This is a genomic window from Gellertiella hungarica (assembly GCF_014197145.1).
Lineage (GTDB): Bacteria > Pseudomonadota > Alphaproteobacteria > Rhizobiales > Rhizobiaceae > Gellertiella > Gellertiella hungarica.
Map to the genome: position 1 here is coordinate 1 of NZ_JACIEZ010000007.1, position 111,941 is coordinate 111,941.

A 111,941-nucleotide genomic window follows, 5' to 3' on the forward strand; every position below is an offset into this window, starting at 1 on the left:
TGGCCGGACCGGGAAGGCAATCGGGAGGAATCCGCGTCGCGTGCCGGGCCGGCAAAGGCCGGGCAGGCGGGACGCCGGTTCCCGAGAGGGAGCGATGATCAACAGGCCTGCCACCCATGGCCCGCAGGAGGTGCTGGTTGCCGAGCGCAACCCGCTCGTGGTCTCCGCGCTGCGCGAGCTCTTCGAGCGGCAGGGGCAGTATGCCGTCTATGGCCATGCGCGCCAGCCGGGCGACCTCTATGCCGCGCTTCAGGAGCGGCTGCCGGATTTCCTGCTGCTCGGCTGGTCGCTGGAGGGGGCGGAAGCCCCGGAAGTGATTGCGGAGATCGCCCGGCGCGGCCTGCAGCCGAAGATCGTGCTCTTTGCCGACCACAACAACCCGATCGTGGTGCAGGAAGCGGTGCGCCTGGGCGTGCACGGCCTGTGCTACCAGTTCGAGGAACCGGCCATTCTCTTCACCACGCTGGAGGCGGTGGGACGCGGCCGGATCTGCGTGCCCTACGTGGCGCTGGACAAGGTGACGAGCTCGCCGCTTTCGCGGCTCACCCAGCGGGAGCGGGAGCTTCTGGGCATGCTCGGCGACGGCTGGACCAATACCCAGATCGCGTCGCGGACCGGCATTTCGGAAAACACCGTGAAATACCATCTGAAGAATCTTTACGACAAGCTGGAGGTGCGCAACCGCGCCATGGCCGTTTCGCTCTTCGCCGCCGCCCAGCGGCGCGAAAGCTAGAGAGGATGGTGCCGGGCGCAGCGCGCCCGGTCCGTCTCCGGTGGAGGCTTCAGGTGAGGGCCGCGCGGCCGCGCCGCATGGCCGAAAGCTCCAGCTCCGCAAGCAGCAGCACCGCCGCCGCCTGCGCCACGAGGAAGGCGAGGCCGAGGCCATTGGGCGCGATCAGCCCCGCGACCGGCAGCGCGATGCTGGCGAGCGACCAGAAGATGTTGCCGATGACGATGAAGCCGACGGCCAGGCGGTGCGGCTCCGCAGCCAGCGCTGTCGCGCCCATGAAGGCCGCAATGGGCAGAAGAAGAGCGCCTGCCCAGAAGAGAAGCGCCGGGGGCAGTGCCGTCAGCGTGGCCAGTGGCCCGGAGGCGGCGAGAAGCAGGAGCCCCATGGCGAGGCAGGTCGCCGCATCGATGCGCAGCAGGGTCTTCAGCGGCAGTGCGAGCAGGATCTTGAACATCGTGAAAGCCTTTCTTGCTGGTTGCGCCCCTTGATTGTCCGGGCGATGATCGGATCATCCGCCGGTTCTGTTCTGAGGTCGATTACCCGGCAGGTAATTGAATGAAGGGGGCGGATGGAGCGAGATGGGCCATGACCAGTGACACGCAATCCGTCGGAACCCTTCTGCGCACCTGGCGGCAACGCCGGCGGTTCAGCCAGCTCGCGCTGGCGAGCGAGGCGGAAATCTCCCAGCGTCACCTGAGCTTTCTGGAATCCGGCCGCTCCCGGCCGAGCCGGGACATGGTGCTGCGCCTTGCGGAATATCTGAACGTGCCGCTCGAGGAGCGCAACGCCATGCTGCGGGCGGCGGGTTTTGCCCCGGTCTATCTGGAGCGGGCGCTTTCGGCCCCGGAACTGCAATCGGCCATGAGCGTGGTGCGGCGCATTCTCGAGGCAACGGAGCCGCATCCGGCGCTTGCCGTCGACCGCAACTGGACGCTGCTTTCGGCCAATGCCGCCGTCGGCATGCTCACGAGGGGCGCAGCAGCCCATCTGCTGGAAGGTCCTGTCAATGTGCTGCGCCTCAGCCTCCACCCGGAAGGGCTTGCGCCGCGCATCCTCAACTACCGGGAGTGGCGCGACCACATCCTCGCCCGCCTTTCCCATGACATCGAGGTCCGCGCCGATGGCGCCCTGGCCCGGCTGCGGGCGGAACTGGCCGCCTATCCCGTGCCCGACCACAGCGCCCCGCGGCGGCCCGGCCCGCTGACCGGACAGGACATCGCCATTCCCCTGCGCATCGCCAGCCCGGCCGGACCGCTCGAATTCCTCAGCACCACCACGGTCTTCGGGACGGCGGAAGACATCACGCTGGCCGGCGTGGTGATCGAGAGCTTCTATCCGGCCAATCCCGAAACCGCTGCCGCAATGCAGGCACTGAACCGTGCCGGCACGGAGCCCATCCCCTGAAAAAGACCGGGATCGGGCGGTACGCCATCCGCCCTCCGGACACTGGCGTCCGGCCGGTTCCTGTGCGAGAGGAAGTGCAGGAACCCGACGGGACGGACAGGGCATGACGACGGAACTGATGCTGCGATACGGGGTGGCGCTCGCCATCGGCCTCCTGGTCGGCCTCGAAAGGGGCTGGCGGGAGCGATCCGAGCCCGCCGGCCATCGCATTGCCGGCATCCGCACCTATTCCATCACCGGTCTTCTCGGCGCCTGTCTCGGCAGCCTGACCACGATCACCGGCTCGGCCATGCCGCTGGTCGCCTCGATCCTCGTCTATGGCGCGCTGTTCGGGGCTCTGGAGTATCGAAAGGCCGTTGCCGAGAAGGAATACAGCGTCACCGGCTTCGTCGCGGCGCTGGTGGTGATGATGCTGGGCGTGCTTGCGGTGGTCGGCGATTTCCGGCTTGCGGCGGCGGGCGGGGTGGCGCTGGCGGGACTGCTTGCAAGCCGCGACATGCTGCATTCGCTGCTCCAGCGCATCACCTGGGCGGAAATCCGCTCGGCCATCGTGCTCGCGGCCATGTCGGCCATCGTGCTGCCGCTCCTGCCGGACCGGACCATCGATCCCTGGGGCGGCTTCAATCCCCGGGAAATCTGGCTCTTCACGGTGCTCACCGCGGCGCTCTCCTATCTCGGCTATGTGGCGGTGCGCATCGTCGGGCCGTCGCGCGGCGCGCTGATCACGGGGCTGACCGGCGGGCTCGTCTCCTCCACCTCCGTCACCGTCGCCTTTGCCCGCACCGCAGCCGGGGGCGGGGCGAACTGGCCGCTGGTGGCGGGGGCCTGCACCGCCGCCATGGTGTCGGTGATCCGCGTCTCCGTCATCGTCTTCCTGCTCCGGCCCGAAATCCTGCAGACCATCGGCCCGGCGGCGGCCGCAGCCGCCCTGACGCTCGGCCTCGCGGCACTGCTCCTCGTCACCTTCCAGAAGGAGGAGCCCGGCGACGAGGGGTTGCCTGCGCGCAATCCCTTCGATCTCGGCCATCTCCTCATCTTTGCGGCGGGCTTTGCCCTTGTCTCCACGGTGAGCGCTGCCTTCGTCGGAAATTTCGGCGCCTCCAGCCTGATTGCAAGCTCCACCCTCTCCGGCATGTTCGACGTGGATATCGCGGTCCTCAGCGCGCTCCGCCTCGACGGCACCACGGTGCAGGCGGTTCAGGTGGGGGAGGCGATCCTCTGTGCGCTGGCGGCAAACGGCATCGGGCGCCTGTCGCTCGCGGTCGCCGCCGGCCCGGCGCGCTTCTTCCTGCCGCTTGGCGGCGCAACCCTTCTTGCCGCCGTTGCGGGGCTCGTCGTCTTCCTGCTTCTGGCGCCGTGACAACCTCCCGGCCGCGCATGCTTGCCTTTGCAGCCTCGAGCCTTATCTCGGTGCCTGCTCGCCTGCGGCCCGCAATCTTTCCGGAGACAGCCTTGCCCCTTCCGACCTTCGATGCCCTCTGGCAGCATCTGGACACCGCGACCCGCAGCCGTTCGCCCTGCAACTTCCTGCAGCTGGCCACGGCCGGCCTCGATGGTGCGCCGCAGGTGCGCACGGTCGTCCTCAGGCAGGCGGACCGGCAGGCGGGCAGCCTCTCCTTCGTGACCGACATGCGCTCCCCGAAGGTGGCGGAGATCGGGCGCGACCCCCGCGTCTCGCTGCTCTGCTACGATCCCGCGGCCAATACCCAGCTTCGTCTTTCGGGAACCGCATCTCTGTTGCGGGAGGACGCCGAGCGACGGGCTTTCTGGCAATCGCTGCGGGGGAGGACGCTGGCACTGTTCGAGGCGCCGCACGCTCCGGGAACGGAGATCGGCGAAGACGGGCAACCGCTCCTTCAGGAACAGCCCCGCGAACCGGACGCCGATCCCTTCGAGCGGTTCCAGCCGGTCACGGTGACGCTTTCGCGCCTCGAATGGCTCGATCTTTCCGCAGAGCCGCATCTGCGCTGCCTCTATCGCCGGACCGATGACGGCGGATGGAAGGGCACGCGCCTGTCGCCCTGAGGGGGAAGACGCTCTTTTCCTGTGCAAAGAGGCTTCCGCCTCGCCCCCTTTCGTCCGGCAGGGGATATAAGGCAGCCCATGCCCCCGCACGGGGGGGCGGCCAATCCCGCCCGAACCAGTAGGAAAGACGGACCGATCCATGGCGTCCACAGAACCGGTCACCGACGCCCTGTTCCGGAAGGGCACGACGCCCGACCCGCTCGAGGTGCTGCGCCGGGTTTACGGCTATTCCGGTTTCCGCGGCCGGCAAGGCGAGGTGATCGGCGAGATCATGGCCGGCGGCGATGCCGTCGTCCTCTTCCCGACCGGGGCCGGCAAGTCGCTCTGCTTCCAGATCCCGGCGCTTTGCCGGGAGGGGGTGGGACTTGTGGTCTCGCCGCTGATTGCGCTGATGCGCGACCAGGTGGAGGCACTCGGCCAGCTCGGCGTGCGGGCGGCGGCCATCAACTCCATGGTCAGCCGCGAGGAATTTCTCGACATTCGCCGCGCGCTTCATGCGGGCGAGCTCGACCTCCTCTACGTGACCCCCGAACGGATCGTCACCGACGGCTTCCGCAGCTTCATCGGTTCGGCACGGCTTTCGCTTATTGCCATCGACGAGGCCCATTGCGTGTCGCAGTGGGGCCATGATTTCCGCCCGGAATACCGCGAGCTCGGAAAGCTTGCCGCGGAATATCCCGGCGTGCCGCGCATTGCGCTCACCGCCACGGCCGATCCCCACACCCGCGAGGACATCATCGACCGGCTGGAGCTTCGCGGTGCCCGTGTCTTCACCACCTCCTTCGACCGGCCGAACCTCTCCTACGAGATCGTGGAACGCGACCAGCCGCGCCAGCAGTTGCTGCGCTTCCTCGGTCGTCACCGGGGATCGAGCGGGATCGTCTACTGCCTGTCGCGGGCCAAGGTGGAAGACACGGCCGAATGGCTGAACGCCCAGGGCATCTATGCGCTGCCCTACCATGCGGGCATGGACCGGGAGCTTCGCAACCGTCACCAGGACGCCTTTCTCCGGGAGGAGGGGCTCTGCCTCGTCGCGACCGTCGCCTTCGGCATGGGCATCGACAAGCCGAACGTGCGCTATGTGGCCCATCTCGACCTGCCGGGCTCGGTGGAGGCCTACTACCAGGAAACCGGGCGCGCCGGCCGCGACGGGCTGCCATCGGAAGTCTGGATGGCCTATGGCATGGCCGACGTCATCCAGCGCGGGCGCATGATCGACGAATCCGGCGCCGCGCCCGAGATCAAGCGGGTGGAGCGGGCAAAGCTCAACGCGCTGCTTGCCATCTGCGAGACGCCGCTCTGCCGCCGGCAGGCGATCCTTGCCCATTTCGGCGAGACGCATGCCGGGCATTGCGGCAATTGCGACACCTGCCTCAAGCCGGTGGAGACGTGGGACGGGACGGAAGCCGCCATCAAGGCGCTCGCCGCCATCTATCGCACGGGCGAACGCTTCGGCGCGGGGCAGGTGATCGATGTGCTGACCGGGGCCGTCAACGAGCGCACCGAACGCCATGGCCATACCTCCCTCGCCGTCTTCGGCGCGGGCCGGGATATCGAGGCGAAGACCTGGCAGTCGGTCTTCCGCCAGCTGCTTGCCGCAGGCCTCATCCGCGTGGACCACGAGGCGCACGGAGCCCTGAAACTGGTGCCCGAGGAGGCGCGCAGCGTGTTTCGCCGGGAACGGCAGGTCTTCTTCCGCAAGGACCGGCCGACGAAGGGCAAGGCGGGCCGGAGCGGGCCTTCGGCATCCGCCTCCGCAAAGGCGGGGCTCGACGGGTCGGACCAGGCGCTGTTCGAGCGGCTGCGGGCTGCGCGTACGGAGCTTGCGAAGGAGGCCGGCGTGCCGCCCTATGTCATCTTCCCCGATACCACCCTCGTCGCCATGGCGCGGGAAAGGCCGGCAACGCCCGACCAGCTTCTCGAGCTGCCGGGCATCGGCCAATCCAAGCGCGACCGCTACGGCGCGATCTTCCTCGACGTGATCGATACCCATGCCGACTGAGGCGGACTGCAGGGGCCGCCGCTTTTCCTGGGGCTGCTGCGCTTCCCGCTAGCGCCGGTCGAAATCCCGGTCGAGCGGCCAGATCGGCCGTCGGACCCGCACATAGGGGCGAAGCTCCGCCCGCGGCGTCGCAAGGGCGCCGCTGTCGCACACGATGACCCTGGCGGAGACCGGCTCGAAGGCCGCACGGAAGTGCTGCATCGATTTCACGACCAGATAGGTGAGGTTCGAAGGCTCGATGCCGAAGGCCTTCACCTGCTGCAGGTCGAGCATCTGCCCGGGCAGCGTCACCACCAGGATGTCGATGCCGCCCGTGCGGAAGACCGCCGTCGGCCCGAAGCTGTGGGTGATGCCGCCGAGGATCGGCCCGTCGCCCGTATAGACGCCATCCGAGAGACGCACGATCTCCCCCGTGAGTTCGAGAGGCCCGCCGCCGAAGGCCGGGTCCACCTTTCCGCCGAGCCGCAGCGTCACCGTTTCGCCCTCGCGGTGGGCATGCAGGAAAGCCGCCGCCTCCGGGTCGATCATCGGGGCGAAGCCGCCGTTGCAGGCCCCGGCCTCGAGAAGCGCGGCGAGCAGCGCGGTGGCGTCGCCATAGGCGCCGGCGCCGGGGTTGTCGGCGTAATCGGCAATGACAAGCGGGCCCGCCGAGGCATCGAAGTCGCGCGCGATTTCGGCCGCCTCGCGGGGCGTCAGGAAGGTGTTGGACACCTTGCCTCGGCCTTCCCAGATGCTGTCCGCGAGGCCGGAAGCAATGGCTTCTGCCCGCTCGACGGCGCCGGGACGGGCGGTGTCGCAGGTCACGAGGACGGTTGCACCCGCCTCCGCCACATCCGCCTCGGCGAAGGCGGCGTTGATCGAGACGGCGAGGATGCCGGGCTCCTGCTCATGGGCTCGGGCGCGTTCGTAGAGGGCGGCGGTCTCCGGCACGTCCGTCCGGCCCGCATTGGCCTCGTCCAGCATGGGCACATGCGCGCGCACCGTCACCGGCCGCACCGCGCCGCGCATCGCGGCATCGAGAAGGCGGCCCGCATGGAGGCCGGTCTCGCGCATGTCCACATGGGGATAGGTCTTGTAGGACACGTAGACGTTCGCCAGCCGCGCCATCGCCTCGGTGACGATGGCATGGAGGTCGAGCGTCACGGCAATCGGCACGGCGTCGCCGACGATGGCGCGCAGGCGGGCCAGGAGTTCGCCTTCGCCATCCTCGCAGAAATCGGGCACCATGGCCCCGTGCAGCCCGAGCAGGATGCCGTCCAGCTTTCCCTTTTCTTCCCGCGCCGCATCGCAGATCAGCCCGGCAATGTGGTCGAAAGCCTCCTTCGAGACCCGTGCGCCCGGCGTCGCATGGGCGGAGACCACATGGCGGACGGACCATCCCGCCTCCCGGCCCGCATCGAGGAAGCCGGCAATCTCCGCATTGACGTCGCCGAAGCGGTCGACGGCGGCCTGGCCGAGATCCAGCGTTTCGGCGGTGAAGGTGGCCAGATCGGTGCTGCCCTTCTTGAACGTGTTGCTTTCATGAATGAATTCGGCGGTCAGCACGCGGAACGGCATGTCGGGTTTCCCTGTCGTTTCAGGTTAGAGCGGGTTGAAGCAGGCGACGGCGTGGCCGCCTTCCTCTGTCAAGGGCGGCGAGGCCGACCGGCAGGCCTCGACGGCCCGGCTGCACCGCCCGGCAAAGGCACAGCCCGGCGGCAGGTTGAAGGGGGAGGGGATCTCGCCCGAAAGCGGCGCGATCTCGCGGCGCGCCTTCGGGTCGGGCGCGAAGCTGGAATCCATCAGTGCCCGCGTATAGGGATGGCGCGGCACGGCCCGCGCGTCGGGCAGCACCTCCACCACCGCGCCCAGATACATCACCACGATGCGGTCGCAGAAATAGCGCACCAGCCCGAGATCGTGGGAGATGAAGAGATAGGTCAGGCCGAACCCCTCCCGCAGCGCGGCAAGGAGCTCGATGATCTGTGCCTGGATCGATACGTCGAGGGAGGCGGTCGGTTCGTCCAGCACCACGAATTCCGGCCTCAGCGCGAGCGCCCGGGCAATGCCGATGCGCTGCCTCTGCCCGCCCGACATCTGGTGCGGGTAGCGAAGGGCGGCGGAGGCCGGCAGGCTGACCGCCTCGAGCATGCCCGAAATGGCCTGCTGCGTCACCGGCAGGCCATGCACGCGGAAGGGTTCGGCCAGCGTCTCGGCGATCGTGTAGCGCGGGTCCAGCGAGGAATAGGGGTCCTGGAACACCATGGCCATGCGCCGGCGTTCCCTGCGCAGCTCTGCCTGTCCAATGCCGGAAAGGCGTGTGCCGCCAAGGGTGATGTCGCCCTCGGTCGGCTCGATCAGCCGGAGGATCAGGCGCGCGAGCGTGGATTTGCCGCAACCGGATTCGCCGACGACGCCCACCACCTCGCCGCGCCCGACGGTGAGGTTCACGGACCGCACGGCCGTCATGCTCCGCGGCCTGGCGAACCAGCCGCCGCCGGTCATGAAGCGCTTGGTCAGGCCCTTGACGACGAGGAGGGGCTCGCTCATCCGGCAATCCTTTCGGCAAGGTGACAGGCGACGAGGCCGCCATCCGGCGTTTCTCGCAGAAGCGGACGCTCGGTGCGGCAGATGTCGACCGCATGGGGGCAGCGCGGATGGAAGCGGCAGCCCGGCGGGAACTGCGTGGCGGGTGGAACGCTTCCGGCAATGCCCTTCAGGCTGCCCTCGGCCATGCCCTCCCGCGGAATGCAGCCGATGAGGGCGGCGGCATATGGATGCGCCGGCCGCTCGAAGAGGGGGTCGACGGCCCGCTCCTCGGCAACCCGTCCGGCATAGAGCACCGCTACCCGGTCGCAGGCCTGCGCCACCACGCCCATGTCGTGGGTGATCAGGAGCAGGGCAAGCCCGCGCTCCCGCACCAGCCCGGTGAGGATCTGGATGATCTGCGCCTGCACGGTCACGTCGAGCGCCGTCGTCGGCTCGTCGGCGACGATGAGGTCCGGCTCTCCGGCAAGCGCCATGGCAATGACGATGCGCTGCTTCATGCCGCCGGAAAGCTGGTGCGGATAGGCCTCCGCCACGGCCGCCGCCTCGGGAATGCGCAGCTGGCCCATGAGGTCGAGCGTGCGTGCGCGCGCCGCCTCGCCCGACAGGCCGAGATGCAGCCGCGACACCACATCGATCTGCTCGCCGATGCGCTGGACCGGATCGAGCGCGGTCATCGGGTTCTGCATCACGAAGCCGATCCGCCCGCCGCGCAGCTTTCGAAGACCCGCCGGGCCAAGACTGGCGAGATCCGTGCCGTCGAAGAGGATGCGGCCCGAGGCGATGCGGCCGCCGATCAGCGGCAGCAGGCCCGTGACCGTCAGCGCGGTGAGCGACTTGCCCGATCCGCTTTCGCCGACAAGGCCGAGGATCTGCCCGCGGTCGAGGGACAGGGAGATGTCGTCGAGAAGCGTGACGCCGCCAATCGCAACCGACAGCCGCTCGATGGAAAGCAGCGGGCTCATGGCTTGCTCCCCAGCTTGTCGCGGATGTCGAGCGCGGCGATCAGCGCGTCGCCGAAGAGATTGATGGCGATCACGGTGGTGGCGACGGCAAGGCCCGGAAAGACGATGATCCAGGGCGCCTTGAAGAGCAGCGCCGATCCGGAGGACATCATCGATCCCCAGCTCGGCGTCGGCGGCTGGGCCCCGAGACCGAAGAAGCCGAGCGTCGCCTCTAGGATGATCGCATCGCCCGTCGCCAGCATGGCGCTGACGAGGACGGGCGCGAGCGCGTTGGGGATGAGGTGCCGGAAGAGGATGTGGGCATGGCCGGCGCCAAGGCTGCGCGCCGCCTCCACATAGGTCTCCGCCTTCAGCGTCATGATCTGCGCCCGGGTGAGGCGGGCGAACTGGGCGAGATAGGCAACCGCGATGGCCGCCATGGTGCCGCTGACGCCCGGCCCGATGATCGCGACCAGGATGAGGGCGATCAGGATTTCCGGGAAGGACCAGGTCAGATCCGCGACCGCCGTGACGGCGCGGTCGAAGAAGCCGCCGAAATAGCCGGCCGCCGCACCGAGCGTCATGCCCGCCGCGACCGAGATCAGGATCGAGACGGAACTCACGGAGAGCGAGGTGCGGGCGCCGTACAGCATGCGGGTCAGGAGGTCGCGGCCGAACTCGTCGGTGCCGAGCGGATGGGCGAGCGACGGTGGCTGGAACGCCTCCTTCAGCACCTGCGCATCATAGGCATAAGGGGTGAGAAGCGGCGCGAAGATCGCCCCGAGAACGATGAGGACAAGCCAGCCTCCGGCAATCGCGCCGGAAGGGCGGCCAAAGGCCGCTCTCAGCACGCCGAGCCCGCCGGGCAGGGCGGAGGAGACGGGGGAGGGCGCCGTCATGACAGGGCCCCCCGAACCCGCGGGTCCATGGCCGCCTGCAGGAGATCGCCGAGGAGCGTGCCCAGCATCACGGCCATCGCCAGCATCAGCAGGCTTGCCTGCACCACGGGATAATCATGCTGGCTCAGGGCCTTGATGAGGAGCGTGCCCAGGCCGGGGCGGGCAAAGACCACCTCCACCGTCACCGCGCCGCCGAGGATCCAGCCGATCCGGAGCGCAAGGATGGTCACCACGGGGATGAGCGCGTGCCGCAGCACGTGCCTGATCTGGATGCGCATCGGCGAGAGGCCCTTGGCATGGAGCAGCAGAACGAAATCCTTCGCCGCGATGTCGACCATCGAGACGCGGGTGATGCGCGCGACGAGCGCGGTGCCGCCGAGCCCGATGGTGAGCACCGGCAGGACCAGCGAGGACCAGGTGCGCGCGCCCGAGACCGGGAACCAGCCGAGGCCGACGGCGAAGACGAGGATGAGGAGAAGGCCGAGCCAGAAGCTCGGCAGCGTCGAGCCGAACAGGACGCCGCCCATGATCGCCCGGTCCAGGAACCGGTCCTTGTTGAGCGCGGCAACCACGCCGAGCGTGACGCCGACGACGGTGGAGAAGGCAAGCGCGAGCCCGCCGAGCAGCAGCGAATGGGGAAGCGCCTGGCCGATCAGGTCCGCGACCGGGCGCCGGGCGACGATCGCCGTGCCGAGGTCCCCGGTCAGGAGCTTGCCGAGCCAGATGGCGTACTGGACCGGCAACGGCCGGTCCAGACCGTAACGAGCCATCATCTCGGCCCGCTGTTCCGGCGGCGCTCCGACCTTCAGCAGGTTGTCGATCGGATCGCCGGGAATGAAGTGGAGTATCAGGAATATGACGACGGATACCGCGAGGAACACGGGCACGAGCATCAGGATGCGTCGGATGGCATAGGCCAGCATGTTTCGTGTTCCCCGCGAAGCCCGGCCTTATTCCTTCACTTCCATGTCCATGATGACGGTCGCACCGACGGACGGGGAGTGGATCTCCGCCGGCAGCACGAGCCGGTCCTTGTTGTAGGCAATCGAGGTCACCGGCTGGTAGATCGGCGCCATCGGGAACTGCGAGAGCACGTATTCATGATAGGCGGTGAAGTTCTTCACCCGCTCCGCCATGTTCTTGGAGCCGGTCATGGCCACCTTGCGCAGCTCTTCCGCCTTCGGATCGTTGAACATGGAGACATTCGGATAGCCGAGACGGTCGCCACCGAAGAACCAGTCGATGATGTCGGCATTGTCCCAGTTGTAGGAACGGACGGCGAGCTGCTGGTTGCCGGACTTGTACTGATCGCGGATGGCGGAGCTGTCGAAGGTGGTGATCTCGCTGTCGATGCCGACCGCCTTCAGCTCGGCCTGCACCACTTCCGTCAGCCGGCGGAAGCTGGAGTCGCTCTGCGTCCAGAGGGAAACCTTGAGCGGCTTGCCGTCCTTCTCGCGAACGCCGTCGGCGCCCACCTTCCAGCCTGCCTCGTCGAGCAGGGCCTTGGAGCGCTCGGGATCGTAGGAGATCTGGTATTTCGGATCGACCTTCGATTCCGGCAGGGCGGAAATCAGGAAGGTGTTGGCAACCTCGCCGACGCCGCCATAGACGGATTCGAGAATTTCCTTCTGGTTGATCGCCTTGGCCGCTGCCTCGCGCACCTTGATGTCGGTGAAGGGCTCCTTGGTCACGTTGATCGGCATGTAGGCCACGTCCTGACCGGGGAGCGTGAGCACCTCGAGATTGGTTTCCGCCTTCACCTGGCCGAGGAAATCCGTGGGCACGCCGAGCAGCAGGTCGACGCCACCGGACTTGAGTTCAAGGAAGGCGGTGGAATCCTCGGCGATCTCCCGCAGCGTCAGCTTGGCGATCTTGGCCGGCCCGCGGTTCTTTGCGAGCGGCGAGGCCCAGGCATAGTCTTCGTTGCGGACGAGGACGGTTTCCTGCCCGACGGTGAAGCTCTCCATCTTGAAGGGACCGGTGCCATAGACTTCGGTCACGCCGTAATTGTCGCCCAGCGCCTGATAGGACTTCGGCTCGACCACCGAGAGGTAGCTGGAGGAGAAATTGTAGAGCAGGTTCGGCTCCGGACGCGACATCACGAACTTCACCGTGTGCTCGTCAACCACCTCCACCTTCGCGATGGCCTCGGTCATGTAGGCGTTTTCGGAAGCCTTGAAGAGCTCCAGCCACTTGGCAATCGTTTCCGCGTTGAAGGGCTCGCCATTGTGGAACTTCACGCCCTTCTTGAGGTGGAACACCCAGGACATGCCGTCGGGGGCTTCCTCCCAGCTTTCCGCAAGCCAGGGGTGGAAGGAGAGGTCCGCATCCTGCGAAACGAGGCGATCGAAGATCAGCGTCGTGCCGATGTTGAGGTTGTTCGCCTTGATGGGGTTATAGGTCGGGGCGCCCACTTCGTTGGTGGCGATCACGAAGACCGCTTCCTGGGCGGCTGCGAAGCCATGGCCTGCAAAGAGGGCGGCCAGGCTGATGCCGGCGGCGGCGAGGGTCTTGCGAAGTCTCAGCGATGTCATTTCCGGTTCCTCTCTTCTGGTTCTTTATGCTTGGGTTATCAGGATTGCGGCACGCGTCTCGGCTGTCCGGTGTGGCCGATGAAATCGCCGTAGAGCGCGGAGATCCGCGCCATGCGCTCCTCCACCTCGGCACCCAGCTCCTTGAAGACGCCGTTGATCAGCAGGCCGATCAGCGACGACATGGCCGAGGTCGTGTCCCAGAAGTGGTTGAGGTCGGTCGGGACGGCGAAAAGCTCGGTCACCACGTTGACGGCCCAGTCGCAATAGGGGTCGGTGATCAGCGTGACGGGAATGCCGGCGCGGTGGGCGGCCGTGGCGAGGTCGCGGGTCAGCCGGGAATAGCGGCGGCCATCCACCAGCACCACGGTGGTCTCGGCGGGGTCCGACAGCAGGATTTCGCCGAAATGGCCGCCCGCGACATCGGCGAGATGCACGCCGGGGCGGAGATACTGGAGATTGTGCACCAGCTCCGCCGCATGGCCGCGCTCTGTCTGGAAACCGGCAACGAAAACCTGGCGGCAGCGGGCAAGCCGCTGCACGGCGCGATGGAATTCGGCGGTCGCAGCCGTTTCGTATACCGCGACGAGGGCCGCCATTTCCCGCTCCAGCGCCCGGGCCAGCTCGCCGTTGCCATCCTGGCTGCGGCGGTGGAAATCCTGCAGCCGGTCGCCGATCAGCCAGGCCTGGTCGCCGAGATCGGATTTCAGCACGCCCTTCAGGTCCTTGAGGCTGAGATAGCCGATGGAGCGGCAGAAACGGCCGATGGAGGCCTCGGACACGCCGATCTTCAAGGCCACCGTGGCTGCGGTCTCGAATGGCAGGGACTGGAGATTGGTGGCGAAATAGGAGGCAATGCTCCGTTCGGTGGGGGTTCCGTTGATGGCGGACTGGGCCAGCCGCTGCCGGAGATCGCCGAGCGGCGCTCCCGCAACCAGATCGCTCGAAATACCTTGCGTATTCTCAGCCATCGATCCCTCTCCCGGATCAAAGACTGACAGAAGACTTTCAGGCCGTCAATCTTGCAAGAAAACTATAAATGGTCGCGTGTCGTCCAAATCTGGGGGGCAGGTCTCCGTCTGCGGGACGAGACGCAAGATCGATAAGGCAGGTTATGGAACTCGATCGGGCGTCTGGCACGGCAATGGGCGTTGCGACAGGCGCGCCTGGCCCTGTCGCCGCCCGATGCCTGCCAGAAGCGGTCGCGGGACAACGGCGCGCTGCCTGCCGCTACCAGGACTGGGTCCGGGCAAGGCGCATGATCGTCGAGCCCAGCGCCGTCACGTCCTTCTGCCGGTTCGCGAGGACGGCGACGCCGATCCGGCGCTCCGGATCGATGGCGAGATAGGCGAAATAGCCGTTCACCGCGCCATTGTGCCAGAGAATGCCGCTGTTTCCCTCGATCCAGTCATGGGGCGCGGGCGTGAACCAGCCAAGGGCGACGGGCGCCTTCGGCTGACGCTCGCGCTGGCGGGCGAGACTGTCCGCAAGCGGCGAGGCGGGATCGAACTCTGCGCTGATGAAACGGATCAGGTCCTCCGCATTCGAGGTGATCGAGCCCGCGCCGGCCAATGAGGAGAAACGCCAGGGCGGCGCGGGATTGCCCGCCGCGTCATGCCCCTGGATGAGCCGGCGGGCGACATCCTCGCGGAGATCCCCGTGGCTGTCCCTCATGCCGACCGGGTCGAAGATCTGCTCGCGGAGAAGCTCCGGATAATCCTTCCCCGTCACCAGCTCCATGACATGGGCAAGCAGGCCCATGCCGTAATTCGAATAGGCGAAGCTGCCCGGCTTTTCCCCTCCGACGGGGTTGGCGAGATAGACCAGCACCTCCTCGCGCGTCATGTGGTTGTAGGGATCGGTCATGATGTTCTCCGCCCCCACCCGCCGGATGACCTCGTCTTCCAGATATTGCGGCACGGTCGGCAGGCCGGAGGTGTGGGTGGCAAGCTGCCGGAGCGTGATGCCCGCGACCGATGGCGCCAGCGGATAGCGCTCGCCGATCAGCTCGGCCAGGGTCGCGTTCATGCTCAGCCTGCCGTCGTCCACGAGGCGCTGGAGCAGCAGCGTCGTGAAGACCTTGGAGATCGATCCGATCTGGAAGAGCGTCGTGCCGTCGGCCCGGCCGGGCCCGTGGGAAAGCACCCGTCCCTCCCCGTCCCGGACGATGGCGACGACCACGTCTGCCGGGCTGTCGGAGCCCTGCCAGCGGGCCACCTTCCGGGCAATGTCTGCCGCAAGGTCCTTGCGGTCGGGCCCGTGGTTCTTCCAGAGATAGATGGCCGCAAGTGCGAGCAGGGCAGCCAGAAGCAGGCCCGCGGCAGCGAGTCCGATGATCTTCAGCATGATCGTGCCTTTCGAGGTGTCAGAGAGAAGCGTGCCAGGCGTCCCGTTCGGTGCGGGCGGCCAGTTCCAGGGCCTCCCGGGGAATGCCGAGCCCTGCGAGAAGCCTCGGCACCACGCCGCGCCGGGCGGCGAGAGCGGCAAGGATGACATCGGCGCCGCACAGCGGTTCGCCCGTCGGACCCTTCAGCGAAAGCCGCTCCAGAACCGCCCGGCCGGAGGCACTGGATGGCAGGGTGGCCCAGGGGCTTGCGCTTTTCGTGATGGGCAAGGGCGGCGGCATGGCTCCCGGCAGGGCACCCGCCGCGGCAAGTGCCTCGGCATAGTGTCGCTGGATGGCCGCCCGAAGCCCCTCCCGGTCCACGGCAAAGGACCGGAAGCTGTTGCGCGCCGTGCCATCGGGAAGCTCGAAGGCGGCGAGCAGGAAATGCTCCGCCCCGACCTCGGCCAGACCCTCGGCTTCGGCTTCGACGAGGGCGGTCTCGCACAGGATTTTCAGCGCCTTCAGCGTGGAGGCGGCATTCTTCAGTCCCTTGAGCATCGTCAACCTCAGGATCTCTGTGCCAGGAGTGGCGACAGGCGCTTGTGGGCGGCCTGTTTCGTGACGCCGAGCGCCTCGGCGATCTCGGCCCAGGACCAGCCCTGGTCCAGCGCGGCGCGCACCGCATGCAGTTCCAGCCGGTCCGCGGCAAGGCGCAGCGCGATGACCGAGGCCAGCGCGGTTTCGACATCTTCGATGGGGGGCGTCGTCTGTGTCATGCATCAACCATAGTTGACAGCATTCGAGGCGTCAACCTTTGTTGACGGGCTCTCCCGGAAATTCGGGAGGGGGCGGCGGGCAACGGCCCGCTGGAATGGATTCCCGGAGCGGCCGGATTGCGGCTTCTGCCGGGAATGCGGGAGGTCGCAGGCGATGCGGCGGGTCATGCCCGCCCCATCGGGCCCTAGCGCAGGATCCGGCGTATCCAGGAGCTTCGCGAGGCCAGTGCCGCGCGGGCAAGCTCGCTTTCCGGCGCGAAGACATCGAAGCCGTGGAAGCCGCCGGACCAGACATGCAGCTCCGCGCTGCCGCCGGCTGCCCAGATGCGGTTCGCATAGGCGATGTTTTCGTCGCGGAACATTTCCGCGCTGCCGGCCTCGATGAAGGCGGGCGGCAGGCCGGAAAGATCCGCCGCGCGTGTGGGCGCGGCATAGGGCGAGACCTGATCGGTGCCCATGCGGTCACCCAGCAGGCATTCCCAGCCGAGCAGATTTGCCGCCCGTGTCCAGGTGGTTCCGGCGAGAAACTGGTGGCTGGACAGCGTGCTGTTCGTGTCGTCGATCATCGGGCAGAGAAGCAGCTGGCCGGCAAGCTTCACGCTGTTCCGGTCCCGCGCCATCAGGGCGACACCGGCCGAAAGCCCGCCGCCGGCACTCCCGCCCATCACGATCAGCCGGTCCGGATCAATGCCGAGGTCACGGGCCTGTCCGGCAAACCAGACGAGTCCGGCATGGCAATCCTCCACCGGCGCGGGATCGGGATGTTCGGGCGCCAGACGGTAGTCGACGGTGGCCGCCACGACCCCGTGCTCCACCACCATGGCCGCAAGGCGTGGCACGTCCATGCGCCGGTTGCCGACCATCATGCCGCCGCCGTGAATGTTGTAGAGCGCGGGAAGCGGCGCGCCGCCGGCCTTTACCCGTGCGCCATGGCCGCGCGGGGCAAGGATGGTGATCGGGATATCGTCACCGCCGTCGGGGCCGGGCGCCCTGTGCTCGCTCCATTCGACCGGCAGGTCGCCGACCGCCGCCTCGACGGAGGGAATCCCGCGCTCCATCTCGGCGCGGATCGCGGCAAGCATCGCCCGCGTCATCGGCGGGGTATCGGGTGGCACGAGGAGCGCAAGCGGCGCCAGCATCTCCGGATCGAGGGGTACGGGCTTCGGGTTCATCGTGGTCATGGTCTCTCCTCCTGTCGTCGGGCCTCACGGCCCTTCCGGATCGACCACGCCGCGGTCCGACCAGAAGGGCTCCACCTCGGCGCGCAGCGTTTCCCGCCCCACCCGCTCCAGAAGGTCGAAGGCGGCGAGGGCCTGTTCGAGATGGGCGATGCGCGTTGCCCCGAAGAGCGTGTTGATGGTGGCGGGGTGGCTCATGGCAAAGGCGATGCAGAGGGTTGCGGGCGTTGCGCCGAGCTTTTCCGCAAGCTTGCCAAGCGGCGCGGCCGAGGCTGCGATCTTCTCGCGGATCTGGCCGGGATCGCGCCCCACTTCCCGCTCGGGCGGGGTCGGTTTCACCAGCACGCCGCCCTCCATCACGTCGGAGGCCTGAAGCGCAAGACCGCGCTCGAAAAGCGCCGCGAAGGGCTTGCCGTCGGGAATGGCCCGGCGCGCGATGCTGTATTTCAGCTGCGCCATGACCGGCCCCGGAATGCCGTTGGCGGCGGCGATATCCATCACCGCGGCGATGTTCGTGGCCGACCAGTTGTTGACGCCCCAGGCGCGGATGAGCCCGGCTTTCAGCAGCTCGCCGAGCGAGAGCACCAGCGACTCGAGCGTCAGGTCGTCGCGCCTGATATCGCCGAGGACGACGATATCGGCATGATCGAGCCCGACGCGGAAGAGCGCGTTCTCGAGCTGCGGGCGGAAGCCCCGATCCCGGTCGAAGACCTCGAGCCAGAGCTTTTCCGAAACGAGATAATCCTCCCGCTTCAGCCCCGTCGCGCGCATCACGGCAGAGAAGATCACGTCCGTCAGCGGCGGCGGCACGGTGTCGGGCGTGCCATAGACGCCCACATCGAAAAGGTTAACACCCGCCGCGACGGCGCGGCGCACCAGATCGACCGCCAGGCCGAAATCCATCCGGTCGAAGGTGTGCCAGGAGCCGAGCGCGAGCGGGGGCATGAGGATGCCGCTGGTGCCGAGGGGCCGGGGAGCGGGAAATTGTGCCTGTTGCATGGGGTGGTCCTTGCTGTTGTCAGGAAAGGCGCGGATCGATGACCGCCTTGATGATGTCCTGCGCCTGCATGGCGCGGATCGCCGCGTCTGCCCCGGAGAGGCCGACGGGGGCGCTGAAGAGATCGTCCCAGGGCATGCGGCTGCCGAAATCGACGAAGAAATCCAGCGCGCGCTTGTAATCGGCGATGTCGCCGTTGAGCGAGCCGTGGAAGGTGAGCTCCTTGCCCATGACGCGCCCGAGGCTCAGGGGATTTTCCGCGTGATCGGTGGTGCCGACGACGATGATGCGGCCGCGCTGCGCCGCCATGCCGACCGCCTCGCGGCCGATGGAGGGGGCGCCGGCAAAGTCGAAGATGTAGTCCGCGCCGTGTCCGTCCGTATGGGCCATGACCGCCTCGACGATGCCCTCCGACCCGAGGGCGATGTCGACGGTGTGGTCGGCGCCGAAGCGCTTCGCCATGGCAAGGCGGCTTTCCGGGGCGCCGACCGTGATGACCGTGCCGGCGCCCGAAAGCCGTGCGGCGGCGGTGGCGAAAATGCCGAGCGCGCCGGCCCCCTGCACCACCACCTTCGCGCCGGTGCGGAGGTTGCCTGCCCGCTCGAAGGCGCGCAGCACCGTCTTTGCCGTACAGCCGGCCATGGCGGCCCATGTATCCTTGACCGCGCCCGGGATCACCAGCTTCTCGGCGCCCGGCGTGACATAGGCATACTGGCTGAGACCGGATATGGCATAGGGCGGGCGGTCGGCGCGCTGGAGAAAACCATAGCCCCGGCTCGAGCAGGCAACCGGCTCGCGCAGGATGTTGCAGCCATGGCAATGGCCGCAGGTGGATTCCGACCAGCCGATCCGCTGACCCGTCTTCAGGGGGCGGCCGAGCGCATCGAGCGTGCCCTCGCCAAGCGCCACGATCTCGCCCACCATTTCATGGCCGAGCACCATGGGCAGCATGCCGGGAAAGCTCATCTTGCCGGACCATATCTCGATATCCGTGCCGCAGAGCGTCGAGCAGTGAAGGCGCACCAGCGCCGCCCCCGGCTCGATTGCCTCGGGCAGCGGCAGGTCGGTCATTTCAAGCGGCGCGCCATGGGCGACGAGCACCGCCGCGCGGGTGGTTTTCGGAAGCATGTGGATCCTCTTTCGATCAGGTCAGAAGCTGGCCGCCATCGACGGGCAGCACGGCGCCGGTGATGTGGGCGGCACCCTCCCCCGCCAGGAAAAGCACGGCGGGCGTGATCTCGCCGGTCACGGCGATGCGGGCGCGGGGAATGCGGGCTTCCCAGGCCGCGCGGGCCTCGGGATCGTCGACGAGCCGGGCGGTGAGAGGCGTGACGACGGGACCGGGCGCGACCGCATTGACCCTTATGCCGTGGGGCGCAAGCTCCAGCGCCGCGGTCCGGGTCAGCGCATTCACCGCCGCCTTCGTCGCCTCGTAGTGGCCGAGGCCTGCGGTCGGCTGTTCGGCGCCGATGGAACTGATGTTGACGATGGCCCCCCGGCCCCGCTCGCGCATGGCGCGGGCCGCCGCCTGCGTCATCAGGAAGGTGCCGAGCACATTGACCGAGAGCGCGTTGACAAGCAGCGCGGGATCGAGATCGGCAAGCAGACCGCCGCCGCCGACGATGCCCGCATTGTTGACGAGCACATCCGGGACGATCCCGTCGCGGGCCAGAGCCGCGAATGCATCGCGGACCGCAAGGGCATCGGAAACGTCGAGCGCAAGGGCCACGCCTCCGAGCTGACCGGCCGCGACTTGGGCGCTCTCGCCATTCCGGTCCACCACGATCACGCGGTCCCCTTGCCCGGCAAAGGCCTCCGCAATCGCAAGGCCCAGCCCCTGCCCCGCACCCGTGACCATGACGATCCGTTCAACCATTCCCCCGTGCCTCCCCGCACTGACTTCGGCAGAAACTTGCCGTTGTGTTTTTAGTATACAAGTGTAGATAATAAAGTCCATGGGCTTTCGGTCAGCCCCGCAAGAAGTCGGGTAAAGGGAGAAATTTTCATGCATAATCAGAAGCTTGCCAAGCGCGCCATCGGCCCCGGCGGCCCGGAGGTTCCCGTCTTTTCGCTGGGATCCTGGAACACCTGGGACCGCATGCAGCCGGGCGAGGCGGTCTTGATGATCGAACGCGCGGCGGAGGCGGGCGCGGCGTTTTTCGACGTCGCCTATTACAATATGGGGCCCCATCAGGAGCATTCGCGCACAGACATTCTCTTCGGCGAGGCGATCCGCGCGGCGGGCCTCGCCCGCACCGATTTCCAGGTCTGCGGCAAGCTCTGGCTCTGGAACTATCCCGACCTCGATTTCCGCGCCCAGATCGAAACCAGTCTCGAGCGCGCCGGTCTCGACCGCTTCGACATGGTGGTTGCGGGGGATTATCTCGGGCGGCCGGACATGGCCCGGATTGCGGACGAGGTCGATCTCCTGATCAAGGACGGCCTCGTCGGCTGCTGGGGCATCAACAACTGGCTGATCGGCGACACGCTGGCGACGCTCGATCATTGCGCGGCCCGCGGTATTCAGCCGCCCATCTTCGCGCAGCTGAAATACGGCATCGTCCGGCGCACGGTGGCGGAGGGCAAGGGCTATGGCGCGCTCTTCTCCTCCGGCCGCCTCGGGCTCCAGGCCTCCGACTGCATGGAAGGCGGTCTCCTGATCCACAAGGGGCCGCCGCGCCGCAAGATCGGCGCCGATGTCGGCAAGATCCGCGAGCAGATGGAAGGCGCTGCCGACCGGCTGAAGCAGATTGCCGACGGTCTCGGCGCCACGCCGGCGCAGGTCGCCATCGCCTTCTGCCTCGCCAATCCCGCCACGACCAACGTGCTGTTCGGCGCTTCGCGGCTCGGCCAGCTCGAGGAAAATCTTGCCGCCGCCGCGCTTGCCGCGGAACGGGGGGCAGAAATCCGGGCGCTGTGCGAGCCCCTCTGGCTCGACGCCCATGTTTCCCCGGATGGGGGATTCTAGGGGACTTGACGGACGTCCATTTTATCTTCAACGTTTGTAGAAATTAAAAAGCCGGTGGAGGAGCCGGCCGAGAAAGGGTGGAGAATGATGACAACGCGAAAAGCCTCTCGTCTGATGGGCGCGTTTGCGGCCCTGCTGTTGGGTCTGGCAGGCGCGGCTGCGGCTGCCGAAGACGATCTGCGGATCGGCAACCTGCTCGATGTCACGTCGTGGGACCCGGCGCTGGCCGATATCGGTTTCGACGGCCCCTATCTCTCCGCCGTCTACGACCCGCTCGTCATCATCGACGAGACGGGCAAGGTCCTGCCGGCGCTCGCCACCGACTGGCAGTTTTCAGAAGACCGGCTGACGCTGACCATGAACCTCAGGCAGGGCGTCCGCTTCAGCGACGGCACCCCCTTCAATGCGGATGCGGCCGTCGCCAATCTCGAACACCTGAAGGCCGGTGCGCGCTCGTCCGAGGCCTATCACAACGTCAAATCCGTCAGGAAGGTGGATGACGACACGGTGGAGATTGCGCTTTCGGCCCGCGACGACAGCATGCTTTATCTCATGGGCCTCGGGCGCAGCTACATGATCTCGCCCGACGTGATCGCCAAGGGAACGGCGGCCGCCGCGCCCGTCGGCTCCGGCCCCTACACGCTCGAAAAGGCCCTTCCGGGCGCGGAGTATGATTTCACCCGCGTGCCCGGCCACTGGGACGCCGCCACCTATCCCTATGACAGGGTTGCCGTCTTCCCGATCCTCGATCCGACCGCCCGGCACAATGCCATGCTGTCGGGACAGGTGAATGTTTCCTATGGCGATCCGGTCAACAACCAGCAGGCGGAAGCCGCCGGCTGGAACGTGTCGCAATCGCCCGCCGGCTGGGTGGGGCTGATGTTCCTCGACCACGAAGGCAAGCGGCTGCCGCCGCTCAAGGATGTGCGCGTGCGCCAGGCGCTGAACCATGCCTTCAACGGGCCGGCGATCCTCAAGGCGGTCAGCCACGAGGCCGGCAAGCCGGCCAATCAGGTCTTCGCGGTCGGCCGTCCCGGCCATGTGGCCGCGCTCGACAACCGCTACCCGTACGATTTCGAGAAGGCGAAGGCGCTGATGGCGGAGGCGGGCTTTGCCGACGGCTTCGACGTCACCATGCCCATGGCGCCGCTCTTCCAGCCCTGGCAGCCGGTGACGGAACAGACGCTCGGCCTTTTGAACATCCGCGTTCAGTGGGACAACATGCAGACGCCGGACTATCAGGTGAATGCGCCGAAATATCCGATGTTCATCGCCTTCATCGCCATGGACGGCGACCCGATCGCCAACCTCGCGCGGCAGGTCACCATGCCGCAATGGTACAATCTGGAGCCGGAATACGCGAAGTTCCCCGAGATTGCCGCCCTGGTGGAGAAGGCGCAGACGCTGACCGGCGACGACCAGATCAAGGCCGTCGAGGCGCTCAACACAAAGCTGACGGAAGAGGCCTGGTGGTCGGTCTGGTACCAGGCGGCCAATGTCTACCACGCCCAGCCCGGCATCCGCGTAACAGGCGTGCCCGGCATGATGTTCCCGACGCTGCGCTTCATCAAGCGCGGCTGAGCGACCCCGGAAGGGCCAAGACATGCTGTTATTCCTGCTCAAACGGATCGGCGCCGGGCTGGTGCTTCTGGTGGCCGCAACCGCCGGAACCTTCTTCCTCGCCCATCTCGCGATCAGCGATCCGACGGCGGCGCTGCTCGGCTCCACGGCAACGCCCGAGCAGCAGGCCGCGCTTGCGCTGAAGCTCGGGCTCGACCGGCCGGTCCTCGTGCAGTTTCTCGATTGGGCGGGCCATGCGGTGCGGGGGGATCTCGGCCTGTCCTGGCGAAGCTTCCAGCCGGTCTCCGAACAGATCCTGCAGCGGGTTCCGGTAACGCTTTCCATCGTCACCTTCGCGCTCCTGCTGGCTGCCCTTTTCGGCACGCTGTTCGGCGTGCTGGCGGGGCTGAACCCGGGCGGGGTCTTCGACCGGGTGATCCAGGCCGTGACGGTGGTGCTCTTTGCCCTCCCCGGCTTCTGGCTCAGCCTCGTCCTCGTGCTCTGGTTCGCCGTGCGCCTGCAGTGGTTTCCTGCGATCGGCTATGTCTCGCCGGCGGATTCGATGACGGGCTGGCTGCGCTCGATCACCCGTCCCTCGGTGTCGCTGGCGCTCGGCGCCATCGTCATGGTGGCGGAGCAGCTGCGCAACCAGGTGATGACGGTCAGCCGCCTCGACTATATCAGGACGCTCAAGAGCCGCGGACTGCCGAAAAGCCGCATCCGCATGCATGTGCTGCGCAATGCGGCGCCGACCGCCATCACCGTGCTTGCGGTGATGTTCACCGGGCTCCTCAGCGGCGCGGTGGTGGTGGAGGCGATCTTCTCCATGCCCGGTCTCGGCCAGCTCACCCAGTCTTCCGCGCAGATGGGCGACATTCCCATGCTGCTCGGCATTACCGCCGCCACGGTCTTTTTCCTGGTCCTCGTCTATATCCTGCTCGACATCGTGCTCGGCTGGGTCAATCCGAAGGTGCGCATCCGATGACGTCAGCCGCTCCCCTGCCCGTCTACAGAAGGCCGAAACCCGTCTGGCGGCGGCTTGTCGCCCGGCCTGTCGGGCTTGCTGCCCTCCTGGTGCTGGCAACGCTCGCCCTGGTCGCGGTCCTCGCCCCCTATCTGTCGCCCAAGGACCCGAATTTCCTTGATCTCATGAATGCCGGTGCGCCGCCGGATGCGGAACATCTTCTCGGCAGCGACAGCGCCGGGCGCGATATCCTGAGCCGCCTCATCTGGGGAAGCCGCACCACGCTTTCGGGCGTGGTCATCACCGTCGTCACCGCGCTTCTGGCAGGCGTGCCGACCGGCATGGCCGCCGGCTATTTCGGCGGCCGGACGGATGCCTTCCTTTCCTGGATCAGCGACGTGATGCAGGCGGTGCCCGCGATGATCATCCTGCTCGTGGTCGCCGCCGGCAGCCGCTCGCATTTCGTGGTGCTGATGGCGGCCGTCGGCATCATCATGGCACCCGGCTATTTCCGGGTCGCGCGGGCGGCGGCCCGCAGCGTCAGCCGCGAGGATTACATCACCGCGGCCCAGGTGGCGGGGCTCGGCCATGGGGTCATCCTGCGCCGCCATGTGGCGCCCGGCATCCTCGCCGCCGTCACAATCCAGACCGCGCTTGCCGCCGGCATTGCCATGGGCATTCAGGCCGGCCTGCAATTCCTCGGCATCGGCCAGAGCAATGTGCCGAGCTGGGGCGCGATGATGGCGGATGGCTTCCGCTTCATGCTCACCAATCCCTGGCTGCTGTTCTGGCCGTCGCTCGCGCTCGGCGTGGCGATCGCCGCGCTGGCCCTTCTCGGCTCGACGCTGGCCGATGTCATGCGCAGCCGCTCGCCCCGTCCGGCGGATGCGGCAGAGGCGGTGGCAGATGGCGCGACAGCCCCCGCAACGCCCGCCCCGGAAATGGATGCCGGCGCGGAAACCGCGCTCCGGGTGGACAATCTGCGCGTCCGCTACCGCAATGGCGGCACGGTGACCGAGGTGGTGCACGGCATCTCCTTTTCCGTCCGGCCGGGCGAGGTGCTGGGCATCGTCGGCGAAAGCGGCTCCGGCAAGTCGCAGACTGTCTACTCCCTTCTCGATCTCCTCCCGGCGAACGGCGCGTCCACGGCGGACGGGATCTACCTTCGCGGCAAGCCGATCCATGCTCTCCCGGAGAAGGAGCGCGCCCGGCTCCTCGGCTCCGCCTTCGGCTATGTGCCGCAGGAACCGATGTCCAATCTCGACCCCTCCTACCGGATCGGCCACCAGCTCTGCGAGCCGCTCATGGTCGTCCACGGCCTCGGGCGCGGCGAAGCCCGGGCACGGGTGCGCGACGTGCTGGCCAAGGTCGGCATCCGCGACATCGACCGGGTGATGAGGAGCTATCCGCACGAGATCTCGGGCGGCATGGCGCAGCGGGTGCTGATCGCCGGTGCGATCCTCGGACAACCCTCCGTGCTTCTCGCCGACGAACCGACGACGGCGCTCGATGTCACGGTTCAGGCCGAGGTGCTGCAGCTTCTCCGCGACCTCAGGGCCGAAACCGGCATGGCGCTGGTGCTGATCACCCACAACTTCGGGGTGGTGGCCGACCTCTGCGACCGGGTGATCGTGATGCGCGGCGGCCATGTGATCGAACGCGGACCCGTTGCGGAGATCTTCGCCCATGCCCGCCACCCCTATACCCGCGCGCTGATCGAGGCCTCCGCCGATATCGACACCTCCCGCCGGGAGCTCGACCGGATGGCGCGCCGGACGGAAAGCGAGGCGGTGCAAGGATGAACATGATGCCGGAAATCACGCCGCCGCTTCTCTCCGTCGAAGGGCTCGACGTTTCCTACGGCCCCCTCAAGGTTCTGCATGAGGTGGCGCTCGATGTGCGCCCCGGCGAATGCGTGGGGCTGGTGGGCGAAAGCGGCTCGGGCAAGTCGACGCTGGGCAAGACGCTTCTGGGGCTTGCCCCCGTCACCGCCGGCCGCATCGCCTTCGACGGACGCGACATCACGCGGCTTTCCCCGAGGGAACGACGCGCCATGGCGGATCATGTCCAGGTCGTCTTCCAGAACCCCTACGGCTCGCTCAATCCGCTGATGACGGTGGGAGAGATCCTCTCCGAATCCCTCTGGTATGCCGGCCTTTCCCGTGCGGCCATGCGCGAGCGGGTGGCCGAAGCGCTGGAGCAGGTCCAGCTGCCGGCGGAGGCGGCGGAGCGGTATCCCGATGCCTTTTCCGGCGGCCAGCGCCAGCGGATCGCGATTGCCCGCGCGATCATCCGCCGCCCGCGGCTGATTGTCTGCGACGAGCCGGTGAGCGCACTCGATCTGACCACCCAGGCGGCGGTCGTCGACTTTCTCATCGATCTCCAGCGGCAGACGGGCGTTGCCTATCTCTTCATCTCCCACGATCTCGGACTGGTCAGGCGGATCTGCCACCGGGTGGCGGTGATGGAGCGCGGCCGGATCGTCGAATTCGGCGATGGCGAGCGCGTGACGAGCACCCCCGACCATCCCTATAGCCGCCGCCTGCTGCTGGCTTCGCCCGTGGCCGATCCGGTCGCGCAGGCCGAGCGCCGGGCCGCCTGGCAGGCGCTGAAGACAGGGGCGATGGAGAAGCCCCGGCCATGACGATGAACGAGGAGGACGCCCATGCAGACCCCTGCCCTTCCGCTACGCCCGCCGCAATATGCGCGTTTCGGCAAGAAGCCAGTGGCAAAGCCGGTGCCGGCTATATTATGGCTTGTCCGTTCAAGGAAAGAGCAAGGACCGGACATGCCCAAGATCGTTGACCATGACAAGCGCCGCAGCGACATCGTTGCCGTGGCCAAGCGTTTGATCCTGGAGGGCGGTTTCGAGGCGGCGACCATGCGCAGCCTCGCCGCCGAGGCGGGTTTCGCCAATGGCGCGCTCAAGCACTTCTTCCCGAACAAGGACAGCATCATCGCCGCCACCTTCGAAAGCGTGCTGGAGGAGATGAACCCGGAGCGGCGTCTGGCCGACAAGGGCAAGGCCGATGGCGGCACGCCCGCCGAGCGGCTGCACGACATCATCGCCGAAGTGCTGCCTTCCAACGAGAAGGACATCAATGCGGGCCGGGTGCTGCTGGTGCTCTGGGACCATGCGACGTCCAATCCCGATCTCGCAGCGCTCTACCGCGCCTTCTTCCAGACCTGGCGCGGCGTGCTGGAGGAGCATATCGCCGCCGCTGCCGGTCCGAAGACCCGCGCCAGCGGCGATTTCGCCCGGCTGGCGCTCGAGATCATGTCGCTGACGATCGGCGCGAACGTGGTGCATCTCATGCATAGCGATGGCGTCTTCATCGACAGCTACCGGCATCTGATCGATGATTACGTGGCCCGCGTCGTGACCTGACCCCCGGGCCTTCCCTACCCCCATAGCTGACGAGCGGAGGATTGAACTTGTCAGATGAGACCTCATTGATGGCGTTTCGCGAAAGCGGAACGGCAAACGGCGAAGCCGTGCCCCTTCTTCTCCTGCACGGGTTCCTGTCGTCGTCCGCCCATGACTGGCCGGAGGAGAGCTGGGCGGGCCCGCTTGCCCGCGCCGGGCAGCGGCTCATCCTTGCCGATCTGCCGGCCCATGGCACGGCTCCCGACCCCGTCGGCGCGGATGCCGCGACCGTTACGGCCCTGGTGGAGGCGCTTGCCCGGAAGATCGATGCCGCCGGCGGCAAGGCGGATATCCTCGCCTATTCGCTCGGCAGCCGGCTCGCCTGGAGCCTTGCCGCCCGCCACCCGGACAAGGTGCGCCGCATGGTGCTCGGCGGGCTCGGTCCGCATGATCCCTTTGCCGGGCTCGATTACGGGGCGGCGCGCCGCTTCGTGCGCGACGGCACCCCACCCGCCGACCCGATGACCGCGATGCTGGCCGGCTTCGTCATCCGCGCGGCAGAGCGCGTCTCCGCACGGCTCGATCTCATGGAGGCGCTGGGGCGCGAGCCCTTCGACCCCGTGCAGGAAAAGCCGGTCATGCCCGTGCTCCTCCTTGCCGGAAGCGAGGACCGGATGTGCGAGGCAACGCCCCTGCTTGCCGCAGGCCTTGGCGATGCCCGCCACCGGACCGTGCCCGGCGATCACATGGCTGCGCTGCATCATGAGGATTTCCGCACCGAGGCGCTCGCCTTCCTCGACCGGCGCCCCTAGGACCCGCCGCCCCTCCGATCACCCTTCCCGACGTGCGGGGGCGAAAGGCCTTCCTTCCGCACGAAGGGGCCAACCTGTCCTCCTGAAAGGAAAGAACCGATGACTATCGCCCTCTCCACCAAGGCCGATCCCTCCCGAATCGTCGAGATCGCCACCGGCTACATGGCGGCGCAGCAGCTCTTTGCCGCCAGCCGGAGCGGCCTTTTCGCCGCCCTTGCGGAAAAGCCGCTCCCCACCGAAGCGCTTGCCGCCGCAACCGGGCTTTCCCCGCGCATGGCGCGTATTCTGGCCGATGCCATGGCGGGGCTCGGCCTTCTCACCCGCAGCAACGGGGCCTACGCGCTCACCCCGGCGGCCGAAGCCTATCTCACCGGCAGCAAGGCCGCGCTCGATCTGTCGCCCTTCCTCGTCTTCCTCGAAGAGATCAGCTATCCCCACTGGCTGCAGTTCCCGAAGACCGTCGAAACCGACAGGCCGGGCGATCTCCAGATGACCGAGGCGCGCTGGAAGACCTTCCTGGATGGCGTCATGACCTATAACCGCCTGCATGCGGCGGAATTCCTGAAGGCCATCGATGTCTCGAAAAGCACCCGGCTGCTCGATCTCGGCGGCCTTGCTCCCTATTTCGCCATCGGCGCCATGGAGGCCAATCCGGCGCTTAAGACCACCTTTGCCTATGCGGTGGATTTCATCGAGTCCCTCGGTGCGGAGCTCGACCGGGCCGGGCTTTCGTCCCGAAGCGAGATCGTGCCGGCCGCAACGCCGAGCGCCGAAGTGCCCGGCCCCTTCGACCTCGTCTTCCTGAACCATGTGGTGCACCGGTTCAACGCCACGGAAAACCGGGCGATCATCCGCCATGCCCGAAACGCTGCGGGCAAGGGCGCCCGGCTTGCCCTTCTGGACTTCTTCCTGGACGACGCGCCGCAACAGCGGGCGATCGATGCGCTCCATGCGGGCGAATATCTGGTGATCGACGGCACTGTGGTCTATCCGGAAAGCGAGGTCCGCGCCTGGCTCGAGGAGGCGGGCTGGCGCCCGCTCGAGATGGTGAACCTGCCGGGAAGCCCGCGCGTGCTGCTGGCGGAAGCCGTCTGATGCCCGTGGCGCGCCTCCTTCGGGAGGCGCCCACCCTTACGGGGCTTCGCCGGTGGCGGCAGTCCTGTCATAGACGAAACGGCCGTCGACCATGGTCCGCTCGACGGCGATCTCGGGAAGCCGCTGCCATCCGGCCTCCAGCGGGTCTTGCGAGAGCACGCAGAGATCCGCCACCTTGGCCACCTCCAGCGTGCCCTTCCAGGCTTCGGCGCCATCCTGTTCGGCGGGGATCGCGGTCATCATCCGGAGAAGGGCCGAGAGTTCCGCCCGGCCGACGGGGAGGCCCCGCCCGTCAAGCTGGCCGGCGGCGGTGGCAACGATCCTCCGCCAGTCGGGCGTGGCGACGGGGGCATCGGAGGAAAGCGTGGCGCGCAGGCCTGTCGTGCCGAAGATCCGATCGATGGGAAAGGCGCGGGCGATCTGCTCGGGGCGCAGCGCCCCTGCCATCCACTCACCGGTCATGGCGGCAATGACCGGCTGGACGGTGAGACCGACCCCCGCCTTGGCCATCCGGGCAAGCTGCTCCGGCGTGACGAGATCGCCGTGGATCGCGTAATGGCGGAGCCTGCCCGCCCCGCCGAGCGCCTCGACGGTCGAAAGCAGCATTTCGACGGTGCGGTCGCCGGTGGCATGGACCGCCACCTGCTCTCCCGCGGCATGGCCGAGGCGGATCATCCGTTCATAGGTCGCGGCCCGCTCCGAAAGATCCCCCTCCCCGGTAAAGAGCGTGCCGACGCTTCCGTCGAGATAGGGTTTCTCCACCCAGGCGGTACGCAGCGGCGGAATGCCGTCGGCGAAGATCTTGACGCCGGGGATCGACAGCCAGCGCGGATCGGCCGCCGGTTTTGGAAGCGAAAGCCCGGCCTCGAAGGCGGGAAGGGTACTCGCGCCATCGAGCAGCCCGTGGAGCGACAGAAGCGTCACCCGCGCCGTCTGGGCGGGCGTACCGGCAAGGGCCGCGTAGGCGGCAAGCACGTCGGAGCCGAAGCAGCCCGTTTCCCCCGCATCTTCCCCCGGTCCGATCCCCGGTTCGGTGTAGCTGGTGATCCCGAGCGAGGCCAGAAGCCGGAAACAGGCAAGGATGGCGCGCCTGCGATCCTCCGGGCCGCTCAGCAGGCGGCCGTGCCAGTCTTCGCCGGGGCTTTCGAGCATCAGCGCCGGCCAGCGCGCGCCGAGCCAGACCCCGTGGAGATGGCTGTCGTTGATGCCCGGCAGCACGCATTGGCCGGAAAGGTCGATCCGCCGGGAGCCCGGACCGGCAAGGGCGAGAATCTCCTCGTCCGTGCCGAGCGCGGTGATCGTGCCACTGCCTATCGCAAGAGCGGAAACCTGCCGGAGACCGGCATCGAGGCAGTGGATCGTTCCACCGTAGAGTATCGTATCGGGCGCGGGGGATTGTTCGGCATCTGTGCTGGGCGGGAAGGCTGGCATCGGTCTCGTTCCGTGGATCTCGATTTATATTCCACGTACGTAGACTTAAAGCAATCGGGAAATCGGTCCTGCAATCGCCTCTCCCGCCTCACGCGGGGAGGCAGGCTGCAAAGGCATGGTCAGACCGGAAGCGAATGGCGGGCCTTCTCGAGCGTCGGTGCATCGACGATCCGGTAGCGCGCCTCGACGAAATTGTAGAGGCCGAAGGCGGCAAGACCGGCGGCCACCACCAGATAGAGGAAGGCGCCGAAGGGCAGTTGCCGGATCCATTCCAGCGCATCGGCCGTGCTTCCCGCCTGCTGCGGGTCGAGGCTGAAGGCCGCATAGGTGAAGAAGATGCCGACGATCGCGAAGAGAACGCCCCGTGCCGCAAGACCATAGATGCTGAGGAGCGCAAGCGGTCCGTTCCGGTCGCCGGGCAGCTTGAGATAGCGCCGGAAACGCTGGCTGAAGCCCTTGTAGGCGGTGACGCAGCCACCGATGACGAAGCCGAGGCCGATGGCGGCCGCGAGAAACCGTCCGAAAGGCTGGCTCATGGCCCAGGCGGCCATGCTTTCTTCCCCGTTGCCCCCGCCGCCGCTGTCATTGGCGAGCGCATGGGCAAAGGCGTAAACCGCCAGCCCCGCATAGGTGGCGGCACTGCCGAAAAGGGCAGCCCGGATCGCGACGCTCTTCCATCCCGGGCCGTGATTGTCGGCATCCGCCAGAGACTGGGCGAGCCGCCAGGCGACGAAACCCGCCAGTCCCAGACCGATCAGTCCCAGCCAGATACGTCCGAAAGGCTGCTGAAGCAGGGAATCGAGAGCATTCCTGGTATCCGGGCGCCCGCCTCCGAAGCTGGAGAAAAGCGCCAGTCCCGATATCAGAAGAAAAACAACCCCGCGGGCGGCATAGCCCGCCCTTGCCAACCATTCGAACTTCGATGTCATCTCCGCGCTCCCGCCTTGCTGCTCGTTATCCGCTTAAACGGAAAAGGCGGGCAGCGGTTCCTGCAGGCAGGGGCTGGGGAGCGATCGGTCCGGCTGAAGCGGGAACTAGCGGGGTCCGCCGGCCTCAAGGGCCGGAAGCAGCCCGGCCGGCCTCTCCCGGAGGGCGCGCCAAGGCATTTTGCTCCTGCGGGCCAGGCTGACGAGCCCGGACTGGAGCCTGGAGGTCGCGATGCCGAGGGCCACGCCGCCGCTCACCGCCAGAAGAACGAAGACCGGTTCCGGCAGCTGTTTCTCGAAGGGGAGCATCAGGATTTCGGGCACGAAGCGGTGCACGAGATAGATGTGGAAGCTCGCATGGGCGACAATGAGCACCGGTCGTTTCAGCCAGGCAAAGACCGGCACGAGCGGCATGTGGAGCAAGAGGGCGATCACCCCCAGCTGAAAGCCATACTTGACCCAGGACCCTGTCCAGTTGCCTCCCTGAAGCGCAAAGACCGGCATCGCGGCCAGCGCAAGGAGCAGAAGCAGGGCGCGGCGTGCGGCACTCGATGCTGCATGGGCGGCGCACCAGCCGAAGGCGGCCAGCGGGAGGATCCATGGCAGCGTGAAGAGCTTTCGGTTGCCGATGTCCCAGATCAGGGGAGACAGGAACCGGAGCGCGATTGCCGCCAGCAGGAACCAGATCCCCAGCCGGAAAGGGTCGGATGCGCCCAGCCTGCGGATGGAGGGAATGGCAAAGAGCCCGGCCACGAGCAGCAGCAGCTGAACGAAGGCTTCCACGAACCAGTAGAGGTAGGGCAGCATCGTGTGCCTCACCGGATCGGCCAGACCGGCATTGCCCACCAGGAAGACGGAGGCCCAGGGAATCTCGCCCCACCAGACCGCGTGGCCGGCCAGGATGAGATAATAGGGAACGAGGATGCGGACCAGCGGGCGGAAGAAGGTGCGGTAGTCTCCTCCCGCCAGTGCCGGCAGCTGAAAACGGGCCATGGCATAGCCGAGCAGCAGGGTCATGGCGGCTGCGCCGCCCGGCACCGGCCAGAGCGTTGCATGTTGCACGACCACCATCACGATGGCCAGGGCGCGGATGACCAGTTCGGCACCGAGGACGGGCCGCCCCGCCACCGGCCCGGCCGCCAGCCGGGAAAGCCGTTCGACCGTCATGGTCTCCCAGCCGGGCGGAATGTGCTTCAGGCATTTCTCCAGCCCGAGCGACAGTTCCACATGCTTGAGGGAATCGCCGGCAAGGCTGGCAAAACTGTCGGCGGGCCGGACACGGTGCGGAAAGAAGCAGTCGGCGAAGAGCGTCTCGATATCCGCCCGCTGGTTTACGGGGGCGGAGACCTCGCGCAGACGGCGATAATCGATCTTGCCGTTCGGAAGGCGGGGCAGGCGCTCGACCCGGCAGACCCTGAGGCGCGTGCGCCCGAGCCGCGTGAAGTCCGCAAGTGCGTGGAGATAGGCCTCGCTGTTGCCCTGCTCGTGATAGGCCGTCAATGCCTTGTCGTCGCCGGTCACCGCGCAGGGCAGCCTGCAGGATTCCATGGCTGCCTCGAGGGCATCGTGCCCGATGCGGATGCCGGCAATCTTCGAGAAGCGACTCTTTCGTCCGGTGATCTGGTAGAGGCCGTCCGGCCGCCGGAGGCCGATGTCGCCGGTCATCAGGCGGTGGAGCTGCGGGCCGTCGCAAAGGTCCTTCCGGGTCGCGGCATACCCCATCATGATGTTGGGGCCGCAATAGCAGATTTCGCCTTCCGTGCCGTCGGGAACGGGCGCGCCGGTTTCGTCGACGATCTCGAACCGGCCGCCTTCGACGGGCAGGCCGATCGTGGTCTCGCAGCCCGGATTGTGCGTCGCGTCGAGCAGGCTCATGCGGGCCGTTGCCTCGCTCGCCCCGTACATGACGTAGAAGCGGCCGTTCCGGCCCGCCATCGCCCGCGACCATGCCGCGATGCCTTGCGGATCCATCCGGCCGCCGGCGACGGTGGCAAAGCGGAGACCCTGCGGCGGGTGGGCCATCAGGCCGATCCGCTCGTAAAGCTCGAAGGTGAAGGGCACGCCGGGCAGGTTTGTCGGTCCGGCAAGCGCGACGGCCTCTGCAAAGCCTTCCTCGAGAATGGCCCGGCCCGGCAGGTAGACGCTCGCCCCGACCAGAAGGTGGGAGGTGAGGACGGAAAGTCCGTAGGCATAGTGAAGCGGAAGGGTCAGCAGCGCCCGGTCTCCGGCATCGAGCTTCAGTCCCGCTGCAATCTGCCCTGCATTGGCGCCAAGGGCGGCGCGGGAAATGCGCACCGCCTTGCCCTCCCCCGTGCTGCCCGAGGTGACCAGGACGAGGGCCAGATCCGGATGAACGGTCAGATGGCTGCGCTCCCGCTCCTCGCGGAAGCGCCAGCGCTCGCCCGTGCGGCGAAAGACGGCGTCCGGCCTGAAGCGCTGGCGGATGGCCCGCAGTTCACCGTCCGTATCTGCCGGCAGGAGAATGGCAGGAACACGGGCCCGCAGGCAGGCGATCAGCGCCGCAACCGCATGCGCCGAATGCGCCATTTCCACTGCAACCAGCCGCCATGCGGGATCGATCTGCTGCCGCAGCCTTTCCGCCATGCGATCGAGATCGGCGTAGCTTAAGACATGGCCGCCATCGAAGACGAGCGCGGGCGCATCGCCCCGCTTGCCCAGATCGTCCCAGAATTTCACCCAATGCTCTTGCACGCCCGACCCCTCATCGCCGGGCGGCTGTAGAATACATGAAAGTATGAGTCAAGTTTATGCGCCGGCCAGAGTGTCGCACGGCACCCGCATCTCTAGAATTCCCAGGGGGAGATGAGGTCGAGCCCGGCCGTTTCGAAGTCCTTCAGGTTGCGGGTCGCAAGCCGCCCCCCGTTCACGCGGGCAATGGCGGCAATCATGCCGTCCGGCGCGGACATCGGGCGTCCCCTGCGCACGGCCTCGCCCATGATCTCGCCATAGGCGAGCGCCGCTTCTTCCGTGAAGGCAAAGATGCGGTCGGCAAAGCGGTGACGCCATTCGCGAAGCCCCTGCTCCAGCCGGTCTGCCCTCTGGTCCGGCCGCACCTTCTGGATCCCGTAGGCGATTTCGGCGATCGCCACCGTCGAAAGCGCAAGTTCCGCGTCGAAGCGAACCAGCCAGCGGATCACGGCGTCCTCGGGCGTCTTGCGCAGCGTTTCCGAGATGACATTCGTATCGAGGAAGATCACAGGTCGACGCCCATGTGCGGGCGGCGGTTTTCGCGGATCACCGCTTCGAGGTCGAGATCGGTGCCCGCCTCGACGGTCAGCCGCGCGTAGAAGCGGGAGGCGGGCTCGCGCCCGGCCTCGCGGGCCTCGTAATATTCGAGCGCACGCTCGACCACGTCCGCGATCGAGCGGTTCTCCCGGCGCGCCAGCCGATGGGCCATGTCGCGGGCCTTGGAACTGCGGACGGATAGCTGCGGTGCGGCCATGGGCGATCTCCTTCGCCCGCAATATAGGCTTATCCGGGCTTGCCATCAAGATGGCAGATGATGGCTTGCCATCAGCCTCCGTCGGGGCTTCCCTCCCGCGCCATCAGGTCGTGCAGCCATTCCTTGGCAAGCGCAATGGCCTCCGGCAGCGCGCGCCCCAGCGCCAGCTGGGCGGCGATCCCCGAGGCAAGGGCGCATCCGGTTCCCCGCAGGGTGACGGCAAGCCGCGGCAGGACAAAGCGTTGCACGCCTTCGGGGGTAACCAGAAGATCGGCCGCATCGGCACCCGAGGCATGCCCGCCCTTGACGAGGACGGCCCGGGCGCCCTGCGCCAGTAGCACTTTCGCCTGCCCGATCGCCCCCCTCTCGTCCCCGGCGGGAGGCCCGCCGGCGAGCAGGCCAAGCTCCGGCACGTTCGGCGTCACCAGCGCGGCGAGCGGAAACAGCCGTCGGTAGACAGCCGCCGCATCCCCTTCCAAAAGGCGACGGCCGGAAGTGGAGGCGAGCACCGGGTCGATCACCACGGGCGTCCGGGGATGATCCTCAAGGACCGCCCGCACCGCGTCGGCGGTCTCGGTCAGCCCGAGCATGCCGAGCTTGACGGTACGGACGCAGCCCGCCGAAAGGGCTGCGCGCATCTGACTTTCCACCAGCGCCGGCGGCATCGGCTCCACCGCCACCACGCGCCGGGAGGTCTGCGCCGTTACCGCCGTCACGGCAAGCGCGGCCCGCAGCCCGAAGCGGCAAAGCGTCTCCACATCGCGGGCGATGCCCGCCCCGCCGGAAGAATCCGAGCCCGCGACAACGAGAACCTGCGGAGCAGGGCTCATCGCCATGGAGCGGTCGCCTCCAGCCATTCGCGCGTGCGGGCCTCGGGGTCCGCGTTGCCGGTGATGTCGGTGACGACAGCGGCGCTGTCTGCACCCTTTTCCAGAACGACCCTCGCCCTTTCGGGCGTGAGACCGCCGATGGCGACAAGCGGCAGGGTGCCGGTCCGGCCCTTCCAGAGGGGGATCTTCTCCGGCGTCTGCGGCGCCCAGGGCATTGTCTTGAGGATCGTCGGCCAGACCGGGCCGAGCGCCACATAATCGGGGCTGGCGGCCAGCGCCCGATCCAGTTCCGCATCGTCATGGGTGGAGACGCCGAGCCTCAACCCCGCCCGCCGGATGGCTGGGAGGTCGGCGCCTTCGAGATCCTCCTGCCCGAGATGGATGAAATCGCAGCCTTCCTCGATGGCAAGCCGCCAGTAGTCGTTGACGATGAGCTGGCAGCCATGAAGGGCGCAGAGGGATTTGGCCCGGCGGATTTCCGCGCGGTAGCGGGCTTCCGTGCCGTCCTTCATCCGCAGCTGCACCAGCCGGACCCCGAGCGGCACCAGCCTTTCGATCCAGTCCGCGCTGTCGACGATGAGGTAGAAGGGATCGAGTTTCACGAGAACACCGCCTTTCCGATGACCGGCGTGGAGGGAACGGCCATGTCGCGCGGCTCGAGGGGGCCCGCGAGGCAGGCGGCTCGCCCCGCCTCCACCGCACCTGCAAAGGCCACGGCCATGGCAACGGGGTCGCCCGCGCCGGCAACTGCCGTATTCAGAAGCACCGCATCGAAACCGAGCTCCATCACCGCCGCCGCATGGGACGGGCGACCGATGCCCGCATCGACGATCAGCGGCACCTCGGGGAAATGGGCACGATAGCTGCGGAGCGCACCGATGTTCACCGGCCCCATGGCCGAGCCGATGGGCGCGCACCAGGGCATCAGCACCTGGCACCCCGCCTCCAGCAGGCGTTCGCCCACGCCCAGGTCCTCCGTCGTGTAGGGAAAGACCCGGAAACCCTCGGCGCAGAGGATGCGGGCCGCCTCCACCAGCTCGAAGACATCGGGCTGCAGCGTGTCGTGATGGCCGATCACCTCCAGCTTGATCCAGTCGGTCGCAAAGACCTCCCGCGCCATGTGCGCCGTCAGCACCGCTTCCCGCGCGGTGTGGCATCCGGCGGTGTTGGGCAGCACCCGCACGCCGAGATCGCGGATCATGGAGAAAAAGGCGCCGCCCGTCCTGCCGCCGGCCATTTCCCGCCGGAGCGAGACGGTGACGATACCGGTCCGCGAAGCCAGGACCGCCTGCCGGAGGATTTCTGGCGAGGGATAGCGCGCGGTGCCGAGAAGCAGGCGGCTTTCGATATCCGTGTCGTAGAGTTTCAGCATGGGGTCAGCCTCCCTGCATGGGGGTGAGGATCTCGATCCGGTCGCCGTCCGACAGCCGGTATTTCGCCCGCTCTTCCCGGTGGACGATCTCGCCATTGACGGCGGTGGCCAGCCATTCGCCCTCATAGTCGAGGGCGGAGAGAAGGGTGGCGAGGGTTTCTTCCTGCCGTTCGTGGGTTTCGCCATTGATGATGAAGGTCATGTCCTGTCTCCGATCTCGCGCGCTGCCCGGCGCGCCATGGCGGGCGCGAGCAGGAAGCCGTGGCGGTAGAAGCCGTTGAGGCTGAAGGTGTCGCCGTCGCGCAAGAGGCGCGGCATGTTGTCGGCATAGGCGGGGCGAAGCCCCGTTCCCGTTTCGAGGACGCGCGCCTCGCCGAAGGCCGGGTGCAGCGCATAGGCCGCATTCAGCAGTTCCATGGCCGAACGGGCGCTGATGGGTCCGTCATCGCCGCTTTCGATCATGGTGGCCCCCACCATGAAGCGGCCGTTCCCCCGCGGCACGACATAGAGCGGAATGCGCGGATGCAGGAGCCGGACCGGCCGCAACAGCGCGATGTCGCGGGTTTCGAGCACCAGCATCTCGCCGCGAACCGGGCGAAGGGTCGTCTGCGTACCGATTGCAGAAGCGCCGGTGCAATCGACGACCGCATCGAAGCCCTTGCCTCCCGAAGGGCCGGCAAGGGCGCTGGCCTCCGCCCCGAACACCAGTGGGACACCTGCGCCCGCGAGCTTTTCCGCAAGGGCCGCGAGTGCTGCACGCGGATCGAGATGGGCCTCTCCCGCGAAGAAGAGTCCTCCCGAAAAGCGGCCGGCAAGATCGGGCTCCAGTGCGGCGATACCCGCCCCGTCAAGAAGGCTGTGGCCTTCTGTGCGGGCGGCGAAGCGGCGAAGCTCCGCCCCGTCGCGGGCCGGCGCCACGACCAGCGTGCCCCTGCGGGTCACATGGCCGGGCAGCGCGCTTTCCCACCAGCCGATCGCCTCCTGGCCGAGCGATACCACCTCGGCAGGGGCCGTTTCGCCCTCGCACCAGGGTGCCAGCATGCCGCCCGCATGGCGGGAAGCGCCGCCCCCCGCCTCTCCTGCCGGATCGGCGACCGCCACCGCATGGCCCGCACCCGCAAGCTCATGGGCCAGCGCAAGGCCGACGACGCCGGCCCCCCTGATCAGGATGCGCATGGCTCACTCTCCCGCCGCTGCCGCGCCAGTGGCGCGGGCAACCGGCATGTAGAGATCGCCGCCATCGCGGAACTTCGCCGTCATGGCCTCCATGCCTTCCTTCTGCGCCTCGGCGCGCAGATCATGGGAAATGCGCATGGAGCAGAATTTCGGGCCGCACATGGAGCAGAAATGCGCGACCTTGTGCGCCTCCTTCGGCAGCGTCTCGTCATGGAAGGCGCGAGCCGTATCGGGATCGAGCGAGAGGTTGAACTGGTCCTCCCAGCGGAATTCGAAGCGGGCGCGCGACAGCGCGTCGTCCCGGAGTCGGGCGGCCGGATGGCCCTTGGCGAGATCCGCCGCATGGGCCGCGATCTTGTAGGTGATCACGCCCGTCTTCACATCGTTGCGGTCGGGAAGGCCGAGATGTTCCTTGGGCGTCACGTAGCAGAGCATGGCCGTGCCGTACCAGCCGATCATCGCCGCCCCGATGCCCGAGGTGATGTGATCGTAACCGGGCGCGATATCGGTGGTGAGCGGCCCCAGCGTGTAGAAGGGCGCCTCGCCGCAGACGGCAAGCTGCTTTTCCATGTTCTCGCGGATCTTGTGCATGGGCACATGGCCGGGACCTTCGATGATCACCTGGCAATCCTTTGCCCAGGCGATCCGCGTCAGTTCGCCCAGCGTTTCCAGCTCGGCAAACTGTGCGGCATCGTTGGCGTCGGCAATCGAGCCGGGCCGCAGGCCGTCTCCCAGCGAGAAGGAAACGTCATAGGTGCGGCAGATGTCGCAGATCTCCTCGAAATGCTCGTAGAGGAAGCTCTCCCGGTGGTGGTGCAGGCACCACTTGGCCATGATCGAGCCGCCGCGCGAGACGATGCCCGTGACCCGGTCGACGGTGAGCGGGATATAGGCAAGCCGAACGCCCGCATGGATGGTGAAGTAATCCACACCCTGCTCCGCCTGCTCGATCAGCGTGTCGCGATAGATCTCCCAGGTAAGGTCCTCGGCAATGCCGTTGACCTTCTCCAGCGCCTGATAGAGCGGCACGGTGCCGATCGGCACGGGCGAATTGCGGATGATCCATTCGCGAATATTATGGATGTTGCGCCCGGTCGAGAGGTCCATCACCGTATCGGCGCCCCAGCGCGTGGCCCAGACCATCTTCTCCACCTCCTCCGCCATGGAGGAGGTCACTGCCGAATTGCCGATATTGGCATTGATCTTCACCAGGAAGTTCCGCCCGATGATCATCGGTTCGGCTTCGGGATGGTTGATGTTGGAGGGGATGACCGCCCGGCCGCGCGCCACTTCATCGCGGACGAATTCCGGCGTGACATGATCGGGGATTGCGGCGCCGAAGCTCTCGCCGTCGCGGAGAAGGGCGGCCTTTGCCGCCCTGCGGCCGAGATTTTCGCGGATCGCGATGAACTCCATTTCCGGCGTGACGATGCCGGCCCGCGCATAGGCAAGCTGCGTCACGGCACGGCCGTGCCTTGCGCGGAGCGGCGGATGCCGGACCGGAAAATCGGGCACCGCCCCCTTCTCCCCCGCATGGCCGTTGTCCTCGGGCCGAATCGCCCGCCCCTCATAGCTTTCCGTATCGCCACGGGCTTCAATCCAGGCGGCGCGGATGCGGGGCAACCCCTTCTCGATCGCGACCTCGTGGGCGGGGTCCGTATAGGGCCCGGATGCGTCATAGACGCGCAGCGGCGGCTCGCCCGCCGTCGGGTGCAGCGCGATCTCCCGCAGGGGAACGCGGATGTCGGGATGGATCTCGCCGGCCACGTGGATCTTGGTGGAGGCGGGCAACGGACCGCTGGTTACGGAAGGCTTCGGGTTTTTCTGGGCAATGGTCATCGTGAGGCTCCAAGTTGCGGTTTGGAGACCCAGTCATGGTGCGAATTGGGGGGCTGAAACGGGACAGGCGACAATCCCCATAGGGATCTTCTGATCGGCCTGCTGCCCGTCGTGACACCGTCCCTACGCCAGTATGAACTGGATCAGGTTCAACGGGTCACTGCGCGCTCTAGCAGAATCTCAGCCCCTTGCCGGGACACCCCTGGTGAATGACGCCATCCTTTCATGCTTCGGGCGGGCCGGTCAAGCGGGCGGTAACCGATGTCATCCCCTTGCACCGGAAAGGCCGCTATGATCCCTTTCCAACAGGGCTCCACCGGAGAAGCGGCATGGCATCCGAAATCGAACTGAAACTCGAGCTGACGCCCGATGCGGTGGCCCGGATCGTGGAGGCGCCCCTTCTCGGGCCTGCCCAGCGAACCGTGCGGCAGGTATCGACCTATCATGACACGCCCGACCTCCTCCTTTCCCGCTCCGGCTTCTCCCTGCGGATCCGGAAGACGCCCGATGGCCTCGTGCAGACGATCAAGGGCCCGGGCGAAAGCCCGTCCCTGCTGATGCGATCAGAATGGGAGCGTCCGGTGGAAAGCGAGCATCCGGACAAGGGCGACATCGCCGGCCTGCTTGGCGTCGATCCTTCCGCTCTCCGGCTCGGGCCGCTTTTCACCGTGTTGGTCGAGCGGCAGCTCTGGTACGTCGAGGCACCGGAGGGCAGGATCGAGGTGGCGCTTGACCAGGGCGAGATCATCGCCGGAGACAGACATCTGCCCCTTGCAGAACTCGAGCTCGAGCTGAAATCCGGCGAGGAGCATGTCCTCTTTGCCCTCGCCCGCCGGCTTCTCGCCATTGCCCCCTTCCGGATCGGCGTGACATCAAAGGCCGAGAAGGGCTTCCTGCTGCGCGACCGGCTGCTCAGCCACCGCAAGCCGGAGGCGTGGCAGCCCGATCCGGATATCGCCGCCGCGGCCGCCTTTCGCGGGCTGGCCCTGTCCTGCGTGGCCCATTTCCGCGAAAACGAGGACATCTACCTTCAGCTTGCCGCACCGGAAGCCCTCCATCAGATGCGGGTTGCCTTGCGACGGTTGCGGTCGCTGATATCGGTGTGCTGTCCCTTCCTCGCCACGGCCGATGCCGGGCGCTTCGCCGAGGAATTCCGCTGGCTGGCCGGAAGCCTCGCGCAGGCGCGCAATCTGGACGTCCTGAGCACCCGCCCGGATCGGCTTGCCGCGGGAGCGGCCAGCGAGGAGGCGAGGCTGAGCGCCCATGCCGCCGCCGGCGCCGCGCTCGCCTCGATGCGGGCGCTGGACCTGATGCTCGATTTCAATGCGTGGCTTCAGTGCGGCCGGTTTCTCGGCACTGGCGCCGATCCGCGGGCGGACGAGCCGCTCCGGGATTTTGCGCCCCGCGCCCTTGCGCGGCTGCGGCGCAGGCTCAGAAAGCGGTCCCGATCCTTCTGCGATCTCAGCGACGCGGAGCGTCACGAGGTGCGAAAGGCGGCGAAGCGTCTGCGCTATGTGGCGGAATTCTTTCAGCCGGCCTTCCGGTCGGCCCGTGCCGAGCGTCGCTATCGGCGCTTTGCCCTCGCCATGGAAGCGCTGCAGGACCATCTCGGCGTGCTCAACGATCACGCGACGCTCGAGCCGCTTGCCGTGCCTGATGCCGATCCGCAGCGGGCCGGAAAGGCCGGTGAGGAAAGGGCGCGGCTTCTCAGGCGCGCCGAGGCCGCGCTCGAGGCGGTTCTGGCCGCCAAGCCCTTCTGGAAATAGCATCGCGACGGCTCTCCCGGGGCGGCTGCCCCGGCAGCTCTGCCCCGACCGCCGGTCAGGCGCGTGGCGGAACCGCGAAATGCTCGGGAGCCATGCCGCTCTTCGAGCGCTCCACCATGGTTGCAAAGGCATCTTCCAGATGCCGGACCGTGCGCTCGGTGTTGAACAGCGGGAGGCTGTGACGACCGGTGATCAGGTGGCTCTTCAGTGCCCGCAGTCTTTCCGGGTCGGCGGCGAGCGATGCGCAAAGGGCCACGAAGGCATCATCGTCCTCGGCCACGAGCTCGCCCAGATGCACGGCGTTCAGCAGGCTTTCGGAAACGCGGGAGGAGAAGTTCCTGCCCCGGCGCGTCACGACGGGCAGCCCGGCCCACAGCTTGTCCGAGGTGGTCGTGTGACCGTTGCAGGGAAACGAATCGAGGCCGAGATCGCCCGCGCCGAGACGCGCCAGGTGCTGGGCAACCGGAATGGCCGGGACAAAGACGAGCCGCTCCGGCTCAACCCCGTTTTCCAGGAAAAAGGCGCGGATGCTCTGCGTCGCCACCTCGGGATAGCTGACCATCCAGAGCAGGCTGCCGGGCACGGCGTCGAGGACCCGCAGCCAGAGGCCCAGCGTCTCGAAGGAAATCTTCTTCGGGTTGTTCGCCGACATGAAGACGATCCTGTCTTCCGGCAGGCCCAGATCCCGCTTGGTCAGCGGTTGAACCACCGGCCGGTAGTGGTTGTCGTTCACCTGGTAGGATTCCGGCAACCAGCAGAACTTCTCCTCGAAACAGGCCTCGCTGCCCGGCGGGCACACATGCCTGTCGGCGATGATGTAGTCGCAGTCGATGCCCACGCCGGAACCGGGAAAGCCGAGATAGGCCGCCTGCACGGGCGCCAGCCCCCGGTTGAACAGTTCGCCGCGCTGGTTGTCCGTATGGCCCTTCAGGTCGATGGCAATGTCCAGCCGGTGCGACCGCACGATTTCCAGCGCGTGATCCGTTGCCAGATCGGCAATCCGGTGAATCCTGTTCCCGTGGCGGCGGCGGAACCCCTGCGACAGGTCCACATATTCTTCGGGCGACAGATCGTAGATCCTGATGTCGAAGCGTGCGGGGTCGTGCAGGTCGAAGGCGCGGTTCAGCAGGCAGAGCGTCGCATGGTTTTCCGAAAGATCGCTGGAGAAATAGCCGACCCTGATCCTGTCCCCGGTGGAATGGGGAAGATTGCGACGAAGACGGCGCGAGGTGTCGTCGTAGAAGAGGCCTTTCTGGCCCCTGATCTTGAAATTGATGCGCTCGTCCCCGCACCACATGATGTGATCGTGGAGGAGTTCGCATTCGATGGCCAGGGCGTCGTCGCGCTGGATGGCCTCGAGGGTCTCGCGATCCGACTTCCGGATCTCCGCGTAGTCGAAGGTGCGCCTGATGTGGTGACGGTAGAAGACGCGGGCGTCCTTGCAGGTCGGTTCCAGCGCGAGAACGCTGCGGGCGATCGAAACCACCTGCGCGGAATCGTCCAGCTTGTTGGCAATGTTGAGCGCCATCTTGAGAAAGACGAGGCGGCGGGACACGTCCGGTTCGTCCAGGCTGAGGAAAATCTCGAGCGCGCCCTTGAACTGCTGCAGCTTCGTCAGGCTCACCGCCAGCCGGATCAGGGATGCCGGCTCCAGCGTTTCGCCGGCCTGCCGCAGGGGCTGCAGAAGCTGCATGACGCGGATGTGGTTGCCTTCCTTGTAGTTTGCCTCCGCCTCGGCCAGCACGCTGCGCATTCTTCCGCTCCACATAGTCACACGTTGCCACACCTAAGCTGGCAAAGCTTGCCCGTGTCTTGTGACGGCGGTGCGAGGGGGCGGGCGCATCCCGATCGGTGCTTGTCGGCCCTTACCGTTTCAGGTCCGCCAGCCAGTCTTCGAGCATGAGCCGGATGGCGTCGGCGGCAGGCGCTTCCCGGCGGAAGGCCCACCAGACATGTGCGCCCTGCCAGAGAGAAGCCATCTGCCAGCCGCGCCTTTCCGCCAGTTCCGGATCTTCCGACAGGCGCCGGCCGAGGGCGTGCGCCAGGGTCCTGCCCCACGCCGCGCCGCGGGCGCGCAGCTTCGGGTTGCGGATGTCTTCGCGCAGGAGAAGCAGTCCGTCGGTCATGTGCGCCTCGGCCTGTTCGTCCGGGGTAAGGCGCATCAGAAGCTCGACCGCCCCTGCCGGGGTAAGGGGCACGGCGGCGTCGGCATCGGCCGTCAGTGCGTCCAGCCGGTCCCATGCCCTGAGCAGCACGGCTTCCACCAGCGCTTCGCGATTGCCGTAGCGCTGGACGAGGGTTGCCGGGGAAAGGCCGCAGGCCTCCCCTGCCCGGGCGAAGGTCAGGCCGTCGGGTCCGGTTTCGGCCGCCAGCGCCAGGAGGTCGTCCAGAACCTGCTCATCGGAAATGCTCTTGCGTCTTGCCATGCCAATAAATAAACATACGTTCGTTTATATTGCAAGGGAGAACCGGCAATGGCACGTATTCTCGGCTATATCGCCTCCAGTCTGGATGGCCTCATCGTGTCCGGCGACAACAGCCTCGACTGGCTCTTTGCCTATGACGGCATGGATCTCGGTCCCTATGATTACAATCTCTTCCTCGGGCGCATCAGGACGGTGGTCATGGGGCGCGGCACCTATGATTTCCTGGCGCAGGAAGGGCACCCCTGGCCCTATTCCGCGCAGCGCGTCATCGTCGTGACCTCGCGCCCGATCGACGATCCGCCCGGCCCCCTCGAGACGAGAAGCGATGTCGATGCGCTGCTTGCGGAGCTGCGGGCGCTCGACGACGGGGATGTCTGGATGCTGGGCGGCGGGCAGTTGCAGATGGCCTTCATCGAAAGGGGCGCGCTCGACGAGCTCGAGATCTACGTGATGCCCGAGCTTCTGGGCAGTGGCCGCCCCCTGTTTCCGCTTTCCGGCCACCGGGAGAGCCTCACGCTTCTCGACGCGCGGCCCCTCGACCGGGGATGCGTGCGGCTGCACTACCGGTTGGGTTCCTCCTAGAACTCCTCCCAGCTGTCGATCTTCTCGGCCGTTGCTCCACCCATGGCGCGGGCCACGCGGGTCATCATCTGCCGCGCGGGCGAGCCGGCGGGGACCGGGGCTGCGGCCGCTTGCCGCCGGTAGGCAGGCGCATCCTTCTCAGCCACGCGGAACTGGGCCACCAGAGCCTGCATCCGCAGGGCTTCGGCCGCCAGGGCGGCGCTGGCCGCCGTCGATTCCTCGACCATCGCGGCGTTCTGCTGCGTGACCTGGTCCATCTGGTTGACGGCCGTGTTTACCTCGGCAAGGCCGGTTGCCTGTTCCCGCGCGGAGGTGGCGATGGCGTCGAGCTGCGTGTTGATGGTCACCACATGGGCTTCGATCACCTTCAGCGCCTCCCCGGTTTCGCGCACCAGCTTCACCCCGTTGCCCACCTCGGCGGCCGATGTGTGGATCAGCGCCTTGATCTCCTTGGCCGCCTGTGCCGAACGCTGGGCGAGTTCCCTCACCTCCTGGGCGACAACGGCAAAGCCCTTGCCGGCCTCACCGGCGCGCGCGGCCTCGACCCCGGCATTCAGCGCCAGCAGGTTCGTCTGGAAGGCGATCTCGTCGATCACGCCGATGATGTTGGAAATCTGCGTCGAGGATTGCTCGATGCGGTGCATCGCATCCACCGCATTCGCCACCACCTCGCCGGACTGGCGGGCGGAGCTGTTCGCCTCGGCGGCCATGGCGCGGGCTTCGTCCGTGCGCCGGGAGAGATCCTGGGCGCTCTGGCTGATCTCGCGCGACCCGGTGTCGATCGCGCCCGTGGCCTCGGAAACATCGACGATGGTGCGGGATAGCTGGTCGAGCGCCGCGTTGAAATCCGTCCGCAGACCCTCGAAATCTGCGGCGAAAGCCTCGGTGATGCGGAAGGTGAGATCGCCCGCAGACAGGTGCTTCAGGCCCGCTGCAAGGCCCGAGGTGGCAGACGCCATCTCCCGGGCGCGCAGCCGCTCCCGCTCGGCGCCGCGGTCCCGTTCGAGATCGCTTGCCTCCCGGGCTTCCTGCGCGGCCTGGGCTGCGGTCCGGGCCTCGAGGCCGTTCCGCTTGAAGACGCCGACCGCACGGGCCATGTCGCCGATCTCGTCGCGCCGACCGGTACCGTCGACGCCAAGCGCCAGGTTGCCCTCCGCGAGGCCGGACATGGTGGCCGACAGGGCGCGGATGGGGGCAACGATCCAGGAGCGGACCGCAAGATAGCCGCCGACGACCACCGCCAGCAGGCCTGCCAGCACCACGGCCAGGGTAACCAGGATGGTGCGGCTCGTCTCGTCGCCGATCACCCGGGCTTCAGCCGCTGCCGCCTCGACGACGGCGGAGGTGGCCGCGGTGATCTCCGGCGATATCTCCGCGAATTTCGGCTGGCAGTCCTTCAGGAAGAGCGCCTGTGCCGCAGCGTTCGCGGCGCCATCCGTCGCGGACCGGGCGGCCTCCATCGCCGGCGCGCAGGCCGTTTCCAGCACCTGCAAGCCCTTGGCCTTCAGGCCCGGAAGGTCCCGATGCTCCGGCAGGGCGGCAATGGAAATGTCCATGTATTCGGAAAAGGTGGTCCGGCTCTGGGCATATTCCTTCGCCGCGGCGGCCTTGCGCTCGGCGCTGTCGGCGATCAGGAGGTCTCCGAGCGCGGCCCGGCCGGCCTGAAGCCAGCGGTTCGACCGGGCGAGATAGAGCGCGCCCTTGTCGGCCTCGGTCACCAGCGCCGTATAGCTGCGGTCGATGCCGAGCATCGATCTTCCGGAATAGAGGGTGGTGGCAATGGAAAGGATGCCGAAGGCACCCATGATGGCAAGGAATTTTCCGGTAATCGGCACATGACGCATGAAAGCGGCTCCGGATCGGGGTGAGAGCGACGGGGAGCATCATGCTCAGGGCACGGACACGGAACATCCGTGCCTGGCAAGGGCCAGGGAGAGGCAGGCTTGCCTGCAGCAACCGGAACCAGTGACCGGAGAACACCGTAACCCACCGCGACCCGGCATTCTTTGCGCCAGGTCAAATTTTGAGCGCCGCGTGAAGAAGAAGACCGGTCAGCCGCGTCTGCGCCCGTCGGGATCTCGAGGATGGGGCAGCGCTGTGCGTCCCGGACGCGGGGATCTTGCGATGCCTCACCCGCCGGCCCCGGCAACCGCGGCAAGTGCCGCCGGAAGCGAGATTAATCGCGCTGTAAACGGCAAGTCTCCGTAAACTTTTATCGCACAGATTGTACTTATATCGTGTGGATGATCCGCACGGTCAGAAAGCGGACTGGCAGGATGTGATCGGCCGGGTCAGCGAAGCGCAAAGTCCCCGCCCCCATGGATGCAAGCACCATCATCTTCTACCTGCCCGTGACAATCTACACGGTCATCGCCCTCGTTTTTCTGCTGCTCTGGCGGATGGGCCTGTCCTCGTCCTGGCAATGGGCGGCTGGCTTTGCGCAGACCGGGGCTGGTTTCGCGCTCTCGGCCTTTCCGATCGATCCCGTGTTCGACGAGTTCGTGTCCGGAATCATCTATACGGGTGCGGCCTATTGCTATGGCGGCGCCCTGCTCGTGCATTTCGGCCAGCAGCGCCTGCGCCGGATCCGGCGGACCCTGGCACTCGGCTTCATGGTGCCGCATGTCTATTTCGTCTTCATCAACGAGAGCCTGCGCTGGGATCTCTTTGCCATCGAGATGGTGTTTGCAGCGCTTCTGTCGGTGGCCCTGTGGGCGGTGCGGCGCGAGGCGCGCAACACCGCCGACCGCGCCTTCATGATCGCCAGCTGGCTTGTGGTGTTCGATTGCCTGTCCCGCGGCCTGTTCTTCACCTTCGTCGACCGGTCGAGCGATAGCCTTTCCGATTTTCTGCATTCCGCCTACAATCTTGAGGTGCATGTTTCGACGATCACCCTCTGCCTCTTCTTTCCCTTCTCGGCGATTACCGCGATGCTGGCCCGGGTGGCGGATCAGCACCGGCGCGCAGCGCTCACCGATCCCCTCACCGGGCTTCTCAACCGTCGCGGGCTGGAGGGGGTGATGGGTTCGATCGCGGATGCCGGCGAAGCGCCGGGCGCGGTCATCGTCTGCGACATCGATCACTTCAAGCGGATCAACGACCGTTACGGCCACGGCGTCGGAGACCGGGTCATCATGGATGTGGCACGGATACTGGTATCCCAAAGGGATGGCCGCAGTCACATCGCAAGGGTCGGCGGGGAGGAATTCATCCTGCTCGTTCCGGGCGTGACGACGGGCGAGGCGGTCGAGATCGCGGAGGGTGCCCGGCGCGCCATCGAGGTGGCGGATTGGGGCGCGACCGGCATGCCGGACGGCGTGACCGCGAGTTTCGGCGTGGCGGCAATCGGCTCTGGCGTCCCGGGGCTTGGAGCGGCCATAGACCGGGCGGACGAGGCGCTCTACCGCGCCAAGAATGCCGGGCGAAACCGCGTGGTTTGCGCCGGCTCTCCCGGCTCCGGCAGCAGTGCGGCCACCGATGGCGTGGCAGATGTGGCGGTTCTCGCCCGCTAGGCGCCGGGCGAGCCTGTCAGGCGGCGGCGGCCATGTAGTCCTCGCCATTCCCCTCGAAGAGCTGGGACAGGTTGAGGAAGCAGATCAGCGCGGTTTCCGTGGGAATGATGCCGTCGGCATAGCGGGCATAGACGCTTGTTGCCGCCGGAACCGGCTGCAATGCGTCGGCCGGCACCGACATCATGCCCGAAACCCCGTCCACCAGCAGCCCCACGATCGCACCGTTGATCTCGGCGACGACGATGGCGCTGCGTTCCGTTACCTCGACGGCCGGCATGCCGAGCTTCACCGACAGATCGATGATCGGAATGGCGGTTCCGCGCAGATTGCTGATGCCCAGCATTTCGGCGGGCGCGCGCGGCATCGGCGTGACCGGCGTCCATCCGCGGATTTCCCTGATGGCGTGGGTGCGAATGCCGAATTCCTGGCCCTTGAGGATCACGACCAGCAGTTCCAGCGGACCGCTACCCGAAGCCTTGGCATCACTCATTCTTCGTGTCTCCCCTTGTCATCCTGCACCGCATGTCCGGAACGCATCCAGTCCTTGCGTCCTGCGGTCGCATGATAATGAGGAAACAACCATTTATGGTTCGCTAAACGGATCGCTGGATGTTTATGCATCTGGCGAAATTGCCGTCGCCGCAGGGCCCGGGCGGAGATTTGCCGCCCCGCCACCCGTAACGGCGCCTGAGGACTGTCGCGAACGGGAAGCGGCCCCTGCCCTTATCCATCCTTCCGGCCCGGTGGGGCGATCCAGGCTCGCCGGTGGGCGGGCCTCTCCCGTCCCGGAAGAGGCCCGTCGTTCCGTGCTGTCCGGTTGAGGCCGGGTGCTCAGGCGCTGTCGGCGGTCTCGCGCACGTCGTCCAGCAGGAAGTGCACGACGAGATAGCGGGTGGTGTAGTGCTTGCCGCTATCGGAGACATTCTCCTCGCTGCCGCCATCGGCGGGGTGGAGGTTGTGATAATGGGGATTGTTGGCGATCAGGGTGATGGCCTTGCCGGTGTTGCGGCCACTGAGCCGGTAGCGAGCCTCCGCCAGCGGCCACAGGCGCGCGCAGGTCTCTTCGGGCAGCCGGACCCTCAGCGCCTTGCGGTGGATCGAACCGCGGTGAGCGGCCTCGTCGCGAAGCGCAAGCGGGATTTCCAGCGTCACCTCCTCGGCCTTCTCCAGCACGAAATCCAGGTCCTCGGGCCACATCCTTCGCATCAGCATTCCTCCCAGGCTCGTTGATCGGCCTGAGAGGCAGCTTACCCTCTCGGCCACCGGAATCAATCGGGTCCTGCAGACGGGGTCCCGGGCGGGAAAGCGTCGCCCTACCCGCAGTGCGTGCAGCGCCGGATCGGACAGCGGATGTCGCTTCCGCGATTTGCATCCGTTCACAAGGTGTGGTAAAACAGGCGCCATCCATCACAGCGGCAGGACGATCATGGCCCGGACCTACCTCATTCTGCTTCTCGCCATCGTCACGGAAGTCATTGCGACCACTGCCGTTGCCCGCTCCGAAAGCTTCACGCGCCTAGTGCCCAGCCTGATCGCCATCGTCGGCTATGCGGCGGCCTTCTGGCTCCTGTCCTTCCCGATGCGGGTGATGCCCGCCGGCATCGTCTATGCCATCTGGTCCGGCATGGGCATCGTCCTCATCACCGCGATCGCCTGGCTCTGGTATGGCGAAGCTCTTGATCTGGCTGCCGTTCTCGGCCTCGGCCTGATCCTTGCCGGGGTCATCGTGATCAATGTCTTTTCCCGCTCCGTCAGCCACTGAGCACCGGACCGGGTGCACCTTCCGCCGCATTGGCCGTTGCGCTTTCCTTCGAAAACTGAAAGTCTCGGCGCCTGCAGCGGAGGACGGAAAGGGCGGATGCGGATGTCGAACGGAGCGGAGATGGAGGCCATCGCAGGCGTGATGGCAGATTATTTCAGGGCGCTCTACGAGGGCGATACCGCCCTCTTTGCCGCCATCTTCCATCCCGATGCCCGGCTCTACACGGTCGCGAAGGATCAACCGGCGGGTGCAGAAACCGTGACCGTCATCGACCTCCCCGCCTATCTGGAGATCGTCGCCAACCGGCAGGCCCCCGCAGCGGTTTCCGCGCCCCGGCTCGAGCGCATCCTGTCGATCGACGTGCCGACGCCGGTCACCGCGCATGTCCGGGTGCAGGAGCGCTTCTTCACCCGGTTCTTCACCGACGAGCTCACGCTCGTGAAGGCGAACGGCAGCTGGAAGATCGTCTCCAAGGTCTGGGATTTCGAACTTCTGGCCGATTGAGGGTCAGAGCGGCTGGCCCCCGCCGAAGGACAGGCTCAGGAACTCCGTGAAGGTGCGGGTTGCGGGCGCTTGCGGCTTGCCGCGGTTCCAGGCCACGCCCACGTCCATGGTGGGGATTTCGGCCACCACGTTGCGCAGCTCGATCCGCTGCCCTTCCAGCGACCAGGGGCGATAGACCATGTCCGAGAGGATGGTGATGCCGATGCCATCGGCCACGAAGCTGCGCACCGCTTCCACCGAGGAGGTGGTGAAGATCACCTTCGGCTCCAGCCCAGCCTGCTGCCAGTAGCGGCCCGCCGTCTCGCTCGCCTCGTCCACCGTCAGCATCACGTAGGGCTCGCGCGCCACGTCCTCGAGGGTGATCGTCTCGACCGAGAGCAGCGGGTGCTCGGCAGGCAGCCAGAGACGGCGGCGCGAGCGGAGCAGCGTCTCGAAGGCCAGATGCGTCTTGTCGCGCAGGTTCGAGACCAGCATCACCGCCATGTCTAGCGTGCCATCGTTCAGCCGCTCTTCCAGAAGATTGCGCGGCAGCTCCTGCAGCTCCACCCGGATCTTCGGATAGGTTCGCGCAAAGCGGGCATAAAGCCGCGGCAGGAAGTAGCCGAGAACCGTGTAGGTGACGCCCACCCGCACCACGCCCGAAAGGGCGGTTTCCTCGTTGAGCGGCGCGCGCTCGGCTGCATTCACCGCCGCCATCACGTTGCGCGCATGGGTGAGAAACCGCGATCCCTCGGCCGTCAGCACCACACCGGAAGCGAGCCGGCGGAAGAGGTTCACGCCCAGCGTGTCCTCCAGCTGCTTGATGGCGGTCGTCACCGCCGACTGCGAGACATTGAGCAGGATCGCGGCCTGCGAAACCTGCCCGGAATCTGCGGTTGCAATGAAGTAGCGGACCTGTTTGATCGACAGAGGCATTATCTGATTTTTTGATACGAGGGATCACTTCTTCGTATTTTACAATGTTTCCCGCCTGCGGCAAGGTCCACCAAAAGCCGGGAAAAACCGGCCGGGAACCGAAAAATCTGCGGAGGATGACTGTGGCAACACTCAATTGCGACATGGGCGAAGCTTTCGGCCTTTACCGGATGGGCGATGACGAAGGCCTGATGCCGCTGATCGATATTGCCAATGTCGCCTGCGGCTTCCACGCCTCCGATTTCAACCACATGCGCTCGACCGTGAAGCTGGCCAAGAAGCATGGCGTGAAGGTCGGCGCCCATCCCTCGCTTCCCGATCTGCAGGGCTTCGGCCGCCGCGAGATGAAGATCGGCCGCGAGGAACTCGCCAACTGCATCATCTATCAGGTCGGCGCGCTGAAGGGCTTTCTGGAAGCGGAAGGGCTCACCCTCAACCACATCAAGCCGCATGGCTCGCTCTATGGCATGGCCGCGCGCATTGAGGATGTGGCGCATGCGATCTGCGATGCGGCGGATGTCTTCCGGGTGCCGCTTCTCGGCATGATCAACACGCTGCACGAGACGATCTATACCGAGCGCGGCCACACCTTCATCGCCGAATTCTATGCCGATCTCGACTACAACGACCAGGGCGGCCTGATCATCACCCGCGAGCACGAGGCGAAGGATCCGGAAAAAGCTGCCGCGATCTGTCGCCGTGCCGTGACGGAAGGACTGGTGAAAAGCGTCGGCGGCGTGGATATCGAGGTCAAGGCAGATACGATCTGCGTCCATTCCGACACGCCGAACGCGGTCGAGATCGCAACCGCCGTCCGCGGCGCGCTCGGCCACTGAGACAATCATAAAAGGGGTCCACCAATGTCCAAGCACCTTCTCTCGCCACTCCCCGGCACCTTCTACCGGAAGCCCTCGCCCGATGCGCCCGCCTACAAGAATGTCGGCGATCCGGTCGCGGTCGGCGATGTCATCGGCCTCATCGAGGTGATGAAGAGCTTCAACGAGGTGAAGGCCGAGGAGGCCGGCACGATCACCGCCTTCCTCGCCGATGACGAGGAGCCGGTCATGGCCGGCCAGCCGCTCGCCGAGCTGGGTTGAGCCCATGGCCATCCGCAAGCTGCTCGTCGCCAATCGCGGGGAAATCGCCGTCCGCATCATCCGCGCGGCGCGTGAACTCGGCATCGCCACCGTTCAGGTCTACAGCGCTGCCGACAAGGACATGCTGGCCGTGAAGATGGCCGACGAGGCCGTCAACATCGGCCCGCCGCACGCGGCCAAATCCTATCTCAACATCGAGGCGATCCTGAAGGCCGCCGCCGATACCGGCGCGGATGCGATCCATCCGGGCTACGGTTTCCTCGCCGAAAATGCCGGCTTTGCCGATGCGGTGGAGGCCGCCGGCCTCGTCTTCGTCGGCCCGACCGGAGACCAGATCCGCACCATGGGCGACAAGGCCATGGCGCGCATGGCGGCGATTGCCGCGGGCGTGCCCTGCGTGCCCGGTTCCGACGGCCGGATCGACAGCCCGGAAGAGGCGCGTGCGGTCGCGGCGAGAATAGGCTTTCCGCTGATGATCAAGGCCGCTGCCGGCGGTGGCGGGCGCGGCATCCGCATTGCCGCAGATCCGGAAGAATTCGAGACGCTGATGGCGCAGGCGAGCGCCGAGGCGAAGGCTGCCTTCGGCGATGGCGGGCTTTATGTGGAGAAGGTCATCGAGCGCGCGCGCCATATCGAGGTGCAGGTGCTCGCCGATGGCGAGGATGCGATCCATTGCTACGAGCGGGAATGCTCGCTGCAGCGGCGCCGGCAGAAGGTGTGGGAGGAGGCGCCCGCCGCCACACTTCCCGCTTCCGTCCGCGAAAGGCTCTGCGCCTCCGCCGTCGCCCTTGCCCGGGCGGTGAAATATCGCGGCGCCGGCACGATCGAATACCTCTACGACGACGCGTCCGGCGAATTCTACTTCATCGAGATGAACACCCGCATCCAGGTGGAGCACCCCGTCACCGAAATGATCACGGGCATCGATCTGGTGCGCGAGATGATCCGCATCGCCGGCGGCGCGCGGCTTGCCTACCGGCAGTCCGATGTGGTGGCCAAGGGTGCCGCGATCGAGGTGCGCATCAATGCGGAGGATCCGGCGAAGAGCTTCCAGCCGGGCCCCGGCATGATCACGGCGCTGACGGTGCCGGGGGGTGCGGGCACCCGCTTCGACACCATGCTCTACCAGGGCTACACGGTGCCGCCCTTCTACGACTCGCTGCTCGGCAAGCTGATCGTCTGGGACGAGACCCGCCACGGCGCCATCGAACGGCTGAAGCGCGCGCTCGGCGAACTGGAGGTCAAGGGGCTGAAGACCACGAAGCCGCTTTTCGCCCGCCTTGCCGACGATCCCGACGTGCGCGCCGGCAATGTGCATACGCGGTGGCTGGAGCCCTGGCTCGAGCACCACCAGCAGGAACTGCAAGAACAAGAGGGAACAGGTTCATGAAGACTCGCTACTCCTTCGGAGGCGACGAGCACATCTTCGTCGAATGCGATGAGGAAATGTCGCTCGAAGCCTTCTTCAAATCGCTTTCCATCACCACGGCGGTGAAGGAGGCGAAGATCCGGGGCGTCACGGAAATCTGTCCGGCCAATGCCTCCTTCCAGATCAAGTTCAATCCCGATGTCATCGCGCCGGACGCCATGCTGAAGGAATTGCAGGCGATCGAGGCGACCGCGGCCAAAGCGCCCTCGACCATCAGGACGCGCATCATCGAGATCCCCGTCTTCTACAACGATCCCTGGACCCACGAGACGCTGATGCGCTTCCGCGAAAGGCATCAGGGCCCAACCTCCACCGACATCGAATACACCGCCCGGATCAACAATCTCGACGGGGTCGACGGCTTCATCAAGGCCCATTCGGGGGCACCCTGGTTCGTCTCCATGGTCGGTTTCGTGGCGGGCCTGCCCTTCCTCTACCAGATGGTGGACCGAAAGCGGCAGATCCAGTCTCCGAAATACCTGCGCCCCCGCACAGACACGCCGCGGCTCACCGTCGGCCATGGCGGCTGCTTCGGCTGCATCTATTCCGTGCGCGGTGCCGGCGGCTACCAGATGTTCGGCATCACGCCCATGCCGATCTACGATCCGAACCAGAAGATCAAGTATCTCCAGGATTTCATGTGCCTGTTCCGGCCCGGCGACATCGTGCGCTGGAAGCCCATCAACCGCGATGAATATGACGCGACGGTCGCGGACGTGGATGCGGGCAGGTTCGCGCCCGTGATGCGGGACGTGACCTTCTCGCTGGACGAATTCAAGGCGGACATGGACGGCTACAACGCCAAGCTGATGGGGGCGCTGAAATGAGCATCAGGATCATCTCTCCCGGCCTTTCCACCACCGTTCAGGACCTCGGCCGGCCGGGCTATTACCATATCGGCATCCCGCTTTCCGGCGCGATGGACCGGCTTGCCGCGCGGGCGGCGAACCTCCTCGTCGGCAATCCGGAGGAAGCGGCGCTGCTCGAAGTGGTCTTCATGGGCCCGGAAATCGAGTTTCTTCAGGATGCGACGGTTGCCGTGACCGGGGCGGAACTGCCGCCGAAGGTGAATGGCGAGGAAAAGGCCACCTGGACCTCACTCGCCGTGAAGAAGGGCGACGTGCTTTCCTTCGCCTTCCTGAAGAAGGGCGCGCGCGCCTATATCGCGATCTCGGGCGGCATCGATGTGCCGGTCGTGCTCGGCTCCCGCTCCACCTATACGCTGGGCGCGCTTGGCGGCTTCGAGGGGCGGAAACTCGCATCCGGCGACGTGCTGCCGGTCGGCGCGGGCAGGGGTGCCGCGGAAGGCCGGACAGTGGCCGGGGAACTGCGCCGGTCGCCGGGCGCGCCAGCCGAACTGAGGATGCTGCCGGGCCTCTACTGGCACCGCATCACCGAAGCGGCAGGCAGGCAGTTCCTCGAGGATACCTGGAAGGTGGCGCCGGAGGCCGACCGCATCGGCTACCGGTTCAAGGGCGGCAAGCCGCTCGAATTCGTGCCGCGCGAGCCGCCCTTCGGCGCGGGCTCCGATCCCTCCAACATCGTCGATGCCTGCTATCCCTACGGTTCGATCCAGGTGCCGAGCGGCACCGAGCCGATCGTGCTGCACCGGGATGCGGTTTCCGGCGGCGGCTATTTCATGGTCGGCGCGGTGATTTCGGCGGACATGGACCTGATCGGCCAGCTGCAGCCGCACACGCCGGCACGCTTCGTCGAGGTCACGATGGAACAGGCGCTGCTTGCCCGCAACGACCGGGCACGCCTGATCGACCGCATCCGGCAGGCTCTGGCCTGACCCATGAGAAAGGGCCGTGCCCCACCGGGGCACGGCCCGCAATCGCCGGGGGGCGACGGGGGAACAGCGATCCGACCGCGCAGTCAGTTTGCTGCGCGATGGCGTTCCCGTGCCTGATCCCGGAATTCCTTGGGCGTCACGTTGAAGTGCGCCTTGAACGCACGCGAGAACTGGGCATGGTCACTGAAGCCGAAGCGATAGGCGATTTCCGCGACCGTCTGGCGGTTGGAAACATCCGCGAGCGCGATGCGGCATGCGGTCAGCCGCTGGTCGCGCACCCAGCTGCCGAGCGTCTGGTTCGTATCCCGGAAGAGTTCGTGCAGGTAGCGTGTGGACATGCCGCAGGCGCGCGCAATCGTGTCCGGGTCGAGATCGGGGTTGTGGAGGTTGCGCCGCACATAGGCCTCGATCCGCGTCAGATGCGCCGCGCGCACGGAAGAGCTGCCCGAGGTGAGCGTGCGCTCGTCCGCCTTCAGCGACAGCACCAGAAGATCGATCAGCTGCTTGCCGACCGCCTGGCGCACTTCCGGCGTCATGGCGTTGAAGCGGCCCGGGATCAGCTGCAGCATGTCGGAAAAGAGGCCGCCCGCGCCTTCGGCCGCATTGAACTGCATGGAGCAGAAGCGGTCCGGCTGGCGGATCTGGCTGGCGAGCTCCTGCGACTGGACCTTCATCACCCAGAGATCGGCAAAATCGTCGTGCCAGAACTCGTAAGGTTCGTGGCTGCGCTCGAGGAAGAAGCCGCCCGGCTGGCAATAGACCTCCTTGCCGCACTGGCTGAAGTTCACCTGGCTGCGGATCGGGATGGTGATGAGGAAATGCTCGTCGCGCTCCGCCTTCAGATGCTTCGGCAGGCGGCGATATTGCAGCGCCGCCGAGGCGAGGCGCGAAAGGGAGACATCGCCGAGCTCCCAGATCATCAGGTCGCCGGTGAAGTTGTCGGCCTGAGCGAAGGTCAGGTCCAGCGGGAAATAGGCGCTGGCGATGGCCTCATGCCAATGACGGCTTCGGTCGTGCCGCGGGGTTTCCGCGGTCGTGATCATGGATTTCATTTTTGGTTCCCCTTTTTTTCTTATGAAAGGGGAGGACGGGTCCCTTCGTCCAGCAAAATTTTCCGGGGCTGCACCAAAAGACAAGGCTTGGTGCGCCGGATGCAAAGACCGCTCGGCAAAAGCGGCCTTAGGCTTTCCTCAATCGAGAGGGCGGCAGGCGCCGGCCCGGAAATGAGGGAGCCATGAAAGAAGTCCACAAACCGAAAGTCGATCCGATCACGCTCTCCGTGGTGCGCGGCGTTCTGGAGACAACCCAGCGCGAAATGACGCTGTCTCTCGAAAAGACGGCCCGTTCCTCGGTGTTCAACCTGGCGCACGACTATTCGACCGCGCTGTTCAACGGCCGGCCGGAGATGATCCTGCAGGGGCAGGACATTCCGATCCACCTGGGGTCGCTGATCCCGGCGATGAAGGCGGTCGCGAAATTCTTCGAGGGCGACATCCACGAGGGCGATCTCATCCTCCACAACGACCCGGCCTTCGGCGGCAGCCATGCCATCGATACCTGCATGTACAAGCCGGTCTTCTATAAGGGCGAGCTGGTCTACTGGACCGTCTGCAAGGGGCATCTCACCGATATCGGCGGGCCGGTTCCGGCGGGCTACAACCCGAACGCCAAGGAAATCTATGCCGAATGCCTGCGCATTCCCCCGGTGAAGATCTGGGACAAGGGCGTTCCGCGCAACGACGTGCTGAACTTCATCTACACCAACATGCGCGCCCGCCGCGACCAGGAAGGCGATTTCAACGCGCTGATCGGCGCCTGCCAGGTGGGCGAGCGCAACCTCATCGCGCTGCTCGACAAATACGGCAAGGAAACCGTCGATGCCTGCATCGACGAACTGCTTGACATGGCCGAGAAGCACATGCGCGACATGATGCGCACCGTGCCCGACGGCACCTACGAGGGCTCGGCGATCCTGGAAGATGCCGGCCATGGCTTCGGCGATTTCGAGATCAAGGCGACCGTCACCATCACCGGCGACAATTGCCATATCGCCATCTCCAGCCCGCCGCAGATCCCCTATTTCATCAATTCCTACGAGGGCAATTCCCATTCGGGCGTCTATCTCGGCCTGATGATGTTCGCGGCGCTGCCGCCGCCCTACAACGAGGGGCTCTATCGCTGCGTCTCGATCGATTTCGGCCCGAAGGGAACGATCTGCAACGCGCAGGAACCCGCGCCCCACATGAACTGCACCACGACGCCGATGGAAACGCTGACCGATGCGGTGCGGCTCGCCTTCGAAAAGGCCATGCCCTCCAAGGTCGCCGCCTCCTGGGGCCATGCCAACGGCCTCAACATCGCCGGCTGGGACAAGCGCACCAACGAGGAATACGTGACCATGGTGCTTGCCACCATCATTTCCGGCGGCGGCGCGACCCCCGAACAGGACGGCTGGCACGCGGTCGGCCCGGAATGCTGCTTCGGCGCGCTGACCTCCGGTGACGTGGAGCTTCTGGAATATTCCTACCCGATCATCATCCACCGCTATTCGCTGATGGCCGACAGTGGCGGCGCGGGCAAGTTCCGCGGCGGATCCGGCACGGCCTGGGAGGTGGAGCCGCTCGACGGCGACATGCTCTGCATCGGCTTCGGCGAAGGCCGGCGCATTCCGGCCATGGGTGCCGCGGGCGCCTATTCCACCGACATCGACACCAAGGTCGGCCGTGTCGAACTCAACCGTGGCGGCGAGACGGAAGTGCGCCGCACCAACATCATGGAGACGATCAAGCCCGGCGAGACGGTCACCAACATGAACCCCGGCGGAGGCGGCTACGGCAATCCGCATGAACGGCCCATCGAAAAGGTCCTCTGGGACGTCAAGAACGGGCTCGTTTCCATCGAAGGCGCCCGCCGCGACTATGGCGTCGTGATCACCGACCCCGAAACCCTCACCGTGGACCAGGCGGCAACGCAGGCCCTCCGGTCGGCAGCGTGAAAGGAGCAAGGATCATGACCTCCATCAAGAATCGTTATCGCCTCGGGATCGACGCCGGCGGCACCTTCACCGACTTCGTCGTGGCAGACCGCCAGACGGGCGAAACCAAGCTGTTCAAGGCGCTTTCGACGCCGACGGACCCGACCCGCGCGATCCAGAACGGCCTGAAGCTCATCCACGAGGCCATCGGCGTCTCGCCGACCGAGCTCGTCTCGAACAGCGACCTCTGCATCAACGGCACCACGGTCGGGCTCAATGCGCTGATCACCCACCGGGGCGGCAAGACCGGCCTCATCGCCACCGCCGGCCACGAGGACTCCATCGAGATCCGCAACGGCCACAAGGAAGACGGCTACCGCTACGATCCGGAATATCCGGCAGCGACCATGCTGGTGCCGCGCTATCTCCGCAAGGGCGTGCGCGAGCGCGTGCTTTCGGATGGCTCGGTGCGCACGCCGATGCACGAGGAAGACGTGCGGGCGGCCTGCGAGCTCTTCCTGAAGGAGGGCATCGAGACCGTTGCCATCTCCTTCGTCTGGTCGGTGCTGAACCCGGCGCATGAGCGCCGCGCCGCCGAGATCGTCCGGGAAATGATGCCCGACGCGATCATCACCGTCGGCTCGGAACTCTACCCGCAGGTGCGCGAATATACCCGCACCTCCACCGCCGTGGTGAATGCCTATCTCGCCCCCGTCATGCGCCGCTACGTCAAGGCGGTGGATGCCTATTTCCGCGAGCTCGGAGCCGCCCAGCCGGTGCGCTACTTCCAGTCGAATGGCGGGCTTGCCATCGGCCAGGTGCTCACCGACCGCTCGGTCTACGCGATCAATTCCGGTCCGGCATCCGCGCCGCAGGCGGGTCTCTATGTCTCCGCGCCCTTCGGCAAGAAGAGCGTCATCACGGTCGACATGGGCGGCACCTCCTTCGACATCACGCTGACCAAGGACGGGCAGACGAACCTCAACAAGAACATCGACTTCCTGCGTTACCGCATCGGCGTGCCGATGATCCAGGTGGAGACGCTCGGTGCCGGCGGCGGTTCCATCGGCTGGATCGATCCGCTCGGCATCATCCAGATGGGCCCGCAATCGGCAGGTTCGGAGCCGGGCCCCGCCTGCTACGGGCAGGGCGGCACGGAACCGACCACGTCGGACGCCAATCTGGTGCTCGGCTATCTCTCGCCCGACGGCCTGCTCGGCGGCAAGCTGCCGCTCGACATCGAGAAGGCACGGGCTGCGGTGCGCAAGGTGGCCGATCCGCTCGGCATTTCGGTCGAGCGCGCGGCCTACGGCATGTACACCATCGTCAACAACAACATGGTGAACGGCATCCGCCGCGTGTCGGTGGAGCGCGGCTACGATCCGCGCGACTTCGTGCTGGTCGGCGCCGGCGGGGCGACCGCAGCCCATATCACGGCGCTTGCCCGCGAGATCGGCATCGACACGATCATCCTGCCGAAGCTTGCCTCCGGTCTCTGCGCCTTCGGCCAGATCATCTCGGACGTGAAGTACAACTACATGGCCACCGCCCCGGTGCGTCTCGACAACGACGCCGCCTACAAGCGGGTCGACGATCTCTACAAGCAGCTGGAGAAGGAGGGCCGCGCCCATCTCGTCTCCGACGGCTTCACGGACGAGACCATCGAGATCCGCCGGTCGCTGGAGATGCGCTATGTCGGCCAGGTGCATGAATGCACCGTCGACATCGACACCTTCGACATCGATGCCACCTCGATCGAGCGGGTGAAGGAAGCCTTCCACCGCCGGCACAAGGAACTCTACACCTATGCCGAGCCGCACAATCCGGTCGAGGTGGTGAACATCGAATCCACCCTTTATGGCCGGATCGAGAAGCCCAAGCTTCCCGAAAAGCCGAAGGCGGGTGCAGCAGGCGGGGCGATCAAGGATCACCGCGACGCGATCTTCGATGCCTCGGGCATCGCGACGAGGACCCCCGTCTATGACGGCGACCGGATCGGCACCGGCGAACCCATCAAGGGCCCGGCGATCATCGAGGAAGTCACCACGACCATCGTCATCGAGCCCGGCTGGACCGCCGTTCTCGATCCCACCAACTCCTACCTCATCACGCGCGATCGTTAAGAAGGGGACCAATGGCTCAGAAACTCGCGGCAGATATGGTTTCAGTGGCCTTCGAGGGCTTGCGGGCCCTTTCGAATGTCACGCTGGAAATACCCGCCGGTCGGGTGACGGGCCTGATCGGACCCAATGGTGCGGGCAAGACCACCTGCGTCAATGTCCTCACCGGCTTTCAGAAGCCGTCCATGGGCCGCGTGATGCTCGATGGGCTCGATATCAGCGGTCTGCCGGCGCATCGCGTCCGGCAGACCGGCATTGCCCGCACCTTCCAGTCGGGCCGGCTCTTTGCCGACCTGACGGTGCATGAAAATCTCGAAGTGACCGGCGTCGGCCTCGGCCTTTCCCGCCGGGAAGCCTCGCTGAAGGCGGATGCGCTCCTCGACTGGATCGGCATTTCCGCGCTTTCCGACCGGCTGGCCGGCGGCCTTCCCTATACGGACGAGCGACGCGTGGCGATCGGCCGGGCGCTGATGCTCGAACCGGCCTTCCTGCTGCTCGACGAACCCGCCGCCGGCATGTCGGCGGAGGAAGCGGACGAGCTTTCCCGCCTCATCCACCGCATCACGGACGAGGTGAAATGCGGCGTGCTGCTCATCGAGCACAATATCGGGCTGGTGCTGAAGACCTGCCATTCGATCTACGTGCTCGACAGCGGCGAAATCATCGAATTCGGCACCCCTGACGCCATCAAGGCCAGCGAGAAGGTGCGCCACGCCTATATGGGCACCCAGGCCGATGCGGAAGGAGAGATCCTGTGACCCTGCTTTCCGTCAACGACATCACCGTCCGCTATGGCCGCCTCACCGCGCTGCGCGGCGCCTCTCTCACCCTCAACGAGGGCGAGATCCTCTTCGTCACCGGCCCGAACGGCGCCGGCAAATCCACGCTCATGAAGGCCATTGCAGGCGTCGTGAAACCCGTCGGCGGCTCGATTGCCTTCAGGGGCGAAACCATCTCGGGCCGCAGCCCGGAGGATATCGCCCGCATGGGCTTTTCCATGGTGCCCGAGGGTCGCGAGGTCTTCGGTTCGCTCACCATCGAGGAAAACCTGAGACTCGGCATCGGCATGCGCGCCGACCGCGACCAGGCGGCCCGCGACCTCGAGATGGTCTATTCGATCTTCCCGGTGCTGTTGAGCCGCAGGCACCAGCATGCAGGCGCGCTCTCGGGCGGACAGCAGCAGATGCTCGTGATCGGGCGGGCGCTCATGGCCGGGCCGAAGCTCATCGCCATCGACGAACCCTCGCTCGGGCTTGCGCCCAAGGTGATCGACGACGTCTACCAGACGCTCGTGAAGCTGCGCGACACGATCGGCCTCACCCTCCTGATCGTCGAGCAGAGCGCCACCCGCGCCAAGCTCACCGGCGGGCGGATGATCCTGATGCGCTCCGGCGAAGTGGCGCTCGAAGGCGATGCGCGCGAACTCGCCTCCAGCGACGCCCTGAAGCAGGCCTATTTCGGATATGGGGAGCACGGCAAATGACAGAGATCCTCCAGGTCGTTTTCGATGCGCTCAGCCTCGGCAGCCTCTATGCGCTCGGCGCGCTCGGCATCGCGCTCATCTTCGGGGTGATGCGCCTCGTCAATTTCGCCCATGGCGACACGATGGCCTTCTGCGTCTTCGCCATGCTCTGGCCCTCGGTGGATGCGGCGGCCATCGTCTTTGCCGGCAACCTGCCGGCCTGGCTGCTCATCCCCTTCATCCTCGCGGTCGGGGCGGGTCTTTCGGTGCTGTCGGAGATCATCGTCTTCCGGCGCTTCCGCAACACCAATCCGGCGACCATGATGATCGCCTCCTTCGCGCTCGGCTTCGTCATCCGCTACTTCCTGCTGATGCTCTATTCCAGCCGCCCGAAGAGCATCGACCTCTGGTCCAATCTCGGCCTGCCGGTGGAGATCCTCGGCGCGCGCATTCCGCTCCTCCAGGTCATCACCATCGTGACGGCGATTGCGATCCTGATCGCGCTCACCTTCTTCCTGAAGCGCACCCGCTTCGGGCTGGAAATGCGGGCGGCGGCGGAAAATTTCACCATGGCCCGCATGCTGGGCGTCCGGGCGAACCGGGTGATCATGCTGGCCTTTGCGCTGTCGGGCATGCTGGCGGCGGCCGTTGCCCTCATCCTCGTCACACAGACGGGAACCGCCGACATCCAGATGGGCGGCAACATCATGCTGATCGCCTTCATCGCCACCGTCATCGGCGGGCTCGGCTCGCTGCCGGGCGCCGTCTTCGCGGGCTTCCTCATCGGGGCCATCGCCACCGTCATGCAGGTGGTGCTGCCGCCCGAGGCCCGGCCCTTCCGCGATGCCTTCGTCTATGCCGCCGTGATCGCGACGCTGATCTGGCGACCGAACGGCATCTTCATGCCGAAATCCGCAAAGCAGAGGGTGTGACCCATGGCTGAACGCGCTTCCATCCTCTCCCGCACCATCGCGACGCCCGTCATTCTCGGCCTGCTTCTGACCGCGATCGCGCTTCTCGCCCTGCTGATGGGCTCGGGGCCCTTCAACCAGACGATCATCGACATCTTCATCCGGGTCATCCTCGTCGTCGGGCTCTACATCTTCATCGGCAATTCGGGCGTGATCAGCTTCGGGCATATCGGCTTCACCTGCCTCGGCGCCTACATGACCGCCTGGCTGACCATTCCGCCGCCGATGAAGAAGATGGCGCTGCCGGGCCTGCCGGGCTTCGTGCTCGAGGCAAAGCTGCCCTTCTGGGTGGGCGTCCCGGCGGCGGCGATCTTCGCGGCGCTGATCGCCTTCTTCTTCGGCAAGATCCTGATGCGGCTCTCCGGCATCGCTGCCTCCATCGCCACCTTCGCCATGCTCGCGCTCATAAACCAGATCTATTCGAACTGGGAAGACGTGACGGGCGCCACCTCCTCCGTGGTCGGCATTCCGATCAACCGGTCGATCTGGCCCTATTTCGTCGCGACCCTCGTTGCTGTTGCCATCGGCTATGCCTATTCGATCTCGCGCTCGGGGCTGGCGCTTCGCGCCGCCCGCGACGAGGCGACGGCTGCGGCGGCCTCCGGCGTCGACATCCCGAAGGAGCGGCTCAGAGCCTTCGTCATCTCCGCCTTCGTGATGGGCGGCGGCGGCGCGCTCTATGCCCATTCGGTGGGCGTCGTCACGCCCGACACCTTCTATCTTGGCCTCACCTTCATCTCGCTTTCCATGCTCGTCGTCGGCGGCATGGGAAGCCTGTCGGGCGCGGTGATCGGCGTGGTGCTTCTGTCCACCATCATCCAGATCCTGCGCCTCTTCGAAAAGGGCGTCGCGCTCGGCGACACGGTGCTGACCATCCCGAACGGCGTCCAGGAGATCGCCATCGGGGTCATCATGATCGTGATCCTGATGCGCCGGCCCGCAGGGCTCATCGGCAACCGGGAGGTCGGCTGGAAAGGATTCCGCAAGGCGTGAAAAGGTTTCCGGGCCTCAACCCGGAGAAAAAAGGGAACCAAAGGAGAAGAACATGACACTCTGGCATAAACTGGGAATGGGAATGGCCGTCTCCGGCCTCGTGCTGTCCGCAACGCTCGCGCATGCGGATGACGACAAGATCGTGGTGGGCTTCGCCACTGCGGCTTCGGGCTTCATGCAGGCTTACGACAAGCCGGCGCAGGATGCCGCGATGATCAAGATCGACGAAATCAACAAGGCCGGCGGCCTGCTTGGCAAGCAGATCGAGGTGGTGACCGCCGACACCAAGACCGACCGCGCCGAAGGCGCCAAGGCCGGCCTCGAGGTGATCGACAAGGGCGCCGATCTCGTCGTCGTCTCCTGCGACTACGACTTCGGCTCGCCGGCAGCGCTTGCCGCCGAAAGCGCCGGCAAGATCTCCTTCTTCCTCTGCGCCGAATCCATCAAGGCCGGCATCCAGGGGGTCGGTCCGCACTCCTTCTCCGCCTCGGTTCTCGCACCCGTGCAGGGCGCGACCATGGCCGAATGGGCCTACAACAAGAAGAATGCCCGCAAGTTCTACCGCCTGCTCGACACCTGGACCGAGTACAACAAGGGCATCTGCGACGGCTTCGACTGGATGCTGCCGCGCCTGAAGGACGCCAAGCTCGTCGGCGAGGACACCTTCAAGAACGAGGATGCCTCGATCGCCGCCCAGATCACCCGCATCAAGAGCCTGCCGGAGCAGCCCGATGCGATCATGCTCTGCTCGATGATGCCGGGCGTCGTCTCGGCCATCAAGCAGATCCGCGCCGCCGGCATCACCGCGCCGATCCTCAACGGCTCGGGCGTCGACGGCTCCTACTGGCTGAGCGCCGTTCCTGACCTGTCGAACTTCTTCACCCCGGTGCAGGGCTCGATCTACGGCGACGACCCGAACAAGGACGTGACCGCCTTCAACGCCAAGTACAAGGAAGTCACCGGCGCCGATCCGTCGAGCCAGTATGTCTATCCCGGCTACGTGATGATCGACGTCTGGGCGAAGGCCGTCGAGCGCGCCAAGTCCACCGATGCGGATGCGGTCGTCGCCGAACTCGAGAAGATGAAGGACGAACCGACCCTCTTCGGGCCGCGCTCCTTCTCGTCCGAGATCCACCACCAGAACCGCGGCCGCTACCTGATCGTCGAAACCGACAAGGGCAAGCCGCGCGTCATCGACGAATGGACCATTTCCGAAGCCATTCCCGTGGACTACCTCGTCTCGAAGTAAGTCCCCCTCCCGAGCAGACAGCCGCCCCTTGCGGGCGGCTGTCACCGTTTCCGGGGTTCCCCCGCCCCATGGCCTTTCGGGCTTGCCACTCTGCGCCCGCGCCTGTTTACTCTCCCCTCCGCAACAAGGGAGAGCGAGCATGATGAACCGGGTGGCCGTCGTTACCGGCGCGGCAGGAGGCATGGGCCGCGCGATCGTCCTTCAACTGGCAGGCCAGGGATGCGACATCGTCGCCATCGATATCAGCGGCACCGGCCTCGCCGCGCTCGAGAAGGCGCTCTCCGCCCTGCCCGTCTCTCCGGCCTTCCTGCCGCTGGTCTGCGACCTCACCGACCCCGCGGCAATCGCCGGCGCCTTCGAGCGCATCGACGAGACCTTCGGCGGCCTCGACATCCTCGTCAACAATGCGGGCACGTGCTTCATGAGCGATTTTCCCGGTATTCCCGCCGAGGAATTCGAGAAGCAGATGGCAGTGAATTTCGGAAGCGCCTTCCATTGCTCGCAACAGGCGGTCCGGCGCATGCTGACCCGCAAGGGCGTGAAGAAGATCGTCAACATCTCCTCCAACGGGGCCTATAATTTCGACGTCTTCGATCCGCCCCACTACCGGGCCAGCAAGGCGGCGATGGACACGCTCACCAAGGATCTCGCCCGGCGCTATGCGCGCGAGAAGATCGCCGTCAACTCGATTGCGCCGGCCATGACCGAGACGCCGCTGTTCGACGTGCTGACCGTCGACGTGCTGGAGAAGGCGATTGCCGCCATGCCCCACGGCCATGCGATGCGGCCGGAGGAAGTGGCGGCCTGGGTGGGTTTCCTCGTCTCGCCGGCGGGCGACATCGCGAGCGGCAATGTCATCATCCTCAACCAGGGGCGCGACGTGCGCTGAGGCGAAGCCTTCTCAGCCGTAGAAGGCGGGCGCCTTCCTGAGCGTCGGCCATTGCTCCGGCCAGTGGCCGTAGATGACGGTCGCGCCGCAGGCGCCGGCGAGTTCCAGCAGCCGTTCTGCACTCGCCATTGCCTGCGCCTCGTCCCAGAAGCCGGCGAAGCGCTCGTCGATCTCCGCCGGGCGGGAGATGGCATCCGCCGTGAGAAGGATCGGGCCGCTCTCCGGCAGCGTGACGAGAAGCGAGAGATGGCCGGGACTGTGCCCCGGCGTGGACAGGAGCCGGAGGCCCTGGCAGATGTCGAGATCGCCCTCCACGGGGATCGTTGCCACATCGGGCCATTCGAGCGGCTGGGCCCCCTGCCAGTAGAGCGGCCTCGGGCAGGCCCGCTCCGCCCTGCCGACAACAAGCGGCGCGTGGGGGAAATCGCCGATGCCACCCACATGGTCGATATGGGTGTGGGTGAGGATCAGGCAGTCGACATCCGCAGGCGACAGCCCCGCCCGTTCAAGCTGCTGGCGAAGTCCGTTCTCGTCCGTGAGGGAGACGATCTCGCCGAAGCTGTCGAGGCGGTCTTCCAGCGTCGCCGCCCGCGCGTCGCGGTGGTATTTTGCGGGAAAGCCCGTATCCACCAGGATGTTCCGGCCGGCCGCCGTCCGGATCAGATAGCCGCAGATGCCGATCACCCGGTTGCCCGAATGGACCCGGAAGAGACCGAAATCCAGGATGTAGAGCCGCGTCACGCGGTCCGTCGGTTCGACTGGAATGGCCATCTTCCCCGCCCTTTCCCGTTGCTGTTGCCCGTGTTTCTCACGACACCGGGAAGATAAGGATATGGGTCGTGCCCGAACCTGTCTCGGACGTGATCGTGCCGTCCAGCTGCTGGGCAAGCCCGGCGACGATCCGCAGCCCGGAGTTGCGTTCCCGCTTCTCGCTGAGGCCAACGCCGTCATCGGCGATCAGCAGACGCGCCTTGCCGTCCTCAAGGCCGAGTTCCACCCGGATGCGTCCCGATGACCGCCCCGTAAAGGCGTGCTTGACCGCATTGGTGAGCAGTTCGACGAGGATCATCGCCAGCGGGGTCGCCTTGGTGGCGTCGATGGGCAGCCCCGGCGTCACCGCGCATTCCACGCGGATGTCACGCTCCCGCGGCACGATGGCCGGGCTCTCGCAGAGCTGCTCCACCAGTTCGCCGAGATCGATCCGGTAGCCGTTGGCGGCCTTGTAGAGCAGGTCGTGGACATCGGTGATGGCGCGCAGGCGCGAGCGCAGCTCCTCCGCATCCACATGGCCCTTCTTGCGCATCTGCATGGAGATGAGACTGTCGACGAGGGCAAGGTTGTTCTTCACGCGGTGATTGAGTTCGCGCATGAACTGCGCCTGGGCTTCGGCGCGGCGTTCTGCCTCCTCGCGCAGGCGCACCTGCTCTTCGCGCAACGCGCTCTCCTTCTGGCTCCGGCGGATCACGCCCGCAAGGAAGGAGGAGAACAGGCCGCCCGAAATCAGCAGCAGCCAGACCGGCACGGACCGCCGCAGCCAGGCCCGTGTCACCGCGCTTTTCGGAATGCCGACATTGGCATAGACGGGAATATCGTCGCTGACGCGGGCGAAGGCATAGATGCGCGGGGTTCCGTCGGAGACGGCCTTTGCCTCGTAGACGCCGGATGTGCCGTTGCGCACGGCAACCCGCGCCGGCGTGGAGGGGTCGAGCATGATCGGATCCGAGGGGATCTGCCGCACCATCAGCTTCCCGTCCTCGCGCAGAAGCGAGGCTGCCTCCCCCTCTCCGGCCGCAACCGTCTTCAGGAAGCTGCGGATCGATTCCACCGCGATCGCCGAGGCGATGGCCCCCTTGAAATCCCGGTGGTTGAACGGGGTGACGATGATCATCGAATCCTGCCCGCCGGGCTCCAGCCGGATGCGGTCGAGATAGAAGGTGGCACCTCCGGCAATCGCTGCAAGATAATCGCGCTTTCCGAAGCGGGCGCGGACCGGAAAGCTGCGGCTCGAGGCGATGACCGATCCATCGAGGGAAACGACGGCAATGCCGTTGGTGAAGCCCTGCCCCTGTTCGACGCCCGCCAGAAAATCGTGAAAGGTGCGGCTTGCGAGAAAGGCGGGATCGGTTTCCGCGGCGGCGCGCACCTTCACCGCTCTCTGCACCGTGGTCTGCGTCTGGATCAGCCGGTGCGTATACTGCTGGACGAGGGTGACGTTCTCGTTCGCCTTGTCGACGGCAAGCTTCTTCTGGTCGACATAGGCCCAGCTTCCCCAAAGGATGCAGCCAGCCACCGCAAGCGCGGTGCTGCCCATCCGCAGCAGATCCAGGGCACGCGGTTCAGCGTGCCAAATCCTGAAACCGACCATCCTGCCTCCCGTCCATCGCTGCGAAGCGAGAACAACCGGGGGGACACTAGCCAACAAATTCAACGATGCATAGCGGCATATGGATATTGCTGCGGAGAACCCGGAATGTCGCTATCTGGAATTGAAAATTACAGGCGAACCAGGGCACTGACACTATCTTCGGAGGTGGCCTGCCGTGGCAAAACGCCGGCGGACTCTCCAGTCCGCCGGCATTGCAGGTCGCAGATGTGGATAAACAGGCTCAGGCCGCACGATAGGCCTGGCGGCCTGCCGGAACCGAAGCCGCCACGCCCGTGCTGAAGCGCTGAAGCATGGCCGAGAGGCTGTCTGCCTCCTGCACCAGGCAGGCGGCAGAGGCGTTCATCTCCTGCACCATGGCCGCATTGCTCTGGGTGGCCTGGTCCATCATGTTGACGGTCTTGTTGACCTGGTTCAGGCCGCCTGCCTGCTCGTTGGCGGACAGCGCGATCGCATCCATGTGCTCATGGATCGAGCGCACCAGATCGGCGATGGCAACGAGCCCCTGTCCGGTGGTGCCGACCAGCTTGACGCCGTCGACCACGCGCTCCTGGGAGCTGGTGATCAGCGTCTTGATCTCCTTGGCGGCCTTGGCGGCGCGCTGGGCAAGCTCGCGCACTTCCTGCGCGACCACCGCGAAGCCCTTGCCCGCCTCGCCCGCCCGTGCCGCCTCGACGCCGGCGTTCAGCGCCAAAAGGTTGGTCTGGAAGGCGATTTCGTCGATCACCGCGATGATCTGGTTGATCTGGCGCGAGGAATTCTCGATCGCCTGCATGGCGTTGATGGCATCGTCCGCAACGCCCATGAAGCGCTTGGCGCTGTCGCGGGTTTCGCTGACGAGATCGCGGACCTCGGAGGTGCGGCTGGAGGTGGTCTGGACGTTGGCGCTGATCTCCTCGAGCGAAGCCGCCGTCTCCTCGAGGGAGGCTGCCTGGGATTCGGTGCGGCGGGCGAGGTTGCTGGAGGCGGCGGAAATCTCCGCGCTGCCGCTGTGCACGACCCGCACGGTCTGCTCCACCTGGGAAAGGGCGGCGCGCAGGCTTCTGACCGACTGGTTGAAATCGTGGCGGAGCGCCTCGAATTGCGGTGCAAAGGCTTCCTCGATCTCGCAGAGGAGATCGCCGGAGGCCAGCCGGTTCAGGCCGGAAGCCAGCGAGCGCGTGGCGGCCTGCAGGCGAAGCTCGGCCTGCTCGGCAGCCTCTGCCTCGATGCGCCGCCGCTCGTTTTCCTGCTGGACGCGGTTTTCCTCCGCCTCGGTCTCCAGCTCCCGGTTGCGGATGGCGGCGGCACGGAAGATATCCACGCAGCGCGCCATTTCGCCGATCAGGTCCTTGCGGTCGGTGAAGGGCACCGGCGCGCGGGTTTCGCCATCGGCGAGGTCGAGCATGCGCCGGCAGATGGAGCGGATGGTGCCGGCCACGGTGCGCGCGGTCAGGAGGCAGAGCACGAGTGCACCGAGGAACACGACGGTGGTGCCGATGATGCTGGATTTCAGCTGCCATTCGAGTGCGGCGATGCGCTCGGCCATGCGGCCGCCAAGCGCGGCGGAGGTTTCGTCCACCGTCTTCGCGATCAGCTGGATCTGGGCGCCTGCGGCCTTGTCCCACTTGCCCACGGCGGCGGGATCGCTGGCACCGGGCTTGTTGGCATAGACGCCGGCCAGCGTCGCGGCGAGGAAGGCTCCGTCGCCGGAAGCCTGGAAATCGGCCACCTTGGCCGCCAGCTCCGGCGGCAGATATTCCTGAACCTTGGGTCCGTAGATGCCGCGCAGGTTCTTCGCATGCAGCACGAAGGCGAGATCCTCCGGTGCGAGCGCCTCGCCGTTCAGGAACCGGTGACCGTAGTCGAGTTCGATCAGGCCGGCATCGCCGATCTGCAGCAGCGCATGATAGCCGTCGATCAGGCGGGAAAGATCGAGGTCGTCGATGGTGGCGGCGGACCGGCGCACGAGATCGAGACCGGCGGCAGAGGCCGGCTGAAGGATCGTCAGCGCCTCCCGGAGGTCGGAAACCCCCGTCGCGTCCACATGGCCGCGATAGGTGGGCAGATGGCCGAGCCGCTCGCGGATGACGGAGAGATCCGCCTCGATGGTGGGGTCCCTGTGGCCCTCGGCCTTCCAGGCGTCGAAGGCGTCGTAAAGCGCCTGAAGTGCCTTGTCGGTGGCCTCGCGCTGCGCCGGGCGCGTTTCCGGCGTGGCAAAGCCTTCCGCCGGCAGAGCCTGGGCGATGTTGCGCCCGGCCTCCGCGAGTTGCTGGACGACCGCCTGGCGCTCGAGCAGCGCATACTGGCGATAGGCCGTGAGGATGGCATCCCCACCCAGCCAGAGGAAGGCGAGCAGCGGCGCTGCGGCGATCAGATAGAGAAGCGTTTGCAGGGACAGTCTGGACATGGGGGGCGTATCTCCAACACTACTAATATATTTTACATGTTAAGCATTAAGTCTCTGTAAATGACGGAACGCAGGTGGCCCGAGCAAAATCAGCGGCTTGGCGGCGGAGGCGCACCGCCTTGTCGCGGCTCACCGCCCCCGGAAAAGGGGATGGATGGACGGGAGGGGGAAAGTTTGGCTACACATCGCCGCGGCGCATCCCCAGAAGCGGGCGAAAGGCGCCGGCTCGGGAGCACTCGTCGGCATGCGAATATTACAGGCGGCCCTCTACTGGGTCATGATCGGGGCGGTCATCGTGGCGATGGGGATCGTCTATGACGTGCTCTTCCTCGAGGGCGGCGAACTGATGGCCTCCTCCATCTTCGCGCTGTTCTGCGGCATGCCGATCCTGATCTTCCGGCGCGGTTTTCCGAGCCGCCGCTTTCATGCCTGGCTTCGCTCGAGGCCGACGCCGCTCTACTACGCCATCAGCCTTGCGGTCGCCTTCCTGCTGGTCAATCTCGGCTATTCCGTCGGCGCCATGGTGGTGCACTGGCTCGGCCTTCTCGAGGGCGAGTGGTGGATGCTCCACCTGCTGCCCGCCGACATCTTCTTCTACAGCCTGGGCGGGTCGGGCCTGGTGCTGTTCCTCCTGCATGTCCGGGAGCTGCTCGGCCGCCGGGTGTTCATCAGCCTGCTGACCGGGCGCTACCGCAACCCGGTCGAGGAGGAACGCGTCTTCCTGTTCATCGACCTGGTGGATTCCGTGAGCTTCGCCGAAGCCCGCGGCGACGCGGAGACCCTGCGGCTTCTCGGTGCGCTCTATGCGATGATGGATCCGCATGTGCGGCGGCATGGCGGGGCGGTGGACGATTACATCGGCGACGCGGCGATGATCACCTGGCCGCTGCAGAAGGGGCTGAAGCGGGCGGCCTGCATCAATTGCGTCTTCGACATCCTGGCCGACATCGCCCGGCACGAGGCCCGCTGGCAGCGGGTCCACGGCCGGGTGCCGCGCCTGCGGGCGGCGCTGCATGCCGGGCCCGTCGTGACGGGCGAGGTCGGCCTCGACCATCGCAAGATCACCTATTTCGGCAATACGGTGAACATCGCCGCCCGGCTGGAGGGGCTTGCCAAGGAGCTCGACCAGCAGGTGGTCATCTCCGCCGATCTGCGGGAGCGCATGGTCCTGCCGAAGGACATTCGCGCCATCGATCTCGGCACCCATGCGGTGAAGGGACGGGCCCAGCCGATCCGCCTCTTCGGGCTGCACAGCCTGGCTCCCGGCCGCCGGTCCTGATCCGTCCTAGCGCCGGACGAAGCGCACGGGCGCGGTGATCGTGGTGCTTGCTCCCGGTGGCGGCGCGGGTACCGGCGAGGCACGCTCCACCATGGCAACGGCCGCCTCGTCCAGCGCACTGTGACCCGAGGAGCGGGCCAGCGAGGTCGACAGGACGCGCCCGCCGGGATCGATCCGGAAGACGACGAGAACGGTACCCTCCTCGCCCCGCGCCCTGGCCGCCTGCGGATAGCGCTTGCGCCGCTCCAGATGGGCAACGACGCGCGCCTTCCAGCGGGTGGCATCGCCCTTGGCGGCCGCCGAGGAGGCAACCGTCTTCGTCGCGGCATTGCGGTCGGCTGTCTTCACGGTGGCGGCGGGCTTGCGTGCGGCAACCGAGGGCGCCTCCGTCTTCGGCTTCTTCCGCACCACGCTCTTTTCCGGCGGGTCGGCCTTTGGCCGTTCTGCCTTCGGCTTTTCGGGAAGGGGAGGCTTCGGCCGTGCGACCGGCAGCGGAACCTCGACATTCTCGAGAAGGGCCAGCATCTGCTGTTCGACCGAGTCGGCAACCGGCACCGGCGGCTGTTCGGGGCGGACCTCTTGCGGAAGAACCGGCTGAGGGGCGGGTGGCGGCGGCGCCTTGGCTTCGATTGCGGCCGGGGGCTCCGGCAGCGGAAGCGGCTCTTGCGTTTCCACCGGCCTTTCGGCGGCATCCACCCGGTCCTCGGTGATGTCGTTCCGTTCCGTCTCGACAGCCTCGGGCTCGGGCGCAAGCTCGATCATGATCGCGGCCTGAGGGGCGTTTTCGCCCGCCTTTTCGAGCGCGGGCGGATGGAGGATCGCGGCGGTGGCGCAGACGCTGGTGACGAGCAGTCCGGCGGCGGTCCAGATTGCCGCCTCGCCGAGCGTCAGCCGCCGGTGAAGCCTGTCCTGCCAGCCGGCACTCATGGCGCAGCCCCCGCAGCGGCTGCCCCCGGCTGCTCCAGCCCGACAAGGGCGATCTTCAGATAGCCCGCCTCGCGCAGCGCATTCATCACGTCCATGAAGGCCCCGTAATCCACCGCCTTGTCGGCACGCAGGAAGATCCGGGCTTCCGGATCGCCGCCGGTCAGCGCATCGATGCGGGCCTTCAGCTCATCCCGCTCGATTCTCCTGTCGTCGAGGGAGAGGGCGAGATCCCTGGCAATCGTGACATAGACCGGCTTGTCCGGTCTTTTCTCCGCCCTGGCGCTTGCCGCCGGCAGGTCTACCTTCACGTCGACGGTCGCCAGCGGGGCGGCGACCATGAAGATGATCAGCAGCACCAGCATCACGTCGATGAAGGGCGTGACGTTGATCTCGCTGTTTTCGGCAAGGTCGCCCTCGCCCTCCCGGCCGATACCGCCTGCCATGGTGCTACTCCGCCGCTGCGAGGGGGGCCGCCCGCAGGGCCTGCCCCCGGTCCAGGTCGCGGCTGACCAGCCGCTCGACGGCGCTTGCGGCATCGCCGAGAAGCCGGCGGTAACCCGTGATCGCCCGGGCAAGGCCATTGTAGATCACCACCGCCGGGATGGCCGCGACAAGGCCGATGGCGGTCGCGAGCAGGGCTTCGGCAATGCCGGGCGCGACCACGGCGAGATTGGTGGTCTGAGCCTCGCTGATGCCGATGAAGGCGTTCATGATGCCCCAGACGGTGCCGAAGAGCCCGACGAAGGGCCCGACCGATCCGATGGTGGCGAGAAGGCCGGTGCCGCGGGCAAGCCGCGCCCCGCCATGAATCTCGATCCGCTGAAGCGCAGAGGCCACCCGCGATTGCAGGCCCCCGGCTCCGGAAACGGGAGCCCCCGCCGTGCTGAGCGCCGTTTCCTCCCGGGCAGCCTCGACCATCAGGGCGGCGGGGTCGCTTCGCCCGGCCGCGGCGCGCGCCGCATCGGCAAGCGAGGCCGAAGCGGAGATCAGCGAGAGGCTGCGTCTCAGGCGACGGCGTGCGATCGCCAGCTCCATGATCTTGGCAAGGAGGATGACGACGGTGAGGAGGGCCGCAGCCGCGAGCCCCGACATGACCCCCTGCACCACCCTATCCGCCGCAAGGAACATCGACCAGGGCGAAAGCGCGTGGGGAAGCGGGCGGAGGCTCTCCTCCGCGGCAGCGCCGGTTGCGCCTGTAAGCAGGATCACCCCTGCCCCGGCGACGGCCTTCTGCCCCGGCGATAGTCCGAAGGGGCGGTAACGTCTTCTCAGTCCTGCAACCATCATTGCGCGATCCCTGCCTTTTTCCGGACAGCACGAGGCCACTGCCGCTCGCAAGAGCACAGCCAGACATGCCGGAAACATGACGAATTCAGGAAGCCGACCGCCTGTCCGGCCGGTCCTGCCTGTCAGGATCTATAGAGCGGCCGGGAGGCCCTGGCAATAGTTGATTAAAAAAATCATGTTTAAATTCGGCAGCGGAAATCGGAGCATGAAAAAAGGCCCCGCCTTCCGGCAGGGCCTTGTCCATCCGCGTTGCAGATCAGGGTGCTTCGTCGGCGGGTGCCGCATTGAGCAGCGCGTAGCGCTCCTCGCCGATCTTGCCGAGCAGCTCCAGCTGGGTTTCGAGGAAGTCGATATGGCCTTCCTCGTCCTCGAGCAGCTCGTCGAACAGTTTCATCGAGACATAGTCCCCGAGCTCTTCGCAGATCTCGCGGGAGCGCTTGTAGGAGGTGCGGGCGTCGTATTCGCCGGCAAGGTCCGCCTCGAGCACCTCACGGACGGTCTGGCCGATCCGCAGGGGTGCGACGGATTGCAGGTTCGGGTGGCCTTCGAGGAAGATGATGCGGGCAATCAGCTTGTCGGCGTGCTGCATTTCCTCGATGGATTCGGCGCGCTCCTTGCGCGCAAGCTTCACGTAGCCCCAGTCTTCCAGCAGCCGGTAGTGCAGCCAGTACTGGTTGACCGCCCCCAGTTCGAGGAAAAGCGCCTCGTTAAGCCGCTCGATGACCTGTTGTTCGCCTTTCATAGTCCAGCCTCCTTGCTTCGTCGCGGAACGTCCTGATCCGATCTAGATAGGTCACAACCTGTTCCTGGGGAGACTGCCGGTCGCGATGAAACGCTTCCGTCGTTTCGACGATGATGTCGACGACATTGGGGAAGCATCCACAGCACCGGCCGCGCTTTTCCATGGCGCGATAGACCTTGAGCGGCACGATCAGCTGCCAGCAATCCTCTTCGAGCATCGACACGATGGTCTCGCGGATTTCCTTGTCCGTGATGAAGTTGCAGCTGCAAACGAGCATGGCAGGCCTCTTGAAAGCGCCTGCCACTCTGCCGCAGGCGCTCGATCTCGGGTTCTTCTGCGCCCGAGATAAATAAATCTGACTTTGGTTGTCAAGTTAAAGAGCGGGCGCAATTTGACGCGGCGCAAGGGCGGTGTGGAAAGGCCGGAGGTTCAGGCGCGGCGCTTGGATGCCGCCTCTTCCATCGTGGCCGGAAGAGAGGCGTGGGCTGTCGCCGCGGCCGCGGCCGTTTCCTCCGCCTCTGCGGCGTAGGTGTCGGTGATCGCCAGCATCCATTCGCGCCAGATGGCCACCAGCAGCGCCATCAGCACCGGGCCGACGAAGAGGCCGAGCAGCCCCATGGTCTTTACCCCGCCGATCAGGCCGAAGAAGGTGGGCAGGAAGGGCAGCTTGATCGGACCGCCGACGAGGCGGGGCCGCACCGTCTTGTCGACGATGAAAAGCTCGATGGAGCCCCAGGCAAACAGGCCGATGCCGGCCACATGGGCGCCGTTGGCAAGCAGATAGACCGAGACGAGGGTGAAGCTGAGGGGCGCGCCACCCGGAATGAGCGCCATGATGCCGGTAATGAGGCCGAGCGTGACCGGCGACGGCACGCCCACCAGCCAGTAGGCGACGCCGAGCACGATGCCTTCGCCGATGGCGATGATCGTCATGCCGGTCACGGTCGCGCTGATCGTCTGCGGCACGATGCGCGAGACGCGCTCCCAGCGCTGCGGCAGCACGGTTTCGCCCACCCGGTCGAGCTGCTCCACCAGCTGCCGCCCGTCGCGATAGACGAAGAACAGCGTGATCAGCATGAAGAGAAGCGTCAGGAACCACTGGAAGGCGGAGGTGCCGACGACGAGCAGGCCGCGATAGATGTTGGCGATGTTGGCGCCGCTGATGAGCTGCACGACCTCGCCGAGGCCTCCGGCATGACTCAGATGCTTCTGCCATTCCTCGGCAAGCGACTGCCCCACCACGGGAATGGCGAACAGCCATTGCGGAACGGGCGCGCCCAGCGCATTGGCGCGGATCAGCCACACGGCCCAGACCTTGATTTCCCGGACCGCGTAGATGGAGGCGATCGAGACCGGCGCGACGATGAAGAACAGCACCAGCATCACCGCGATGGCGGCGCCGAGGGTGCGCTTTTCGCCCACCGCCTGCAGCAGTCGCCGGTAGAGCGGCCAGCTGGCGAAGCAGATCACCAGAGCCGCCAGAACGGGCACAATGAAGCCGTGGAAGAAGTAGACGCCGGCTATCAGGATGAACACGAGAAGCCAGCGCGCGACCGAAGTCGGCCCCAGCAGCCAGTAGCGATCGTCATTGCGTTGGTCAGCCGATCCCGTCACCCGTGTCTCACTTCCCTGCCGTTCCATCCACCGTCAGGCTAACCTCATACCGGTTACAATAGGTGAACGCGACTGAAATATGCGCATCCGGAAAGGTCAATGACAGGGGTATCGGCTAGAAAAGACAAGGTCGGCGGCATCACCGGCACGATGATCGGCACGAGCCCTCCCGGCGTGGTGACATCGGGCTTCCCCTTGCCCGCGGTCGGCGCCTATTATCAGGAGATCATCAAGGGAATCATCATCATTCCGGCCATCGTGGCCGACGTCCGCCGCCACAGAAAGAAATCCCGGGCCTCGTTCATCATCCCGCCAAGGCGTGTGATGGCCTTGCTCACCGCCTCGCCAATCGTCATTTCACCAGCACAGACAGAGAGACCAGCATGAAGAGTTACGTCCTTACCGTGACATGCCAATCCACCCGCGGGATCGTCGCGGCCATTTCCGGCTTCCTTGCGGACAAGGGTTGCTACATCATCGACAGCTCCCAGTTCGACGATCTGGAAACCGGCCTGTTCTTCATGCGCATCACCTTCACCAGCCAGGAAGGCGCCACCATCGAGGACATCACCACGGGCTTCGAGCCGGTGAAGAAGCGGTTCGACATGACCTGCGAATTCCACGACAGCGACCACAAGATGAAGGTGCTCTTGATGGTCTCGCGCTTCGGCCACTGCCTGAACGACCTGCTCTACCGCTGGAAGATCGGCGCGCTGCCGATCGAGATCGTCGGCGTGGTTTCGAACCACTTCGATTACCAGAAGGTCGTCGTCAATCACGACATTCCCTTCCACCACGTGGCCGTCACCAAGGCGAACAAGCCGCAGGCCGAAGCCCGGCTGATGGAGATCGTCGAGACGTCGGGCGCGGAACTCATCGTTCTCGCCCGCTACATGCAGGTGCTGTCCGACGAGATCTGCCAGAAGATGTCCGGCCGGATCATCAACATCCACCACTCCTTCCTGCCCTCCTTCAAGGGCGCGAACCCCTACAAGCAGGCCTTCGAGCGCGGCGTGAAGCTGATCGGCGCGACGGCCCATTACGTCACCGCCGATCTCGACGAAGGTCCGATCATCGAGCAGGACGTCGCCCGCATCACCCATGCCCAGTCGGCCTCCGATTACGTCTCCATCGGCCGCGACGTGGAAAGCCAGGTGCTGGCGCGCGCGATCCACGCCCATATCCACCACCGCGTCTTCCTCGACGGCCACCGCACCGTGGTTTTCCCGGCAAGCCCCGGCTCCTACGCTTCCGAGCGCATGGGCTGAGGCCCGTCTTCGGGAACCCGGCCCTCAGCCGGGTTCCGCACGGCTCGGCCGGCGGGTTTCGAGATCGAAGCCGTCGCCGGCCGAAAGCACGTGGAGCGTGAGGTCGTAGATCGACAGCGCCTCGTCGGCGGCGGCTTCCGCGATGTTGGAATGGCTGACGGCGCCCGCATCCACCAGATAGACCGCCCCGGAGCCGATGACCCGGAACCGGGTTCCCTGGACGACGATCGCCGTATCCTCGTCGATGCCGATTCCCAGCACGCGGGGGTTTTGCGAGACCGCGCCGATCAGCCGGCCGATGCGGCCCCGCTCTGCGAAGTGCTGGTCGATGATCGCGTTGGGCAGAAGCCCGAGGCCGGGCGCCATGCTGAGATCGCCGATCCTGAACGAGGTCTGGTTCGAGCCGCGCACCAGCATCGTGTCGCTCATCACCGAGGCGCCCGCCGACGTTCCGGCAATCACGCCGCCGCCCTGGAAGATCTCGTGGATGCGCTGGTAGATCGGCGTGTCGCCGATCAGGCTGGTGATGCGCAGCTGGTCGCCTCCGGAGAAGAAGACGGCGTTGACATCGTCCAGGCCGGCCAGCTTCTCCTCCTTGGCCGCCTCGTCGCGCTCCTCGACGTAAAGCTCGCTGATTTCGGTGACACCGAGATCGGCAAAGGAGGCCTGGTAGCGCTCCAGATAGCCGTCCGGCTCGTGCGAGGCGACGGTGGCGAGCACCAGCCTGCCGTCGCTGATGTGGCTTGCCACTTCCTTCAGGATCTCCCGGTCTCCCTCGTGATCCTCGTGTCCGCCGATGATGATGAGTGTTCCCTGCTTTCGCTGTGCCATCCTGGCCTCCTTGTCACGGGCGATCGTCTTCGTCCTTCTTGAGATAGACGCGGGGCTCCGGCTCCTCCTCGCAGGCAAGGGCAACGGCAAAGTGGCTGCTGTTGTGCGCCCAGCCGAAATGGCCGAGCGGCGTCAAAAGCACGCCCCCCGCCTCGCCGCCGATTTCCTCGAGCTGGCCGATAGCCCGGCGCACGGCCTCGTCAGGCGCGATCTGGCCTCCCAGCGCGTGCATCACGCCGGCCGCAAGCATCCGCCGTGCGATGTGTTCGCCGTCGCCGGAAAAGACCACGCCGCCGATCCGGTCGTCCGCATAGAAGCCGCAGCCCGGCTGCGGGCTGTCGCCGACGCGGCCCGGTGGCTTTCCCTCCACGCCTCCCGTCGAGACCGCGGTCGCGATGCGGCCCTCGGCATCGAGCGCGACGGCGCCGACGGTATCGTGCTTGCCTTCGGGTCCCTTCGACCTTTCCCCGGGCGGAATGAGGTCGGCCGGATCGCAGAGGGGGACGCCTGCCTCCCCGGCAAAGAGCCGGGCGCCGTCGCCCGCAATCAGGACGGGCTCCTCGTGCAGCATTGCGCGCGCCGCCTCGATGGGGTTGCGGATGCCCTGCGCCACCGCGACGGCGCCGACATTGTAGCCGCTTCCTTCCATCAGCGCGGCACAGGTTTCCACCTCGCCATGGGCATTCAGCACGCTGCCATAGCCGGCATTGAAGGTCGGATCGTCTTCCAGGACCTTCACCGCCGCGAGCACCGCATCGATGCTGCTGCCGCCGGCGGCGAGGACATCCCGCCCGGCCCGGACGGCCCGGGCGCAGCCCTTGCGGTTTGCGTCCTCGTCCGCGGGCTCGATGGTCTTCGCCCCGCCGTGAATGATGCTCCACATGGGCGCGCTCCTCATTCGGCCGCGAGGTGGTGGGAACGGCCCTCCGTCCCCGCCGCGCGCTCATGGGTGGAGACGAGGTGCCAGATCGCATCGAGATCGTCCGCCATGACGACCACCAGATCCCCCTCGCGGGCAAGGTCGAGCGCCTGGCGAACCGCCTGGAGCTCGTCGGGGATGATCCGGATTGCCCGCTCGTTCAGCCCGCCCCTGCGCAGGCCATCGACGAGAAGTGTCGCCACCGAGCCCGGCTCGCGGCCGCGCAGGTCTCCATCCTCCTTGATCAGCACCAGATCGAACATGCCCGCGGCAACCTCGCCGATCTCGGTGATGTCGCTGTCGCGGCGGTCGCCCGGCATGCCGACGACGCCGATGATGCGGGAATGGGAGGGCTTCAGCTTGCCGACCAGCTGGCCGAGCGCCTTCAGGCCATGGGTGTTGTGCGCATAATCGAGGATCGTGCGGTAGCCGTTGCGGTCGACGATGTTGAGACGCCCGGGCGACTGCTCGTAGGAGGTGCCGAAGGTGGCGAGCGCGGAGCGGATCACCGGCAGCGAAACCCCGTGGCAGATCGCCATGGCGGAGGCGGCAAGCGCGTTCTCCACGTTGAAGTCGGCAAGCCCCTGAAGGGTGGCGGGTATATCCTCCACCCGGCCGACGAGGAAGGCCGCACCGCCATCGTAGAGCACGATGTCGGAGGTGCCGGTGGAGCGTCCGCCGGCGATGGCGCGGCCGCCGCGCCGGACATGGTCCTTCAGGAAGACCGGCCAGTCGGGCCGTGCCCGGGTGGTGAAGTAGCAGATCCGGCCACCCGCCTCGGCCGCCATGGCCGCGGTCAGCGGATTGTCCGCATTCAGGATGCTCCAGCCCTTTTCATGCACCGCCTCGACGATGACCGCCTTGACGCGCGCGAGGTCCTCGACCGTCTCGATGCCCCTGAGGCCGAGATGGTCGCTGCTCACATTGGTGACGCAGCCGATATCGCAGCGCTGGAAGGCGAGACCCTCGCGCAGAAGGCCGCCGCGCGCGGTCTCGAGCACCGCCACCTCGACGCCGGGATCGGCGAGCACCAGACGGGCGCTGCGCGGGCCGGTGCAGTCGCCCTCCATGATGCGCTGGCCGTTGACATAGACCCCTGTGCTGGTGGTCAGCCCCACCTTCTTTCCCGTGGCGGCCATGATGTGGGCGAGCATGCGCGCCGTCGTCGTCTTGCCGTTGGTGCCGGTGACCGCAAAGATCGGGATCGTGGCCGGCGTGCCCGGCGGGAAGAGATTGTCCAGAACGGGACCGGCCACATTGCGGGGCATGCCCTCGGAGGGATGGAGATGCATGCGGAAGCCCGGCCCGGCATTCACCTCGATGATGCCGCCGCCGGTCTCGCGCACCGAGCGGGTGATGTCGGGCGCGACGAAATCGATGCCGGCGATATCGAGCCCGACGATCGCGGCGGCGCGGATCGCGATCAGTGCGTTGTCGGGATGGATCACGTCGGTGAGGTCGATGGCGCTGCCGCCGGTCGAGAGATTGGCCGTCGGCCGCAGCTGCACGAAGGCACCCTTCTCCGGCACCGTCTCCAGCGTCAGGCCGGCGCGGGCGATGAAATGCAGCAGGCATTCGTCGATGGCGATGCGCGTCATCGGCGCCTCGTGCCCCTCGCCCCGCTTCGGATTGCGGTTTTCCTTCTCGATCAGCGCCGAGAGCGTCGAGACGCCGTCGCCCACCACATGGGCGGGTACCCGCCTTGCGACCGCGACCAGCTTTCCGCCGATCACGAGGATGCGGTGATCGGACCCCTCGAAATGCTGTTCGACCAGCACGTCGGCGGAATGCTCGCGCGCCTGGGCAAAGCCCCAGCGCACCTCTTCCGCATCGGCAAGGCCGACATTCACGCCGCGGCCATGGTTGCCGTCGAGCGGCTTCGTTACCACGGGATAGCCGAGCTTCCCGGCGGCGCGGACGGCCCCTTCCTCCGAACCCACGATCAGCGCCTGCGGCACGGGCAGGCCGGCCTCGTCGAGAAGCCGGTTGGTCAGCTCCTTGTCGCTGGCGATCTCGGTGGCAATCTCCGAGGTCAGCGTGCTGCAGCTTGCGCAGATGCGCCGGGCAAAGCGGCCATAGCCGAACTCCACCAGGCTGTCGGCATTGAGACGCCGCCAGGGAATGCCCCGGGCTTCCGCCTCGCGGACCAGCGAAAGCGTGGTCGGACCGAAGGTGCGGGCCGCGTGAAGGCGCTTCAGATCGGCAAGCGCTGCCGGGAGCGAGAAGACGGCCAGCGGCGATTCCGGCAGGAGGTCCAGCCCGGAAAAGCCGCGCAGCTCGGCCGGCAGCAGGCTTTCCACCAGCTGAAGCGCGTAGCGCCCGGCCAAGAGGCCGCATTCGGCATCCTCATAGGCAAACATCATGTCGTAGACGCCGGGACGGCCGGCGACGGAGCGCGTCTTGCCGCGCGTCACGGTCGCGCCGGCCTGAACCTGCAGCTCCAGCGCCACATGCTCGCAGACATGGCCGAGCCACGTGCCCTCCTCGAGCCGCTTCAGGAAACCGCCGGGAACGCCGTAGCTGCAGCCGTGGTCGCCGAGCCCGGGAAGCAGCGTCGCAAGCTTGTCCGCAAAGCCGGGAAGACGGTCGGTCGGAAAGTCCTCGAGACGCCCAAGGTCGATCTGGATGCGCACCATCGGGGTACGGCTGTACAGGTGCGGACCGCGGTATACCGCCGTTTCGAGCACGCGCAGGGAGCCAGCCGGCACCGGCCGGGCGACGATGATATCTGAAGTCATTGGATGATCCCTCAAGTGATTTCGGGGAATTAACCGCGGCAATCGTCACTGGTTCCCCAGGCCCCGACAAATTTACCGCGCCGCATATGGGGAACCGGCCAAATCATTGGTAAAAAAGCGCTTCCGGGCTTCGGTCCGGTCTTTCTCCAGGCCGGCGAAGCGGCGCGGAGGCGCCCTTCCGGGGTGTCCATATGTGCACTTTTCGGGCTCTCCCGAAAGCAAACTGCACGCTTTGCGCCCGCGCCCGTCCGACCCGTCCTGTGCCTTTTCGCGACCGCCGTCATCCTGCCGGAACCGAACCGGCGAGGCGCGCGTAATCCCCCCGCAGAAGGCGAACGGACAAGGAAAGGGCGGCACGCACATGACGAACCGGATGGAGATCTATTTCAGCCAGTCCCTCAGGCATACCGTCCGCGAGGTGTCCGACGACCGGGTTTCCATGGTGGCCGCCGGGGTGACCTATTACATCCTCCTGGCCTCCTTCCCGGGTCTTGCGGTGCTCGTCGGCCTCTATGGCATCTTCGCGGAGCCGGGCGACCTCGGCGGGCAGATGCACAATCTCGCGCCCATCCTGCCGCCGGGCGCGCTCGATATCCTCGAGAAACAGCTCGACGATCTCGCCAACCGCGAATCGGCCGCCCTCAGCATCACCGTCGTCATCAGCTTTCTGATTGCGGTCTGGAGCGCGATCAGCGGCGTGAAGGCCCTCTTCGAGGCGATGAACATTGCCAATGACGAAACCGAGAAGCGCTCGTTCATCCATCTGAACCTCCTGGCCCTCGGCTTCACCATCGGCGCCATGCTGGTCGGCCTTCTGCTGATCATCGGCATCGGGGTCGTGCCGGCGGCGCTCGCCTTCCTGCATCTCGACGGCTGGACCGACATCGTGGTGCGCTTCGCGCCCTGGCCGGTGGTGGTGCTTTTGGTCTTCGCCAGCATCCTGCTGCTTTATCGCTACGGACCGAGCCGCGAGCCGCTGCCGTTGCGGCACATCCTGCGCGGGGCTCTGATCGCCACCTTCGTCTGGATGCTGGCCTCCGCAGGCTTTTCCTACTACCTCGCCAATTTCGCCGATTACAACGCGACCTACGGGGCGCTCGGCGCGCTGATCGGCCTGCTCGTGTGGATCTGGCTGTCGATCTTCATCGTCATAGTCGGGGCGGAATACAACAAGGAGCGCCAGCATGCGCTCGAGGCCAGGGCCGCCGGCCGCCACAGATGATTGTTGCGTTGCAGCATGTGCCTTGCGACACTGGCGCAAGGCCTGGCCCTACGGGGATGGGCGCCGATGCCCCGGATTTGCGGGGGTCATCCGCGCCTCCAGCCATGCTGCAATACAGCATCCCCCACTTTTGTATACAATCGTGCGATTTTTTGTTGACGAAACGCTGCTTTTGAAATCCACTCTCAGCGTGAGCTAAAAAAGTGCTCATCGTCCAGAGGGAACAAAAAAATGATTACTCGCCGCAACACCCTGAAATCGGCCGCGCTCGGCACGGTTTCCGCAATCGCCCTTTTCATGGGCAGCACCCTTGCAGCCCAAGCCGCCAACGAAAAGCTGAAGATCGGCTTCGTCGGCGTGACCTCCGGCCCGGCCGCGGCCTGGGGCACGTCCAACGTCCGCTCGATGCAGACGCTTGCCGCCTGGTACAACGAGACCGGTGGCGTCAAGATCGGCGACAAGACCTATGACATCGAGATCGTCACCTTCGACGACCAGAAGGACCCCAAGCGCGCCGTCGAAGGCATGGAGAAGATGGCGCAGGAAGGCATCCACTACGTCGTCGGCCCGAACGTCGATGACGGCGCCGCCGCCGTCCGCCCCGTCGCCGAAAAGAACAATATCATCTATTTCCCCTATGCCTTCCCCAAGGAACTCTATACGCCCCCGGCATCCAACGCCATTCTCGGCATGATCGCAAACTATCAGTCCGGCCCGGCGATTTATAAATATCTCAAGGAAAACAAGGGCGTGAAGACGGTTGCCTTCATCGCCGCCAACGAATCCGATCCGCTCTCCCAGCGCGACGGCGGCGTGGCCGCGGCCAAGGCTCTCGGGCTCGAGGTGGTGGCCGACAAGGACACCTACCAGAACGACACGCGCGACTTCACCCCCGTCCTGACGCCGATCGTCGGGCTCAACCCGGACCTGCTGGTGCTCTCGGGCGTTGCACCCGCCAATGCGCCGCTTCTCATCCGCTCGGCCCGCGAGCTCGGCTACGAAGGCCTGATCTCCACCGAGACGGCGCAGGATGCCAAGGTGATCGAGGAAGGCGCCGGCGAGCTGGCCAACGGCTTCATCTCGGTCGGCGGCGCTTCCACGCCGGAAATCGCCTCCGACCGCATGAAGGAGTTCGTCGACCGCTACACCAAGATGTTCGGCGAGTACAACGACGAGTCCAACACCAAGGTCTATGCGCTCGACTACATCCTGGAGACGATGAAGGCCAATCCGGCGGCCATCGACAACATCGACGAGTTCAAGAAGACCATCGATACCTTCTCCGCGCCCAACCCCTACGTGAAGGGCGATTCCAAGCTCTCCTACGTGGGCACGACGTCCTTCGGCCAGAAGCGCCAGATCTCGGTGCCCATGGTGGTGAACGAATACAAGGACGGGGCCTTCCAGACCCTGTTCGTGGGCTCCGTCGACTGACACGGTCGCACGCCACACGGCCGGGGCAGGCCTGACCTGCCCCGGCCATCGTTCACGCAAATGGAAGCAGCCGGATGGAACAGGTCATCGCCAACGGACTGTATCTGGGAGCCCAGTATGCGCTGATCGCGCTCGGGCTGACCCTGATCTTCGGTCTCATGAACGTGCTGAACTTCGCGCATGGGCAAATGTATGTGCTCGGCGGGTTCATCACCTACGCAATCTACGGACAGCTGGGGCTCCCCTTCCCCGTCGCGGTCGTCGCCTCGGGCATCAGCCTGGCGGTCATCGGCGGGCTGATGGAGCGCTATCTCTTCCGCACCGTCATCCGGCGCAGCCACCGCGAGGAAAGCACGATGCTGCTTGCGGCGGCGACGGCCTTCTTCTTCGACGCGGTGATCCTGCTGATCTTCGGCGAGAAGCAGCGCGGCGTTCCGAAGATCGTCAAGGGCGTCTTCAACGATTTCGGCGTGATCATGCCCTATGACCGCATCGTCGTGGCGGTCCTCGCGGCGCTGATGATCCTCGGCTTCATCCTCTTCATGAAATATTCCCGGACAGGCCGGGCGATGCGGGCCCTTGCACAGGATCGCGTCGCCGCCCAGCTGATGGGCATCAAGGTCGATCGCTATACCATGATCGGCTTTGCACTGGGCGCCATGCTGGCGGGCGTGGTCGGCGGCCTCCTTGTTTCCATCACCGGGGTGAATTCCGGCATCGGCGGGCCGATTTCGGTCAAGGCCTTCCTGATGATCATGATCGGCGGCGCGGGCGTGGTCGGCGGCGCGATTGCCGGCGGCTTCATCCTCGGCATGATGGAATCGGTCGGGCTCACCGTGCTGCGCGAATACGGGGACGTGACCTATCTCGTCATCTTCGCCGCACTGATGATCTTCCTTGCCATCCGGCCGAACGGCCTGATGGGCAAGCCATGGGGTTGAGCCGATGAACAGAACTCTTCGCCTGCTCGGCGTTGCCGCCTTCCTCGTCGCGGTCTTCGTCGTCGTCCCGCTCCTGATCTCGGTCACGGGCCGCAAGGACGTCTATTACACGCTCACCTCCGTGGCCCTGCTGTCGATCGCCAGCGCCGGGGTGTGGCTCACCTTCTACATCGGCCGGATCAACATGGGCCAGGGCGCCTTCGCGCTGATGGGGGCCTATGTGACGGCGGTGCTCGTCAACCATTACGGCGTCGCCTTCTGGTGGACGCTGCCGGCCGCCGGCCTGTTCTGCGCGGTCGCCAGCCTGCTGATCGGCCTGCCGATCCTGCGCCTGCGCGGCGTCTACTTCGCCATGGTCAGCCTCGTGCTCACGGAAGTGACGCGGCTCCTGGCGCTCGCCCTTCCCGTTACAGAAGGGGCCAAGGGCATCACCAACATCCCGCTTCCGGGGGCGATCTCGCTCTTCGGGCTCACCATCGTGCCCGACTTCGCGACGCTCGAAAACCCGCGCATCGCCTTCTATTATCTCGCCGCAACGCTGATGGTGCTCTGCTTTGCCGGCATGTACCGCCTGGTGCATTCCCGCATCGGCCATATCTGCATGTCCCTGCAGCAGAACGAGGAGCTCGCCTCCTCGATCGGGGTGAACATCGTCCATCTGCGGCTGATCGCCTTTGCGATCTCCTCCTTCCTGGGCGGCATCAGCGGCGCCACCTTCGCCGCCGTCACCCAGTCGGTCTATCCCTCGAGCTTCACCGTCACCGACAGCGTCAACTTCATGCTGAACTGCTTCCTCGGCGGTCTCGGCTACGTGTTCGGGCCGATGCTCGGCACGCTGACGCTCTATTTCGGCTGGAACCTGCTGTTCCAGACGGGCGAGTTCCAGCTGCTGATCTACTCGTCGCTGATGATCATTCTGATGCTCGTGCTGCCGAACGGGCTCCTGAGCCTCGGCGAAGGCCGGAGGAAGGGCTGAACCATGGATACGATCCTTCAGGTCCGCGAGCTGACGCGGCGCTTCGGCGGCCTAACCGCCGTCAACAATGTCTCCTTCGACGTCAGGGAAAGGGAGATCCTCTCGGTGATCGGCCCGAACGGGGCGGGCAAGTCCACGCTGTTCAAGCTTATCGCTTCCTTCCTCAAGCCCACCTCGGGCGAGGTGCTCTACCGGGGCGAGCGCATCTCCGGCCTTGCGCCGCACATCGCGGCCCGCAAGGGCGTGGTCCGCACCTTCCAGGAAACCACGATCTTCCGCAACATGACGGTGCGCGAGAACGTGATCGTCGCCCATCACCTGCGCTCCCGGGCCTCGCTTCTCGGCTTCTTCGTCGGCACCGGCACCGCCCGGGAGGACGAGCGCGCCTTCGGCGCTTCGGCGGACGAGATCCTCGATTTCCTGAACCTCACGGAGCTGGCGAACGAGAAGGCCCGCAACCTGCCGCACGGGCACCTGCGCGCGCTCGGCATCGCCATCGGCCTTGCCACCGATCCGGCGGTGCTGCTGCTCGACGAACCCTTTGCCGGCATGAACCATGACGAGACCCACAAGGCCGTCGCCATGGTCCGTCGTCTCAGGGAACGCGGGCTTACCGTGCTTCTGGTGGAGCACGACATGCCCGCCGTGATGAAGATCTCCGACCGCATCGTCGTGATCAACTTCGGCCAGAAGATCGCCGAGGGCACGCCGGTGGACATCCAGAACAACGACCGGGTGATCGAGGCCTATCTCGGCGCCGAAGACGAGGCGATCGGGCTTTGACCATGAACCAGATGCTCCAGTTCTCCAACGTCCACATGTATTACGACCACGTCTATGCGCTGAAGGGCGTGTCGCTGACGGTCAACGAAGGCGAGACGGTGGCGCTGATCGGCGCCAATGGCGCGGGCAAGTCGTCCATCCTCCGGGCCATCACCGGGCTCAACCGCATCCGGCAGGGCGAGATCCATTATCTCGGCGAGCGGCTGGATGGCACGCCCGCGGACGAGATCGTCCGGCGCGGCATTGCCATGGTGCCGGAAGGGCGGCGCGTCTTCCCGCTGATGACGGTGGCCGAAAATCTCGCGCTCGGCGCCTTCACCCGCACCGACAAGGGCGAGATAGCCGAAAGCCTCGACCGGGTGATGACGCGCTTCCCGCGGCTCAAGGAGCGGTATAACCAGGCCGCCGGCACCATGTCCGGCGGGGAGCAGCAGATGCTCGTCATCGGCCGGGCGCTGATGTCCCGGCCGAAGCTGCTGCTGCTCGATGAACCCTCGCTCGGCGTGGCGCCGAAGCTGGTGCAGGACATCGCCCGCTCCATCGTCGCAATCAACCGCGACGAAAAGGTCAGCGTGCTGCTGGTCGAGCAGAATTCGCGCATGGCGCTGCGCATCTCGCAGCGCGCCTATGCGCTTTCGACGGGCGAGGTCGCCCTTTCGGGCGATTCCGCCGACCTCATTCATGATGACAGGGTGAAAACGCTCTATCTCGGCGGCGAGCTCTAAGGAACTTCCATGAACATTCTCATCGTCAACCCGAACACGACCCAGTCGATGACCCGAAAGATCGGCGCGGCTGCCGAGCGTGCGGCAAGTCCGGGCACGACAATCACGGCCACATGCCCGGATTTCGGTCCGCCCAGCATCGAGGGCTATTATGACGAGGTCTTCGCCATCCCCGGCATGATCGGCGAGATCCGCAAGCATCCGGAGGCGGATGCGGTGGTGATTGCCTGTTTCGACGACACGGGGCTGGATGCGGCGCGCTGCGCCACCGGCGCCCCGGTGATCGGGATCGGCGAGGCGGGCTTCCACTTCGCCTCCCTGATCTCGGGCAAGTTCGGCGTGGTGACCACGCTTGCCCGCTCCATTCCCGCCATCGAGCACAATTTGGTCCGCTACGGGCTCGCTACGCGCTGCTCGGGCGTGCGGGCGTCGGAGGTGCCGGTGCTCGACCTCGAGATCCCCGGCTCGAATGCGGCGGACAGGATCTCGGAAGAGATCGCGCGGGCCATTGCCGAGGATCAGGCGGAGGCAATCGTGCTGGGCTGTGCCGGCATGGCGGACCTTGCGAACCGTCTGGCCGACCGGCACGGGCTTCCGGTTCTCGACGGGGTGTCCTGCGCGGTGAAGCTGGCGGAGGGCCTCGTGGGGCTCGGGCTGCGCACCAGCATGAACGGCGGCTATGCGCGCCCGCGGGCCAAAGCCTATGCGGGCAGCTTTTCCGCCTTCTCGCCCGGCACGAATTGACCGGAAAGGGTCCGTTGCCGGCCATTGACGCGGCACGGTCCCTCCCCTTACAGGTGTGGGCACGCGACCTATGTCCTTCATGACAGTCGTCGCGAAAACAGGATAAGCGAGTATGCCCGATGGACATCTTTGATGCCGAGCGCCCGGCGTTGAGCTGGACGCCGGTTTATATCGACCTGCGTGATGCGATCGTCAGTCACAAGATTCCGCCGGGGATGAAACTGCCGGAAGACGAGCTTGCCTCGATCTACGGGGTCAGCCGCACGCTGGTGCGCGCCGCGCTCCAGGCACTCAGCCACAACCGCCTCGTCAATCTCGAGCCGAACCGCGGCGCCTTCGTCGCCCAGCCGAGCAAGCGCGAGGCCCGCGAGGTGTTCGAGGCGCGCGCACTCATAGAGCCCCATGTGGCGGCGCTTGCCTGCGGCTACACCAACCCGGACCAGATCGCCCTCCTGCGCCAGCATCTGGAGCGCGAACACGAGGCAATCCATGCGGGCCGGGACAGCGACGCCATCATGCTCTCCGCCCGCTTCCATGTGGGCATTGCCGAAATGGCCGATCACACCATCCTCACGGATGTGGTGAAGGACCTGATCCTGCGGTCATCGCTGATCATCGCGCTCTACTGGCGCCGGCGGGATACCACCTGCGAACGCCACGCCCACCTCGCCCTCGTGAACGCCATCGAGAGCCGCAACCGCACGGATGCGGCAGAGCTGATGAAGAGCCACATCGTCGATCTTCTTTCGGGTCTCGATCTCTCACAGGCAGCCGGTGCCGGCACCAAATCCCTGAGCGCCATCCTCAAGGGCGCCTGAGCCCTCACGCCCAGAGCTGGATGTTGGCCGGCTGGTCGAGATCGGCCGCTGCACCCCTGTCGGCGACCGTGAAATGGCCGAGCAGCGAAAAGAGATGCCGCGCGCGCTCCGCCAGCATTCCGGTCGCGGCGTAGGACTGCTCGACCATACCCGCATTGAGCTGGGTGGAGCGATCGATCCCGGTGATCCCCTCGTGAATGTCCTTCAGTTCGGTGGTCTGGGTCTGCGAACTCTCGACGATGCGATCCACATTGGCGTTGATCACCTCGAACTGCGCGGCGATGCCGGCGAGCGCCTGGCGCGTGCCATGCACGAAGGCGACCCCTTTCTCCACCTGCCCGCCGGAGGTGCGGATCAGCACCTCGATTTCCTTGGCCGCGAGGGCGGAGCGCTGGGCAAGCGCCCGCACCTCCTGCGCGACCACCGCAAATCCCTTGCCGGCCTCTCCGGCGCGCGCGGCCTCCACGCCGGCATTGAGGGCAAGCAGATTGGTCTGGAAGGCGATCTCGTCGATCACGCCGATGATGCTCGCAATCTGGCGCGAGGAGCTTTCGATTTCGCCCATGGCCTGCACCGCATCCCCCACCACGCTGGCGGACCGCTCGGCGTCGCCGCGGGTCTCGTGCACGAGCCGGCCGGACTGGCCGGCGAGATCGGCGGCGGCGAGCACCCTTTCGCTGACGGAGCCGACATTGGAGGACATATGCTCCAGCGCCCGGGCCTGCGTCTCGGTCCTGTTGTAGAGGTCCTCGGTGGCCGTGCTGAGCTGCTGGGCGCTGCGGGCGATGCTCTCCGCATCCTCGAGGATCTCGCGAATGGTGCTCGCCATGCGCTCCACCACCTCGTTGAAATCGCGGCGGAGCGGCTCCATCTCGGGGGTGAGGGGCGTGTCCAGCCGCACGGTGAGATCGCCGGCGGCAATGGTCTGCAGGCCGTCTCCGAGCCTGCCGACATCGCGCACGAGGTCGGTGACATCGGTGGCGAACTTGACCACGCGCGTCACCCGGCCGGCCGCGTCATAGACGGGATTGTAGGAGGCGGCGATGTGAACAAGCCGCCCGTCGGCCGCCAGGCGGGTGAAGCGGTCGCAGAAGTACTCGCCCTGCCGGAGCGCTTCCCAGAAGGCGCGATAGGCCGGATCGGCCGTCGTCTCGGGCGAGCAGAAGATGGCGTGATGCCGGCCGACGATATCCTCCAGCCGGTAACCCATGATGCGCAGGAAATTGTCGTTGGCGGCGATGATATGCCCGTCGAGGGTGAATTCGATGATGGCCTGCGCGCGCGACAGGGCGCCGAGCTTGGAGGCGGCCTCGGCCGCCTGCCCCTTGCTGGCCGTGATGTCTGTGGCGACCTTCACGATCTTCTGCACCCGGCCGCGCCTGATGATCGGGTTGTAGGAGGCCTCGATCCAGATTTCCCGCCCGCCCTTTCCGATCCGCCGGTACTGGCGCCGGTCGAATATGCCCTGCGCGAGCTTCTCCCAGAAGTGACGGTATTCGGCGCTGTCACGCTCCTGCCCGTCCACGAACAGGCTGTGATGCATGCCGACGATTTCGCCCAGACTGTATCCCATGACGGCGAGGAAGGTGGGGTTGGCCCTCAGGATCGTGCCGTCGGGAGCGAATTCGATGATGGCGAGGGACTTGTCCAGCGCCTGGAGAATGCGGGTGGCATCACTCGTGAACATGGTCTCTGGCACGCCTCGCTGGGTGGTTGGGTCGCGGATACTGTTTCACAGGAAAATTAAAATAACCTGCTGTATTACTGAAACAATATAGAAGAAATCGAAGCAGTACAGTTATTGATTTGTTTGGATTTTCCCGCCGCCGGGCCCCTGTCCGATGGCCAGGGGCGCCCGTTCCGGGCCGTGCCCGGCGGAAGGAGTCTTGGAGAAGGCGCGGTCAGTTCGGCAGGACGTGCCGGACCACCTTCAGCAGATCGACGGGTGTGACCGGCTTGGTCAGCCAGCCGGTCGCGCCGAGCTTCTTCGCCTCGTCGCGCTTCGATGCCTGGTTCTCCGTCGTCAGCGCCAGGATCGGCGTGAAGCGGAAGAGCTGGCGGGCGTTCTTGATGAGGTCGAGGCCGTTCATGTTCGGCATGTTGATGTCGGTAATGATGAGGTCCGGCTTGGACATCGCCACCTTCAGCGCGGCAATGGCCTGGGCGCCATCCGCCGCGCTCTGTACCTTGTAGCCCGCCCCTTCCAGCGTCGTCTTCAGGAAGGAAACGATCAGCGGTGAGTCATCGACGACAAAGATGGTTTTCATGTCAGTTTTCCTGCTTCTGGGACGTCAGCTGGCGGAGACAGTCCGCCAGAAAGGGGTCGTCGGGCAGCGCCTTCAGGCGGCCCGGCCGGGCGGCGAGCGCCTGCAGCACCGCGGTGTGCATGTGGGTGAGCCGGTCAAAGACCACGGTGCCGCCGGCATGGGCCGCCAGCCAGTGGAAGAGGGTTTCGGCATCGTCCACCAGCACGTCGCCGGACAGTTCGGCCTTTTTCTTGGTCAGCTTAAGCGGCATGCATCAGCTCCTTCAGGTCGAGGACGAGAAGCACGCTGCCATCGCCCAGAAGGGCGCTTCCGGCAAAGCCGGCAAGGGCGGCAAGCGGACCCTCGAGCGGTTTCAGGATGACATCGGTGGTCTGGGCGAAGCCGTCGACGATCAGCCCCACGGTCGCGCCGTCGACCCGGGCGACCAGCACCGCATATTCGCCCTCTCCGTTGGCGATCGGCGGTTCGGGCAGGGAAAGCAGCTCGTCCGCGCCGAAGAGCGGCACGATCCGGCCCCGCAGCACCGCCACGCGGCGGTCCTTGATCACGTGGATTTCCGAGCGCGGCACGCGCACCGTTTCCACCACCATGTCCATCGGCACGCCGTAGCGCTGGCCGTTCATGCGGACCATCAGCACGTTGGAGACGGCGACCGAAAGCGGCAGCGTCAGGACGATGCGCGTGCCCCGGCCCCGCTCGCTCGTCAGGCGCACCTGACCGCCGATCTTTTCGAGACTGGTCTTCACCACATCCATGCCGACACCGCGGCCGGACAGGCTGGAAACCGTCTCGGCGGTGGAAAAACCGGGCGCGAAGACAAGCTGGATGGCCTCCGTATCGGAAATGCTCTCCAGCCGCGCCTCGTCGATCAGCCCCTTCTCGAAGGCCTTGCGCTTGATGACGGCGGGATCGATGCCCTTGCCGTCGTCCTCGATCTCGATCAGCACCCGGTCGCCTTCCTGCGAGGCACGCACCAGGATGCGCCCCTCTTCCGGCTTGCCCGCCGCAACACGCACGTCGGGGGTCTCGAGGCCGTGGTCGAGGCTGTTGCGCAGGATGTGGATCAGCGGGTCGCCGAGGGATTCGACGATATGCTTGTCGGCTTCCGCATCCTCGCCTTCGAGCACGAGCCGCACCTTCTTGCCAAGCTGGCGGGCAACATCGCGCACCAGGCGGGGAAAGCGCTGGAATACCGACGACATCGGCAGCATACGCACCTGCATGATGCCGTCCTGCATGTCCTCGGCAATGCGGTTGATGACGGCGAACTGCGCCTTGATCTCGCGGGCGAGCTCGCGCGAGCCGTAGACCTCCTCGGCCTTGGATGCCAGATAGGGAAGCGCGTTCTTGGCCACCACCATCTCGCCGATGAGATCCATCAGCCGGTCGACCTTTTCCTGCGGCACCTTGAGCACGCGGCTGGCCCGGTCGGCGCTGTCCGCCGCCCCGCGCAGCCCGTCGCCGATGCCGTCATCCGCCGGCCTTGCGCCATCGGGAGGATCCGAAGGGGCGGTTCCGTTTGCCGTCGTGGCGGTGGCAGTGGCGACATCCGCTTCCGCGGGCGATGCCTGCTCCTCCTCGCTGCCGAGGCGGGTTTCGAGCAGAAAGGCGAGCGGCAGGAAGCTCTCCTCGCGCCGGCAGGCGGCGATGGTCTCCTTCAGCTCCTCGACCGCCTCGGGCCCGCCATGGGCGGCGAAGAGTGCAGCAAGCGTGTTGCCGATCGCCTGCAGGCGGCCGTCCCACTGGTCGGCGGAGGCGGGCAGGTCGAGAAGGCGGCGCTGGGTGGCGACGATCTCGGCTGCGAGCGGCTCCCGGTGCGGATCGAAATACCAGGCCGCGGCAGGCCGCGGCGCAGCCTCCCCGACCGCATCCGGGACGGTCTGCGGGGAATTTACGGCGGTAAACACCGGAAGCTCGCCCGTTTCGAGCGCTTCCGCCGTCAGCGGATAGAGCGCCACCTGCTCCGGCACATAGCGGAAATAGTCGCGCAGCTCGGCGATGGGCGCGCTGCTCACGGCGTGGATGCCGATGTTGCAACGGTAGATGTCGGTATCCTCCGCACCCCCGTAGGGCTCCAGAAGTTCGAGCACGAAGCCGGTGCGGCCGGGCAGGTTGCGCAGCAGCAGCAGCGGGTCCTCGCCCTTGAAGAAGCATTCGGGTTCCGGCACGTAGCGAAGCGCGGTGAGCGCGCCGCGCCCGGCCGCCTCGCTCGCGGCAGCGCGGTCCGCATCCGAAAGCCGGGCAAGCCAGGCAAGATTTTCCGGCGGCAGGACGCGTTCCGTCCATTCTTCCTCGGCCTCGGTCTCGCCGGTCAGGTCTTCCGGCAGCAGCGCCTTCAGCCGCTCGATGCGCCGGTCGGCCTCGTCGGTGAAATCCTCGGGGATGCGGCCCGAAGCCTCGACCATCTCCACCATGCGCTGGATGAAGTCCATGCTGTCCAGCAGCTCGTCGGTCAGGTCGTTGTCGATGGCGAGCGCCTTGTCGCGCACCTTGTCGAGCAGGTCCTCGGCCGCATGCACGACGCGGGTGAAGATCGGGATGTCGAAGAGGCCGGAATTGCCCTTCAGCGTATGGACGGCCCTGAACAGCTCGTCGATCACCGCCTCGTCGTCGGGGCGCTTCTCGAGCGCGAGGAGCGACTGGCCCATGCGCTCCAGGATGTCGTTCGCGTCGGTAATGAACTGTTGCAGCAAGGGGTTCATGCGCGGCCCCCCGTCATCAGGGCGGCCACCTCGAGCAGCTCGTTGGGCTTGGTCGGCTTGACCAGATAGAAATTGGCCCCGGCCGCGAAGGCGCGCTGCCGGTCCTTCTCCTCGGCCTCGGTCGAGACCATCACCGCCGGCGACTGGTGGATTTCCTTGCGCCTGCGTATTTCGCGCAGGAAGGCATAGCCGTCCATCTTCGGCATGTTCACGTCGACCACGAAGAGGTCGTAGGTGCGGGAAAGCGCCTTTTCCACGCCCTCGATCCCGTTCACGGCTTCATCCACATGAAAGCCGGCCTCCTCGAGAAGGGAGCGGTGATAGAGACGGACCGTGGAGGCGTCATCGATGATGAGAATGGATTTCATGCTCTCACTCACAGCGGCTTTTGATAGACGATGGCATCTTTGAACTTCCGCACACGGAACAGGTCGGAAATCCGGCTCATGGATTCGGAATGGCCGAGGCAGATGAAGCCGCCGGGGCTCATGGCGTTGTAGAAGATCTCCGCCGCGGCGCGCCGGGAGGTATCGTCGAAATAGATCAGCAGGTTGCGGCAGAAGACGACGTCGATGTCCCGGAAATGCCGGGTATCCAGCGGGTCCAGCAGGTTTACGCGGGAAAAGTCGATGGAATCGCTGACCTGTTCGTCGATCTTGTAGTTGCCGTTGGCCAGCCGCGTGAAATACTTGCGCAGCAGCGCTGCCGGCAGGTGCTGCACGGAGCGCGGGCTGAACACGCCCTTTGCCGCCGCCTGCAGCACCTGGGTATCGATGTCGGAGGCGAAGATCTCCACGTCGAAGCGGTCGAGCTTCGCCCAGTGCTCCAGGAGATAGATGACGATCGAATAGGGCTCCTCGCCGGTCGAGCAGGGCAGCGACCAGATCCGGACCGGCTTCTTCGGCGGCTTGGTGGCCACCACCTCGTCGAGCAGCGAGTTCACGAGACAGTCGAACTGGTAGGATTCCCGGAAGAAATAGGTTTCGTTGACGGTCATGGCATTCGTCAGTGCCTGCAGCTCCTCGCTGGACGCCTGGAAGCGCAGCATGGTGAAATAGCTGCGGAAGCTGTCGCTGCCGGTCGCCTCCATGCGTTCGATCAGCCGCTTGTCGACGAAATACCGCTTGCTGTCCTCGAACAGGATTCCGGTCTTCCGGTAGAAGAACTCGCGGAACTTGTGGAAGTCCTCTTGGCCGATGGCGGGATGAGACATTCAGCTTCCGGCTCCGATCCGCTTCATGGCGTTCCCGGCCGCAAATTTCAGGAAGGGTTCGTCGGCAAAGCGCGCGGCGATGCGCGAAAGCGCCGGGATGGCCGCCTCCGTCCCCACCTCGCCCAGAAGGTCGAGCGCGGTTGCCACCACGTTCGGATGCCGGTCGGCGGAGACGACGGCGATCAGCCACTCTTCCACCTTGGGGTGACGCAGCGCCTCCAGCACATTGACGGCGAAGATGCGGACATCGGAATCCGGGTGGTCGAGGAGCCGCTCCATGTGCGGGGCGACTTCCGCCGGCAGCGCCTGCAGGATCTCGATCACGGTGTTGCGCAGCGCCGCATCCTCCGAGGAGAGAAACGGCAGGAGCCGCTCCACGGTCACGGCGCTTTGCGTGCGCATCAGCGCCACGGCAATCGCCTCGCGGGTCGGGATGTCGGTCTCGACCGCAAAGCGGGCGCACAGCGCCTCCGCCGCTGCGGCATTGCCCGCCAGGCGGCGCGCCGCCGCCTGGCGTCCGGCAGCGTCGGGGCCACCGAGCAGCGCGATCGCCTCATCGGCGGACAGGGCCGCCTGCGATCCGGCTTGCGGAAGGTCTTCCGCCCTCGTTTTCCTCAACGGCATTGCGGGTCTCCTACTTTACCCATTCGATAATCTTGGCGGCCACGGCCGAAGCCGGCAGGACGACGCTGGCCCCGCCCCTTTCGATCAGGTCGCGCGGCATGCCGAAAACGACGCAGCTCTCCTCGCTTTCGGCGATGGTGCGGCCACCGCGGCGCTTCAGCTCCGTCATCTGCTCCGCCCCGTCATTGCCCATGCCGGTCATCTGCACCGCGAGGATCCGGTCCGGGCGGAACACCTCCATGGCGGAGGCGACGAGCACGTCGACCGACGGGTGCCAGTTGTGCCGGGGGGATTCCGGCTTGTTGATCGTGACGAGCGTGCCGTTGCGCTCGCCGATGGCGAGGTCGGTCCCGCCCCTGGCGATGGTGATGGTGCCGCGCAGCAGCGGCTCGAACTGCGCCGCCTCGCGCACCGTGAGGGCGCACAGCCCGTCGAGCCGACGGGCAAGCGGTCCGGTAAAGGAGGCCGGCATGTGCTGGGCGACGACCACAGGCCAGCGCAGATCCGCCGGGAGCGCCGGCAGAAGCTCCTCGAGGGTGCGCGGCCCGCCCGTCGAGATGCCGATGACGATCACGCCTTCCGGCCGGCCCTGCGGCAGCCGGCGGGGAGCTTCCACCGGCCCGGGCGCGGGCGCGGCAACCGCCTCGCGCTTCGGCCGGACCGCCGGCGGGGCCGGAGGACGTTCCGGCTCCCGTGCGGCGGGCGCGGTGCCCTTTGGCTTCAGCCGGGCCCGTGCGGCAGCCTTCACCTTGGACACGAGGTCCTTCGCCACGTCGTCCATCGACAGCGAGATGGTGCCGCCGGGCTTGGCGATGAAATCGACCGCCCCCATTGCCAGCGCCTCGAAGGTGGACATCGCCCCCTTCGTCGTCAGCGAGGAGACCATGACGACGGGCGTCGGCCGGGCCGCCATGATCTGCGAGAGGGCGGTCAGCCCGTCCATCTCGGGCATGTTGACATCCAGCGTGATCACATCCGGCGGGTTGTTGAGCACCTCGCGGACGGCCTCTGCCCCGTTGTTGGCCGTGCGCACCTCGAGACCGGCGTCCCGGAAAAGCGTGCCGAGATGCTTGCGCATCAGGGCGGAGTCATCGACAACAAGCACTGCAGTCATCGCCTGCTCCCTCAGGCCACCTTGTCGAGCTGCGCCATTTCGGTTCCCGAAAGCAGCGCGGCGGGATCGACCAGCATGATCATCCGGTTCTGCTTCTCGAGATTGGCGACGCGGCCGAGGATCTTCTGCTGCTCGCCCGAAAGCCGCGGCGCGGGCTCGATGGCGTTGCGGGGGATCTTCAGCACCTCGAGCACCGCATCGACGATGAAGCCCATGCGCTTGCCCTCGAAGACATAGACCATGATGCGCTGGCGGTCGTTGCGGGTGACGTCGCCGAGACCGAGGCGCCGGCGCTGGTCCATGACCGGCAGCACCGAACCGCGCAGGTTGATGACACCCTCGACGAAACCGGGCGCCTTCGGCACATGGGTGAGCTGTTCCGGCACCCGGACGATTTCCTGCACGGTGGCGATCGGCACGCCGAACTCCTCGCTTCCCAGCCGGAAGACGACCACCTGCTCCTCGTCCTCGATGACATCCTCGTCGATGTCGCTTGCATAGATGTCGTGCATGGTCTTCTCCGCATGCGAAACCTGGTCGAAAGCCGCCTGGAAGGAGGCGAGCTGGAACATCCGGCCCGTATCGATGACCGAAACCAGACGCCTTCCGTTGTCGAGGTGGCAGACCGAGGCGATCTCCTCGATGCCGCCACCCTTGGCCAGCAGGCCCGGAAGCGGCTCCACGAGATTGCGCGGAACCCTGAGCACCTCGTCCACCGTATCGGCAACCACGCCGACCGCATTGCCGTCGTCGAGGCCGAGGACGACCACGCGCTGCGTCTCGTCCTCGCCGCTCTCGGGCAGGTTCAGCATGGCCCTCAGCGACACGAGCGGAAGCAGCCGTTCGCGAAGGGTCATCAGCCCGAGCACGTGATGGGGCGCGTTCGGCACCACCGCCACCCGCTGCGGCATCTGGACGATTTCCTGCACGGCCGCGATGTCGGCCGCATATTCCTGCTCGCAGACCGAGAAGGATACGAGCTGCAGCTCGTCCACTTCCTCGAGATCCGCATCCTCCGGGCCGGCACCGTGGAAGATGCCTTCGTGGCTGGTGGCGCTGCGGGTGCCGGACAGGATCGCGGCGAATTCCTGGCGGATGATGTGCTGGAAATCCAGCACCATCACCAGATCGTCCTTCTGGGTGCGCACCACCCCCGTGAGGAGGTCGTCGCGGATCGAGGAGCGGATGCTCGAGACCGGCTCGATCTCCGCATTGTTCACCGCGATCACGCTCGACACGCGGTCGACCACGAAGCCGAGCGGCGAGCCGAAATTGATCACCAGCGCCCGGGTGGAATCCGTGTGCGGGACGTCCGGCAGCCCGAAGATGCGCCGGAGATCGACGATCGGCAGCACCCGGCCGCGCAGGTTGGCGAGCCCGAGAAGCGAACGCGGGGCGAGCGGAACCCGCGCCAGATCCGGCACGCGGATGATCTCCTGGACCGGGCCCATGGGCGCGGCGAAGATTTCGTCCTCGACCATGAAGGTCACGAACTGGCTGTCCTCGCGCTCGGCAAGGCCGTCATCGGCCTGTTCCCTGATGTCGTCCTGCATGGGGACCTCCTTTAGCCGGCGCTCTGGAGTTCGTCGGCGAGAGAGGCGATCTCCTCGATGGCGGCGAGCATTTCTTCCGTGCCCTGCGACTGCTGCTTGGCGGCGGTTGCGGCTTCGGCGGCTGCCTTTTCGGCTTCGGTCGCCGCATCCGCGATCTGGTCGAGGCCCTGCTTGGTCTGGCTGAGTGCAACGGCGATCTCGCGGGCGCTGGTGAGGATCTCGCTGGTCCCGTCTTCCACCTCCTTGACGTCGCTCTCGATGGCATTCAGCGCATCGGTGGTCTTCCTGGCCTTGTCCACCTCGCCCATGGCGGCCTCGACGATCTCGTCGAGATCGCGGCCGACGATCTGGATCTGGTCCTGAACGGATTTCACGAGGTCCTTGATCCGGTCGGCATTTTCGGCGGAGTCCCGGGCAAGGTTGCGGATGTCGGTGGCGACGACGGCAAAGCCCTTGCCGAACTCGCCGGCGCGCGCGGCTTCGATGGAGCCGTTGACGGCCAGCATGTTGGTCTGGATCGAGACATTGGCGATCGCCTCGACGATCTTGTCGATCTTGCGCGATACCACGCCGAGATCCTTCACCTGGCGGATGCTGGTGCGGGTATCCTCGGCCGAGGACGAGATGCCCCTGATCAGCTCGTCGACGGCGGTCCTGTTGGAGCCGAGGAGGAGGCGGATGGCCGTGACCCGCTCGGCGCTCGCATCGGCGCGCTTCAGGGCGAGGTCCGCGCCCTTCTCGATCTGGCCCATGGCGGCGGCGGCCTGGGCGGTGGCGGCGGCGGAGGTCTGCGTACCCTTCCTGATCTGCTCGAGCGCGGTCATGATCTGGCCGCCCGCCCGGTTGATGCTCTGGATGGCGGAGGAAAGCTCCTCGGAGGCGGATGCGACTTCCTCGGCGCTCTTGGTGATGTCGGAGGAGTTCTTCAGGTCTTCGGCCAGTTCGTTGAGCGACTGGGCGGTCTGCTCGCATTCGGCAAGCGATTCCGACTGGGCCGCCACGGCCTTGGCGGATTCTTCGGCGGCGGCGGACTGTTCCTCCGCTGCGGCGGCGATGTCTTCCGCCCCGCGCAGCGCCTGGTTTGCCGCCGCATTGGACTGGATGGCGGCCGAGGCGATCTCGCGCGAGCCGTTGAGGATCTCCAGCATGTTCTTCGAGATCTCGCCGAGCTGCTCGGTGATGACCTTGCTGCGCTCCACCTCGCCCATCACGCTTTCGGCGGAATTGTTGATGCCGGTGGTGATTGCGTCCACGTCGGTCTGGATCTGGCCCACGAGTTCGGCGATCTGCTGGGCGCTCTTTTCAGAGGTCTCGGCCAGCGTGCGGACTTCGTCGGCAACCACGGCAAAGCCCTTGCCGTGCTTGCCCGCGCGGGCCGCCTCGATCGCGGCATTGAGCGCGAGCAGGTTGGTCTGGTCGGCGATGCGGGCGACCGCCTTGACGATGTCGCCGATATTGGCGGCCTGGGCCTCCAGCTCCTTGACGAGCTGCACCGAGCCCGCCTGGCGCTGGGCGGCGACCCCAACGTTCGACACGAGCGCCGCGATGTCGTCGGCGGTCCGGTTGGCGACCGTCTGCACGGCCTCGACCTTCGACTGGCTGGTTTCGGCGACTTTCAGCTGCCGGGAAATGCTGTCCATCACCTGACGGGTGGCGGCCAGCGATTCCTGCGCGGCGCCACTCGCCTGTTCGGCACCGGCGGCGATCAGGTCGGAGGCGCGCTTCAGCTCTTCGGCCGCCGAGGCGGCCTCGGCGGTGCTGGACGCGATCTGGCTGGTGGCGGCCGCGATGCGCTCGGCAGCCTGCTGCTGCTTGGCGAAGGTACGGGCCCGCTTGCGCTGGGCCTCCGCCTCCCGGGCAGCGGCCGCGGGAAGGGTCTTGTGTGCCTGCGTGGTGCCCTGTGCTGCGGGCATCGTCGATGCCCCCGTCTTCTTTACAATCGGCATGCGACGACCTCTGCTGCTTTGAAATTGACCACTCCATCGCCGGCACCTGTTTAAGTTCCGGCTTTCGTGAGAGTGTTTGATATTAGGCCAGCAAAGGGGTCAAGTTGGTGCATTATCCCATACTGTATGAGTTATTATGGGTATGCCGAAATGACACTGTTTCATCGTAGAACAGTGGATATTAAGCGGAATTCAATATTTAGAAAATGCTGAAAGGCAGCCAATCATCGTTAAAAATATACTTACAGCCGGTCGCCGCTCTCCGGGGCAGCCGGCCCCCGTGGCTCAGCGCGGCAGGGCAAAGCTGTCCTTGAGCCGTTCCATCAGGCCGGCGATGCCGTCCGCCCCGTCGTCCCCCTCGGCCCGGCGGGTGGCGGCGAGCACATGGCCTAGCGGATCGGCGAGGAGTGCAGCCAGCGCATCCGCATCCTCGGGCAGGCAATAGGACGACATCTCGAAACCCTGGCGGTCATCGAACCAGCCGATATCGGCGCGCTCCTCGTCGAACTCGATGCCCACCCAGTCGAAGCCGGGGCGGGAATCGACGCCGGCGAAGGAGCGCAGGAGCTGGAACTGCAGCGTGCACTCCCGCCCGTCCGACCCGAAGACGAGATCGCTGACGGCGGCATGGCGCTGGAGCATGGCAATGGTGTCGCCGGTGACGTGGAGGTCGGGCCGGGGAATGGCGGGCGCCGTCTCCGCGCGGTTCCAGCTTCCGCCGCTGGCCACCGCAAGCGAGACGAGCGCGAGCGGCTCCGTCAGCAGCTCCTCGATTTCCTCCGGTTCGAGTCGGGCAGCCGGCCGGGTCAGCACGCATGCTCCGTCGGCGAGCGTAAGGCGGAAGGCGACATATCCCCAGGCGAAGATGATGTCGACCGGCGGTCCCTGCTCCCCCGTCATCAGCCCGGGCATGCAGCCCGTCTTCAGGAACAGGCCGAGCCGCGCCCTTCCGCCCTCGCTGGCGAGCAGGTAGGAGGAGACACGTCCATCGGCGGCAAGATCCGCAAGCGTATCGCCCGCCATGTAAAGAGAATGAACATCCATGCCGTCGGGCTCCGCTCCTTCAGTCGGCAAAATGCATAAAAATATACATTTATTTTAGCCTTCTGTGTTACACAATAATTTAATTTATGACGCATAACATCCGGAAGATCAAAAGTTATTTCTCCGGTGAAAAGCGGTGCTCTCCTATAGCCAGTCTGGCAAATATGCCACCAAATCAACAGTTTGCCAGCCACTTTCCGGGATACGCAGCCGGGTGGAATCGACATTCCACACCATCGGCCGGCTGCTCGACCAGCTTGCGGCCGTTGCCGCCGCGTTCCAGGGTTATCTCCGGCAGGACCTGAGCGCCGGTATCGAGTTGCCCAATTATTCCCGTGCCTTCCTGGATGGCGTGCGCCGGTTCGATGGCGAGGGCCAGGCGTTCCGGGCCAGCCTTGACCGGGCATCCGCCGATGCCCGTGCGCTGCATTGCCAGCTTGCGGTTCTGACCGACCACAGCATCCACCTGCGCAGCTGCACCTTCACGCTGAAGGTCATCAGCGCCCGCTACCCGGAGATCTCGGGCTTTGCGGAAGAAATGGCCGAGTATGTCGGCCGCATCCGCGCCGCGGTCGATACGCTGTCCGGCGAACTCGAGCGCGTGATTCGCATGGCGCGGCAGGTGGACGAGAGCGGCGACACCCGCTCCGACCGCCCGAGCCTCGACGAGGCCTTCAAGACCGAACCGGCCTCCATGCGCATCGCGGCGGAAGAGATCGACCAGATGATCGCGCGGCTGATGAGCACGCTCCAGTGCGGCGACATCGCCAGCCAGCGGCTGGATCACATCGTGCAGGCGGTGGAGGCGGTGGAGAACGCCATGCTGACCCCCGAGGACCGGGCCCGCTTTCTCGCGATGATCGATGCGCAGCTCGACCAGACCATTGCGGACCTCGGCGTGAACTGCGGCATGTTCACCGAGAATATCGAGTTGATCGCCAGCCGCATCGAGGTGCTGGCTGCCAATGCGGACGTGCACCGCATCGGGCTTGCGGAGAATTACCGCCAGCTTCAGAAGCGGCTCGACGACTATTTCGCCGAATTGCGGTCGATGCTCCGGCGCCGGGGCGAGCAGCAGGCGCTGTTTGCCGGCGGCAGCGACGGCGCGGGCACGCGTCGGGTCGAGGAAGCGATCGATGCGATCGGCTCGGCCGTGCGCGACATCTATTACATGGCGCTCAACACGACGCTCAGCTGCGGCCGCATCGGCGGTACCGCCGCCTCCGCAGCGCCCGTGACGACCGAGATCCGCCGCCACGTCCAGATCCTCAGCGAGGCGTCGGACCTGATGGCCTCGCTCTGCCCGCGCATGACGCAGGCGCTTGCCGAGGGCGGCCAGATGGCGCTCGACACCGGCCTCGAACCGGATTTCGCCGCCGAGCACGAGCGGCTGTCGGCACAGGTGCATGCCATGGCGGAGCGCGCCCGCGAGGCCTGGCTCAGCCCGGCGCAGCTCAATGCGCTTTCCCGCCAGCTGCTCGGCGAAATGCCCCATCTCGCGGAAGTCTCTGCCGGGTCGCAGGCGGTGCAGGACCATCTGGGCGCCTATCGCGACGCCGGCCAGTCCCCCGTTCGGGACCAGAAGCGGGTGGACGAGCTCAGCGAGCGGCTCTTTGCCCTCTACACGATGAATTCCGAGCGTGAGGTGCACAAGCAGCACTTCTGGCTGGACATCGACTCCAGCGATTGCGAGGCGATCAACCTCTTCGGCGACGAAGCGGCCGAGATGTCGCTCGACGCGGTGCTGTTCTAGCCTCGCCGGGCTTCTGCCGGTGCGAAATGGCGTCTGCCGCCCGGCCTTTCACCTTGTCCGATCATGAAAAAAGGGTGCCGCGACGGCACCCTTTTTTCTGCGTCCCTGTCGTCCGGCCGTCAGCCCTTCCGTTCCTCGTGCTCGCGCCGCCAGCGGTCGATGGCAGCGGAGACGGGAACTGCAAGCACGCTTGAGACATCCTCGGCGGGAATGGCCTTGGAGAACTGCCAGCCCTGAACCTCGGTGCAGCCCTCGCGGGCGAGGTGGAAGAGCTGCTCCTGCGTTTCGACGCCCTCGGCGGTGGTCAGGATGCCGAAGGAGACGCCGAGCTTGGTGATGGCATGGACGATGGCGCCGCTCTCGCGGTTCTGCGCGACATCGCGGATGAAGGAGCGGTCGATCTTGATCTTGTCGAAGCGGAAGCGGCGCAGATAGCCGAGGCTCGAATAGCCGGTGCCGAAATCGTCCATGGCAATGCGCACGCCGAGCGCGTGAAGCTGCTCCAGGATGGCGATGTTCTGCTCCGTCTTCTCGAGCAGCACCGTTTCGGTGATCTCGATCTCGAGGCGCTGCGGCGGCAGGCCGGAGGCGGCCAGCGCGCTCATCACGCTGTTGATGACATTGCCGCGCATGAACTGGATCGACGAGACGTTGACGGCCACCCGGACATGGTCCGGCCACTGCATGGCCTCCATGCAGGCACGGCGGATCACCCAGTCGCCGAGCTGGATGATAAGCCCGGTTTCCTCCGCCACGGGAATGAAGAACTCCGGGGAAACCAGCCCGCGCTCGGGATGCTCCCAGCGCAGCAGGGCCTCGAAGCCGACGATCTCCTGGTTATCAAGCGAGATCTGCGGCTGGTAGACGAGCTTGTACTCGCCGTTGACGAAGGCGTTTCGCATGTCGAGCTCGAGAAGGCGCCGCTCCTGGGCCACCGCATCCATCTCGGGATTGAAGATGCGATAGGTGCCGCGGCCATCCGTCTTGGCGCGATACATCGCGAGGTCGGCATTCTTCAGCAGCACGTCCGCCTCTTCCTGCCCGTCGAAGGTCGCCACGATGCCGACGCTTGCGCCGACGGTGATGGCATGCCCCTCGATCGAGCGCTGACGGCTCGCCCTTGCGATGATCTTTTCGGCGATGGCGGCCGCCGAGTTCAGCCCGCTGTCGCAGCCCGCATGCAGGATCGCGAATTCGTCGCCCCCGAGCCGCGCAATCAGGTCGTCCTTGCCGATGACCTCGCGGAATTCCGTGGCCACCTGCTTGAGGAGCAGGTCGCCGATCGTGTGGCCGAGGGTGTCGTTGACGCTCTTGAAACCGTCGAGGTCGATGAACAGGATGGCCACCCCGTTGCCCTCGGCGACAGGCTGGCCGAGGCGCGCGTCCAGCGCCTCGCGGAAGAGAACGCGGTTCGCCAGGCCCGTCAGCGCATCGTGGAAGGCCATGTAGCGGCTTTCCGCCTCGGAGCGCTGGCGCTGCTCGATCTCGCCTTCCAGCTTGCGGTTGATCTCGATGAGTTCGAAGGTCCGCTCCTTGACGCGCTCCTCGAGCAGCTCCTTTGCCCGGCTCAGCTCGTCATTGGCGCGCTTGCGCTCCAGCTGCACGTTGACCCGCGCGAGCGCAATGGGAAAATCCACCGGCTTCGTCACATAGTCGTTGGCCTGCATCTCGAGCGCGCTGACGATATCCTCGCTCTGGCTCTTGGCCGTGACCATGATGACGGGCAGTTCCACGGGGGAGAAGTTCTCGCGCACCCGCTTCAGCACTTCGAGCCCGTCGATCCCGGGCATCATCACGTCGAGCAGCACGACGTCGAAGGGCTGCCGGGCGATCAGCGCAAGGGCGGCCATGCCGCTGTCGGCTTCCGTCACCTCGAAGCCGCGCCGCTCGAAGCGCCGGAGCAGGATCGCCCTGTTGTCGGTGACATCGTCGACGATCAGCAGGCGCGGCTTGCGGGAGGCCTCCGCCTGCGTCTCGGTGTAGGTGAGGGGTTTCGTCTGAGACATGTGGACCTGTCCGCTGTTCAGCCCGCCGCACTGGCAAGCGCCGGCTCTGCGGTTTCATTGTTGTTATCGTTGGATACCGGCGCCTCGCGCGCCGCATCGACGGGAATCCGCACGGTGAAGCACGATCCCCTGCCCGGTTCGCTGGTGACGGTGATGCTGGCGCCCATCAGCGCGCAGAGTTTCTGGCTGATGGCGAGGCCAAGCCCGGTGCCGCCGTATTTCACCGAAGTCTGGGCGGAGGCCTGCGCATAGTTCTGGAAGAGCCGCGCGATGTCCTCCCGGGCGATGCCGATGCCCGTATCCACCACCTGGATCTCCACCCATTCGCCCGAACCGATCGTCTTGCGCCGGACGATCAGCGAAACCGTGCCGTTGCGGGTGAATTTCGCCGCGTTGCTGAGCAGGTTCAGGATCACCTGACGCAGCTTGGTCTGGTCGCCGGTGACCTTGCCGAGACGGGCGGGGCTCTGCACCACGAAGCTGTTGCCATTGGCCTTCACCAGCGGCTCGGCGGTGGCGATCACCTGGTTGCAGAAATCGTCCGCGTCGAAGCTCTCCTCGTTGATCTCGATGGTGTTCGATTCGATCTTGGAGAGATCGAGCACGTCGTTGACCAGCGACAGCAGGTGCTTGCCCGCCGAGTTGATGCGCTTGAGGTCCTGCTCCTTCTGGCTGGAGGCGGTCTCGGGCTTCATCATTTCCATCATCAGCTCGCTGTAGCCGATCACCGCGTTGAGCGGAGTGCGCAGCTCATGGCTCATCTTGGCGAGAAAGATGGATTTCGCCTGGTTGGCGGTCTCGGCGTGCTTCTTGGCCTCCTGCAGCTTTTCCATCGCCACCCGGGCCAGCTCCGTCTCGCGCTCGATCTCGGAGCGCATGGACATCACGTTCGAATAATAGACGGCCATCCACGACATGTAGACGGTGGCCGAGATGATCGAGATCCAGCCGACGGGCGCAAGCTTGGAAATGGCGACGAGCTCGGGAAAGCCGAAGGCGGTATAGGCGGCAATCAGCACCAGGAAATTGGCGGCAAAGAGGCCCACCACCGCCAGCGGCCGGTCCGAGAGATAGAAGAAGCCGAGCAGCAGGGCGATGATCAGCCAGGGCAGGAAGGGTGAGCTCACGCCGCCGTAGAAGTAGGTGCCGAACAGCGAGGTGAAGGTGAGCAGCTGCACCGACATCAGGGCGCAGATCCTCAGATTGCGCAGATACTTGTAGGCGAAGGGCAGCGTCCAGAAGAGATAGACGCTGGCGATGATCGTCCAGCAGGCAAGGCCCGGATCGGGGTCCGTGCGGTAGAGATAGATGACGATGCCCTGGGCGATCAGCGGGCCGATCAGATGGGTGAACACGAAGTTGCGGGCGATGCTGAGCTCGGATCGCTCGAGAACCGTACCGTCCGGGATGAAGTAGTCGATGACTCGGAGTGCCCGGTTCAACATTCTGCCCTGCCTTGCGCGAGAAAGATCATGCACATGTTCCAAAATTAGGAGACAATGCATTGAGAAAGCGTAAAACGTATAATTGTTTTATAAGATCATCATTTGGGACGCAGCGGGCGGCGCCGTTGCCGGAATGACCGGAAAAACGGGTTTTACGGGGGTTCTGGCGGGGTTTTCTGCCGGAAGAGCGGCGTGCGGCGGATGCAGCCCTGCGGGCCGCTTCCCGGCATGCGGGTACCCGGTATCGCGCGATGGCGGAGGCGGCAGGGCCGCCGGGCAGGCGGTCGGCAGCAGAACGGCAAGCGTCGGGAAGTGCCGGCCGGGCGTCTCCGATGGGCGCGCGGACGCGATGCGTGCGGGGAACCCCGTCCCTTCGCGGACAAGGAGCGTGGCGCGGTCTCAGCCGCGCCACGTCAGGTATCGTTACTGCTGGATCGGGGCGTAGGCGCCGTTGCTCCAGCGGTTGATGTCATACTTGGCGTTCTTCAGGTCGCCCTTCTCGTCGAAGGCGACATCGCCCACGACGGTCGAGACGGCTTCGCCGTTCTTCAGCACTTCGGCCACCTTGGCCGGGTCGTCCGTGCCGGCCTTCTCGATGCCCTGCGCGAAGGCCTGGATGACGGCGTAGGAGAAGAGGGTGAAGCCTTCCGGCTTGAAGCCGCCGGCCTTGATCTTCTCAACGGCTTCCTTGGCTTCCGGCTTGGACTGCGGATCGGACGGGAAGGCGAAGAGCGTGCCTTCGCCAGCCGGGCCGGCCACCTGCCAGAATTCCGGCGAGGCAATGCTGTCCGGCATGATCAGCTGGAACTTGTAGCCGGTATCGGCCGACTGGCGCAGGATGAGGCCGGCTTCCGGGTGGTAGCCGCCGAAATAGATCACGTCGACCTTGGCTTCCTTCAGCTTGGAGACGAGGGCGGAAAAGTCCTTCTCGCCGGCATTGATGCCCTCATACATCACTTCGTTGAGGCCGGCGCCATTCATGGAGGCCTTCACCGCATCGGCGACGCCCTGGCCATAGGCCGTCTTGTCATGAAGGATGGCGACATTCTTGCCGGCATACTGCTTGGCCATCCACGGGCCGATGAAGGCGCCCTGGGCGTCGTCACGGGTGTAGAGACGCATGATGGTCGGCCAGCCCTTTTCGGCGGCGGCATCGGTCAGCACGGGGTTGGAGGAAGCCGGGCTCATCATCAGCACGCCGTTTTCCGCATAGACCTCGGAGGCCGGGATGCTCGAACCGGAGCAGGCATGGCCATCGACGAACTTGATGCTGGCGGCCGAAATGCGGTTCGCGACGGAAACCGCCTGCTTCGGATCGCACTGGTCGTCCTCGAACTGAAGCTTGATCTGGCGACCGAGCACGCCGCCCTTGGCATTGATGGCATCCGCTGCGGCCTGCGCACCCTGGCGGAACTGGTCGCCGATGGCAGCCAGCGGGCCGGTCAGCGGGCCTGCCACCGCGATGGTGACGTCATCGGCCCAGGCGGCCGTTCCGCACATCAGCGCGCCGATGAATGCTGCGAGATGCTTGCGCTTGATCATGTCTTCTCTCCTGTTCAACGCCTTTTTCAGGCGATCTGATTGCCGGCCTAGGATTAGGTCCTCTGCCGGCCCGGCACAACTGCCGATAATTTACGGGTATGGCTTTATCAGCCTCTTCTCACGGTGCTTTTTGTCGCACTGGGCACTTGTGCACGGCAAAGCGAGGCGGTGCATTGATCGTGCTCAATCGAAACGGACCTCGTTATCGAGCGAATGGATCGGTGGCGGCCCGTTTTGCGCAATTTCCTGTCGTCGGCCCTTCGGCATGCGATCGGGCCGGTTCGCCACTCCCGGTTGCGCGCGCGATCAGCCGGGGCCGAGAAAGCTCATCCCGAAGAAGGCCGCGGCGGCAACCAGGCAGAGGCCCGCGAGCACGACCGGCGCCCGTCCGCCCCGCCATCCATGGCCGAGGACCGCCACCAGGAAGGCGGCAATCATCAGGTAACCGAGCCCGGCGAAGAGGGCCGCAGAACCGGTCACCAGGCTGGGCGGGCTCATGCGCGGCGCCAGCCACGACTGGCCGGAGACGATCGCATGGACGCCCCGCGCGCCGAAGGCGGCGGCCACCAGGCCGATGACGAATGCTTCCGCCTTTTTCAACGCGGTCTCCCGTCCCATTCGGAACCGCCGGCAATCACCACGATCCGTCCGGGCTCGCCGAACTTCGCATAGGCGTCGCCCTCGCCCCAGGCGCCTCCGGACAGCACCAGCATGTCCTCCTTCCGGCTCCAGCGGCCGGTGGACTCCCGCTCCATCAGCGTATCGGCGAGGCGGTAGGTGCCATCCGCCGCCAGCGACAGGCTGCCCGTCTCGTCCGCGGTGCCGGGCGTGAGCAGCGTCCATTCGCCCACGAGCGAGGAGGGGTCCTTTTCGGCAAGCAGATATTCGGCCAGCGCGCCGCTTTCGACGGGTCTCAGGAGATTGTAGTCCAGTCCGCCATAGGGATATTTGCGCGCCTGCACGCGGCCTTCCTCGTCCAGAAACACGATCCAGTCGTCATGGTCGTTGGCGGGGTGCTTGAGAAGCAGGCTGCCGGGAAAACGGTCGTCGGGATTGGCGCTCCAGCGCCCGCTCCATCGTCCGGTGAGCCAGGAGATGCGGTAGGTCCCGGCCGGATCGATCTGCAGCACACCCGCGCCCTTCGCGCCGATGCCGTGCTCCATCGTCCAGGTGGTGGTCTCGATCTGGCGGATGTAGTCGCGCTCGACCTCCTTGCTCCAGATGCCGGAGCCGCCCGGAATGTCGATGATCCAGTTGCCGGGGAAGGGGTAGGCCGGCGTGCCGGGGACGGAGGCCGGATTGGCCGCAGCCTGCCGGGCGAAGGGCGCGAGCGGCGATCCTTCGGCGATGGCCGGTGCGGGTTCGTTGGCCGCTCCGCTGATGGCCGTCGGCTCCGGATCGGCCTGCGGAACCGGATCGGGGGCCGGTGCCGCACCGTTGCGCGAAAGGCGGAGTGCGCCGCAGGCGGGGTTGTCGATCCGCCCCCGCAGGACATCGCCGTCAAGGACCGCCGTCAGCCCGACCGCCACGTAACCGTCGGGCTGGTGCAGCCACTGGCCGGGCACGAGCGTCAGGCGGCTTTCGGCGGCGTCGAAGCGGCCGCTCATGGTGAAGGCGCCCGCGGCATCGCCCTGGTTGGTGAAGCTGAAGATCGCGGTCACCGGATCGGTCATGTCGCTGACCGATAGCGACAGCGACATGGAGGTCCCGCCGCAGTCGTAGGTGCCGTTGAAGGTGCCGTTGACCGGTCCCGCAAGCGCGGGTCCCGATGCCAGCAGGGCGAGAAGTGCAATCCGGTATTTCATCAGTCGGCCTTCTTGTGGAAGAGGTGCATCAGGGGGCCAGGAAGAGGCGGAGGAGCGCAAGGACCAGGAGCACCAGACCTGCCCCCGCCGCGATCCGTCCGGCGCGGGAGAGCGCACCCGCCACATCCGCCGGCGGGAGGCCTGCCTCGGTGGAGCTCCAGCCGGGTTCGCTGCCCCGGGCCGCCGGATAGACGGCCACCGGCTTGTCCGCGAGCGTGGAAAGCCGGGCCGCAAGCCGGTCGATGGCGGGTGCCTTTCCGTCCGGCCCCGCGGGCAGGCTGTGCAGCACCAGTCTTTCGCCGCCCCGTGTCCCGATCGAC

At 66.2% G+C, this 111,941-nt stretch carries 105 protein-coding genes and 1 riboswitch (1 of these 106 running past the window's edge); of the genes, 43 read left to right on the forward strand and 62 right to left on the reverse strand.

Going from position 1 to position 111,941, the window contains the following annotated elements; all coding sequences use genetic code 11:
* Window positions 1-94 precede the first annotated feature (94 nt).
* Window positions 95-733: a response regulator transcription factor gene (locus GGR23_RS15770; protein ID WP_183367274.1), complete on the forward strand. Its 639-nt coding sequence runs from the start codon at window positions 95-97 to the stop codon at window positions 731-733.
* Window positions 734-782: 49 nt separating this feature from the next.
* On the opposite strand, the gene GGR23_RS15775 is transcribed toward GGR23_RS15770, so the two are convergent.
* Window positions 783-1,184, reverse strand: coding sequence for a hypothetical protein (locus GGR23_RS15775; protein WP_183367275.1), 402 nt, complete (start codon window positions 1,182-1,184; stop codon window positions 783-785).
* Between the two features lie 131 nt (window positions 1,185-1,315).
* Here GGR23_RS15775 and GGR23_RS15780 point away from each other — a divergent pair, with 131 nt between their 5' ends.
* From GGR23_RS15780 to recQ, 4 genes are all read left to right on the forward strand, one after another.
* Entirely contained in the window at window positions 1,316-2,134 is an 819-nt protein-coding gene (locus tag GGR23_RS15780) for a helix-turn-helix domain-containing protein (protein ID WP_183367276.1), read from the forward strand.
* A gap of 103 nt (window positions 2,135-2,237) precedes the next feature.
* On the forward strand, window positions 2,238-3,494 hold the full coding sequence (locus GGR23_RS15785) for an MgtC/SapB family protein (RefSeq protein ID WP_183367277.1): 1,257 nt from the start codon (window positions 2,238-2,240) through the stop codon (window positions 3,492-3,494).
* Window positions 3,495-3,586: 92 nt separating this feature from the next.
* Complete coding sequence (locus GGR23_RS15790; RefSeq protein ID WP_183367278.1) at window positions 3,587-4,159, forward strand: pyridoxamine 5'-phosphate oxidase family protein; 573 nt, start codon at window positions 3,587-3,589, stop codon at window positions 4,157-4,159.
* Window positions 4,160-4,298: 139 nt separating this feature from the next.
* Complete coding sequence (recQ, locus tag GGR23_RS15795) at window positions 4,299-6,161, forward strand: DNA helicase RecQ (RefSeq protein ID WP_183367279.1); 1,863 nt, start codon at window positions 4,299-4,301, stop codon at window positions 6,159-6,161.
* 48 nt (window positions 6,162-6,209) lie between these two features.
* Here the strand turns inward: recQ and GGR23_RS15800 are convergent, their stop codons facing one another.
* The 14 genes from GGR23_RS15800 to GGR23_RS15865 form a co-directional block, all read right to left on the reverse strand.
* Complete coding sequence (locus GGR23_RS15800; protein WP_183367280.1) at window positions 6,210-7,718, reverse strand: M81 family metallopeptidase; 1,509 nt, start codon at window positions 7,716-7,718, stop codon at window positions 6,210-6,212.
* A 24-nt stretch (window positions 7,719-7,742) separates the two neighbouring features.
* Window positions 7,743-8,690 (reverse strand): oligopeptide/dipeptide ABC transporter ATP-binding protein, encoded by a 948-nt coding sequence (locus GGR23_RS15805; protein ID WP_183367281.1) that lies wholly within the window; start codon window positions 8,688-8,690, stop codon window positions 7,743-7,745.
* Window positions 8,687-9,652, reverse strand: coding sequence for an ABC transporter ATP-binding protein (locus GGR23_RS15810; protein ID WP_183367282.1), 966 nt, complete (start codon window positions 9,650-9,652; stop codon window positions 8,687-8,689). Before GGR23_RS15810 ends, GGR23_RS15805 begins: the two co-directional genes overlap by 4 nt.
* Complete coding sequence (locus GGR23_RS15815) at window positions 9,649-10,530, reverse strand: ABC transporter permease (protein WP_183367283.1); 882 nt, start codon at window positions 10,528-10,530, stop codon at window positions 9,649-9,651. Before GGR23_RS15815 ends, GGR23_RS15810 begins: the two co-directional genes overlap by 4 nt.
* Complete coding sequence (locus GGR23_RS15820; protein ID WP_183367284.1) at window positions 10,527-11,453, reverse strand: ABC transporter permease; 927 nt, start codon at window positions 11,451-11,453, stop codon at window positions 10,527-10,529. Before GGR23_RS15820 ends, GGR23_RS15815 begins: the two co-directional genes overlap by 4 nt.
* A gap of 27 nt (window positions 11,454-11,480) precedes the next feature.
* Window positions 11,481-13,064 carry an ABC transporter substrate-binding protein gene (locus GGR23_RS15825; RefSeq protein WP_183367285.1) on the reverse strand — a complete coding sequence of 528 codons (1,584 nt, stop codon included), beginning with the start codon at window positions 13,062-13,064 and terminating at the stop codon, window positions 11,481-11,483.
* Window positions 13,065-13,102: 38 nt separating this feature from the next.
* Window positions 13,103-14,032: a MurR/RpiR family transcriptional regulator gene (locus GGR23_RS15830; protein WP_183367286.1), complete on the reverse strand. Its 930-nt coding sequence runs from the start codon at window positions 14,030-14,032 to the stop codon at window positions 13,103-13,105.
* 259 nt (window positions 14,033-14,291) lie between these two features.
* A complete protein-coding gene (locus GGR23_RS15835) occupies window positions 14,292-15,407 on the reverse strand; it encodes a serine hydrolase domain-containing protein (protein WP_183367287.1) in 1,116 nt (371 codons plus the stop codon).
* A 19-nt stretch (window positions 15,408-15,426) separates the two neighbouring features.
* A complete protein-coding gene (locus tag GGR23_RS15840; protein WP_183367288.1) occupies window positions 15,427-15,945 on the reverse strand; it encodes a Clp protease N-terminal domain-containing protein in 519 nt (172 codons plus the stop codon).
* 8 nt (window positions 15,946-15,953) lie between these two features.
* A complete protein-coding gene (locus tag GGR23_RS15845) occupies window positions 15,954-16,163 on the reverse strand; it encodes a helix-turn-helix domain-containing protein (RefSeq protein WP_183367289.1) in 210 nt (69 codons plus the stop codon).
* Between the two features lie 185 nt (window positions 16,164-16,348).
* Entirely contained in the window at window positions 16,349-17,344 is a 996-nt protein-coding gene (locus tag GGR23_RS15850) for an alpha/beta hydrolase (RefSeq protein WP_210296994.1), read from the reverse strand.
* A gap of 24 nt (window positions 17,345-17,368) precedes the next feature.
* Window positions 17,369-18,340, reverse strand: a complete 972-nt coding sequence (locus GGR23_RS15855; RefSeq protein WP_183367290.1) for an aldo/keto reductase — start codon at window positions 18,338-18,340, stop codon at window positions 17,369-17,371.
* Window positions 18,341-18,359: 19 nt separating this feature from the next.
* Entirely contained in the window at window positions 18,360-19,466 is a 1,107-nt protein-coding gene (locus GGR23_RS15860) for a zinc-binding dehydrogenase (protein WP_183367291.1), read from the reverse strand.
* Between the two features lie 16 nt (window positions 19,467-19,482).
* Entirely contained in the window at window positions 19,483-20,214 is a 732-nt protein-coding gene (locus GGR23_RS15865) for an SDR family NAD(P)-dependent oxidoreductase (RefSeq protein ID WP_210296995.1), read from the reverse strand.
* A 129-nt stretch (window positions 20,215-20,343) separates the two neighbouring features.
* Between GGR23_RS15865 and GGR23_RS15870 the strand changes: the two genes are divergently transcribed.
* From GGR23_RS15870 to GGR23_RS15905, 8 genes are all read left to right on the forward strand, one after another.
* A complete protein-coding gene (locus tag GGR23_RS15870) occupies window positions 20,344-21,306 on the forward strand; it encodes an aldo/keto reductase (RefSeq protein ID WP_183367292.1) in 963 nt (320 codons plus the stop codon).
* A gap of 87 nt (window positions 21,307-21,393) precedes the next feature.
* Window positions 21,394-22,887, forward strand: coding sequence for an ABC transporter substrate-binding protein (locus GGR23_RS15875; protein ID WP_183367293.1), 1,494 nt, complete (start codon window positions 21,394-21,396; stop codon window positions 22,885-22,887).
* Between the two features lie 22 nt (window positions 22,888-22,909).
* The gene (locus tag GGR23_RS15880; protein WP_183367294.1) at window positions 22,910-23,851 is read left to right on the forward strand and encodes an ABC transporter permease; all 942 of its coding nucleotides are present in this window, start codon (window positions 22,910-22,912) and stop codon (window positions 23,849-23,851) included.
* On the forward strand, window positions 23,848-25,632 hold the full coding sequence (locus GGR23_RS15885; RefSeq protein ID WP_183367295.1) for a dipeptide/oligopeptide/nickel ABC transporter permease/ATP-binding protein: 1,785 nt from the start codon (window positions 23,848-23,850) through the stop codon (window positions 25,630-25,632). Before GGR23_RS15880 ends, GGR23_RS15885 begins: the two co-directional genes overlap by 4 nt.
* A gap of 5 nt (window positions 25,633-25,637) precedes the next feature.
* Window positions 25,638-26,474 carry an ABC transporter ATP-binding protein gene (locus tag GGR23_RS15890; protein WP_183367296.1) on the forward strand — a complete coding sequence of 279 codons (837 nt, stop codon included), beginning with the start codon at window positions 25,638-25,640 and terminating at the stop codon, window positions 26,472-26,474.
* A gap of 144 nt (window positions 26,475-26,618) precedes the next feature.
* Entirely contained in the window at window positions 26,619-27,218 is a 600-nt protein-coding gene (locus GGR23_RS15895; RefSeq protein WP_183367297.1) for a TetR/AcrR family transcriptional regulator, read from the forward strand.
* A gap of 68 nt (window positions 27,219-27,286) precedes the next feature.
* The gene (locus tag GGR23_RS15900) at window positions 27,287-28,009 is read left to right on the forward strand and encodes an alpha/beta fold hydrolase (RefSeq protein ID WP_183367298.1); all 723 of its coding nucleotides are present in this window, start codon (window positions 27,287-27,289) and stop codon (window positions 28,007-28,009) included.
* Window positions 28,010-28,108: 99 nt separating this feature from the next.
* Entirely contained in the window at window positions 28,109-29,104 is a 996-nt protein-coding gene (locus tag GGR23_RS15905; protein ID WP_183367299.1) for a methyltransferase family protein, read from the forward strand.
* A gap of 36 nt (window positions 29,105-29,140) precedes the next feature.
* Here the strand turns inward: GGR23_RS15905 and GGR23_RS15910 are convergent, their stop codons facing one another.
* The 11 genes from GGR23_RS15910 to thiC all read right to left on the reverse strand — a co-directional run bounded on the left by GGR23_RS15910 (window position 29,141) and on the right by thiC (window position 40,141).
* Window positions 29,141-30,535 (reverse strand): amidohydrolase, encoded by a 1,395-nt coding sequence (locus tag GGR23_RS15910; RefSeq protein WP_183367300.1) that lies wholly within the window; start codon window positions 30,533-30,535, stop codon window positions 29,141-29,143.
* A gap of 119 nt (window positions 30,536-30,654) precedes the next feature.
* Window positions 30,655-31,464 carry a DUF1206 domain-containing protein gene (locus GGR23_RS15915; protein ID WP_183367301.1) on the reverse strand — a complete coding sequence of 270 codons (810 nt, stop codon included), beginning with the start codon at window positions 31,462-31,464 and terminating at the stop codon, window positions 30,655-30,657.
* 105 nt (window positions 31,465-31,569) lie between these two features.
* Window positions 31,570-34,173, reverse strand: coding sequence for an AMP-binding protein (locus GGR23_RS15920; protein WP_183367302.1), 2,604 nt, complete (start codon window positions 34,171-34,173; stop codon window positions 31,570-31,572).
* Window positions 34,174-34,265: 92 nt separating this feature from the next.
* Window positions 34,266-34,679 (reverse strand): PIN domain-containing protein, encoded by a 414-nt coding sequence (locus GGR23_RS15925; protein WP_183367303.1) that lies wholly within the window; start codon window positions 34,677-34,679, stop codon window positions 34,266-34,268.
* Window positions 34,676-34,924: a type II toxin-antitoxin system VapB family antitoxin gene (locus GGR23_RS15930; protein WP_183367304.1), complete on the reverse strand. Its 249-nt coding sequence runs from the start codon at window positions 34,922-34,924 to the stop codon at window positions 34,676-34,678. Before GGR23_RS15930 ends, GGR23_RS15925 begins: the two co-directional genes overlap by 4 nt.
* A gap of 71 nt (window positions 34,925-34,995) precedes the next feature.
* Window positions 34,996-35,760 carry a hydroxymethylpyrimidine/phosphomethylpyrimidine kinase gene (locus tag GGR23_RS15935; RefSeq protein ID WP_183367305.1) on the reverse strand — a complete coding sequence of 255 codons (765 nt, stop codon included), beginning with the start codon at window positions 35,758-35,760 and terminating at the stop codon, window positions 34,996-34,998.
* A complete protein-coding gene (locus tag GGR23_RS15940; RefSeq protein ID WP_183367306.1) occupies window positions 35,751-36,356 on the reverse strand; it encodes a thiamine phosphate synthase in 606 nt (201 codons plus the stop codon). Before GGR23_RS15940 ends, GGR23_RS15935 begins: the two co-directional genes overlap by 10 nt.
* Window positions 36,353-37,126 carry a thiazole synthase gene (locus GGR23_RS15945; RefSeq protein ID WP_183367307.1) on the reverse strand — a complete coding sequence of 258 codons (774 nt, stop codon included), beginning with the start codon at window positions 37,124-37,126 and terminating at the stop codon, window positions 36,353-36,355. Before GGR23_RS15945 ends, GGR23_RS15940 begins: the two co-directional genes overlap by 4 nt.
* A gap of 4 nt (window positions 37,127-37,130) precedes the next feature.
* Window positions 37,131-37,328, reverse strand: coding sequence for a sulfur carrier protein ThiS (gene thiS, locus GGR23_RS15950; RefSeq protein ID WP_183367308.1), 198 nt, complete (start codon window positions 37,326-37,328; stop codon window positions 37,131-37,133).
* Window positions 37,325-38,302: a glycine oxidase ThiO gene (gene thiO, locus GGR23_RS15955; protein ID WP_183367309.1), complete on the reverse strand. Its 978-nt coding sequence runs from the start codon at window positions 38,300-38,302 to the stop codon at window positions 37,325-37,327. The genes thiS and thiO overlap by 4 nt, the downstream gene beginning before the upstream one ends.
* 3 nt (window positions 38,303-38,305) lie before the next feature.
* The gene (gene thiC, locus GGR23_RS15960; protein ID WP_183367310.1) at window positions 38,306-40,141 is read right to left on the reverse strand and encodes a phosphomethylpyrimidine synthase ThiC; all 1,836 of its coding nucleotides are present in this window, start codon (window positions 40,139-40,141) and stop codon (window positions 38,306-38,308) included.
* 102 nt (window positions 40,142-40,243) lie between these two features.
* Window positions 40,244-40,355: riboswitch (TPP riboswitch) on the reverse strand.
* A 115-nt stretch (window positions 40,356-40,470) separates the two neighbouring features.
* On the opposite strand from thiC, the gene GGR23_RS15965 reads away from it, so the two are divergent.
* Window positions 40,471-41,907, forward strand: coding sequence for a CYTH and CHAD domain-containing protein (locus GGR23_RS15965; protein WP_183367311.1), 1,437 nt, complete (start codon window positions 40,471-40,473; stop codon window positions 41,905-41,907).
* A gap of 55 nt (window positions 41,908-41,962) precedes the next feature.
* Here GGR23_RS15965 and GGR23_RS15970 read toward each other — a convergent pair whose 3' ends face one another.
* A complete protein-coding gene (locus tag GGR23_RS15970; protein ID WP_183367312.1) occupies window positions 41,963-43,660 on the reverse strand; it encodes an O-linked N-acetylglucosamine transferase, SPINDLY family protein in 1,698 nt (565 codons plus the stop codon).
* Between the two features lie 112 nt (window positions 43,661-43,772).
* The gene (locus GGR23_RS15975) at window positions 43,773-44,333 is read right to left on the reverse strand and encodes a TetR/AcrR family transcriptional regulator (RefSeq protein ID WP_183367313.1); all 561 of its coding nucleotides are present in this window, start codon (window positions 44,331-44,333) and stop codon (window positions 43,773-43,775) included.
* A gap of 48 nt (window positions 44,334-44,381) precedes the next feature.
* Here GGR23_RS15975 and GGR23_RS15980 point away from each other — a divergent pair, with 48 nt between their 5' ends.
* A complete protein-coding gene (locus tag GGR23_RS15980; RefSeq protein ID WP_183367314.1) occupies window positions 44,382-44,915 on the forward strand; it encodes a dihydrofolate reductase family protein in 534 nt (177 codons plus the stop codon).
* On the opposite strand, the gene GGR23_RS15985 is transcribed toward GGR23_RS15980, so the two are convergent.
* Window positions 44,912-46,759, reverse strand: coding sequence for a methyl-accepting chemotaxis protein (locus GGR23_RS15985; RefSeq protein ID WP_183367315.1), 1,848 nt, complete (start codon window positions 46,757-46,759; stop codon window positions 44,912-44,914). The two genes, GGR23_RS15980 and GGR23_RS15985, sit on opposite strands and share 4 nt — an antisense overlap.
* Window positions 46,760-47,233: 474 nt before the next feature.
* Between GGR23_RS15985 and GGR23_RS15990 the strand changes: the two genes are divergently transcribed.
* Window positions 47,234-48,427, forward strand: a complete 1,194-nt coding sequence (locus GGR23_RS15990; RefSeq protein WP_183367316.1) for a GGDEF domain-containing protein — start codon at window positions 47,234-47,236, stop codon at window positions 48,425-48,427.
* A 16-nt stretch (window positions 48,428-48,443) separates the two neighbouring features.
* Here GGR23_RS15990 and GGR23_RS15995 read toward each other — a convergent pair whose 3' ends face one another.
* Window positions 48,444-48,917, reverse strand: a complete 474-nt coding sequence (locus GGR23_RS15995; protein ID WP_183367317.1) for a chemotaxis protein CheW — start codon at window positions 48,915-48,917, stop codon at window positions 48,444-48,446.
* Between the two features lie 341 nt (window positions 48,918-49,258).
* A complete protein-coding gene (locus GGR23_RS16000; RefSeq protein ID WP_183367442.1) occupies window positions 49,259-49,624 on the reverse strand; it encodes a hypothetical protein in 366 nt (121 codons plus the stop codon).
* A gap of 229 nt (window positions 49,625-49,853) precedes the next feature.
* Here GGR23_RS16000 and GGR23_RS16005 point away from each other — a divergent pair, with 229 nt between their 5' ends.
* Window positions 49,854-50,189 (forward strand): SMR family transporter, encoded by a 336-nt coding sequence (locus GGR23_RS16005; RefSeq protein ID WP_183367318.1) that lies wholly within the window; start codon window positions 49,854-49,856, stop codon window positions 50,187-50,189.
* Window positions 50,190-50,285: 96 nt separating this feature from the next.
* A complete protein-coding gene (locus tag GGR23_RS16010; protein WP_246365632.1) occupies window positions 50,286-50,693 on the forward strand; it encodes a nuclear transport factor 2 family protein in 408 nt (135 codons plus the stop codon).
* A 3-nt stretch (window positions 50,694-50,696) separates the two neighbouring features.
* Here the strand turns inward: GGR23_RS16010 and GGR23_RS16015 are convergent, their stop codons facing one another.
* On the reverse strand, window positions 50,697-51,608 hold the full coding sequence (locus tag GGR23_RS16015) for a LysR family transcriptional regulator (RefSeq protein ID WP_183367319.1): 912 nt from the start codon (window positions 51,606-51,608) through the stop codon (window positions 50,697-50,699).
* A gap of 122 nt (window positions 51,609-51,730) precedes the next feature.
* Between GGR23_RS16015 and GGR23_RS16020 the strand changes: the two genes are divergently transcribed.
* The 5 genes from GGR23_RS16020 to GGR23_RS16040 are packed head-to-tail and all read left to right on the forward strand — an operon-like array spanning window position 51,731 to window position 55,929.
* Window positions 51,731-52,444 (forward strand): LamB/YcsF family protein, encoded by a 714-nt coding sequence (locus GGR23_RS16020; protein WP_343066693.1) that lies wholly within the window; start codon window positions 51,731-51,733, stop codon window positions 52,442-52,444.
* Between the two features lie 24 nt (window positions 52,445-52,468).
* Window positions 52,469-52,705 (forward strand): acetyl-CoA carboxylase, encoded by a 237-nt coding sequence (locus GGR23_RS16025; RefSeq protein ID WP_183367321.1) that lies wholly within the window; start codon window positions 52,469-52,471, stop codon window positions 52,703-52,705.
* A gap of 4 nt (window positions 52,706-52,709) precedes the next feature.
* Window positions 52,710-54,095, forward strand: coding sequence for an acetyl-CoA carboxylase biotin carboxylase subunit (locus GGR23_RS16030; RefSeq protein ID WP_183367322.1), 1,386 nt, complete (start codon window positions 52,710-52,712; stop codon window positions 54,093-54,095).
* Complete coding sequence (locus GGR23_RS16035; protein WP_183367323.1) at window positions 54,092-54,961, forward strand: 5-oxoprolinase subunit B family protein; 870 nt, start codon at window positions 54,092-54,094, stop codon at window positions 54,959-54,961. Before GGR23_RS16030 ends, GGR23_RS16035 begins: the two co-directional genes overlap by 4 nt.
* On the forward strand, window positions 54,958-55,929 hold the full coding sequence (locus GGR23_RS16040) for a 5-oxoprolinase subunit C family protein (RefSeq protein ID WP_183367324.1): 972 nt from the start codon (window positions 54,958-54,960) through the stop codon (window positions 55,927-55,929). The genes GGR23_RS16035 and GGR23_RS16040 overlap by 4 nt, the downstream gene beginning before the upstream one ends.
* Window positions 55,930-56,012: 83 nt before the next feature.
* Here the strand turns inward: GGR23_RS16040 and GGR23_RS16045 are convergent, their stop codons facing one another.
* A complete protein-coding gene (locus GGR23_RS16045; protein ID WP_183367325.1) occupies window positions 56,013-56,981 on the reverse strand; it encodes an AraC-like ligand-binding domain-containing protein in 969 nt (322 codons plus the stop codon).
* 182 nt (window positions 56,982-57,163) lie between these two features.
* Between GGR23_RS16045 and capB the strand changes: the two genes are divergently transcribed.
* The 8 genes from capB (at window position 57,164) to GGR23_RS16085 (ending at window position 66,587) form a co-directional block, all read left to right on the forward strand.
* Window positions 57,164-58,924 (forward strand): caprolactamase subunit beta, encoded by a 1,761-nt coding sequence (gene capB / locus GGR23_RS16050; RefSeq protein ID WP_183367326.1) that lies wholly within the window; start codon window positions 57,164-57,166, stop codon window positions 58,922-58,924.
* Window positions 58,925-58,938: 14 nt separating this feature from the next.
* Window positions 58,939-61,026 carry a caprolactamase subunit alpha gene (capA, locus tag GGR23_RS16055; protein WP_183367327.1) on the forward strand — a complete coding sequence of 696 codons (2,088 nt, stop codon included), beginning with the start codon at window positions 58,939-58,941 and terminating at the stop codon, window positions 61,024-61,026.
* An 11-nt stretch (window positions 61,027-61,037) separates the two neighbouring features.
* Window positions 61,038-61,781 (forward strand): ABC transporter ATP-binding protein, encoded by a 744-nt coding sequence (locus GGR23_RS16060; RefSeq protein ID WP_183367328.1) that lies wholly within the window; start codon window positions 61,038-61,040, stop codon window positions 61,779-61,781.
* Window positions 61,778-62,506, forward strand: coding sequence for an ATP-binding cassette domain-containing protein (locus GGR23_RS16065; protein ID WP_183367329.1), 729 nt, complete (start codon window positions 61,778-61,780; stop codon window positions 62,504-62,506). The genes GGR23_RS16060 and GGR23_RS16065 overlap by 4 nt, the downstream gene beginning before the upstream one ends.
* A complete protein-coding gene (locus GGR23_RS16070; RefSeq protein ID WP_183367330.1) occupies window positions 62,503-63,417 on the forward strand; it encodes a branched-chain amino acid ABC transporter permease in 915 nt (304 codons plus the stop codon). Before GGR23_RS16065 ends, GGR23_RS16070 begins: the two co-directional genes overlap by 4 nt.
* Window positions 63,418-63,420: 3 nt before the next feature.
* Complete coding sequence (locus GGR23_RS16075) at window positions 63,421-64,449, forward strand: branched-chain amino acid ABC transporter permease (RefSeq protein WP_183367331.1); 1,029 nt, start codon at window positions 63,421-63,423, stop codon at window positions 64,447-64,449.
* A 52-nt stretch (window positions 64,450-64,501) separates the two neighbouring features.
* Window positions 64,502-65,698 carry an ABC transporter substrate-binding protein gene (locus tag GGR23_RS16080; RefSeq protein ID WP_183367332.1) on the forward strand — a complete coding sequence of 399 codons (1,197 nt, stop codon included), beginning with the start codon at window positions 64,502-64,504 and terminating at the stop codon, window positions 65,696-65,698.
* A 139-nt stretch (window positions 65,699-65,837) separates the two neighbouring features.
* Window positions 65,838-66,587, forward strand: coding sequence for an SDR family NAD(P)-dependent oxidoreductase (locus GGR23_RS16085; protein ID WP_210296996.1), 750 nt, complete (start codon window positions 65,838-65,840; stop codon window positions 66,585-66,587).
* A gap of 12 nt (window positions 66,588-66,599) precedes the next feature.
* On the opposite strand, the gene GGR23_RS16090 is transcribed toward GGR23_RS16085, so the two are convergent.
* The 3 genes from GGR23_RS16090 to GGR23_RS16100 form a co-directional block, all read right to left on the reverse strand.
* The gene (locus GGR23_RS16090; RefSeq protein ID WP_183367333.1) at window positions 66,600-67,358 is read right to left on the reverse strand and encodes an N-acyl homoserine lactonase family protein; all 759 of its coding nucleotides are present in this window, start codon (window positions 67,356-67,358) and stop codon (window positions 66,600-66,602) included.
* A 37-nt stretch (window positions 67,359-67,395) separates the two neighbouring features.
* On the reverse strand, window positions 67,396-68,898 hold the full coding sequence (locus tag GGR23_RS16095; protein ID WP_183367334.1) for a sensor histidine kinase: 1,503 nt from the start codon (window positions 68,896-68,898) through the stop codon (window positions 67,396-67,398).
* A 295-nt stretch (window positions 68,899-69,193) separates the two neighbouring features.
* On the reverse strand, window positions 69,194-71,359 hold the full coding sequence (locus GGR23_RS16100) for a methyl-accepting chemotaxis protein (protein ID WP_183367335.1): 2,166 nt from the start codon (window positions 71,357-71,359) through the stop codon (window positions 69,194-69,196).
* 244 nt (window positions 71,360-71,603) lie between these two features.
* Between GGR23_RS16100 and GGR23_RS16105 the strand changes: the two genes are divergently transcribed.
* Window positions 71,604-72,638: an adenylate/guanylate cyclase domain-containing protein gene (locus GGR23_RS16105; protein WP_183367336.1), complete on the forward strand. Its 1,035-nt coding sequence runs from the start codon at window positions 71,604-71,606 to the stop codon at window positions 72,636-72,638.
* Between the two features lie 6 nt (window positions 72,639-72,644).
* Here GGR23_RS16105 and GGR23_RS16110 read toward each other — a convergent pair whose 3' ends face one another.
* The 6 genes from GGR23_RS16110 to GGR23_RS16135 all read right to left on the reverse strand — a co-directional run bounded on the left by GGR23_RS16110 (window position 72,645) and on the right by GGR23_RS16135 (window position 77,235).
* On the reverse strand, window positions 72,645-73,565 hold the full coding sequence (locus GGR23_RS16110; RefSeq protein ID WP_183367337.1) for an energy transducer TonB: 921 nt from the start codon (window positions 73,563-73,565) through the stop codon (window positions 72,645-72,647).
* A complete protein-coding gene (exbD, locus tag GGR23_RS16115; RefSeq protein ID WP_183367338.1) occupies window positions 73,562-74,008 on the reverse strand; it encodes a TonB system transport protein ExbD in 447 nt (148 codons plus the stop codon). Before exbD ends, GGR23_RS16110 begins: the two co-directional genes overlap by 4 nt.
* A 4-nt stretch (window positions 74,009-74,012) precedes the next feature.
* Window positions 74,013-74,852: a tonB-system energizer ExbB gene (gene exbB, locus GGR23_RS16120; protein WP_246365636.1), complete on the reverse strand. Its 840-nt coding sequence runs from the start codon at window positions 74,850-74,852 to the stop codon at window positions 74,013-74,015.
* Window positions 74,853-75,108: 256 nt separating this feature from the next.
* Window positions 75,109-75,594, reverse strand: a complete 486-nt coding sequence (gene bfr, locus GGR23_RS16125; RefSeq protein ID WP_183367340.1) for a bacterioferritin — start codon at window positions 75,592-75,594, stop codon at window positions 75,109-75,111.
* Entirely contained in the window at window positions 75,560-75,871 is a 312-nt protein-coding gene (locus tag GGR23_RS16130) for a (2Fe-2S)-binding protein (protein ID WP_183367341.1), read from the reverse strand. Before GGR23_RS16130 ends, bfr begins: the two co-directional genes overlap by 35 nt.
* A gap of 152 nt (window positions 75,872-76,023) precedes the next feature.
* On the reverse strand, window positions 76,024-77,235 hold the full coding sequence (locus tag GGR23_RS16135) for an AI-2E family transporter (RefSeq protein ID WP_183367342.1): 1,212 nt from the start codon (window positions 77,233-77,235) through the stop codon (window positions 76,024-76,026).
* 72 nt (window positions 77,236-77,307) lie between these two features.
* Between GGR23_RS16135 and GGR23_RS16140 the strand changes: the two genes are divergently transcribed.
* Both GGR23_RS16140 and purU read left to right on the forward strand, forming a co-directional pair.
* Window positions 77,308-77,595 (forward strand): hypothetical protein, encoded by a 288-nt coding sequence (locus tag GGR23_RS16140; RefSeq protein WP_183367343.1) that lies wholly within the window; start codon window positions 77,308-77,310, stop codon window positions 77,593-77,595.
* A complete protein-coding gene (gene purU, locus GGR23_RS16145) occupies window positions 77,592-78,476 on the forward strand; it encodes a formyltetrahydrofolate deformylase (protein WP_183367344.1) in 885 nt (294 codons plus the stop codon). The genes GGR23_RS16140 and purU overlap by 4 nt, the downstream gene beginning before the upstream one ends.
* A 24-nt stretch (window positions 78,477-78,500) precedes the next feature.
* On the opposite strand, the gene GGR23_RS16150 is transcribed toward purU, so the two are convergent.
* The 3 genes from GGR23_RS16150 to cphA are packed head-to-tail and all read right to left on the reverse strand — an operon-like array spanning window position 78,501 to window position 82,964.
* The gene (locus GGR23_RS16150) at window positions 78,501-79,307 is read right to left on the reverse strand and encodes a cyanophycinase (RefSeq protein WP_183367345.1); all 807 of its coding nucleotides are present in this window, start codon (window positions 79,305-79,307) and stop codon (window positions 78,501-78,503) included.
* Between the two features lie 13 nt (window positions 79,308-79,320).
* Window positions 79,321-80,190, reverse strand: coding sequence for an isoaspartyl peptidase/L-asparaginase family protein (locus GGR23_RS16155; RefSeq protein WP_183367346.1), 870 nt, complete (start codon window positions 80,188-80,190; stop codon window positions 79,321-79,323).
* 11 nt (window positions 80,191-80,201) lie between these two features.
* Window positions 80,202-82,964 carry a cyanophycin synthetase gene (gene cphA, locus GGR23_RS16160; RefSeq protein ID WP_183367347.1) on the reverse strand — a complete coding sequence of 921 codons (2,763 nt, stop codon included), beginning with the start codon at window positions 82,962-82,964 and terminating at the stop codon, window positions 80,202-80,204.
* Window positions 82,965-83,325: 361 nt separating this feature from the next.
* Between cphA and GGR23_RS16165 the strand changes: the two genes are divergently transcribed.
* The 8 genes from GGR23_RS16165 (at window position 83,326) to GGR23_RS16200 (ending at window position 90,607) form a co-directional block, all read left to right on the forward strand.
* Window positions 83,326-84,186: a YihY/virulence factor BrkB family protein gene (locus tag GGR23_RS16165; RefSeq protein ID WP_183367348.1), complete on the forward strand. Its 861-nt coding sequence runs from the start codon at window positions 83,326-83,328 to the stop codon at window positions 84,184-84,186.
* A 231-nt stretch (window positions 84,187-84,417) separates the two neighbouring features.
* Window positions 84,418-85,620, forward strand: coding sequence for an ABC transporter substrate-binding protein (locus GGR23_RS16170; protein WP_183367349.1), 1,203 nt, complete (start codon window positions 84,418-84,420; stop codon window positions 85,618-85,620).
* 74 nt (window positions 85,621-85,694) lie between these two features.
* On the forward strand, window positions 85,695-86,561 hold the full coding sequence (locus GGR23_RS16175; RefSeq protein ID WP_183367350.1) for a branched-chain amino acid ABC transporter permease: 867 nt from the start codon (window positions 85,695-85,697) through the stop codon (window positions 86,559-86,561).
* A gap of 4 nt (window positions 86,562-86,565) precedes the next feature.
* On the forward strand, window positions 86,566-87,537 hold the full coding sequence (locus GGR23_RS16180) for a branched-chain amino acid ABC transporter permease (protein WP_183367351.1): 972 nt from the start codon (window positions 86,566-86,568) through the stop codon (window positions 87,535-87,537).
* 3 nt (window positions 87,538-87,540) lie between these two features.
* Entirely contained in the window at window positions 87,541-88,320 is a 780-nt protein-coding gene (locus GGR23_RS16185) for an ABC transporter ATP-binding protein (RefSeq protein WP_183367352.1), read from the forward strand.
* An 11-nt stretch (window positions 88,321-88,331) separates the two neighbouring features.
* Entirely contained in the window at window positions 88,332-89,045 is a 714-nt protein-coding gene (locus GGR23_RS16190; RefSeq protein WP_343066697.1) for an ABC transporter ATP-binding protein, read from the forward strand.
* A gap of 9 nt (window positions 89,046-89,054) precedes the next feature.
* Complete coding sequence (locus GGR23_RS16195) at window positions 89,055-89,789, forward strand: aspartate/glutamate racemase family protein (protein ID WP_183367354.1); 735 nt, start codon at window positions 89,055-89,057, stop codon at window positions 89,787-89,789.
* Between the two features lie 119 nt (window positions 89,790-89,908).
* Window positions 89,909-90,607 (forward strand): GntR family transcriptional regulator, encoded by a 699-nt coding sequence (locus tag GGR23_RS16200; RefSeq protein ID WP_183367355.1) that lies wholly within the window; start codon window positions 89,909-89,911, stop codon window positions 90,605-90,607.
* Between the two features lie 4 nt (window positions 90,608-90,611).
* Here GGR23_RS16200 and GGR23_RS16205 read toward each other — a convergent pair whose 3' ends face one another.
* From GGR23_RS16205 to GGR23_RS16255, 11 genes are all read right to left on the reverse strand, one after another.
* Complete coding sequence (locus GGR23_RS16205; protein WP_183367356.1) at window positions 90,612-92,294, reverse strand: methyl-accepting chemotaxis protein; 1,683 nt, start codon at window positions 92,292-92,294, stop codon at window positions 90,612-90,614.
* A 214-nt stretch (window positions 92,295-92,508) separates the two neighbouring features.
* Entirely contained in the window at window positions 92,509-92,874 is a 366-nt protein-coding gene (locus tag GGR23_RS16210; RefSeq protein WP_183367357.1) for a response regulator, read from the reverse strand.
* A gap of 1 nt (window position 92,875) precedes the next feature.
* The gene (locus GGR23_RS16215) at window positions 92,876-93,124 is read right to left on the reverse strand and encodes a hypothetical protein (RefSeq protein ID WP_183367358.1); all 249 of its coding nucleotides are present in this window, start codon (window positions 93,122-93,124) and stop codon (window positions 92,876-92,878) included.
* Complete coding sequence (locus GGR23_RS16220) at window positions 93,114-95,576, reverse strand: chemotaxis protein CheA (protein WP_183367359.1); 2,463 nt, start codon at window positions 95,574-95,576, stop codon at window positions 93,114-93,116. The genes GGR23_RS16215 and GGR23_RS16220 overlap by 11 nt, the downstream gene beginning before the upstream one ends.
* Entirely contained in the window at window positions 95,573-95,944 is a 372-nt protein-coding gene (locus GGR23_RS16225) for a response regulator (protein WP_183367360.1), read from the reverse strand. The genes GGR23_RS16220 and GGR23_RS16225 overlap by 4 nt, the downstream gene beginning before the upstream one ends.
* Before the next feature lie 8 nt (window positions 95,945-95,952).
* Window positions 95,953-96,789 (reverse strand): CheR family methyltransferase, encoded by an 837-nt coding sequence (locus GGR23_RS16230; protein WP_183367361.1) that lies wholly within the window; start codon window positions 96,787-96,789, stop codon window positions 95,953-95,955.
* Window positions 96,790-97,413, reverse strand: coding sequence for a HEAT repeat domain-containing protein (locus GGR23_RS16235; RefSeq protein ID WP_183367362.1), 624 nt, complete (start codon window positions 97,411-97,413; stop codon window positions 96,790-96,792).
* Between the two features lie 10 nt (window positions 97,414-97,423).
* Complete coding sequence (cheB, locus tag GGR23_RS16240; protein WP_183367363.1) at window positions 97,424-98,527, reverse strand: chemotaxis-specific protein-glutamate methyltransferase CheB; 1,104 nt, start codon at window positions 98,525-98,527, stop codon at window positions 97,424-97,426.
* 11 nt (window positions 98,528-98,538) lie between these two features.
* Window positions 98,539-100,080, reverse strand: coding sequence for a chemotaxis protein CheW (locus tag GGR23_RS16245; protein ID WP_183367364.1), 1,542 nt, complete (start codon window positions 100,078-100,080; stop codon window positions 98,539-98,541).
* Window positions 100,081-100,091: 11 nt separating this feature from the next.
* Entirely contained in the window at window positions 100,092-102,026 is a 1,935-nt protein-coding gene (locus tag GGR23_RS16250; RefSeq protein ID WP_183367365.1) for a methyl-accepting chemotaxis protein, read from the reverse strand.
* Between the two features lie 285 nt (window positions 102,027-102,311).
* Entirely contained in the window at window positions 102,312-103,070 is a 759-nt protein-coding gene (locus GGR23_RS16255; protein ID WP_183367366.1) for a hypothetical protein, read from the reverse strand.
* A gap of 214 nt (window positions 103,071-103,284) precedes the next feature.
* On the opposite strand from GGR23_RS16255, the gene GGR23_RS16260 reads away from it, so the two are divergent.
* Window positions 103,285-104,823: a hypothetical protein gene (locus tag GGR23_RS16260; RefSeq protein WP_183367367.1), complete on the forward strand. Its 1,539-nt coding sequence runs from the start codon at window positions 103,285-103,287 to the stop codon at window positions 104,821-104,823.
* Window positions 104,824-104,942: 119 nt separating this feature from the next.
* Here the strand turns inward: GGR23_RS16260 and GGR23_RS16265 are convergent, their stop codons facing one another.
* The 6 genes from GGR23_RS16265 to GGR23_RS16290 all read right to left on the reverse strand — a co-directional run.
* The gene (locus GGR23_RS16265) at window positions 104,943-106,829 is read right to left on the reverse strand and encodes a putative bifunctional diguanylate cyclase/phosphodiesterase (RefSeq protein WP_183367368.1); all 1,887 of its coding nucleotides are present in this window, start codon (window positions 106,827-106,829) and stop codon (window positions 104,943-104,945) included.
* 17 nt (window positions 106,830-106,846) lie between these two features.
* Window positions 106,847-108,274, reverse strand: coding sequence for a sensor histidine kinase (locus GGR23_RS16270; protein WP_183367369.1), 1,428 nt, complete (start codon window positions 108,272-108,274; stop codon window positions 106,847-106,849).
* A 423-nt stretch (window positions 108,275-108,697) separates the two neighbouring features.
* Window positions 108,698-109,816 carry a branched-chain amino acid ABC transporter substrate-binding protein gene (locus GGR23_RS16275; protein WP_183367370.1) on the reverse strand — a complete coding sequence of 373 codons (1,119 nt, stop codon included), beginning with the start codon at window positions 109,814-109,816 and terminating at the stop codon, window positions 108,698-108,700.
* A gap of 306 nt (window positions 109,817-110,122) precedes the next feature.
* Complete coding sequence (locus GGR23_RS16280) at window positions 110,123-110,416, reverse strand: hypothetical protein (RefSeq protein ID WP_183367371.1); 294 nt, start codon at window positions 110,414-110,416, stop codon at window positions 110,123-110,125.
* Window positions 110,413-111,621, reverse strand: coding sequence for a hypothetical protein (locus GGR23_RS16285; protein WP_183367372.1), 1,209 nt, complete (start codon window positions 111,619-111,621; stop codon window positions 110,413-110,415). The genes GGR23_RS16280 and GGR23_RS16285 overlap by 4 nt, the downstream gene beginning before the upstream one ends.
* A 28-nt stretch (window positions 111,622-111,649) precedes the next feature.
* Window positions 111,650-111,941: the final stretch of a hypothetical protein gene (locus GGR23_RS16290; RefSeq protein ID WP_183367373.1), read on the reverse strand. 416 nt of this gene lie beyond the right edge of the window; the window shows 292 of its 708 coding nt (coding positions 417-708); its start codon lies off the right edge, out of view; the stop codon is at window positions 111,650-111,652.

What these genes read in the sequence shown, in the direction of transcription:
- GGR23_RS15770 (WP_183367274.1), top strand. Translation starts at nt 95, where the DNA reads ATGATCAACAGGCCTGCCACCCATGGCCCGCAGGAGGTGCTGGTTGCC.
- GGR23_RS15775 (WP_183367275.1), bottom strand. Translation starts at nt 1,184, where the DNA reads ATGTTCAAGATCCTGCTCGCACTGCCGCTGAAGACCCTGCTGCGCATC.
- GGR23_RS15780 (WP_183367276.1), top strand. Translation starts at nt 1,316, where the DNA reads ATGACCAGTGACACGCAATCCGTCGGAACCCTTCTGCGCACCTGGCGG.
- GGR23_RS15785 (WP_183367277.1), top strand. Translation starts at nt 2,238, where the DNA reads ATGACGACGGAACTGATGCTGCGATACGGGGTGGCGCTCGCCATCGGC.
- recQ (WP_183367279.1), top strand. Translation starts at nt 4,299, where the DNA reads ATGGCGTCCACAGAACCGGTCACCGACGCCCTGTTCCGGAAGGGCACG.
- GGR23_RS15800 (WP_183367280.1), bottom strand. Translation starts at nt 7,718, where the DNA reads ATGCCGTTCCGCGTGCTGACCGCCGAATTCATTCATGAAAGCAACACG.
- GGR23_RS15805 (WP_183367281.1), bottom strand. Translation starts at nt 8,690, where the DNA reads ATGAGCGAGCCCCTCCTCGTCGTCAAGGGCCTGACCAAGCGCTTCATG.
- GGR23_RS15810 (WP_183367282.1), bottom strand. Translation starts at nt 9,652, where the DNA reads ATGAGCCCGCTGCTTTCCATCGAGCGGCTGTCGGTTGCGATTGGCGGC.
- GGR23_RS15815 (WP_183367283.1), bottom strand. Translation starts at nt 10,530, where the DNA reads ATGACGGCGCCCTCCCCCGTCTCCTCCGCCCTGCCCGGCGGGCTCGGC.
- GGR23_RS15820 (WP_183367284.1), bottom strand. Translation starts at nt 11,453, where the DNA reads ATGCTGGCCTATGCCATCCGACGCATCCTGATGCTCGTGCCCGTGTTC.
- GGR23_RS15825 (WP_183367285.1), bottom strand. Translation starts at nt 13,064, where the DNA reads ATGACATCGCTGAGACTTCGCAAGACCCTCGCCGCCGCCGGCATCAGC.
- GGR23_RS15830 (WP_183367286.1), bottom strand. Translation starts at nt 14,032, where the DNA reads ATGGCTGAGAATACGCAAGGTATTTCGAGCGATCTGGTTGCGGGAGCG.
- GGR23_RS15835 (WP_183367287.1), bottom strand. Translation starts at nt 15,407, where the DNA reads ATGCTGAAGATCATCGGACTCGCTGCCGCGGGCCTGCTTCTGGCTGCC.
- GGR23_RS15840 (WP_183367288.1), bottom strand. Translation starts at nt 15,945, where the DNA reads ATGCTCAAGGGACTGAAGAATGCCGCCTCCACGCTGAAGGCGCTGAAA.
- GGR23_RS15845 (WP_183367289.1), bottom strand. Translation starts at nt 16,163, where the DNA reads ATGACACAGACGACGCCCCCCATCGAAGATGTCGAAACCGCGCTGGCC.
- GGR23_RS15850 (WP_210296994.1), bottom strand. Translation starts at nt 17,344, where the DNA reads ATGACCACGATGAACCCGAAGCCCGTACCCCTCGATCCGGAGATGCTG.
- GGR23_RS15855 (WP_183367290.1), bottom strand. Translation starts at nt 18,340, where the DNA reads ATGCAACAGGCACAATTTCCCGCTCCCCGGCCCCTCGGCACCAGCGGC.
- GGR23_RS15860 (WP_183367291.1), bottom strand. Translation starts at nt 19,466, where the DNA reads ATGCTTCCGAAAACCACCCGCGCGGCGGTGCTCGTCGCCCATGGCGCG.
- GGR23_RS15865 (WP_210296995.1), bottom strand. Translation starts at nt 20,214, where the DNA reads ATGGTTGAACGGATCGTCATGGTCACGGGTGCGGGGCAGGGGCTGGGC.
- GGR23_RS15870 (WP_183367292.1), top strand. Translation starts at nt 20,344, where the DNA reads ATGCATAATCAGAAGCTTGCCAAGCGCGCCATCGGCCCCGGCGGCCCG.
- GGR23_RS15875 (WP_183367293.1), top strand. Translation starts at nt 21,394, where the DNA reads ATGACAACGCGAAAAGCCTCTCGTCTGATGGGCGCGTTTGCGGCCCTG.
- GGR23_RS15880 (WP_183367294.1), top strand. Translation starts at nt 22,910, where the DNA reads ATGCTGTTATTCCTGCTCAAACGGATCGGCGCCGGGCTGGTGCTTCTG.
- GGR23_RS15885 (WP_183367295.1), top strand. Translation starts at nt 23,848, where the DNA reads ATGACGTCAGCCGCTCCCCTGCCCGTCTACAGAAGGCCGAAACCCGTC.
- GGR23_RS15890 (WP_183367296.1), top strand. Translation starts at nt 25,638, where the DNA reads ATGCCGGAAATCACGCCGCCGCTTCTCTCCGTCGAAGGGCTCGACGTT.
- GGR23_RS15895 (WP_183367297.1), top strand. Translation starts at nt 26,619, where the DNA reads ATGCCCAAGATCGTTGACCATGACAAGCGCCGCAGCGACATCGTTGCC.
- GGR23_RS15900 (WP_183367298.1), top strand. Translation starts at nt 27,287, where the DNA reads ATGGCGTTTCGCGAAAGCGGAACGGCAAACGGCGAAGCCGTGCCCCTT.
- GGR23_RS15905 (WP_183367299.1), top strand. Translation starts at nt 28,109, where the DNA reads ATGACTATCGCCCTCTCCACCAAGGCCGATCCCTCCCGAATCGTCGAG.
- GGR23_RS15910 (WP_183367300.1), bottom strand. Translation starts at nt 30,535, where the DNA reads ATGCCAGCCTTCCCGCCCAGCACAGATGCCGAACAATCCCCCGCGCCC.
- GGR23_RS15915 (WP_183367301.1), bottom strand. Translation starts at nt 31,464, where the DNA reads ATGACATCGAAGTTCGAATGGTTGGCAAGGGCGGGCTATGCCGCCCGC.
- GGR23_RS15930 (WP_183367304.1), bottom strand. Translation starts at nt 34,924, where the DNA reads ATGGCCGCACCGCAGCTATCCGTCCGCAGTTCCAAGGCCCGCGACATG.
- GGR23_RS15935 (WP_183367305.1), bottom strand. Translation starts at nt 35,760, where the DNA reads ATGGCGATGAGCCCTGCTCCGCAGGTTCTCGTTGTCGCGGGCTCGGAT.
- GGR23_RS15945 (WP_183367307.1), bottom strand. Translation starts at nt 37,126, where the DNA reads ATGCTGAAACTCTACGACACGGATATCGAAAGCCGCCTGCTTCTCGGC.
- thiS (WP_183367308.1), bottom strand. Translation starts at nt 37,328, where the DNA reads ATGACCTTCATCATCAATGGCGAAACCCACGAACGGCAGGAAGAAACC.
- thiO (WP_183367309.1), bottom strand. Translation starts at nt 38,302, where the DNA reads ATGCGCATCCTGATCAGGGGGGCCGGCGTCGTCGGCCTTGCGCTGGCC.
- thiC (WP_183367310.1), bottom strand. Translation starts at nt 40,141, where the DNA reads ATGACCATTGCCCAGAAAAACCCGAAGCCTTCCGTAACCAGCGGTCCG.
- GGR23_RS15965 (WP_183367311.1), top strand. Translation starts at nt 40,471, where the DNA reads ATGGCATCCGAAATCGAACTGAAACTCGAGCTGACGCCCGATGCGGTG.
- GGR23_RS15970 (WP_183367312.1), bottom strand. Translation starts at nt 43,660, where the DNA reads ATGCGCAGCGTGCTGGCCGAGGCGGAGGCAAACTACAAGGAAGGCAAC.
- GGR23_RS15975 (WP_183367313.1), bottom strand. Translation starts at nt 44,333, where the DNA reads ATGGCAAGACGCAAGAGCATTTCCGATGAGCAGGTTCTGGACGACCTC.
- GGR23_RS15980 (WP_183367314.1), top strand. Translation starts at nt 44,382, where the DNA reads ATGGCACGTATTCTCGGCTATATCGCCTCCAGTCTGGATGGCCTCATC.
- GGR23_RS15985 (WP_183367315.1), bottom strand. Translation starts at nt 46,759, where the DNA reads ATGCGTCATGTGCCGATTACCGGAAAATTCCTTGCCATCATGGGTGCC.
- GGR23_RS15990 (WP_183367316.1), top strand. Translation starts at nt 47,234, where the DNA reads ATGGATGCAAGCACCATCATCTTCTACCTGCCCGTGACAATCTACACG.
- GGR23_RS15995 (WP_183367317.1), bottom strand. Translation starts at nt 48,917, where the DNA reads ATGAGTGATGCCAAGGCTTCGGGTAGCGGTCCGCTGGAACTGCTGGTC.
- GGR23_RS16000 (WP_183367442.1), bottom strand. Translation starts at nt 49,624, where the DNA reads ATGTGGCCCGAGGACCTGGATTTCGTGCTGGAGAAGGCCGAGGAGGTG.
- GGR23_RS16005 (WP_183367318.1), top strand. Translation starts at nt 49,854, where the DNA reads ATGGCCCGGACCTACCTCATTCTGCTTCTCGCCATCGTCACGGAAGTC.
- GGR23_RS16010 (WP_246365632.1), top strand. Translation starts at nt 50,286, where the DNA reads ATGCGGATGTCGAACGGAGCGGAGATGGAGGCCATCGCAGGCGTGATG.
- GGR23_RS16015 (WP_183367319.1), bottom strand. Translation starts at nt 51,608, where the DNA reads ATGCCTCTGTCGATCAAACAGGTCCGCTACTTCATTGCAACCGCAGAT.
- GGR23_RS16025 (WP_183367321.1), top strand. Translation starts at nt 52,469, where the DNA reads ATGTCCAAGCACCTTCTCTCGCCACTCCCCGGCACCTTCTACCGGAAG.
- GGR23_RS16030 (WP_183367322.1), top strand. Translation starts at nt 52,710, where the DNA reads ATGGCCATCCGCAAGCTGCTCGTCGCCAATCGCGGGGAAATCGCCGTC.
- GGR23_RS16035 (WP_183367323.1), top strand. Translation starts at nt 54,092, where the DNA reads ATGAAGACTCGCTACTCCTTCGGAGGCGACGAGCACATCTTCGTCGAA.
- GGR23_RS16040 (WP_183367324.1), top strand. Translation starts at nt 54,958, where the DNA reads ATGAGCATCAGGATCATCTCTCCCGGCCTTTCCACCACCGTTCAGGAC.
- GGR23_RS16045 (WP_183367325.1), bottom strand. Translation starts at nt 56,981, where the DNA reads ATGAAATCCATGATCACGACCGCGGAAACCCCGCGGCACGACCGAAGC.
- capB (WP_183367326.1), top strand. Translation starts at nt 57,164, where the DNA reads ATGAAAGAAGTCCACAAACCGAAAGTCGATCCGATCACGCTCTCCGTG.
- capA (WP_183367327.1), top strand. Translation starts at nt 58,939, where the DNA reads ATGACCTCCATCAAGAATCGTTATCGCCTCGGGATCGACGCCGGCGGC.
- GGR23_RS16060 (WP_183367328.1), top strand. Translation starts at nt 61,038, where the DNA reads ATGGCTCAGAAACTCGCGGCAGATATGGTTTCAGTGGCCTTCGAGGGC.
- GGR23_RS16070 (WP_183367330.1), top strand. Translation starts at nt 62,503, where the DNA reads ATGACAGAGATCCTCCAGGTCGTTTTCGATGCGCTCAGCCTCGGCAGC.
- GGR23_RS16075 (WP_183367331.1), top strand. Translation starts at nt 63,421, where the DNA reads ATGGCTGAACGCGCTTCCATCCTCTCCCGCACCATCGCGACGCCCGTC.
- GGR23_RS16080 (WP_183367332.1), top strand. Translation starts at nt 64,502, where the DNA reads ATGACACTCTGGCATAAACTGGGAATGGGAATGGCCGTCTCCGGCCTC.
- GGR23_RS16085 (WP_210296996.1), top strand. Translation starts at nt 65,838, where the DNA reads ATGATGAACCGGGTGGCCGTCGTTACCGGCGCGGCAGGAGGCATGGGC.
- GGR23_RS16090 (WP_183367333.1), bottom strand. Translation starts at nt 67,358, where the DNA reads ATGGCCATTCCAGTCGAACCGACGGACCGCGTGACGCGGCTCTACATC.
- GGR23_RS16095 (WP_183367334.1), bottom strand. Translation starts at nt 68,898, where the DNA reads ATGGGCAGCACCGCGCTTGCGGTGGCTGGCTGCATCCTTTGGGGAAGC.
- GGR23_RS16100 (WP_183367335.1), bottom strand. Translation starts at nt 71,359, where the DNA reads ATGTCCAGACTGTCCCTGCAAACGCTTCTCTATCTGATCGCCGCAGCG.
- GGR23_RS16105 (WP_183367336.1), top strand. Translation starts at nt 71,604, where the DNA reads ATGCGAATATTACAGGCGGCCCTCTACTGGGTCATGATCGGGGCGGTC.
- GGR23_RS16110 (WP_183367337.1), bottom strand. Translation starts at nt 73,565, where the DNA reads ATGAGTGCCGGCTGGCAGGACAGGCTTCACCGGCGGCTGACGCTCGGC.
- exbD (WP_183367338.1), bottom strand. Translation starts at nt 74,008, where the DNA reads ATGGCAGGCGGTATCGGCCGGGAGGGCGAGGGCGACCTTGCCGAAAAC.
- exbB (WP_246365636.1), bottom strand. Translation starts at nt 74,852, where the DNA reads ATGATGGTTGCAGGACTGAGAAGACGTTACCGCCCCTTCGGACTATCG.
- bfr (WP_183367340.1), bottom strand. Translation starts at nt 75,594, where the DNA reads ATGAAAGGCGAACAACAGGTCATCGAGCGGCTTAACGAGGCGCTTTTC.
- GGR23_RS16130 (WP_183367341.1), bottom strand. Translation starts at nt 75,871, where the DNA reads ATGCTCGTTTGCAGCTGCAACTTCATCACGGACAAGGAAATCCGCGAG.
- GGR23_RS16135 (WP_183367342.1), bottom strand. Translation starts at nt 77,235, where the DNA reads ATGGAACGGCAGGGAAGTGAGACACGGGTGACGGGATCGGCTGACCAA.
- GGR23_RS16140 (WP_183367343.1), top strand. Translation starts at nt 77,308, where the DNA reads ATGACAGGGGTATCGGCTAGAAAAGACAAGGTCGGCGGCATCACCGGC.
- purU (WP_183367344.1), top strand. Translation starts at nt 77,592, where the DNA reads ATGAAGAGTTACGTCCTTACCGTGACATGCCAATCCACCCGCGGGATC.
- GGR23_RS16150 (WP_183367345.1), bottom strand. Translation starts at nt 79,307, where the DNA reads ATGGCACAGCGAAAGCAGGGAACACTCATCATCATCGGCGGACACGAG.
- GGR23_RS16155 (WP_183367346.1), bottom strand. Translation starts at nt 80,190, where the DNA reads ATGTGGAGCATCATTCACGGCGGGGCGAAGACCATCGAGCCCGCGGAC.
- cphA (WP_183367347.1), bottom strand. Translation starts at nt 82,964, where the DNA reads ATGACTTCAGATATCATCGTCGCCCGGCCGGTGCCGGCTGGCTCCCTG.
- GGR23_RS16165 (WP_183367348.1), top strand. Translation starts at nt 83,326, where the DNA reads ATGACGAACCGGATGGAGATCTATTTCAGCCAGTCCCTCAGGCATACC.
- GGR23_RS16170 (WP_183367349.1), top strand. Translation starts at nt 84,418, where the DNA reads ATGATTACTCGCCGCAACACCCTGAAATCGGCCGCGCTCGGCACGGTT.
- GGR23_RS16175 (WP_183367350.1), top strand. Translation starts at nt 85,695, where the DNA reads ATGGAACAGGTCATCGCCAACGGACTGTATCTGGGAGCCCAGTATGCG.
- GGR23_RS16180 (WP_183367351.1), top strand. Translation starts at nt 86,566, where the DNA reads ATGAACAGAACTCTTCGCCTGCTCGGCGTTGCCGCCTTCCTCGTCGCG.
- GGR23_RS16185 (WP_183367352.1), top strand. Translation starts at nt 87,541, where the DNA reads ATGGATACGATCCTTCAGGTCCGCGAGCTGACGCGGCGCTTCGGCGGC.
- GGR23_RS16190 (WP_343066697.1), top strand. Translation starts at nt 88,332, where the DNA reads ATGCTCCAGTTCTCCAACGTCCACATGTATTACGACCACGTCTATGCG.
- GGR23_RS16195 (WP_183367354.1), top strand. Translation starts at nt 89,055, where the DNA reads ATGAACATTCTCATCGTCAACCCGAACACGACCCAGTCGATGACCCGA.
- GGR23_RS16200 (WP_183367355.1), top strand. Translation starts at nt 89,909, where the DNA reads ATGGACATCTTTGATGCCGAGCGCCCGGCGTTGAGCTGGACGCCGGTT.
- GGR23_RS16205 (WP_183367356.1), bottom strand. Translation starts at nt 92,294, where the DNA reads ATGTTCACGAGTGATGCCACCCGCATTCTCCAGGCGCTGGACAAGTCC.
- GGR23_RS16210 (WP_183367357.1), bottom strand. Translation starts at nt 92,874, where the DNA reads ATGAAAACCATCTTTGTCGTCGATGACTCACCGCTGATCGTTTCCTTC.
- GGR23_RS16215 (WP_183367358.1), bottom strand. Translation starts at nt 93,124, where the DNA reads ATGCCGCTTAAGCTGACCAAGAAAAAGGCCGAACTGTCCGGCGACGTG.
- GGR23_RS16220 (WP_183367359.1), bottom strand. Translation starts at nt 95,576, where the DNA reads ATGAACCCCTTGCTGCAACAGTTCATTACCGACGCGAACGACATCCTG.
- GGR23_RS16225 (WP_183367360.1), bottom strand. Translation starts at nt 95,944, where the DNA reads ATGAAATCCATTCTCATCATCGATGACGCCTCCACGGTCCGTCTCTAT.
- GGR23_RS16230 (WP_183367361.1), bottom strand. Translation starts at nt 96,789, where the DNA reads ATGTCTCATCCCGCCATCGGCCAAGAGGACTTCCACAAGTTCCGCGAG.
- GGR23_RS16235 (WP_183367362.1), bottom strand. Translation starts at nt 97,413, where the DNA reads ATGCCGTTGAGGAAAACGAGGGCGGAAGACCTTCCGCAAGCCGGATCG.
- cheB (WP_183367363.1), bottom strand. Translation starts at nt 98,527, where the DNA reads ATGACTGCAGTGCTTGTTGTCGATGACTCCGCCCTGATGCGCAAGCAT.
- GGR23_RS16245 (WP_183367364.1), bottom strand. Translation starts at nt 100,080, where the DNA reads ATGCAGGACGACATCAGGGAACAGGCCGATGACGGCCTTGCCGAGCGC.
- GGR23_RS16250 (WP_183367365.1), bottom strand. Translation starts at nt 102,026, where the DNA reads ATGCCGATTGTAAAGAAGACGGGGGCATCGACGATGCCCGCAGCACAG.
- GGR23_RS16255 (WP_183367366.1), bottom strand. Translation starts at nt 103,070, where the DNA reads ATGGATGTTCATTCTCTTTACATGGCGGGCGATACGCTTGCGGATCTT.
- GGR23_RS16265 (WP_183367368.1), bottom strand. Translation starts at nt 106,829, where the DNA reads ATGTCTCAGACGAAACCCCTCACCTACACCGAGACGCAGGCGGAGGCC.
- GGR23_RS16270 (WP_183367369.1), bottom strand. Translation starts at nt 108,274, where the DNA reads ATGTTGAACCGGGCACTCCGAGTCATCGACTACTTCATCCCGGACGGT.
- GGR23_RS16275 (WP_183367370.1), bottom strand. Translation starts at nt 109,816, where the DNA reads ATGATCAAGCGCAAGCATCTCGCAGCATTCATCGGCGCGCTGATGTGC.
- GGR23_RS16285 (WP_183367372.1), bottom strand. Translation starts at nt 111,621, where the DNA reads ATGAAATACCGGATTGCACTTCTCGCCCTGCTGGCATCGGGACCCGCG.